The organism is Streptomyces sp. NPDC043854, assembly GCF_056436005.1.
The window spans coordinates 8,174-121,509 of sequence record NZ_JBWKDK010000005.1; the positions used below are offsets into that span (position 1 = coordinate 8,174).

The 113,336-nt window shown below is 71.4% G+C and carries 93 protein-coding genes and 10 pseudogenes (1 of these 103 cut by a window edge); 53 read left to right on the forward strand and 50 right to left on the reverse strand.

Going from position 1 to position 113,336, the window contains the following annotated elements; translation table 11 throughout:
- Window positions 1-206: 206 nt before the first annotated feature.
- Window positions 207-1,439 carry an FAD-dependent oxidoreductase gene (locus AC068A_RS06460; protein WP_478581533.1) on the forward strand — a complete coding sequence of 411 codons (1,233 nt, stop codon included), beginning with the start codon at window positions 207-209 and terminating at the stop codon, window positions 1,437-1,439.
- A gap of 34 nt (window positions 1,440-1,473) precedes the next feature.
- On the opposite strand, the gene AC068A_RS06465 is transcribed toward AC068A_RS06460, so the two are convergent.
- Complete coding sequence (locus AC068A_RS06465; RefSeq protein ID WP_478581536.1) at window positions 1,474-1,836, reverse strand: hypothetical protein; 363 nt, start codon at window positions 1,834-1,836, stop codon at window positions 1,474-1,476.
- A 326-nt stretch (window positions 1,837-2,162) separates the two neighbouring features.
- Between AC068A_RS06465 and AC068A_RS06470 the strand changes: the two genes are divergently transcribed.
- Window positions 2,163-3,500, forward strand: a complete 1,338-nt coding sequence (locus AC068A_RS06470) for a geranylgeranyl reductase family protein (protein ID WP_478581539.1) — start codon at window positions 2,163-2,165, stop codon at window positions 3,498-3,500.
- 139 nt (window positions 3,501-3,639) lie between these two features.
- Here the strand turns inward: AC068A_RS06470 and AC068A_RS06475 are convergent, their stop codons facing one another.
- Both AC068A_RS06475 and AC068A_RS06480 read right to left on the reverse strand, forming a co-directional pair.
- Entirely contained in the window at window positions 3,640-4,680 is a 1,041-nt protein-coding gene (locus tag AC068A_RS06475) for a cytochrome d ubiquinol oxidase subunit II (RefSeq protein ID WP_478581541.1), read from the reverse strand.
- Window positions 4,677-6,164, reverse strand: a complete 1,488-nt coding sequence (locus AC068A_RS06480) for a cytochrome ubiquinol oxidase subunit I (RefSeq protein ID WP_478581544.1) — start codon at window positions 6,162-6,164, stop codon at window positions 4,677-4,679. Before AC068A_RS06480 ends, AC068A_RS06475 begins: the two co-directional genes overlap by 4 nt.
- A 615-nt stretch (window positions 6,165-6,779) precedes the next feature.
- Here AC068A_RS06480 and AC068A_RS06485 point away from each other — a divergent pair.
- A complete protein-coding gene (locus AC068A_RS06485; protein WP_478581547.1) occupies window positions 6,780-8,999 on the forward strand; it encodes a M48 family metalloprotease in 2,220 nt (739 codons plus the stop codon).
- Between the two features lie 153 nt (window positions 9,000-9,152).
- Here the strand turns inward: AC068A_RS06485 and AC068A_RS06490 are convergent, their stop codons facing one another.
- Window positions 9,153-9,452 (reverse strand): acylphosphatase, encoded by a 300-nt coding sequence (locus tag AC068A_RS06490; protein WP_478581550.1) that lies wholly within the window; start codon window positions 9,450-9,452, stop codon window positions 9,153-9,155.
- 270 nt (window positions 9,453-9,722) lie between these two features.
- On the opposite strand from AC068A_RS06490, the gene AC068A_RS06495 reads away from it, so the two are divergent.
- The 4 genes and pseudogenes from AC068A_RS06495 to gap all read left to right on the forward strand — a co-directional run bounded on the left by AC068A_RS06495 (window position 9,723) and on the right by gap (window position 12,960).
- Window positions 9,723-10,691, forward strand: a complete 969-nt coding sequence (locus tag AC068A_RS06495) for a DUF4344 domain-containing metallopeptidase (protein ID WP_478581553.1) — start codon at window positions 9,723-9,725, stop codon at window positions 10,689-10,691.
- A 50-nt stretch (window positions 10,692-10,741) separates the two neighbouring features.
- Window positions 10,742-10,834: pseudogene (locus AC068A_RS06500) on the forward strand (tryptophan-rich sensory protein); the annotation flags it as partial.
- Window positions 10,835-10,897: 63 nt separating this feature from the next.
- Window positions 10,898-11,854 carry a GlxA family transcriptional regulator gene (locus tag AC068A_RS06505; RefSeq protein WP_478581556.1) on the forward strand — a complete coding sequence of 319 codons (957 nt, stop codon included), beginning with the start codon at window positions 10,898-10,900 and terminating at the stop codon, window positions 11,852-11,854.
- Between the two features lie 107 nt (window positions 11,855-11,961).
- Window positions 11,962-12,960 (forward strand): type I glyceraldehyde-3-phosphate dehydrogenase, encoded by a 999-nt coding sequence (gap, locus tag AC068A_RS06510; RefSeq protein WP_478581559.1) that lies wholly within the window; start codon window positions 11,962-11,964, stop codon window positions 12,958-12,960.
- A 126-nt stretch (window positions 12,961-13,086) separates the two neighbouring features.
- Here the strand turns inward: gap and AC068A_RS06515 are convergent.
- The 4 genes and pseudogenes from AC068A_RS06515 to aceA all read right to left on the reverse strand — a co-directional run.
- Window positions 13,087-13,461: pseudogene (locus AC068A_RS06515) on the reverse strand (5-methyltetrahydropteroyltriglutamate--homocysteine S-methyltransferase); the annotation flags it as partial.
- Window positions 13,462-13,602: 141 nt separating this feature from the next.
- Window positions 13,603-14,472 carry a 3-hydroxybutyryl-CoA dehydrogenase gene (locus AC068A_RS06520; RefSeq protein WP_478581562.1) on the reverse strand — a complete coding sequence of 290 codons (870 nt, stop codon included), beginning with the start codon at window positions 14,470-14,472 and terminating at the stop codon, window positions 13,603-13,605.
- On the reverse strand, window positions 14,469-16,058 hold the full coding sequence (gene aceB, locus AC068A_RS06525; RefSeq protein ID WP_478581565.1) for a malate synthase A: 1,590 nt from the start codon (window positions 16,056-16,058) through the stop codon (window positions 14,469-14,471). The genes AC068A_RS06520 and aceB overlap by 4 nt, the downstream gene beginning before the upstream one ends.
- Window positions 16,059-16,166: 108 nt before the next feature.
- Window positions 16,167-17,456, reverse strand: a complete 1,290-nt coding sequence (aceA, locus tag AC068A_RS06530) for an isocitrate lyase (protein ID WP_478581568.1) — start codon at window positions 17,454-17,456, stop codon at window positions 16,167-16,169.
- Window positions 17,457-17,832: 376 nt separating this feature from the next.
- Between aceA and AC068A_RS06535 the strand changes: the two genes are divergently transcribed.
- The 3 genes from AC068A_RS06535 (at window position 17,833) to AC068A_RS06545 (ending at window position 21,456) form a co-directional block, all read left to right on the forward strand.
- Complete coding sequence (locus tag AC068A_RS06535; RefSeq protein ID WP_478581571.1) at window positions 17,833-19,236, forward strand: short-chain fatty acyl-CoA regulator family protein; 1,404 nt, start codon at window positions 17,833-17,835, stop codon at window positions 19,234-19,236.
- Window positions 19,237-19,457: 221 nt separating this feature from the next.
- Complete coding sequence (locus AC068A_RS06540; RefSeq protein ID WP_478581574.1) at window positions 19,458-20,429, forward strand: MBL fold metallo-hydrolase; 972 nt, start codon at window positions 19,458-19,460, stop codon at window positions 20,427-20,429.
- A complete protein-coding gene (locus tag AC068A_RS06545) occupies window positions 20,422-21,456 on the forward strand; it encodes an RNA ligase family protein (RefSeq protein WP_478581576.1) in 1,035 nt (344 codons plus the stop codon). The genes AC068A_RS06540 and AC068A_RS06545 overlap by 8 nt, the downstream gene beginning before the upstream one ends.
- 167 nt (window positions 21,457-21,623) lie before the next feature.
- Here AC068A_RS06545 and AC068A_RS06550 read toward each other — a convergent pair whose 3' ends face one another.
- Window positions 21,624-22,424, reverse strand: a complete 801-nt coding sequence (locus tag AC068A_RS06550) for a VOC family protein (protein WP_478581579.1) — start codon at window positions 22,422-22,424, stop codon at window positions 21,624-21,626.
- A 285-nt stretch (window positions 22,425-22,709) separates the two neighbouring features.
- On the opposite strand from AC068A_RS06550, the gene AC068A_RS06555 reads away from it, so the two are divergent.
- Window positions 22,710-23,213, forward strand: a complete 504-nt coding sequence (locus AC068A_RS06555; protein ID WP_478581582.1) for a metallophosphoesterase family protein — start codon at window positions 22,710-22,712, stop codon at window positions 23,211-23,213.
- 7 nt (window positions 23,214-23,220) lie between these two features.
- Here AC068A_RS06555 and AC068A_RS06560 read toward each other — a convergent pair whose 3' ends face one another.
- Window positions 23,221-23,583: a hypothetical protein gene (locus tag AC068A_RS06560; RefSeq protein WP_478581585.1), complete on the reverse strand. Its 363-nt coding sequence runs from the start codon at window positions 23,581-23,583 to the stop codon at window positions 23,221-23,223.
- A 459-nt stretch (window positions 23,584-24,042) separates the two neighbouring features.
- Here AC068A_RS06560 and AC068A_RS06565 point away from each other — a divergent pair, with 459 nt between their 5' ends.
- From AC068A_RS06565 to AC068A_RS06575, 3 genes are all read left to right on the forward strand, one after another.
- Window positions 24,043-25,506: a multicopper oxidase family protein gene (locus AC068A_RS06565; RefSeq protein ID WP_478581588.1), complete on the forward strand. Its 1,464-nt coding sequence runs from the start codon at window positions 24,043-24,045 to the stop codon at window positions 25,504-25,506.
- 187 nt (window positions 25,507-25,693) lie between these two features.
- Window positions 25,694-26,491, forward strand: coding sequence for a hypothetical protein (locus AC068A_RS06570; protein WP_478581591.1), 798 nt, complete (start codon window positions 25,694-25,696; stop codon window positions 26,489-26,491).
- Between the two features lie 222 nt (window positions 26,492-26,713).
- Window positions 26,714-27,121 carry a four-helix bundle copper-binding protein gene (locus AC068A_RS06575; RefSeq protein ID WP_478581594.1) on the forward strand — a complete coding sequence of 136 codons (408 nt, stop codon included), beginning with the start codon at window positions 26,714-26,716 and terminating at the stop codon, window positions 27,119-27,121.
- Window positions 27,122-27,187: 66 nt separating this feature from the next.
- On the opposite strand, the gene AC068A_RS06580 is transcribed toward AC068A_RS06575, so the two are convergent.
- Both AC068A_RS06580 and AC068A_RS06585 read right to left on the reverse strand, forming a co-directional pair.
- Window positions 27,188-28,198, reverse strand: coding sequence for a hypothetical protein (locus AC068A_RS06580; RefSeq protein WP_478581597.1), 1,011 nt, complete (start codon window positions 28,196-28,198; stop codon window positions 27,188-27,190).
- Window positions 28,199-28,389: 191 nt separating this feature from the next.
- Window positions 28,390-28,608 carry a hypothetical protein gene (locus tag AC068A_RS06585; RefSeq protein WP_478581600.1) on the reverse strand — a complete coding sequence of 73 codons (219 nt, stop codon included), beginning with the start codon at window positions 28,606-28,608 and terminating at the stop codon, window positions 28,390-28,392.
- Between the two features lie 152 nt (window positions 28,609-28,760).
- On the opposite strand from AC068A_RS06585, the gene AC068A_RS06590 reads away from it, so the two are divergent.
- From AC068A_RS06590 to AC068A_RS06610, 5 genes are all read left to right on the forward strand, one after another.
- The gene (locus AC068A_RS06590) at window positions 28,761-30,407 is read left to right on the forward strand and encodes a dynamin family protein (protein ID WP_478581603.1); all 1,647 of its coding nucleotides are present in this window, start codon (window positions 28,761-28,763) and stop codon (window positions 30,405-30,407) included.
- A 223-nt stretch (window positions 30,408-30,630) separates the two neighbouring features.
- On the forward strand, window positions 30,631-31,359 hold the full coding sequence (gene grpE / locus AC068A_RS06595; RefSeq protein WP_478581605.1) for a nucleotide exchange factor GrpE: 729 nt from the start codon (window positions 30,631-30,633) through the stop codon (window positions 31,357-31,359).
- Between the two features lie 106 nt (window positions 31,360-31,465).
- The gene (locus tag AC068A_RS06600; RefSeq protein ID WP_478581608.1) at window positions 31,466-32,926 is read left to right on the forward strand and encodes an Hsp70 family protein; all 1,461 of its coding nucleotides are present in this window, start codon (window positions 31,466-31,468) and stop codon (window positions 32,924-32,926) included.
- Between the two features lie 12 nt (window positions 32,927-32,938).
- Window positions 32,939-34,885, forward strand: a complete 1,947-nt coding sequence (locus tag AC068A_RS06605; protein WP_478581611.1) for a dynamin family protein — start codon at window positions 32,939-32,941, stop codon at window positions 34,883-34,885.
- Window positions 34,882-35,670 carry a Crp/Fnr family transcriptional regulator gene (locus tag AC068A_RS06610; protein ID WP_478581614.1) on the forward strand — a complete coding sequence of 263 codons (789 nt, stop codon included), beginning with the start codon at window positions 34,882-34,884 and terminating at the stop codon, window positions 35,668-35,670. Before AC068A_RS06605 ends, AC068A_RS06610 begins: the two co-directional genes overlap by 4 nt.
- Window positions 35,671-35,787: 117 nt before the next feature.
- Here AC068A_RS06610 and AC068A_RS06615 read toward each other — a convergent pair whose 3' ends face one another.
- The 3 genes from AC068A_RS06615 to AC068A_RS06625 all read right to left on the reverse strand — a co-directional run bounded on the left by AC068A_RS06615 (window position 35,788) and on the right by AC068A_RS06625 (window position 40,613).
- Entirely contained in the window at window positions 35,788-36,405 is a 618-nt protein-coding gene (locus AC068A_RS06615) for a TOPRIM nucleotidyl transferase/hydrolase domain-containing protein (protein WP_478581617.1), read from the reverse strand.
- A 185-nt stretch (window positions 36,406-36,590) separates the two neighbouring features.
- Window positions 36,591-39,380, reverse strand: a complete 2,790-nt coding sequence (locus AC068A_RS06620; protein ID WP_478581619.1) for a LamG-like jellyroll fold domain-containing protein — start codon at window positions 39,378-39,380, stop codon at window positions 36,591-36,593.
- 444 nt (window positions 39,381-39,824) lie between these two features.
- Window positions 39,825-40,613, reverse strand: coding sequence for an SDR family NAD(P)-dependent oxidoreductase (locus AC068A_RS06625; RefSeq protein ID WP_478581621.1), 789 nt, complete (start codon window positions 40,611-40,613; stop codon window positions 39,825-39,827).
- Window positions 40,614-40,707: 94 nt separating this feature from the next.
- Between AC068A_RS06625 and AC068A_RS06630 the strand changes: the two genes are divergently transcribed.
- From AC068A_RS06630 to AC068A_RS06645, 4 genes are all read left to right on the forward strand, one after another.
- Window positions 40,708-41,304 (forward strand): TetR/AcrR family transcriptional regulator, encoded by a 597-nt coding sequence (locus AC068A_RS06630; protein ID WP_478581623.1) that lies wholly within the window; start codon window positions 40,708-40,710, stop codon window positions 41,302-41,304.
- A gap of 76 nt (window positions 41,305-41,380) precedes the next feature.
- Window positions 41,381-41,722 carry a divalent-cation tolerance protein CutA gene (gene cutA / locus AC068A_RS06635; RefSeq protein ID WP_478581625.1) on the forward strand — a complete coding sequence of 114 codons (342 nt, stop codon included), beginning with the start codon at window positions 41,381-41,383 and terminating at the stop codon, window positions 41,720-41,722.
- A gap of 205 nt (window positions 41,723-41,927) precedes the next feature.
- Window positions 41,928-42,803, forward strand: coding sequence for a helix-turn-helix domain-containing protein (locus AC068A_RS06640; protein WP_478581628.1), 876 nt, complete (start codon window positions 41,928-41,930; stop codon window positions 42,801-42,803).
- A 161-nt stretch (window positions 42,804-42,964) separates the two neighbouring features.
- A complete protein-coding gene (locus AC068A_RS06645) occupies window positions 42,965-43,087 on the forward strand; it encodes a hypothetical protein (protein ID WP_478581631.1) in 123 nt (40 codons plus the stop codon).
- Between the two features lie 433 nt (window positions 43,088-43,520).
- Here the strand turns inward: AC068A_RS06645 and puuE are convergent, their stop codons facing one another.
- On the reverse strand, window positions 43,521-44,429 hold the full coding sequence (gene puuE, locus AC068A_RS06650) for an allantoinase PuuE (protein WP_478581634.1): 909 nt from the start codon (window positions 44,427-44,429) through the stop codon (window positions 43,521-43,523).
- Window positions 44,430-44,612: 183 nt separating this feature from the next.
- On the opposite strand from puuE, the gene AC068A_RS06655 reads away from it, so the two are divergent.
- Complete coding sequence (locus tag AC068A_RS06655; RefSeq protein ID WP_478581637.1) at window positions 44,613-45,818, forward strand: FAD-dependent oxidoreductase; 1,206 nt, start codon at window positions 44,613-44,615, stop codon at window positions 45,816-45,818.
- Window positions 45,819-46,026: 208 nt separating this feature from the next.
- On the forward strand, window positions 46,027-46,818 hold the full coding sequence (locus AC068A_RS06660) for a DUF4190 domain-containing protein (protein ID WP_478581640.1): 792 nt from the start codon (window positions 46,027-46,029) through the stop codon (window positions 46,816-46,818).
- Between the two features lie 71 nt (window positions 46,819-46,889).
- Here the strand turns inward: AC068A_RS06660 and AC068A_RS06665 are convergent, their stop codons facing one another.
- Window positions 46,890-48,401, reverse strand: coding sequence for an FAD-dependent monooxygenase (locus tag AC068A_RS06665; protein ID WP_478581643.1), 1,512 nt, complete (start codon window positions 48,399-48,401; stop codon window positions 46,890-46,892).
- 113 nt (window positions 48,402-48,514) lie between these two features.
- Between AC068A_RS06665 and AC068A_RS06670 the strand changes: the two genes are divergently transcribed.
- Entirely contained in the window at window positions 48,515-49,168 is a 654-nt protein-coding gene (locus AC068A_RS06670; protein WP_478581645.1) for a TetR/AcrR family transcriptional regulator C-terminal domain-containing protein, read from the forward strand.
- 22 nt (window positions 49,169-49,190) lie between these two features.
- On the opposite strand, the gene sbnA is transcribed toward AC068A_RS06670, so the two are convergent.
- From sbnA to AC068A_RS06695, 5 genes are read right to left on the reverse strand one after another with little or no spacing between them, the layout of a single operon-like run.
- Window positions 49,191-50,177 (reverse strand): 2,3-diaminopropionate biosynthesis protein SbnA, encoded by a 987-nt coding sequence (gene sbnA, locus AC068A_RS06675; protein ID WP_478581648.1) that lies wholly within the window; start codon window positions 50,175-50,177, stop codon window positions 49,191-49,193.
- A 10-nt stretch (window positions 50,178-50,187) separates the two neighbouring features.
- Window positions 50,188-51,222 (reverse strand): 2,3-diaminopropionate biosynthesis protein SbnB, encoded by a 1,035-nt coding sequence (gene sbnB, locus AC068A_RS06680; RefSeq protein WP_478581651.1) that lies wholly within the window; start codon window positions 51,220-51,222, stop codon window positions 50,188-50,190.
- Window positions 51,219-52,280, reverse strand: coding sequence for a TauD/TfdA family dioxygenase (locus AC068A_RS06685; RefSeq protein ID WP_478581654.1), 1,062 nt, complete (start codon window positions 52,278-52,280; stop codon window positions 51,219-51,221). Before AC068A_RS06685 ends, sbnB begins: the two co-directional genes overlap by 4 nt.
- Window positions 52,277-54,874: a non-ribosomal peptide synthetase gene (locus AC068A_RS06690; protein ID WP_478581657.1), complete on the reverse strand. Its 2,598-nt coding sequence runs from the start codon at window positions 54,872-54,874 to the stop codon at window positions 52,277-52,279. Before AC068A_RS06690 ends, AC068A_RS06685 begins: the two co-directional genes overlap by 4 nt.
- Before the next feature lie 5 nt (window positions 54,875-54,879).
- Window positions 54,880-57,435, reverse strand: coding sequence for a Pls/PosA family non-ribosomal peptide synthetase (locus AC068A_RS06695; protein WP_478581660.1), 2,556 nt, complete (start codon window positions 57,433-57,435; stop codon window positions 54,880-54,882).
- Window positions 57,436-58,581: 1,146 nt separating this feature from the next.
- On the opposite strand from AC068A_RS06695, the gene AC068A_RS06700 reads away from it, so the two are divergent.
- From AC068A_RS06700 to AC068A_RS06710, 3 genes are all read left to right on the forward strand, one after another.
- The gene (locus AC068A_RS06700) at window positions 58,582-59,646 is read left to right on the forward strand and encodes a gluconolaconase (protein ID WP_478581663.1); all 1,065 of its coding nucleotides are present in this window, start codon (window positions 58,582-58,584) and stop codon (window positions 59,644-59,646) included.
- Between the two features lie 45 nt (window positions 59,647-59,691).
- Window positions 59,692-60,831: an NHL repeat-containing protein gene (locus tag AC068A_RS06705; RefSeq protein ID WP_478581666.1), complete on the forward strand. Its 1,140-nt coding sequence runs from the start codon at window positions 59,692-59,694 to the stop codon at window positions 60,829-60,831.
- Between the two features lie 187 nt (window positions 60,832-61,018).
- Window positions 61,019-61,474: a hypothetical protein gene (locus tag AC068A_RS06710; protein ID WP_478581669.1), complete on the forward strand. Its 456-nt coding sequence runs from the start codon at window positions 61,019-61,021 to the stop codon at window positions 61,472-61,474.
- A 126-nt stretch (window positions 61,475-61,600) separates the two neighbouring features.
- On the opposite strand, the gene AC068A_RS06715 is transcribed toward AC068A_RS06710, so the two are convergent.
- The 3 genes from AC068A_RS06715 to AC068A_RS06725 form a co-directional block, all read right to left on the reverse strand.
- A complete protein-coding gene (locus AC068A_RS06715; protein ID WP_478581672.1) occupies window positions 61,601-63,166 on the reverse strand; it encodes a mucoidy inhibitor MuiA family protein in 1,566 nt (521 codons plus the stop codon).
- Window positions 63,167-63,174: 8 nt separating this feature from the next.
- Window positions 63,175-65,268, reverse strand: a complete 2,094-nt coding sequence (locus tag AC068A_RS06720; protein ID WP_478581675.1) for a DUF4139 domain-containing protein — start codon at window positions 65,266-65,268, stop codon at window positions 63,175-63,177.
- 333 nt (window positions 65,269-65,601) lie between these two features.
- Entirely contained in the window at window positions 65,602-65,865 is a 264-nt protein-coding gene (locus tag AC068A_RS06725) for a hypothetical protein (protein ID WP_478581678.1), read from the reverse strand.
- Between the two features lie 386 nt (window positions 65,866-66,251).
- Here AC068A_RS06725 and AC068A_RS06730 point away from each other — a divergent pair, with 386 nt between their 5' ends.
- Both AC068A_RS06730 and AC068A_RS06735 read left to right on the forward strand, forming a co-directional pair.
- Complete coding sequence (locus tag AC068A_RS06730) at window positions 66,252-66,842, forward strand: sugar O-acetyltransferase (RefSeq protein WP_478581680.1); 591 nt, start codon at window positions 66,252-66,254, stop codon at window positions 66,840-66,842.
- A 176-nt stretch (window positions 66,843-67,018) separates the two neighbouring features.
- Entirely contained in the window at window positions 67,019-67,552 is a 534-nt protein-coding gene (locus tag AC068A_RS06735; protein WP_478581683.1) for a DoxX family protein, read from the forward strand.
- A 12-nt stretch (window positions 67,553-67,564) separates the two neighbouring features.
- Here the strand turns inward: AC068A_RS06735 and AC068A_RS06740 are convergent, their stop codons facing one another.
- The 4 genes from AC068A_RS06740 to AC068A_RS06755 form a co-directional block, all read right to left on the reverse strand.
- A complete protein-coding gene (locus AC068A_RS06740; RefSeq protein ID WP_478581686.1) occupies window positions 67,565-68,290 on the reverse strand; it encodes an SDR family NAD(P)-dependent oxidoreductase in 726 nt (241 codons plus the stop codon).
- 843 nt (window positions 68,291-69,133) lie between these two features.
- On the reverse strand, window positions 69,134-69,544 hold the full coding sequence (locus AC068A_RS06745) for a C40 family peptidase (protein WP_478581688.1): 411 nt from the start codon (window positions 69,542-69,544) through the stop codon (window positions 69,134-69,136).
- Between the two features lie 424 nt (window positions 69,545-69,968).
- Complete coding sequence (locus AC068A_RS06750) at window positions 69,969-70,520, reverse strand: protein-L-isoaspartate(D-aspartate) O-methyltransferase (protein WP_478581691.1); 552 nt, start codon at window positions 70,518-70,520, stop codon at window positions 69,969-69,971.
- Between the two features lie 11 nt (window positions 70,521-70,531).
- On the reverse strand, window positions 70,532-71,629 hold the full coding sequence (locus AC068A_RS06755; protein ID WP_478581694.1) for a baeRF2 domain-containing protein: 1,098 nt from the start codon (window positions 71,627-71,629) through the stop codon (window positions 70,532-70,534).
- A gap of 535 nt (window positions 71,630-72,164) precedes the next feature.
- On the opposite strand from AC068A_RS06755, the gene AC068A_RS06760 reads away from it, so the two are divergent.
- The 4 genes from AC068A_RS06760 to AC068A_RS06775 all read left to right on the forward strand — a co-directional run bounded on the left by AC068A_RS06760 (window position 72,165) and on the right by AC068A_RS06775 (window position 77,381).
- The gene (locus tag AC068A_RS06760) at window positions 72,165-73,208 is read left to right on the forward strand and encodes a PP2C family protein-serine/threonine phosphatase (RefSeq protein WP_478581696.1); all 1,044 of its coding nucleotides are present in this window, start codon (window positions 72,165-72,167) and stop codon (window positions 73,206-73,208) included.
- A gap of 726 nt (window positions 73,209-73,934) precedes the next feature.
- On the forward strand, window positions 73,935-74,720 hold the full coding sequence (locus AC068A_RS06765) for an IPT/TIG domain-containing protein (RefSeq protein ID WP_478581699.1): 786 nt from the start codon (window positions 73,935-73,937) through the stop codon (window positions 74,718-74,720).
- 150 nt (window positions 74,721-74,870) lie between these two features.
- Window positions 74,871-75,869, forward strand: a complete 999-nt coding sequence (locus AC068A_RS06770) for an IPT/TIG domain-containing protein (RefSeq protein WP_478581702.1) — start codon at window positions 74,871-74,873, stop codon at window positions 75,867-75,869.
- A 474-nt stretch (window positions 75,870-76,343) separates the two neighbouring features.
- The gene (locus tag AC068A_RS06775) at window positions 76,344-77,381 is read left to right on the forward strand and encodes a YVTN family beta-propeller repeat protein (protein WP_478581705.1); all 1,038 of its coding nucleotides are present in this window, start codon (window positions 76,344-76,346) and stop codon (window positions 77,379-77,381) included.
- Between the two features lie 188 nt (window positions 77,382-77,569).
- Here the strand turns inward: AC068A_RS06775 and AC068A_RS06780 are convergent, their stop codons facing one another.
- Window positions 77,570-78,643: a magnesium and cobalt transport protein CorA gene (locus AC068A_RS06780; protein WP_478581708.1), complete on the reverse strand. Its 1,074-nt coding sequence runs from the start codon at window positions 78,641-78,643 to the stop codon at window positions 77,570-77,572.
- 234 nt (window positions 78,644-78,877) lie between these two features.
- On the opposite strand from AC068A_RS06780, the gene AC068A_RS06785 reads away from it, so the two are divergent.
- On the forward strand, window positions 78,878-79,639 hold the full coding sequence (locus tag AC068A_RS06785) for a maleylpyruvate isomerase family mycothiol-dependent enzyme (RefSeq protein WP_478581711.1): 762 nt from the start codon (window positions 78,878-78,880) through the stop codon (window positions 79,637-79,639).
- Between the two features lie 176 nt (window positions 79,640-79,815).
- On the opposite strand, the pseudogene AC068A_RS06790 reads toward AC068A_RS06785, so the two are convergent.
- Window positions 79,816-79,940, reverse strand: a pseudogene (locus tag AC068A_RS06790) (IS630 family transposase); the annotation flags it as partial.
- A gap of 280 nt (window positions 79,941-80,220) precedes the next feature.
- Here AC068A_RS06790 and AC068A_RS06795 point away from each other — a divergent pair.
- On the forward strand, window positions 80,221-80,583 hold the full coding sequence (locus tag AC068A_RS06795) for an allene oxide cyclase barrel-like domain-containing protein (protein WP_478581714.1): 363 nt from the start codon (window positions 80,221-80,223) through the stop codon (window positions 80,581-80,583).
- A gap of 129 nt (window positions 80,584-80,712) precedes the next feature.
- Here the strand turns inward: AC068A_RS06795 and trxA are convergent, their stop codons facing one another.
- Together trxA and AC068A_RS06805 are read right to left on the reverse strand one after the other, a co-directional pair.
- Window positions 80,713-81,039 (reverse strand): thioredoxin, encoded by a 327-nt coding sequence (gene trxA / locus AC068A_RS06800; protein ID WP_478581717.1) that lies wholly within the window; start codon window positions 81,037-81,039, stop codon window positions 80,713-80,715.
- Between the two features lie 463 nt (window positions 81,040-81,502).
- Window positions 81,503-82,630, reverse strand: a complete 1,128-nt coding sequence (locus AC068A_RS06805; protein ID WP_478581720.1) for a hypothetical protein — start codon at window positions 82,628-82,630, stop codon at window positions 81,503-81,505.
- Window positions 82,631-82,866: 236 nt separating this feature from the next.
- Between AC068A_RS06805 and AC068A_RS06810 the strand changes: the two genes are divergently transcribed.
- Genes AC068A_RS06810 through AC068A_RS06820 form a run of 3 tightly spaced genes read left to right on the forward strand, consistent with a single transcriptional unit; the run spans window position 82,867 to window position 85,146 of the window.
- Entirely contained in the window at window positions 82,867-84,219 is a 1,353-nt protein-coding gene (locus tag AC068A_RS06810) for a hypothetical protein (protein WP_478581723.1), read from the forward strand.
- On the forward strand, window positions 84,219-84,380 hold the full coding sequence (locus tag AC068A_RS06815) for a hypothetical protein (RefSeq protein WP_478581726.1): 162 nt from the start codon (window positions 84,219-84,221) through the stop codon (window positions 84,378-84,380). The genes AC068A_RS06810 and AC068A_RS06815 overlap by 1 nt, the downstream gene beginning before the upstream one ends.
- A 25-nt stretch (window positions 84,381-84,405) precedes the next feature.
- Window positions 84,406-85,146: a VOC family protein gene (locus AC068A_RS06820; RefSeq protein ID WP_478581729.1), complete on the forward strand. Its 741-nt coding sequence runs from the start codon at window positions 84,406-84,408 to the stop codon at window positions 85,144-85,146.
- Window positions 85,147-85,323: 177 nt separating this feature from the next.
- Here AC068A_RS06820 and AC068A_RS06825 read toward each other — a convergent pair.
- Window positions 85,324-85,671 (reverse strand): annotated as a pseudogene (locus tag AC068A_RS06825) (VOC family protein); the annotation flags it as partial.
- 364 nt (window positions 85,672-86,035) lie between these two features.
- On the opposite strand from AC068A_RS06825, the pseudogene AC068A_RS06830 reads away from it, so the two are divergent.
- Window positions 86,036-86,293, forward strand: a pseudogene (locus AC068A_RS06830) (hypothetical protein); the annotation flags it as partial.
- Window positions 86,294-86,366: 73 nt separating this feature from the next.
- Here AC068A_RS06830 and AC068A_RS06835 read toward each other — a convergent pair.
- From AC068A_RS06835 to AC068A_RS06850, 4 genes are all read right to left on the reverse strand, one after another.
- Window positions 86,367-86,642, reverse strand: coding sequence for a hypothetical protein (locus AC068A_RS06835; RefSeq protein WP_478581732.1), 276 nt, complete (start codon window positions 86,640-86,642; stop codon window positions 86,367-86,369).
- 45 nt (window positions 86,643-86,687) lie between these two features.
- Window positions 86,688-86,933 carry a hypothetical protein gene (locus tag AC068A_RS06840; RefSeq protein ID WP_478581735.1) on the reverse strand — a complete coding sequence of 82 codons (246 nt, stop codon included), beginning with the start codon at window positions 86,931-86,933 and terminating at the stop codon, window positions 86,688-86,690.
- 221 nt (window positions 86,934-87,154) lie between these two features.
- Window positions 87,155-88,255, reverse strand: a complete 1,101-nt coding sequence (locus tag AC068A_RS06845) for an acyltransferase family protein (protein WP_478581738.1) — start codon at window positions 88,253-88,255, stop codon at window positions 87,155-87,157.
- Between the two features lie 140 nt (window positions 88,256-88,395).
- Window positions 88,396-89,208 (reverse strand): hypothetical protein, encoded by an 813-nt coding sequence (locus tag AC068A_RS06850; protein WP_478581741.1) that lies wholly within the window; start codon window positions 89,206-89,208, stop codon window positions 88,396-88,398.
- Between the two features lie 257 nt (window positions 89,209-89,465).
- Here AC068A_RS06850 and AC068A_RS06855 point away from each other — a divergent pair, with 257 nt between their 5' ends.
- On the forward strand, window positions 89,466-90,068 hold the full coding sequence (locus AC068A_RS06855) for an HAD domain-containing protein (RefSeq protein WP_478581744.1): 603 nt from the start codon (window positions 89,466-89,468) through the stop codon (window positions 90,066-90,068).
- Between the two features lie 620 nt (window positions 90,069-90,688).
- Complete coding sequence (locus AC068A_RS06860) at window positions 90,689-91,213, forward strand: allene oxide cyclase barrel-like domain-containing protein (protein ID WP_478581747.1); 525 nt, start codon at window positions 90,689-90,691, stop codon at window positions 91,211-91,213.
- Window positions 91,214-91,670: 457 nt separating this feature from the next.
- Here AC068A_RS06860 and AC068A_RS06865 read toward each other — a convergent pair whose 3' ends face one another.
- The 3 genes and pseudogenes from AC068A_RS06865 to AC068A_RS06875 all read right to left on the reverse strand — a co-directional run bounded on the left by AC068A_RS06865 (window position 91,671) and on the right by AC068A_RS06875 (window position 92,323).
- Window positions 91,671-92,042: a pentapeptide repeat-containing protein gene (locus tag AC068A_RS06865; RefSeq protein WP_478581750.1), complete on the reverse strand. Its 372-nt coding sequence runs from the start codon at window positions 92,040-92,042 to the stop codon at window positions 91,671-91,673.
- 16 nt (window positions 92,043-92,058) lie between these two features.
- Window positions 92,059-92,112 (reverse strand): annotated as a pseudogene (locus AC068A_RS06870) (hypothetical protein); the annotation flags it as partial.
- A 31-nt stretch (window positions 92,113-92,143) separates the two neighbouring features.
- On the reverse strand, window positions 92,144-92,323 hold the full coding sequence (locus AC068A_RS06875) for a hypothetical protein (RefSeq protein ID WP_478581753.1): 180 nt from the start codon (window positions 92,321-92,323) through the stop codon (window positions 92,144-92,146).
- A 566-nt stretch (window positions 92,324-92,889) separates the two neighbouring features.
- Between AC068A_RS06875 and AC068A_RS06880 the strand changes: the two genes are divergently transcribed.
- From AC068A_RS06880 to AC068A_RS06890, 3 genes and pseudogenes are all read left to right on the forward strand, one after another.
- A complete protein-coding gene (locus AC068A_RS06880) occupies window positions 92,890-95,322 on the forward strand; it encodes a SpoIIE family protein phosphatase (protein ID WP_478581756.1) in 2,433 nt (810 codons plus the stop codon).
- Window positions 95,323-95,491: 169 nt separating this feature from the next.
- Window positions 95,492-95,623 (forward strand): annotated as a pseudogene (locus AC068A_RS06885) (IS630 family transposase); the annotation flags it as partial.
- A gap of 156 nt (window positions 95,624-95,779) precedes the next feature.
- On the forward strand, window positions 95,780-96,088 hold the full coding sequence (locus tag AC068A_RS06890; RefSeq protein WP_478582153.1) for a GNAT family N-acetyltransferase: 309 nt from the start codon (window positions 95,780-95,782) through the stop codon (window positions 96,086-96,088).
- Window positions 96,089-96,249: 161 nt separating this feature from the next.
- Here AC068A_RS06890 and AC068A_RS06895 read toward each other — a convergent pair whose 3' ends face one another.
- Window positions 96,250-97,275 (reverse strand): YihY/virulence factor BrkB family protein, encoded by a 1,026-nt coding sequence (locus AC068A_RS06895; RefSeq protein ID WP_478581759.1) that lies wholly within the window; start codon window positions 97,273-97,275, stop codon window positions 96,250-96,252.
- A gap of 151 nt (window positions 97,276-97,426) precedes the next feature.
- Window positions 97,427-97,999 carry a MarR family transcriptional regulator gene (locus AC068A_RS06900; RefSeq protein ID WP_478581762.1) on the reverse strand — a complete coding sequence of 191 codons (573 nt, stop codon included), beginning with the start codon at window positions 97,997-97,999 and terminating at the stop codon, window positions 97,427-97,429.
- Between the two features lie 116 nt (window positions 98,000-98,115).
- Here AC068A_RS06900 and AC068A_RS06905 point away from each other — a divergent pair, with 116 nt between their 5' ends.
- On the forward strand, window positions 98,116-98,532 hold the full coding sequence (locus AC068A_RS06905; protein WP_478581765.1) for an STAS domain-containing protein: 417 nt from the start codon (window positions 98,116-98,118) through the stop codon (window positions 98,530-98,532).
- Between the two features lie 191 nt (window positions 98,533-98,723).
- Here AC068A_RS06905 and AC068A_RS06910 read toward each other — a convergent pair whose 3' ends face one another.
- Window positions 98,724-99,260, reverse strand: coding sequence for a GNAT family N-acetyltransferase (locus tag AC068A_RS06910; RefSeq protein WP_478581768.1), 537 nt, complete (start codon window positions 99,258-99,260; stop codon window positions 98,724-98,726).
- A 614-nt stretch (window positions 99,261-99,874) separates the two neighbouring features.
- On the opposite strand from AC068A_RS06910, the pseudogene AC068A_RS06915 reads away from it, so the two are divergent.
- Both AC068A_RS06915 and AC068A_RS06920 read left to right on the forward strand, forming a co-directional pair.
- Window positions 99,875-100,636: pseudogene (locus tag AC068A_RS06915) on the forward strand (IS256 family transposase); the annotation flags it as partial.
- Window positions 100,637-100,698: 62 nt separating this feature from the next.
- Entirely contained in the window at window positions 100,699-101,196 is a 498-nt protein-coding gene (locus tag AC068A_RS06920) for a hypothetical protein (RefSeq protein ID WP_478581771.1), read from the forward strand.
- 161 nt (window positions 101,197-101,357) lie between these two features.
- Here the strand turns inward: AC068A_RS06920 and AC068A_RS06925 are convergent.
- Together AC068A_RS06925 and AC068A_RS06930 are read right to left on the reverse strand one after the other, a co-directional pair.
- Window positions 101,358-101,720, reverse strand: a pseudogene (locus AC068A_RS06925) (helix-turn-helix domain-containing protein); the annotation flags it as partial.
- Between the two features lie 605 nt (window positions 101,721-102,325).
- Window positions 102,326-104,323, reverse strand: coding sequence for a M20/M25/M40 family metallo-hydrolase (locus tag AC068A_RS06930; RefSeq protein ID WP_478581774.1), 1,998 nt, complete (start codon window positions 104,321-104,323; stop codon window positions 102,326-102,328).
- A 341-nt stretch (window positions 104,324-104,664) separates the two neighbouring features.
- Here AC068A_RS06930 and AC068A_RS06935 point away from each other — a divergent pair, with 341 nt between their 5' ends.
- The gene (locus tag AC068A_RS06935) at window positions 104,665-106,365 is read left to right on the forward strand and encodes a M4 family metallopeptidase (protein WP_478581777.1); all 1,701 of its coding nucleotides are present in this window, start codon (window positions 104,665-104,667) and stop codon (window positions 106,363-106,365) included.
- Here AC068A_RS06935 and AC068A_RS06940 read toward each other — a convergent pair.
- Window positions 106,352-107,278 carry a winged helix-turn-helix domain-containing protein gene (locus AC068A_RS06940; protein WP_478581780.1) on the reverse strand — a complete coding sequence of 309 codons (927 nt, stop codon included), beginning with the start codon at window positions 107,276-107,278 and terminating at the stop codon, window positions 106,352-106,354. The two genes, AC068A_RS06935 and AC068A_RS06940, sit on opposite strands and share 14 nt — an antisense overlap.
- A 971-nt stretch (window positions 107,279-108,249) precedes the next feature.
- Between AC068A_RS06940 and AC068A_RS06945 the strand changes: the two genes are divergently transcribed.
- A complete protein-coding gene (locus AC068A_RS06945; RefSeq protein WP_478581783.1) occupies window positions 108,250-108,921 on the forward strand; it encodes a hypothetical protein in 672 nt (223 codons plus the stop codon).
- Between the two features lie 319 nt (window positions 108,922-109,240).
- Here AC068A_RS06945 and AC068A_RS06950 read toward each other — a convergent pair whose 3' ends face one another.
- The 3 genes from AC068A_RS06950 to AC068A_RS06960 form a co-directional block, all read right to left on the reverse strand.
- Window positions 109,241-109,888 carry a hypothetical protein gene (locus tag AC068A_RS06950; protein ID WP_478581786.1) on the reverse strand — a complete coding sequence of 216 codons (648 nt, stop codon included), beginning with the start codon at window positions 109,886-109,888 and terminating at the stop codon, window positions 109,241-109,243.
- 574 nt (window positions 109,889-110,462) lie between these two features.
- Window positions 110,463-110,888: a hypothetical protein gene (locus tag AC068A_RS06955; protein ID WP_478581789.1), complete on the reverse strand. Its 426-nt coding sequence runs from the start codon at window positions 110,886-110,888 to the stop codon at window positions 110,463-110,465.
- Between the two features lie 421 nt (window positions 110,889-111,309).
- Complete coding sequence (locus AC068A_RS06960; protein ID WP_478581792.1) at window positions 111,310-112,140, reverse strand: DUF1963 domain-containing protein; 831 nt, start codon at window positions 112,138-112,140, stop codon at window positions 111,310-111,312.
- Window positions 112,141-112,464: 324 nt separating this feature from the next.
- Between AC068A_RS06960 and AC068A_RS06965 the strand changes: the two genes are divergently transcribed.
- Both AC068A_RS06965 and AC068A_RS06970 read left to right on the forward strand, forming a co-directional pair.
- The gene (locus AC068A_RS06965; RefSeq protein ID WP_478581795.1) at window positions 112,465-112,629 is read left to right on the forward strand and encodes a hypothetical protein; all 165 of its coding nucleotides are present in this window, start codon (window positions 112,465-112,467) and stop codon (window positions 112,627-112,629) included.
- 335 nt (window positions 112,630-112,964) lie between these two features.
- Window positions 112,965-113,336: pseudogene (locus AC068A_RS06970) on the forward strand (putative RNA methyltransferase) (its annotated part continues 54 nt past the right edge of the window); the annotation flags it as partial.

Below are 113,336 nucleotides of genomic sequence, written 5' to 3' on the forward strand. Positions count from 1 at the left end.
CCCCCCCGCCACCCCCCCCCCCCCCCCCCCCCCCCCCCCCCCCCCCCCCCCCCCCCCCCCCCCCCCCCCCCCCCCCCCCCCCCCCCCGAGACCGCTTAGGGCGGCGTTCGTGGCGCCACGCCGAACGGAGTTGCCCTCGGCGCCGCCGTGGGTGCGGTATACGTCCTCCTCGGGTGCACCCGACGCCCCCGAAGGGAGTGGTTGCCGTGGAGCGAACGACCTGCTGCGTCGTGGGAGGCGGCCCCGCCGGCATGGTGCTGGCACTGCTGCTGGCCCGGGCCGGGATCGAGGTGACGGTGCTGGAGAAACACGGCGACTTCCTGCGGGACTTCCGCGGAGACACCGTCCACCCCTCGTCCCTGTCGCTGCTGGACGACATCGGCCTCGCCGAACGGTTCGCCCGGCTCCCGCAGCGCCGCGTCACCTCGGTGCAACTGCCCATCGGGCCGGACGGGGCCCTCGTCACCGTCGGGAACCTCGGGGCGCTGCACGGAAAGTACAACTACATCGCGATGGTGCCCCAGTGGGACCTGCTCGACCTCCTCGCGGACGAGGCCCGCCGGGAGCCGTCCTTCCGCCTGCGCATGGACACCGAGGCGACGTCCTTCCTCATCGAACGCGGACGGGTGAACGGTGTGCGCTACCGCACCGCGGACGGCGGCACCGGCGAGCTCAGGGCCACCCTGACCGTGGCCTGCGACGGCCGCGGGTCCCTCGCCAGGACGCTGCCCGAGCTCGGCCTGGAAGGCTTCCCGTGCCCCATGGACGCCTGGTGGTTCCGGCTGCCGCGCCGCGAGGACGACCCCAGCGGGCTCGTGGGCGGCGCGGGGGACAGGTTCTTCACCGCACTGATCGACCGCGGCGACTACTGGCAGTGCGCGGGCCTCATTCCGAAGGGGGCCGACGCCGCACTGCGCGCCGAGGGCCTGGAGGCGTTCATGGCCCGGTTCGCGGCCGCCGTCCCCTGGCTCGCGGACCGGGCCGACAGCCTCACGTCCTGGGACGACGTGAAGCTGCTCGACGTACGGCTCGACCGCCTGCGCCGCTGGCACCGTCCCGGGCTTCTGTGCATCGGCGACGCCGCCCACGCGATGTCACCGGTCTTCGGCATCGGCATCAACCTCGCCGTGCAGGACGCGGTGGCAGCGGCCCGCCACCTGGTGGGCCCGCTGCGCGAGGGCACCGTGGGGCTCCGGGATGTGCGCCGGGTACAGCGCCGCCGCTGGCCCACCACCGTGGCGACCCAGCGCCTGCAGCGGCTCGCCCACACCCAGGTCATCGAGCCGCTGCTGGCCGGCCGTCCCGCGTTCGGCAATCCGGAGCGCGTGAAGCGGCTGACGGAGCTCGTCACCGAATCACGCCGGCTGAACCGGATCCCGGCCTACTTCGTCGCCTACGGCGCCCTGCGCGAGCGGCCCCCGAGGGAATCGCTCCGCTGAGCGGGCCCGCGGCCGACGCCGCCCGGAGGGCAGGTCAGGAGGTGCGCTTCAGGGTCCACGTGTTGGCGTTGAAGCTGGGCACCGCCGAGTAGCGGCAGCCGCTCGAGTAGTGGCTGCCGACGATGGTCCAGCCGGCCGGCGGCCACGTGGAGGCGCATGCGTTGACCTGGGTGCCCACCGGGTACCCGGTCAGGTCCTTGATCTGCTTGGTGTTGGGGGTGAAGCCGGAACCGCAGCCGGCACTGTTCCACCACTGGACGTCCACCCAGCCGCTCGGCGTGAGCGCGCTGGCACACATGTTCTGGGTGGTGCCGGGTGCCGCGCCGGCGGGGGTCGCGGCGACCGCGAGGGCAGTGAACGCCATGGTGGCGAGGGCGGCGAAGCGGGTGCGGAGCACGGGGCTTCCTTTCCGGCACGCTGGAACCCGCCGACCGTCGGCGGGCCGTGCCCAGGGTGCCGCCCCCTTGCTATCCGATCTTGCCCGGCCGCAGACAGTCATATTTTGGGCACAACAGTGCGACTGTTTGCGGCCGTCGGTGTCCTTCTCGGCGCCGGTCAGGCGCCCGATCGCCGTGCGCACACGCTGCGCGGCAGCCCCGGCGCCCACTGCGCCGCCGCCCGACCGGCCCCGGGCCGACCACCGGCCGGCCCCCGACCGGCCGCCGCCGGTGCGTTCGGCCGTGCCGAACGGGATCGCCGGGCCCGGACCGGCATAGTGGTGCAGTGACCAGCGAACGCGACGACGCAAGCGGCGACCCCACCACCGACGGCCCCTCCCCGCAACCGGAGGCGGCCGGTGACGAAGCAGCACAGGTCATCGTCGTCGGGGCCGGACCGGCCGGATCCGCAGCCGCGGCGCACCTGGCACGCGCGGGCGTGGACGTCCTGCTGCTGGAGAAGAGCGGCTTCCCCCGCGAGAAGGTGTGCGGCGACGGGCTGACCCCGCGCGGCGTACGCCAGTTGGTGCGGATGGGCATCGACATCAACGCACCGGGCTGGATGCGCAACAAGGGGATGCGCTGGGTGTGCGAGGGCCGCGGGGTGGAGCTGGACTGGCCGCGGCTGGGCAGCCACCCGGACTTCGGGCTCACCCGCAGCCGCTATGACTTCGACGAACTGCTCGCCGCCCACGCCCGTGCCGCCGGGGCCCGGCTGCGGACGCAGGTGAAGGTGACGGCCCCGCTGTGCGACCGGGCGGGAAACATCACGGGCGTGTCCGCCGCACGCGGCCCGGGCAAGGAACCGGTGCGGTACCGGGCCCCGCTCGTCGTCGCGGCCGACGGCGCCTCCGCACGGACCGCGCTGGCCCTGGGACTCGAGCGGGACACGGCCCTGCCCGTCGCGACGGCCGCCCGCCGCTACTACCGCAGCGAGGCCCGCACCCACGACCCGTATCTGGAGCTGTGGGCCGACCTGCGCTGCCCGGGCACCGGACTTGACCTGCCTGGGTACGGCTGGGTGTTCCCGCTCGGCGACGGGCGCATCAACGTCGGACTCGGCGCCCTGCCGCGCCGGGGCCGCCGCCCCGTGGACCTCAGGGCCGCCCTGGACCACTGGCTGCCGCGCCTGCCCCCGCACTGGGGCGTACGCGAGGAGAACGCCGACTCGCCGCTGCGCAGCGCGCCCCTGCCGATGGGCCTGAACCGGCGCCCGCAGTACCGGCGGGGCCTGCTGCTGGTGGGTGACAGCGCCGGGATGGTCAGCCCCTGGAGCGGCGAGGGCATCGCCCAGGCACTGGAAGCAGGGGAGGCGGCCGCGGAGACCATCGCCCTGGCGCTGGCCCGGCCCGCCGGGGCGCGACGGGAACACGCGCTCCAGCAGTACCCGGCGGAGATCCGCCGCCGCTGGGGGCGCTACTACCGCCTGGGCGCCCTCGCCGGCGACCTCGTCCTCGCCCGCTACGGCTACCGGCCGCTGCTCCACCCGCGGGTCATGGCCTCGCCGCCGCTCCTGCGCGCCCTGGCCCGCCTGCTCACCCACGTCGCCGACGAACCGGCCCAGGACCGCATCGACGCCGTCGTCCACGCGCTCCTGCGCGCCGTTCCCGCACCGCGGCGCTGACACGCCCGCCGGGCCGGCCCCGTAACGGCACCACGCTCCCCAGGGGTGTGATCCCCCAGCGCATCGTGTGGCGGTCCCATCAGAGCGATCCCAACCGCGTGTCCAGCACCACCCCGCAGCCCCGGCTCCGGCCCCGGGGTCAGCCCTGGCTCTCCGGGCCGCCCCGCCGCAGGTCCTCATCGGTGAGGGACTCCAGCTCACCGCGCGTGTCGAGCCGGTACAGCAGCACCACCGGGGGGAAGACCAGCACGACGGCCACGACGGTCACGATGACCAGCCAGTGCAGGGTGGCGGGAGCCCCCGCCCCCTCGGCCACCGTCAGCGAGCCCGGGATCAGGTACGGGCGCTGCGCCACGCCCCAGGCGATGACGGTCGAGGCGACGATGGCCGCGGCCGAGACCCGCGACCACGCGCCGGAGGTGCGCAGCAGCAGCCAGGCCGTCACCAGTGTCGCCACCACGGCCACGAGGACGAAGAACAGCCCCACGCCGTGGGTGAGGCCGTGCCACACGTGCGGGGCGTCGCCGTGGGTGACGAACAGGGTGACCACCGCCAGGACGGCCAGGGCGGCGAGGGCGGCGACGGCCCGCCACCGGAAGTGGGCGTGCAGGTCCGGGGCTTCAAAGCGCACCGCGTCCGCGGCCAGGAACACGGCCCCCAGCAGTGCCGTGGCGACGACTGCGAGCAGGCCGAAGAGCACGGAGGTGGGATTGGCCCAGGCATGAGCCGACGGTTCGGTGCCGGGCGCCACCCGGCCGGAGGCGATCCCGCCCGCGGCGGCGCCCAGGAAGAACGGCGTGAGGAGCGAGGAGACCGCGAACACGGCACCGTAGACGCGCCGTCCGGCGATCCTGCGGGTGGGCTTGCGCAGGGCGAACCCGGCGCCGCGCAGCACGATGCCGACGGCCGCGAGGGCCAGCGGCAGCCACATCGCGAGGAACACCGTCTGGAAGAACACGGGGAACCCGGTCCACATGATGACGAGGATGAAGACGAGCCAGACGTTGTTGACCTCCCACACGGGGGCCATGGCGTGGTCGATCAGCCACCGGGGGCGCTTCCCCCGCTCCGCCCCGCCCGCGGTCAGGTCCCAGAAGCCCGCACCGTAGTCCGTACCGCCCGCGCAGGCGTACGCGGCGATCGCGAGCAGCAGGACGGCCGCCACCGCATCGGCGGTCACGGCCTGCCTTCCTCGGTCGGTGCCGGGCCGTCGCCGCGGCGGGGAACGCGGGTGCCGCCGGCGGCCACCGCGGAGCGGGGGCCGTAGGGGGTGTCCGTTTCCGGATGCTCCATCGTTCCTTCCTCACTGCGCCGTTCGTCGTCCATCCGCCAGCGGGTGCGCATCTTCAGGAGCACGGCCAGGAAGGAGCCGAAGATGAAGACGTACACCACGACCACCAGCCCGAACGTGGTCCACAAGGCGCTGGAACGGGTCGCGGTCACCGCTTCGGCGACCTTCATGTTCTGGTAGACGATCCACGGCTGCCGGCCCACCTCGGTGGTGATCCAGCCGCATTCGACCGCGATGACGCTGGCCACGCCGGCGCATGCGGCACTGCGGTAGAACCACGGCGAGGCGGGCAGCCGGCGGCGGCGCAGCCAGACGACCCCGTACCAGAGGGCGAGCAGCACGAGCACGGAGCCGATGATCACCATGATGTCGAAGGCCCAGTGGGCGATGGTGGCCTGGGCGGCGGTCGGCCGCTCGTCCGCGGGCACGGACGTCAGTCCCGTCACCTCGGTGTCGGGACTGAACCCGGCGAGGACGGAGTCGAGCTGCGGGATCTTGATGCCGCCGGAGACGGTCCCGTCCGGGTGGAGGCGGCCGAAGAGGTACTCGGGCATGTGGGTGCCGGTGTTCCAGACGATCTCCATCGCGGCGAACTTCACCGGCTGCCTGTGGAACACGGCACGGGCGATGGCGTCGCCCAGCATGAACTGGATCGGGGTGAGGATGGCCGCGACCGTGAAGGGAACGGTGAAGCCGAGGCGGTGGTAGCGGTCGCGGCGGCCGCGCAGCCAGCCGGCGGCGTAGACGCCGGCGACGACGTAGCCGGCGGTGAGCAGCATCGCCACGACGAAGTGCCAGTACTCCGGCCCGAACATCGGCGTGAAGACCGCCTTCCGGACGTCCACGTCGACGGGGTTGCCCTCGGAGTCGAGGGTGAAGCCCCGCGGGGTGTTCATCCAGGAGTTGGCCGCCAGGATGCCGAACGCCCCGAGCAGGGCCGCGGCCGGCAGGGGCAGCCCGAGCAGGAAGTGCGTACGGGCGGGCAGCCTGCGCCAGCCGTACAGGTAGACGGCGATGAGGACGGACTCCAGGAAGAAGGCCCAGGCCTCGACGCCGAAGCCGATGCCGAAGACGTCGCCCCACCTGCCCATCAGGCCCGGCCACAGCAGGCCGAATTCGAAGGACAGAACGGTTCCGGTGACGACGCCGATCGCGAACTGCACCGCCATCACCGCCGACCAGCGCCGCGCCAGCAGCAGGGCGGTCGCATCGCCGCGGCGCAGCCCGTAGCCGTGCATGATCAGGGTGATGAGCGGCAGCGCCACGCCCATGGGCACCAGGATGATGTGCGAGGCAAGGGTGAAGGCCATGAGCGATCTGGCCGGCAGCATCTGGGGCGGGGCTTCCGCCAGCAGGTGGACCGTGGTGTGCATCGGTGTCTCCCCCGGGGGCCGAGGCGGGTGGGGTCAGCCGCCGGCGGCGAGGCCCGGGAAGAGGTTCTCGGCGCCGCTCACCGGCGTCTTCCGGCCCCGGAGCAGGTGCGCGGGAGTCGCGCCCCGGCGAACGCCCTCGGTGGAACTCACGACAGACTGCCTCCTCCACAGCGCGGCCCGCGCCGTCCGGGTGCCGTCCGGGCGAGGACACCCGAGCGGGTCCGGGCGTCACACAACCACCGAGGCCGGGGGTCGGCGGACCGTGGCGATCCGTGTTGCACCACCCGGCTGAGGTTCTTCGCCCGGTCGGCGGTCTCCCGCCGCGGATCGGCCGCCCGGATCGTCGCCGACCGCGGCTTCGGCGACGAAGCACACCGCGAGCATCTCCGCCACGCTGCGGATCAGCGCGTCCGCGGACGACAACCGCAGAGTGCCGGCCGTCCCGGCCCACCTCAAGCGCTGACCGCTCGGGAGCCGTACGCGTGCCCCTTCCCGCATGCGCCACCGCGCGTAATCTGCTTGCAGGGACAGCCTGTTGGCGCGACGGAGGGCGATCGGCATGGGGGCGTACGGCCGGGATGCAGCGCGACGGCACGATCGCCGGCGGGCCATCGCATGACGCCTCCCCACCTGTCCGCCCGCCGGGCACCCGGCGGCGGGGGCGGCGGGTCCGCCGGGCCCTTCGCCCTACCGTCGGGGACGACGGTCCGCTTCGCGATGCTCATCGCGGCCGTGACGGCAGTGGCGGCCGTGTTCGCCAATGCCGCCGCCGCAACCGTCCTCCAGGACGTGGACATGGGGGACATGGGGCGCTTCGGCGACTGCCTGGCCGAAGCCGTGGCCGAGTCGGCCCGACGACGGGCGGAGGACCCGACCGCACCCTTCGACCCCCACTGCGAAGACCCGCGGGGCACGCCCGGACCGTGGGCGCCGTCCGCCGCCACGGGCCTCCTGGCGCTGGTGATCGGCACCGTCTACCTGGCCCTGCCCCGCTGGCGCACCGTCCGACGCCACTACCGGCCCCTCCAGGCAATGCCGGAGCTCGCCGCCTACCTGAACGGGCTGCTGAACGAGACCGGGGTACGGGCCCGGGTGACGTTCCTCGCGGAACCATTGAACCCGACCGTCGCCGCCCTCGCCTTCGGGCGGGTGGGCCGGCGGCACGTGGTGCTCAGCGGCGGACTGCTCGCCCTGTACGGCCGGGACCGGCCGGCGTTCCGGGCCGTCGTGCTGCACGAGCTCGCCCACATCCGCAACCGCGACCTGGACATCGGCTTCCTCACCCTGATCGTGTGGCGCGTCTGCGGCCCACCGCTGCTCCTCCTCATGGGGCTCGGACTCCTACTCTCACTGGCGGTGCAGACCAACCCGCTGATGCTCGCCGCCATGGCATCGCTCGCCGTCCAGCAGGGCCTGCTGGCCGCCTTGGTGACGCTGCTCGGCAGCGCGGTACTGCGCAGCCGCGAGCTGTACGCGGACGCCCGCGTGCGGCAGTGGGAGGGATCCGGCGACTCCCTGCTGCGGCTGTTCCAGCAGTACGGCCACGGCTTCGGCACGGTGCCGCCCGGCCGCCCGCGGTACACCGCTGCCGCCTCCGCCCGCAGCGGCGGGCCGGCACGGCTGCGCCGCTTCCATCCCGGGCCGGCACAGCGCGTCGAAGCCCTGTCCGACGGCCGTGCGCCGGCCCACACCGGGTTCTGGGACATGGCCGCCGTGGGAGCCGGGTCGGCGTTCCTGTACTTCGTCGTCTCACTGGGCCCGAGCGGGGCGCTCTTCCGCACCGGCTCGCTGCCCACCGTGGCCGCCACGGCCCTCGCGGGCCTGCTGCTCGTCGCCGGGGCGGGAACGGCGGTGTGGCGCGCGGTGGGAAGCGGTGACCATCGCCGGCTGACCGCCGGGGGACTGGGCCTCGGCCTCGGACTCTGCGCCTCGCACCTCCTCGCTCCGGCCGGAGTCCTGCTGTTCCTCGCGCTGGGCAGCGGGGCTCTGCCGGTCGTACTCCTCTACACGGCCCTGACCTGCCTGGCCGGGTGGGCGCTGGTGCGGTGGCTGGCCGCGGTGGCCGCTGCGTGGCAGCCGGTCCTCGACCGGTCACACCGGCCGCGACGCGTGTTCGGCGCTGTCCTGGCGGTGTCGGCGGCCGGGCTCCTCCTCCCGCTCGACCACCTCCTCCGGCTCCCGGTCCATGCGACCACCATGGCCCTGCACATCCCGAGCGCACCCGCGTTCCTCGTGTTCACCGGCAGCCTCCGACTGCTCTCGGACCGCTTGGGCGCCGTACTCCTGCTGCTGATACTGACAGGGGCCCTCGTGCCCCTGCTCGGACACGCTTTGGCCCGCCGCGCAGGCGCGGCGCAGCCCGAAGCCGGCTTCGGACCGCCGCTGCCGAGGGCGGGCCGACTCGTCCGTCTCGGAGTGCCGACCGCGGTGCCCGCCGGTGCGCTGACCGCCGTGCTGGCGGCGTACGAGGTCGTGACCTCCGTGTTCTGGATCGTCACGATCCCCCTGCTGGCACAGTTGTGGGCCGCCGTGGCGGCCACCCGCGACCACGCCCCGCTGAAGCTCGCCCGCGCCCTGGTCGCCGCCTTCGGCTGCGGCCTGCTGAGCCAGGTCGCCTGGCTCGTGCTGGTCAGAACGCTGACCTCCTGCACGGCCGGCGGGGACCCGTGCGCCCCGCTCCCGGACCTCGGGCAGTGGCGTGAGCTGCCGCTCGCCGTGGCCCGGGCGTCTGCACACGTGTGGCTGCTGTTCGCGGCCGGTACCGCGGTGACCGCCGCGGTACGCCGCCGCCGCGCCCGACGCACCGCCGCCGGGCCGTACCCGGGCCGCCGCTGACCACCCCGGCCGGCGAGCACGGCACGGGACGCCCTTCTGCGCATCCGCGCGCCGCGGCCCCGGCACCAACGGCGCGCCGCCGCCGTCCGGCGATGGCCGCGGCCGCGGCGGGCCGAACTCCCGGGACGAGTCCCGGACCGGCGGGGGAGAACGTCAGCTGCCGTCGTACGGGGTGGGCCGGACCTCGAACCCGTCGGAAGCCGCCCCCGGCGCGACCGCAGGCTCCTCGTGCACCTCGACACCCAGGATGGTGGCCGCCGGCGGTCCCGAGTGCACCCATCGGACCATCCGGTCGACGGCGTCCTCGTCCCCCTCGAACACCGCCTCGACCTCACCGCCGGGAAGGTTGCGCACCCATCCGGACACCCCCTGTTCCAGGGCGGCGCTCCGGCAGCTGTCGCGGAAGAACACCCCCTGGACCCGCCCCGACACGATCACACGCTTCCGCACCATGCCGCCGACCCTGCCCGGTTCCCGCTGCCGTCCGGCTGCGCGACGCGCGGGGACACGCGGACCGCCCCCGTTCGGGGGAGCGGTGTGCCGCGGGCGGGCGCCGGTCCGGGAAGCGAGGGCGGCCCGTCAGCAGCGCACGGCGTCCACGACCGCTGCCGCAAATCGCAGTAAAGCGGTCATTGCGGGCGTATGGCTGGTCGATCATAATCGGCGTGGCGGGTGGGAGCCCTGTGTGTGAGCGCCCTTGACCGAGGAAGGGAGCCGGCCACGGTGTCGAGCAGTGGTGGGCGTTCGACCGCGGCGCGGGCCGCTGCGGCGGGGGCGCTGCTCGCCGTCGGTCTCGCGGTCGTCTCGTGGACCGGCAGCGACAGCAAGGACGAAGGCGAAGGTGACGGCGAGGGCAAGGTCACGATCGTCTACGAGGACGGTGCGATCAAGCCGCAGGACCGCCGGGCCGTGGACGTGATCCGGAAGTCCCGCGTGCTGGAGCAGACGGCCGACTGGGTGAACACCTCGGTCGCCCTCCCGCACGACCTGCTCGTGAAGGTCACCGACAAGGTCCCGCCGGGGGTCTCGGATGCGGTCACCCAGCCCGACGGCAGAACGATCTACGTGCCGCCCGCGTTCCTGACCCAGGTCCAAGAGATCGCCGGCGAAGTGGCCAAGACCGTGAAGCGGCCCGCGCTGTTCCCCGCGGACAAGTTCAACGCCGACGACCTGACCGCGCTGTCGACCCGGTTCGTCTTCGGCCACGAGTTGGGCCACGCCCTGCAGCGCCAGCTCCAGCTCCCGAACCTCGGCCTGGAGGAGGACGCCGCCGACGGCTTCGCCTCGTTCCACACCGTCAACGAGGCCGGCCCCGATCCCTCGCTCGCAGCTGCGATGATCTTCGACGCGCTCGCCCGCAAGGAGGGCAAGCTCACGCTCGAAGGGCTTTCGAGCGATCACCCCGTCACCCAGCAACGGGTCTTCAACTTCCTCTGCTACCTCCACGGCAGCGACCCGAAGAAACTCGACGGACCGCTGGTCGGCGCTGGCTACCTGCCGAAATCCCGCGCCCCGCTGTGCCCGCAGGCATGGGCGATGCTGGACCACGGCTGGTGGACCCAGCTCAAGCCGCATTTCCGCGAGGCGTTCAAGGCGCAGGGCGACACGAGCCAGGAGGAGGCCCGCGCCCGGCTGATCGCGGAGACGAAGGCCTTGGCGGAAAAGCTGGACGAGATCCGCAGCGGCCAGTGAGGCGCAGGCGCATCCGTCCTTACCCCGGGGGGTGAAGTAAACGCCCCTGCTGGGCGCCGCCGGCGTGGCTCCTCGGGCCCGTGCGGACCGTGCTGTACGCGTCGATCGCCGTCGCCGCCTGGCCCGTCGTCCGCCGCCTGTCCGGCGCGAGCGCAGCCGGTGTCGCAAATGTGCTCGAATGGCGCATCGCCGCGTACCCTCTCTGCATGTCAGCCCCCCGTCTGCACCGCGTCGCCGTCCTGGTCCTGGAGGGTGCGAAGCCGCTCGACGTCGGCATCCCCGCCCAGGTCTTCACCACCCGCGCGAGCATGCCGTACGAGGTACGGGTGTGCGGTGCCGCCCCCGGCCTCGTCACCGGCGGTGACGGCCTCTCGTACCACGTCAACCACGGGCTCGACGCGCTCGCATGGGCCGACATCGTCTTCGTGCCCGGCTACCGGTTCCCGGACCGGGAGGACCCTTCGCAGGACGTCATCGACGCCCTGATCGCCGCCCACGACCGGGGCGCCCGGCTCGCCGCCATCTCGACGGGCGCATTCGCACTGGCCGCCACCGGCCTGCTCGACGGCAAACGCGCCACGACCCACTGGCACTACGCACGCGCGCTCGCGGCCAAGCATCCGCTCGTCCGGCTCGACGAGAACGTCCTGTTCGTCGACGAGGGCAGCGTGCTGACCTCGGCCGGCGCCGCCTCGGGCATCGACCTGTGCCTGCACATCCTGCGCGCCGACCTCGGCGTGGCTGCGTCGAACCACGCGGCCCGCCGCCTGGTCGCGGCCCCCTACCGCAGCGGCGGCCAGGCGCAGTACCTGCCCCGCAGCGTGCCCGAGCCGCTCGGGGAACGGTTCGCCGCCACTCGGGAGTGGGCGCTGCGCCGGCTCGCCGAGCCCCTGACCCTCGAGGCGCTCGCCGAGCACGCGGCGGTGTCGTCCCGCACGTTCTCCCGGCGCTTCGCCGACGACACGGGGTACACGCCGATGCAGTGGATCATGCGTGCCCGGGTCGACAGGGCCCGTGAACTGCTCGAACGATCGGAGCGGAGCGTGGAGCAGATCGCGGCGGACGTGGGCCTCGGCACCGGCGCGAATCTGCGGTTGCACTTCCAGCGCATCCTCGGCACCACCCCGACCGAGTACCGGCGCACCTTCACCCAGGGCGAATAGCCCGCCACCGCGGCATGGCGAGATCCTTTCGAACCGTGGCGATCACGCCACTGTCGTGAGCGGATCACGGAAGCGAATCTGTTGGCGAACAGAAGGGGACACCGCTCATGACTCGCATCGCCATCAACGGATTCGGCCGCATCGGACGCAACGTGCTGCGCGCGCTGCTCGAACGCAACAGCGACCTCGAGGTCGTCGCCGTCAACGACCTCTCCGAGCCCACCACGCTCGCGCGGCTGCTCGCGTTCGACTCCACGGCCGGCCGCCTGGGCCGCCCGGTGACCGTCGACGGGAACACCCTCGTCGTCGACGGCCGCCGCATCACGGTCCTCGCCGAGCGCGAGCCGGAGCAGCTGCCCTGGGCCGAGCTGGGCGTGGAGATCGTCCTCGAGGCCACCGGCCGCTTCACCTCCGCCGAGGCCGCTCGCGCCCACATCACGGCGGGCGCGAAGAAGGTGCTCGTCAGCGCCCCGTCGGACGGCGCGGACGTGACGCTCGCGTACGGTGTGAACACCGACGCGTACGACCCGGCCGAGCACACGATCGTCTCCAACGCCTCGTGCACGACCAACGCGCTCGCCCCGCTGGCCGCCGTCCTGGACGAGCTCGCCGGCATCGAGCACGGCTTCATGACGACGGTGCACGCCTACACGCAGGAGCAGGCCCTGCAGGACGGTCCGCACCGCGACCCCCGCCGCGCCCGCGCCGCCGCCGTCAACATCGTCCCGACCACGACCGGCGCCGCCAAGGCGATCGGCCTCGTGCTGCCGAACCTCGACGGCAAGCTGAACGGTGACTCGATCCGCGTCCCGGTTCCCGTCGGCTCGATCGTCGAGCTCAACACGACCGTCTCGCGCGACGTGACGCGCGAGGAGGTCCTGGCGGCGTACAAGGCCGCGGCGGAGGGCCCGCTGGCCGGCGTGCTCGAGTACTCGGACGACGCGCTGGTCTCGTCCGACATCGTGGGCAACCCCGCCTCGTCGATCTTCGACTCGGCCCTCACCCGCGTCGACGGCCGCCACATCAAGGTGGTCGCCTGGTACGACAACGAGTGGGGCTTCTCGAACCGCGTGATCGACACCCTCACCCTCCTCGCCACCCGCTGAGCCGAGGCCAGGCCCCGCGGGGCAGACCGTCCCGATGTCTCCGCGGATCAAGCGGGTTCCCGGCTGCCGACGAGGCGGTCGGGAACCCGCTTTTGCGTGCGGGTGCCCCCTCCCGGGCCGGGACCGTCAGGAAGCGTCGAGTTCCGCGCGCACCGTACGGGCGGCCGCGACCAGGTGCTCCAGCGAGGCGCGGCTCTCGGGCCAGCCGCGGGTCTTCAGACCGCAGTCCGGGTCGACCCACAGCCGCTCCGCCGGGATGGCTTCGAGCCCCGTGCGCAGCAGGGCCGCCGCCCCGTCCGTGCTCGGAACACGGGGCGAGTGGATGTCCCACCCACCGGGGCCGGCCTCACGGGGGTAGCCGTGGGCGGCGAGTTCACGGGCGGCCTGCATGTGCGAGCGGGCCGCCTCCAGGCTGATGACGTCCGCATCGAGGTCGTCGATGGCCTGGACGATGTCGCCGAACTCCGCGTAGCACCTGTGGGTGTGGATCTGACCGGCGGGCGCACGTAGCGGGTGCCGTAAATCGAGACGCGTCGGAGCCGGGCAGTGCAACGCAACGGGGGTGGGGCGGACACCACTCCGCCGCACCCCCGCCCCACGCGCAGCCGGGCCCCTCAGCCCGGCGGCACCACCGGGCCCTCATCAGTCCCGGTCGTAGGTGTGGAACCCCCGGCCGCTCTTGCGGCCCAGCAGTCCCGCCTGCACCATACGCGTCAGCAGCGGCGGCGGGGCGTAAAGGGGTTCCTTGAACTCGTCGTAGAGGGATTCCGCAATGGCGGCGACGGTGTCGAGCCCTATGAGGTCGGCGAGCTTGAGCGGTCCCATGGGGTGGGCGCAGCCGAGCTCCATGCCGGCGTCGACGTCGGCGGCGGTGGCGAAGCCGGATTCCGCCATCCGAATGGCCGAAAGCAGGTAGGGGACCAGGAGGGCGTTGACGACGAAGCCGGCCCGGTCCTGCGACCGGATCGCCGTCTTGCCCAGGGTGTCGCGGGCGAACGCCTCCACCGTCTCCACGGTCTCCCTGGTCGTGTGCAGCGAGGAGACGACCTCCACCAGCGGCAGGACGGGGACGGGGTTGAAGAAGTGCAGTCCGACGACCCGGTCGGCGCGGCGGGTGGCCATGGCCAGGCGCATGACGGGCAGGGAGGAGGTGTTGGTGGCGAGGATCGCCTCCGGATCGGCGATGATCTTGTCGAGGGCGGCGAAGGTCCCGGTCTTGACCTCTGCGTTCTCGGTGACGGCCTCGATGACGAGCTGCCGGTCGGCGAGGTCGTCGAGGCTGCCGGAGAAGACGAGCCGGGTGAGGGCGTGCTCCGCGGAGATCCGGTCGAGCTTGCCCCGCTGGACGGCGCGTTCGAGCGAGACGGCCACCCGCTCGCGGGCCGCGCGGGCGGCGGCGCCGTCGGCTTCGCAGACGACGGTGTCCAGTCCGGCACGCGCGCAGACCTCGGCGATGCCGGCACCCATCTGCCCGCCGCCGACCACCCCGACCCTGCTGATGGCGGCGCTCACGACCGCACCTCCGGCCGGACCAGGTGGCGGCCGTAGGCGCCGGGGGTGAAGAAGGCCGGCAGATCCCGTTCGAGGGCGGTCCGTTCGAGGACGGCCCTCGCCTCCGCGACCAGCGCCTCGGGCCGTTCCGCGGCGAACGCCGCGCACTCCTGGCCGATGACGGCGAGTACGGCGTCGCGGTCGACGGACCGGTGGCGCAGCCACTGCCAGAGCTGGGTGCGGGCGATCTCCGCGGTCGCGGCGTTCTCCATCAGGCCGAAGAGGGCCACGGCGCCCTGACCGCGCAGCCAGGCCTCGAAATAGCGCAGGGCCACGGCGACATTGGCACGGACGCCCTCCGGCGTGGGCGGGCTGCTGATGCGGCGGACCGCGAGGAGGTCGGCGGCGGCGACGGCGACGTCGCCGCGGGTGCGGTCGAGCTGGTGGGGGCGGTCGCCCAGGACTCCGTCGAAGACCTCCCGGCAGACCGGCACCAGGCCGGGGTGGGCGACCCAGGAGCCGTCGAAGCCGTCCTCGGCCTCGCGTTCCTTGTCCAGGCGCACCTTGGCGACGGCGGCCTCGTCGGCGGCCGGGTCCTTGCTCGGCACGTGTGCGGCCATGCCGCCGATGGCGTGGGCACCGCGCTTGTGGCAGGTACGGACCAGCAGCTCGGTGTAGGCCCGCATGAAGGGCGCCGTCATGGTGACCTTGGCACGGTCCGGCAGCTGGAAGTCCGTGCGGTGGCCGAAGGTCTTGATGATGCTGAAGAGGTAGTCCCACCGGCCGGCGTTGAGCCCCGCGCTGTGTTCGCGCAGCTCGTAGAGGATCTCCTCCATCTCGAACGCGGCCGTGATCGTCTCGATCAGGACGGTGGCGCGGATGGTGCCGCGGGGTATGCCGAGGAGGTCCTGGGCGAGCAGGAACACGTCGTTCCAGAGCCTGGCCTCGTAGCGGTTCTCCAGCTTGGGGAGGTAGAAGTACGGGCCGGAGCCGGCGTCGATCTGCCGCTGGGCGCAGTGGAAGAAGTACAGGCCGAAGTCGACCAGTGAGGCGGACACGGCACGGCCCTCGACCCTGAGGTGCTCCTCGGCGAGGTGCCAGCCGCGGGGACGGACCACGGTGGTCGCGGGCTGCGCCCCCAGGCGGTACTCCTTGCCCTCCGGCGTGGTGAAGTCGATGCGCCGTTCGACGGCGTCGAGCAGGTTCAGCTGGCCGCCGATCACGTTCTCCCAGGTGGGGGCGGTGGCGTCCGCGAAGTCCGCCATCCACACCTGCGCGCCGGAGTTGAGCGCGTTGACGGCCATCCGCCGGTCCGGCGGTCCGGTGATCTCCACCCGGCGGTCGGTGAGGCCGGGGGCCGGCGGGGCGACCCGCCAGTCCGGGTCCGCGCGGACCGCGGACGTGGCGACGGGGAAGTCGAGCGGCGCGCCCGTGACCAGGCGGTCCGTCAGGCGGCGCCGCTCCTTGAGGATCTCCTGGCGCCGCTGTGCGAAGGCGGCGTCGAGCCGGCCGATGAAGTCGAGCGCCTCCGGCGTGAGGATCTCGTCGTGGCGGCCGCCCGGCGCCGCGAGGACCCGGACCCGGTGCGTGGTTGCGGTGGTGGACATGCGGTCTCCTGACGGGGCGGAGCGGGGCGAGGCGGGGCGGGAGCCGGACGGGGACGGTCGTCCGGCTCCCGCAGGCTGCGGGCCCTGGGGCGGAATCCGTGGGCCGGCCTAGTGGAACTGCTCCTCCTCGGTGGAGCCGGCGAGTGCGGTGGTGGAGGAGTCCGGGTTGACGGCGGTGGAGACCAGGTCGAAGTAGCCGGTGCCGACCTCGCGCTGGTGCCTGACGGCGGTGAAACCGTGGGCCTGGGCGGCGAACTCCCGCTCCTGGAGGTCGACGTAGGCGGTCATGCCGTGCTCGGCGTAGCCGCGGGCGAGGTCGAACATGCCGTGGTTGAGGGAGTGGAAGCCGGCCAGGGTGATGAACTGGAACTTGTAGCCCATGGCTCCGAGTTCGCGCTGGAACTTGGCGATCTGGTCGTCGTCCAGGGCGGCCTTCCAGTTGAACGACGGGGAGCAGTTGTACGCCAGCATCTGGTCCGGGTGCTCGGCGTGGATCGCCTCGGCGAACTCGCGGGCCTGCGCGAGGTCCGGAGTGCCGGTCTCGACCCAGATCAGGTCGGCGTACGGGGCGTAGGCCAGGCCGCGGGCGATGACCGGGGCCATGCCGTTCTGTACCCGGTAGAAGCCCTCGGCGGTCCGCTCGCCGGTGGTGAACCGTGCGTCGCGCTCGTCGACGTCGCTGGTGAGGAGGTTCGCGGCGAGGGCGTCGGTACGGGCGATGACCAGGGTCGGGACGTCGGCGATGTCGGCGGCGAGCCGGGCCGCGTTGAGGGTGCGGATGTGCTGGGAGGTGGGCACCAGGACCTTGCCGCCGAGGTGGCCGCACTTCTTCTCGGAGGCCAGCTGGTCCTCGTAGTGGATGCCGGCCGCGCCCGCCGCGATCATCGCCTTCGTGAGCTCGAAGGCGTTGAGCGGGCCGCCGAAGCCGGCCTCGGCGTCGGCGACGACCGGGGCCAGCCAGTCGGTCGTGTCGGTGCCGCCCTCGGCGGTGGCGATCTGGTCGGCCCGCAGCAGCGCGTTGTTGATCCTGCGGACCACCTGGGGCACGGAGTTGACGGGGTAGAGGCTCTGGTCGGGGTAGGTGTGGCCGGCCTGGTTGGCGTCCGCGGCGACCTGCCAGCCCGACAGGTAGATCGCCTGGAGGCCGGCCCTGACCTGCTGGACGGCCTGGCCGCCGGTCAGCGCACCGAGGGCGTGGACGTAGTCCAGCTCGTGGAGTTGCCGCCACAGCCGCTCGGCGCCGCGCCGGGCCAGGGTGTGCTCCTCGCGGACGCTGCCCGACAGGCGGACGACCTCCTCGGCCGTGTAGGTGCGCTCGATGCCCGCCCAGCGCGGGTCGGTCGCCCACCGCTCCTCCAGCTGCTTCGCCGCTGCCGTGGTCGTGTTCGCCTCTGCCATGACCGTCACCGTCTCCATGAGTCGCTTGATCTGCCAACGCTCCGTCAAGGGCGACGGCGTGTTGGCACTGTGTGCCGTGAACGAGGGGTGCGGCCGCCGGTCCCGCCTGAGCAGAACTGAGCAATCGTGCAGGGCAATCGAGGGGAACGGCCAGGATCTCCGACGTCAGGGCCTTGATCGTGCTCCCACCGTCCCCTCGGCCGCCGGGGGTCCGGCGGGCCGCAGGAAGACTCTCGCAGCGGCACGCAGTGCCATCAACAGGGGATGTCTGCCAAGTTCTGCGAATCTTCCGAGGCACTTTTGCCAAGGTTGCGAAGGTTGGCGACGACGCAGTCGCGCGTACCCTGAAACCCGACCGAGGGGCGGGGGAGTACGGGTGGGCAAGACGTACGCGGGAGCGCGGCTGCGGCGGCTGCGCGAGGAGCGCCGGATGGGCCAGGCCGAACTCGCCCGGGTCCTCGGCATCTCGCCCAGCTACCTCAACCAGATGGAACACGACTCGCGTCCCCTGACCGTGCCGGTCCTGCTGAGGCTGACCGAGACCTTCGGGGTCGACCCCGGCTTCTTCTCCGAGCGGGACACCAGCCGGCTCGTCGCCGACCTGCGCGAGGCGCTCGCGGGTGAAGTCGCCGATGCCCGGGTCTCACCTTCCGACCTCGCCGAACTCGCCACCCGCATGCCGGCCGTCGCCCTGGTCCTGCTGGACCTGGGCCGGCGCAGCCAGCTCCTCGCCGAACGGCTCGCGGAGACGGCCGACGGCAGGGACGGCGGACCAGCCGCACCCCGCTCGCCGCACGAGGAGATCCGCGAGTTCTTCTACCGCCGCCAGAACTACCTCCACGACACCGACCACGCCGCCGAGGACCTCGCCCGCGAGATCGGGATCCGCCCCGGGGACGTCGTGCGCGTGCTCTCGGAGCGGCTCGCCGACCGCCACGGGGTCCGCCTGGCGAGCGGCTCGGACCGGCTGCACCACTTCGACGAACGGGCGCGCGTCCTCCACCTGTCCGACCGGCTCCGGCCCGGCCAGCAGGCGTTCCGCATGGCCACCCAGCTCGCCCTGCTGGAGTACGGGGACCAGCTGGGCCGGCTGGCCGCCGAGGACTTCCCGCCCGGCTCCCCGGCGCACGGGCTCGCCCGGATCGGCATCGCGAACTACTTCGCCGCCGCGCTCATCCTCCCGTACCGGGCCTTCCACACCGCCGCCGAGGAGTTCCGCTACGACATCGAACGGCTCAGCGACCACTTCGGCCTCGGCTACGAGACCGTCTGCCACCGCCTGAGCACGCTGCAACGCCCCAGGCTGCGCGGGGTGCCGTTCTCCTTCGTACGGGTGGACCGGGCGGGGAACATGTCCAAGCGGCAGTCCGCGACCGGCTTCCACTTCTCCCGGGCGGGCGGCACCTGCCCGCTGTGGAACGTGTACGAGGCGTTCACCGCACCCGGACGCATCCACGTCCAGGTCGCCTCCATGCCGGACGGGCAGCGCCACCTGTGGACCGCCCGGGCCGTCACCCGCCACCGCGGCGGCTGGGGCGAGCCCGGCAAGACCTTCGCCATCGGCCTCGGATGCGAGATCCGCCACGCCTCCCGGCTGGTCTACTCCGACGGCCTGGACCTCGACAACGCGGCGGCCGCGATCCCCATCGGCATGGGCTGCCGGCTCTGCGAACGCCTCGACTGCCCCCAACGCGCCGTCCCGCCGCTCGGCCGCACCCTGGCGGTCGACGAGAACAGCAGCACCTTCGTCCCCTACCCCGTAGGTCCCGAACAGAACTGAGCCCGCCGCCGACTCACACCGCCCGCCGCACGGCGGGCACCGCCGCCCGGTCGGGCAGGCGACGGTGCCGGTGGCGGCGGGCTCAGCGGGACGATGCGCACGCCGTGGCTCCGTCCGCCCTGCCCGGGCGGCGTTCCGCGCGGAAAACCACGGGCCGCCGCGGGGCGCCGCCCGCTACCATCAGCCCCTCACCTGATCACGGCCGCGCGACGGAGGCACCGATGACACAGGCCCCCTCGCGGACACCCTCCCACCCCGACCGGCTGGAACAGGGACACCCGTTCCGCCAGTGGAAGACCTGGCGCATACCAGGCACCGAGCTCACCCTCACCGGGTACTCGCGCGCCAACGACAAGACGTTCTTCCACATCCCGGAACTGCGCTGCGCGCTCGACGCCGGGCTCGCCGAAGGCCGCCAACCGGAGACCGTCTTCCTCACCCACACCCACCACGACCATTCCAAGGACCTGGACTACCTCGCCGCCAGGCCCGCCGGTGTCGACATCCACCTGCCCGCCGCGGCACTGCCGTACGTGGAGACCTTCCTGCGGGCATCCGCCGAGCTGAACCACGGCACCGCCTACGACCCGGTCCTCGCCGCCAATTGCCGGCTGCACGGCGTTCGCGGCGGCGACGCGTTCACCTTCGGACGCCGCGGCCACCACGTGCGCGTGGTGGAGTGCGCGCACAAGGTTCCGTGCGTGGGCTACGCCTTCTCCGAACGCCGCAAGGCACTGCTGCCCGAGTACGAGGAACTGCGCCGCTCCCTCGCCGAACAGGGCCGGGGCGCGGAGTTCGGCCGGACGCTGGCGCAGCTCCGCGCGGACGGCGCCGAGGTCGAACGGGAGGTGCTCAGGCCGCTGTTCGCGTTCCTCGGGGACACCCACGTCAGCGTCTTCGAGGACAATCCGTGGCTCCTCGAGTACCCGGTCGTCATCACCGAGTGCACCTACCTCGACGACGCCGAGCTGGAGCGGGCCGACCGGGTCGGCCACACCGTCTGGAGCCGTCTCAGGCCCGTGGTCGAAGCGCACCCGGACACCCTCTTCGTCCTGACCCACTTCAGCCTGCGCCACTCGGACAGCGACGTCCTCGCCTTCTTCGGCGACGAGCGGCCCGCCAACGTCCTGCTGTGGGTCCACCCGGACAGCCGCCTGCCCGAGCAGCACCAGCACGGCGGTTCACATGGCTGAGGCCGGGACCGAGGCCCGCTGGTCCCCGTACCCCAAGATCCCCTCCCGCGCCCGGCTGGCCGAGGCACGGGCCCGGCAGTGGGTCGCCCTGGAGAAGGTCCACGGGGCGAACTTCGCCGTCGTGTGCGACCACGCGGGGGTGCGTCCGGCCAAGCGCCGCGAACTGCTCGGCGAGAGCGGCCTCGACGACTTCTTCGGCGTGGGACGGATCTGGCCCGCCCTGGCCGTCGCCGCGGACCGCTGCGCCACCGCCCTGCGCCGCCACCACGGCGCGGACGCCTCGGCACCGGTCACCCTCTACGGGGAGCTGGCAGGCGGCCGCTACCCGCACCCGGACGTGGCTCCCGCGCCGGCCACGGAGCCGGTCCAGACCGGCATCTGGTACGCCCCGAACCTCCTCTGGCTGCCCTTCGACGCCACGATCCGCACCGGCGACGGCATCCGCTGGGCCGCCGACCGGGCACTGCGCCGGGCCGCAGCCGCCGCAGGCCTGCACTGCGCCCCGCTCATCGCCCACGGAACCCTCGCCCGGGTCCAGGAACGCACGCCGGTGTTCCCGACCCGGGTACCGGCACTGCTGGGTCTGCCCGAACTGCCCGACAACCTCGCGGAGGGCTTCGTGGTCAAGCCCGCCGAAGAGTGGCCGGCCGCCGGCGCCACCGCGACACCGTCACGCCCGGTGGCCAAGTTCAAGCACCCCGCCTTCGCCGAGGACGAACGCTTCGACGGCTCGCGCCCCTACCTGGCTCCCGCCGAAGGCGCCGCCGGCGTGCCCGCCTGGCTCCTCGGCCAGGCCACTGCGCTGCTCACCCCGGCCCGGGCGGCGGCCGCCGTCAGCAAGCTGGGCCCGCGCACACCGCCCGAGGAGATCGCCGCCGAGATCGCCCGGGACGCGGCGGAGGAGCTGGCCGAGGCCCTCGGCGGCCTCGAGGGCCCCCTCGCCGCCCCCGCCCTCGGGCAGGCACTGCTCCCCGGAGCCCTGGCCCTTGCCCGCTTCGACGCCGCCGACCGCCGCACCCCCGCCTGACACGGCCCCCCTCCCGCACGGCCGGATCGCTCGGCTGTACGGCACCGCCGTCCCGCCCGAACGGCTCCGGGACCCCCACGGCCGCCGGCTGCTGCTCGTCCGCCCCGGCGGATCCTGCCCGGCCGATCGACCCCGACCGGCCGTCATACAGGACTCATGCACAGGACTCAGCTCGGGGCAGACGGGGTCAGCACCACGAAGTCCGCGTCGAACGGGTCGAGGCAGACGGCCAGCCGTCCCACGCCCTCGGCGTCCTCCGGCCCCATCTGCACGCTTCCGCCGTTCCCGGTGACCGCAGCGACCGCGGCGTCGCAGTCCGCGACGGCGAAGACCGGGTGCCAGTACGGCCGGCCGGCCGCCAGGGCGAGGTTCTCCGCGGGCATCTCCATGAGGCCGCCGTGCATGCGCTCCTCGGGCAGTCCGGCGGGGGTGATGAGGGAGTACGTCCCCCCGCCGCCCGGGAGCTCCGTGTCGCTGTAGCGCCAGCCGAAGACGCCGCCGTAGAACTCCTTGGCGGCCGCGGCGTCGCTCGTGTACAGCTCGGTCCAGCACAGCGACCCCGGCTCGTCCACCAGGTCGACGCCCTTGTTGGTGCCCGGTTGCCAGACGGCGAACTGGCCCCCCAGCGGGTCGCTGTACTGCGCCATCCGGCCCCACTCGTCGAGGTCCCTCACCGGCACCCGCACCGTCCCTCCGGCCTGCTCGACGGCCCGGGTCGTGGCGTCCGCGTCGGCGACGCTGTAGTAGATCATCCAGGCCGAGCGCGCGCCCTCCTCGGTGAGCCGGCCGAGCCCGGCGACGGTCTTGCCGTCCTTCCGGAGCATCCCGCCTTCGACGTCCTCCCCCTCGCCCATGGACTCGTACTCCCATCCGAGCACGGCGCCGTAGAAGGCCGCGGCGGCACGGACGTCGGGAGTACCGAGGTCGAGCCAGCAGGGTGAACCGGGGGCGAAGTCTGTCGTGATCATTGCCTGGCCTTTCGCAGATCCGTTACGCCTCAGCCTGGCACCGGTCACCGACACCCGCTCCTCGACCGCGCCCGCCCCGGGGCGCGGACGCGCAGGCGGTCCGCAGGGCGCTGTGGCACGGCCCGGGACCCGGGGCAGCTCCCGCCCCGGATGCCGCCGGTGCGCTACGGCCCGGACGTGTGCAGCGTGTGGACCGCAGAGGGGCGCTCCGACTCCTGCGCCGCCCTTGCGAGGACCTGCGGCGTGTGGACCGGGGTCCGCCCGGCCCCGGCCTACCGTGGGGGCATGCGGTTGCTGCTGACCTCCGACACGCACGTCCCCGCCCGCGCGAAGAACCTCCCGCAGGCGCTCCTGGCCGGTGTCGACGAGGCCGACGCCGTCATCCACGCCGGCGACTGGACCGACGAGGCCACCCTCGACCTGCTGGAGTCCAGGGCCCGCCGGCTGATCGGCGTGTACGGCAACAACGACGGCCCGCCGCTGCGCCGGCGCCTCCCCGAGGTCGCCCGCGCATCCTTGGCGGGGCTGCGGTTCGGTGTGGTGCACGAGACCGGCGCAGCCGCGGGGCGGGAGCGACGGTGCGCAGAGCGCTTCCCCGACCTGGACGTCCTCGTGTTCGGGCACAGCCACATCCCCTGGGACTCCACGGCCCCCGGCGGCCTGCGCCTGCTCAACCCCGGCTCTCCCACCGACCGCAGACGGCAGCCGTTCTGCACCTTCATGACCCTCACCGTCTCCGACGGCGCCCTCAGCGACGTCACCCTGCACCGCCTCACGCCGCGCCGTTGACCGGCGATCAGGACGTCAGCGTGACCCGCCGGCCGCTGTCGCCCGTGTCGAGGCATTCCTGGTACGGGTTGGGGTTGCCCTGCCGCTCCTGGCAGACCCACGTGGCTCCGGCCGCGCGGACCTCGGCGGGCGCGCCGCGGGTGTGCTGCCAGATCCTGGTGTAGGCGGCCGCGACCTGCAGCGCGGCGGCACACGAGTCGGCCCGGTCGGCCGATACCCCGAGCCCGGAGGCCGCGTCGGTTCCGCAGAACGCGAGGGCCGCCGGGGTGGCGCTCTCCCCGGCCGAGGCCTGAGCCGGGGCCGGCGCTGCGGACCACAGCACGGCAGCTGCCAGCAGGCCCGCAGCCGTGCCCGGCTTCGCCGAACGCACCTGCCGTCTCCCTCCGCGCGGTGCCTGTGCCCGGTACGGACACGGTCGTACACCACCCTGGCTCGGAGCGCACGGCCATGCCACTCGAACGGCCCAGGGGCAGGGGGCAGGGGGCAGGGGGGCAGGGCCGGACGGGCAGACGAGCCCCTGACCGACCCGGCGACGATGCGCGCGGCGCCGCCGCCGAAGGGCGGCCTCCGGGCCGTGGTGGAAGCAGCGGTCCGCGCCACCGGTGAAGTACGGGGCGCGGAGGGGCCGTAGGTCGCGCGGTGAACCGGAGAGCGCGGTACCGCCGCCCGTCGGGAAAAGCGGAGGCGGCGGGCCCTTCGGCAGGTCAGGCGGTACCTGACATTCTCCGAAATGAGGGGGGAGTCGCCCGGCGTGACCTCCGGATCATGAGGCACAGCGTTCAGCATGCGAACGCCAGTGCGCTTCCTCATTCTTCCCAGGAGGACACCCATGGTCACGAGAAGACGCCTGCTCGCCGGCGCCCTGTCCACGGCGGGCGCGGGCCTGATCACCGGCGCCGGACTGCTGCCCGTGCTGCGGACCGGTACCGCGCAGGCCGCCGACGAGGTGGGCCCGGCGGCCGTCCCGCCGCCGTTCACGGTGAAGATGCCGGAGCTCCCCGTCCTCACCCCGTACTCCACGCAGGGCGGGGTGGACGCGTACCGCGTCACCGTCAAGGAAGCCTCCCGGGAGATCCTGCCCGGGGTGCAGACCAAGGTACTGACCTACGACGGCCACTTCCCCGGTCCGGTGCTGCGGGCCCGCAGCGGCCGGCAGGTGACCGTACGGCACCGCAACACCCTGCACATGCCGATCTCCGTGCACCTGCACGGCGCCAACGTCTCCCCGGAGAACGACGGCGGCCCGATGGACACCGTCGCCCCGGGCAGGACGCGCACGTACACGTACCCGAACGAGCAGCCGAACGCCACGCTGTGGTTCCACGACCACGCCCACCACATGGAGGCCGAGCACGTCTACCGGGGCCTGTCGGGCACGTACATCCTGACGGACGAGACCGAGCGCGCCCTGCCGCTGCCCTCCGGCCAGTACGAGATGCCCATCGAGCTCCGCGACGCCCGCTTCGACGAGAACGGGCAGCTGGTCTACCAGATGGACGACTTCCGGGGCCGCACCACCCTGCTCGCCAACGGCCGCCCGAGCCCGTACGTGGAGGTCGCCGCCCGCAAGTACCGCTTCCGCCTGCTCAACACCTCCAACCTCCGCTTCCTCAAGCTGCGCCTCGCCGACGGCGGCCAGATGGTGCAGATCGGCTCCGACGGCGGCCTGCTGGAGCGCCCGTTCACGACCGACACCATCCCGCTGTCCCCGGCCGAACGTGCCGACGTGGTCATCGACTTCTCCCGCTACCCGGTCGGCACGAAGATCGTCCTGCAGAACATGCCGGGCCCGGGCACCACCGAGCCCGGCAACGTGCTCCGCTTCGACGTCGTCCGCACCGCGCCCGACCCGAGCCGGATCCCGGACGTGCTGCGCACCCTGCCGCCGGTGGACTCCCTGCCCAAGCCCGCGGTCGAGCGGAACATCGTCCTCAGCATGGACGAGGACGGCCGCACCGACGCCCGCGGGTTCATGGACGGCCTCCAGTGGGACCCGGAGCGGATCGACCAGACGGCCGCCTTCGGCACCTCCGAGATATGGACGGTGACCAACGCCAACAAGCGGATCCCGCACAACTTCCACATGCACCTGGTCCAGTTCCGGGTCCTGGAGCGCAACGGCGTCCCGGCCGCGCCCGCCGAGGCGGGGCTGAAGGACACGGTCCAGCTGTTCCCCGGCGAGACGGTGAAACTGCACGCCACCTTCAACACCTACCGGGGCACGTACGTCTACCACTGCCACATGCTCGACCACTCGGCCATGGGCATGATGGCCAACTTCCGGGTCCGGTAGACGGAAAACGCCCGACGTCGGAGCCGCCGGAGCCGCCGGCCACGCTTGCCGACCCGCCCCCGGGGCGCCGGCCTCCCCCTCCCCCTCCCGGCGCGGCGGCCCTGCTGGGCTCCCCGGGACCCCTGTTCCCCCCGCGTCTGCCTGTGACGGCACAGCACTGTCAGACCGAGGTGCAAGACTCCGGCACATGTCCATAGCCGACCTCACCTTTGACCAGTGGCGGTCATTCGATCTTGCGACCGCCCGCCGTGTTGCCCGGCAGGCAGCCGACTCGGCGGGAGGCCGCGTGATCGCCATCGACGCCGTCGAGCACCTCGGCGCCCGGATGCACCGCGCCCGGATCGAGTGGAGCGCACAGGAATTCGCTCTCGTACCGGGTGGCACGGTCACGCTCGGATTCGACCTCGATGCCTGGCAGCCGACGCCCGAGCAGGTCGCCGACTACCAGGAGAGCGTGGCCCAGGGATTCGGGTACGGCCCGGATCTGAAGGCCTACCTGGGGCCGCTGCTCAGTCCGCTGCGGCGCGTCGCCCTCCGAACGGTCCTCATGGCGGTGGAGGACGAGGACCTGACCGAGCCGCCCGCCGACATGCCGGCGGCGCTCGCAGCCCGCGGCCTGCGGATGCCGAGCTCCGACGAATGGGAGCACGCCTGCGGAGCCGGTGCGCACACCTTGTTCCGGTGGGGTGACGACTGTCCTCTCGACCGGATCCCCTACGAGGACCCCACCGGGCCGCAGCACGCACCGAACGCCCTGGGCCTGCACATCGCCTACGACACGTACCGGACGGAGCTCACGGGCGACGTCACCGCGGTACACGGCGGTGACGGCGGCGAGTCGGCCTGCGGTGGCTACGGCCCCCTGCTGGGATGGCTGCCCCTGGCGACGGCCAACCGCAACCCTTTCCACGCAGAGTTCGTCCACGGCCCGGATGGCGAAGACCTGTACGAGGACTTCTCCACCCGGCCCGTACGCGTGCTCTGACCCGGTGGTCGGCTGTTCCGGTGGTTCTCGACACCGCATGGCGCAGCCGGCACTCGCGCTCGGGCTGCGCCCCTCTTGTCAGGTGTGGGCGCGGCGACCGGCGCCGCCGTGTGTTTGCCGTCGCTGCCCGGCGGTCACACGCTGGAAGCACGGGGCCGACGTGTGTGTGCGGCCAGGGCCCGCGCCAGTCGGCCTCCGCTCTCGAAGAAGGAGGCACCCGTCATGACCACGGTCAAGGACATGCTCGCCACCTACCCGGCCGACCTCGGCAGCATCGACCAGGGCAAGCTCACCCGCTGTATCGAGGCGTGCCAGGCCTGTGCCCAGGCATGCACCGCATGCGCGGACGCCTGTCTGTCCGAGGGCGTGGTCGGCGACCTGACCAAGTGCATCCGCACCGACATGGACTGCGCCGACATCTGCAACGCCACCGCCGCGGTGCTCTCCCGTCACACCGGCTACGACGCCAACATCACCGCAGCCCTGCTCAAGGCCTGCGCGGTCGCCTGCAAGGCCTGTGGCGACGAATGCGCCTCCCACGCCGATACGCACGAGCACTGCCGCCTGTGCGCCGAAGCCTGCCGCTCCTGCGAACAGGCGTGCATCGAACTCCTGGCAGCCCTGGGCTGACCGGCCACGGCCGGCCGTGGTTGCGGCCGAGCGGACGGGGCGGCGGCCGCCGCCGGATCACTCGGCCTACAAGGCGTCGTCGGGGTCGTCGTGCCAGCTGGGGTCGTCCTCCCAGACGGCGTCGCCGTCGTGCATGCCGGCGCCTGCGTCCCAGTCGGCGTCCGCGGGCTCCCATGCGGCGGGCTCCTCCCAGGGCGACTCGGTCGCACCCGCCGCGAGGAGGGCGACCCCTGTCCCCTCGGAGCCGTCGTGCCCGTCCGCGGCTGCGGGGTCCTGTCCGTACCCATCGGTTCCGCCGGCCTCGCCGGCGAGGCCGGGCGCGTCCCCTGGCGTCCGCGGCACGGCCCACACCGCCAGGGCCGCACCCGCCGCCGCGAACCCCCCGGCCGCCACCGTCCGGGACCAGCCCGTGCGGTGGGCCGCGGGAGCCGCGCCGCCGTGGCCGGGGCCGGGATACGGCGGGACGAGGCCGCGTACGGATCCGGCGCGCGGGGCGTGCACCCAGCCGCGCGCCCGGAATTCCTTCCCCGGGACGGCGAACAGCAGGGGCGAGAACTGGTCGGCCGACGGTTCCCCGTACTGCTGGGTGAGCACGTCGCGGTAGAGGTCGTCGGTGACGGCGAGCGCAAGGTCGCTGTCCTGGCGGCTGCCGAGCACCTCGCGCAGCTGGGGCGAGTCCAGGACCCGGCAGGCGTGCACCACGGCGTCGCCGACGAAGCCCGTCGCCGCGTCGTGCACCAGCCCTTGGGCCACCGAGGCGCGCAGCCGGATCCGGCCACCGAGACCGGGCCTGCGGTTGAGCTGGTGCAGTGCGCTGCGCAGCGCGCGGATGATCCCCGGGAGGGCATGTCCCTCATCGATGCCGGACGGCATGACGAGCAGTTGGCCGTCGCCCTGGTCCTGTCGGGCACAGCCGGCGGGGTCCACCCCCGAGACCCGGCAGGCCTGGAACACCGCCCAGAGGAGCCGGTCCTGCACGTCGAGGGCAGCCGGGTTGGCCCGGCTGCTGTACTTCTCCACGTCCACGACGAGGCACAGCCTGCGCACGGCAGGCGGCGGGTGCGGGGTACGGGCCACCGGGGCGGCTCCCTTCGTGATGGGGGAAACGGCTCGGGAACAGGCCCCGGAACTCCCTCGCCGGAGGGAATCCGACCCGTCGGCGCCTCCTAGTCTCGCGGTATCGCCAACGGGCAGGGGGGCGGGTCGTCATGGGCCGCATCGTCAGCAGTACCGGGAGCGGGCGGTCACACGGGCGATCGCACGGGCGGTCACAGGTCGTCGTGTTCGTCGTCGTAGGAGTCGTAGTCGTCGTGCGTATCGCTGTCGTCGTAGGCGGCGTCGTAGTCGCCGTCGGCATCCGGCTCGTAACCGTCCTCTCCCGCTACGTAGGAGGACACGGAGGTGTAGCCGGTGCCGTCGGCGGCCTCGATGACATCGTCCTCGGTCAGCCGCCCTTCGTCCCACGTGTGTGCGTCGCCGGTGGTCATGGGTCCCCTCCCCTGGTCGGTCGCACACATGATGGGGGCGTCCGGCCGGGCCGTCGAGGGGATCGCCAAAACGCTGTGCGGAGGGCCGCGTGATGGGCACAATGGGCGCCTTCCGGGCACCCGGAGCGGGAACCCGGGCGGGGGAACGGGACGTGGAGAACCAGAACGATTTCGAGGAGGCCGCCGAGGCGCTGCGCGCCTGCGCCCGGCACGCCGAGCGGGGTGGGGCCGCGGCCGAGCCCCTCGCGGCGGAACTGCGCCGGACGGCCCGCCAGTTGGGCGAGCCGATGCGGCTCGCGGTGGCCGGGCAGATCAAACGGGGGAAGTCCACGCTGGTCAACGCCCTGCTCGGGGAAGAGGTAACCCTGACCGGCCAGCTCGAACTCACCTACACCGTGGCCGAGTTGTGCTACGCGGAGGAGCGCGCCGTGACCGTCCACCACCGGGACGGGACCTCGCGCGAGGTCACCCCGGCCGAGTTCCACCGGATGACCAACCGCAGCGAGGACGCCGCGCGCCTGCTGGGACGGGTGAGCCGGGTCGAGTACGGCCTGCCCAACGACCTGCTGCGCGCCTTCCGCCTCGCGGACACACCTGGGCTGGGCAGCGTGCACGGGCTCGACTCCGAAGGGACCCGCTCCTACCTGCGGATCTCGGCCTTCGACGGAGTCTCCGACCGGGCCGCGCACGAGGAGGCGTTACGGGCGAGCGCGCGGACCGGGGAGAGCGTCCACGAGGACAGCGTGCGCGCCGTGGAGAGCGCCGACGCCGTGCTGTACCTCTTCGACCGGGGCCTGCACGACCGCGACCGCGCCGGGGTCGCGGACTTCCTGGGCGGCGGGCTCGGACTGACCCCGATGAGCTCCTTCGGCGTCCTGAGCCGCTGCGACCAGCAATGGCCGCCGGGGCCGGACCTGCCCGGCGACAACGACCCGCTGACCTGGGACCCGATGGCCGAGTCGGCCCGGATCGCGGAGCGGCTGATGACCCGGCCCGAGGTCCGGGGGCTGTTCTTCGCGATGGTCCCGGTGGCCGGGCTGCCGGGGCTGGGCGCGCAGACGCTGACCGCCGAGGAGCTCGACCACCTGGCGGACCTGGCCCGCGTCGCGCCGCGCCGGCTGGCCCGCAGGCTCGCGGACGCCGGCCGGTTCGGCACCGCCGAGCAGGTGCGGGACGTGGCCCTGCCGGCCCCGTACCGGCTTGCGCTGGTGCAGCGGCTCGGCGTCTGGGGCATCCACCTGGCCTGCGGGCTGCTGCGGGACGGGGCGGGGGAGGAGCAGCTGCGGGACCGGCTCGTGGAGGTCAGCGGGGTACGGGGGCTGCGCGAGCTGATCGTCCGCCACTTCGGCAACCGCTCCGCCCTGATCAAGCTCGGGCAGGGGCTGCAGCGGGCCGGCCGGGAGGTTGCGGTGGCACGGCGCAACGCGCTGCGCGGCGGTACGCCGCCGCACCGCTCGCTCGGCGAGACCGCGGGACGGCTGGAACGGCTGCGTGACCGCATGCCCGGCTTCGCCGAACTGGAGGTGCTGGAGGCCCACTACCGGGGCGAGCTGACCCTCGCCGCGGACGAGGTGGAGCAACTGCTGCGGATCACGGGGGAGTACGGGACGGGCACCGCGGCCCGGCTGGGTCTGCCCGCCGACGCCACCCCCGGGGAACTGGCCGCGGCCGCCCTGGCCGGGGTGCGGCAGTGGGCGGCCCGCGAGGTCGACCCCGGGCTGGACCGGGTCTCGCAGCGCGCTGCCGGATGTGTGCGGCGCGGGTACGAGCACCTGCTGGGCCGGGTCGGGGCGGCGTAGACCGGCGCCGGGGCAGGGCACGGACCGCGGGGCGGACCGGTGCGGCGCGGGTACGCGTCCCGCCTGCCGGCAGCGGCCGGCAGATCGAAGGGGTCGAACGGATCAACCAATTCAGCCACATCAGCCACATCAGCCGCATCAGCCGGATCGACCGGATCGGCCGGACCGAGCGATCAGGACGTCGGCGCCGTCGGGCGCAGGACCACGAGGGGAGGGCATCGCCATGGACACACCGAAGGATCCGCGGGATCGCGCAGGAGGCGGCCCGCTGGGCCGGTTCCTCGCCCGCCGGACCGGCGCCGGCCGTGCGGCGGAGCTGCTGGCCGAGCTGGACGTCCAGCGGGCCCGCGCCTCCCTCGCCCGGGAGGAGGCGGACGCCGCCCGCGAGGAACTTGCCGAGCTGAAACGGGAGTTGCAGCAGCAGCGCAAGCTGGCGGTCCGGGCCGCGCAGGACGCGGGGGAGCTGGCCGAGCAGCGGGAGGAGACCCGCCGCCTGGCGGTGACCCTGCGCGACCTGCGGGAGGCGGCCCTGCGTCCGCACCCGGTGCTGCCGGAGCTGATCCGGACCGCGGACCAGCTGGTGGACGTACGCGACCAGCTGGAGGCCGGGCGGCTGGATCCGGCCGCGGCGCTGCGCTGGATGGGCCGCCGGGTCCAGGTGCTGCTGGCCGAGTCGGAGCTGACCGAGGTACGGGACACCGGACCGGTGGACCCGGCCCGGCACGAGGTGCTGCGCAGCCGGCCCGCGGAGCCGGGCCGGCGCCCCGGGACGATCCTGGCGACCGTTCGGCCCGGCTATCGGTGGCGGGAGCAGATGCTGCGCCCGCAGCAGGTGGTCGCCGCCGCCCCGGAAACCGCACCGGCACAGCCCGAACCGGGGAACGACGACCCGCACCAGGCACATGCGCGGCGCGACGGGCAGCACGGGTCGAGAACGGGCCCTCAGGGCTGAGCCGTGCCGTCCCGCGCGCAGGCGCGGCGCGCAACGGGCGGCCGTCGTGGGGGCGGCCGCCGGATCCCCGGGGGACCGGGGCAGGCAGGGCAAGGGAGAGCACGTCATGTCGGCACTCGTCTACGGAATCGACTTCGGCACGTCCAACTCGTCCATCATGGTGGGCACCGCGGAGGGCGGTGTCGTCCGGGTCGCGGACCCCGTCACCGGGCAGAGCGCGATACCGACCACCGTCGGCCTCGCCCCCGACGGCAGGCTGCTGGTGGGCGCTGCCGCCGACCGCACGAAGGCACAGCGCCCCGCCGACTACCGCCGGAACTTCAAGCGGGACATCGGCTCGCCGACCGAGCAGCCGCTCGGCGAACACACCTACACGCCCCGCCGCCTGGCGGCCAGGGTCCTGGAGTTCCTGCGGGAGCAGGCCGAGAAGGCGGTGCCGGGTCGCCCCGAACGGGTGGTGATCACCGTCCCGGTGACCTGGGAGCGCTCGCGCCGCGACGAGATCGTGAAGGCCGCCGTGGAGGCGGGCTTCCCGCGCAAGCTGGTCAAACTGGAGACCGAGCCGGTGGCGGCGGTCCGGGCCTCCTTCGAGGACGCGCTGGAGGGGCCGGGCAAGGTGCTCGTCTACGACCTGGGCGGCGGCACCTTCGACTGCGCGGTCGCCGAACGGCAGCCCGACGGCACCTTCGAGGTGCTGGCCAAGGGCGGTACGGAGACGGTCGGCGGGGCGGACTTCACCGACTCCCTCGTGCGGCTGCTGCGCGAACGGCTCCCCGAGCCGATCGCCGAAGTGCTCGACGGCCCCCCGGCGGACGAGGACGGGCTGCGCCGCCGCCACCAGCTCCTCGACACCTGCGAGACGACGAAGATCCAGCTGTCCCGCACCACCCGGCACGAGGTCCTGCTGGCCGAGCTGCGGGAGCCGGTGGAACTTGCCCTGGAGCGGACCGAGTTGGAGGAACGGGTCCGGCCCGCCCTGCTCGGCACGCTCACGCTGTGCGAGTCGGTACTGGAGGAAGCCGGCATGACCTGGGAGGACCTGGACCGGGTGGTGCCCGTCGGCGGCGCGAGCCGGATGCCGCTGGTGGGAGCGATGCTGGCCGAGCGCTGTGGCGACGTCGCCGCCGTGCAGATCGTCGACGAGCCCGAACTGGCCGTCGTACGAGGGGCGATGCTCACGGCACGCCGGCAGATCGAGGCCCGCGAGGCGGCACGGCTGGCGAAGGAGGAGGCCAAGGCCCGGAAGGAGGCCGAGGAGCGGGCCAAGGAGGAAGCCGAGGCCGAGAGGAAACGCCGCGAGCGGGAGGAACGGCTGGAGGCCAAGCGACGCGAACAGCAGAAGGCGGAGGCCCGCGCCGCGGCCGCCTCGTCCCCGTCATACACACCGTCCCCGTCCCCGTCCTCGTCCTCGTCCTCGTCCGGCGAGACCGGGAAGATGGCCCTCATCGGGGCGGGCCTGGGGCTGGTCGTCGGCGCCATCGCCGCCGGCATCACCAACGCCCCCTTCCTCATCGTCGTCGGCGTGATCGGCGGGGCGATCTACTTCGCCCTCAACGCGGACAACTGAAGGGGCGCAGACATGTCGAAGACCCTGCTGGACCGGTTGCGCGCCGACATCCTGGCCTTCCACCCCACCGTCCTCGGCGTGCTCGACGAGGACGCCGCCGCGACCCGGCGCCGCGTGCTCGCCGAGAGCCGCGACCGCCTGGCCTCGGAGCAGTTCTTCGTGGTGGTCTGCGGCGAGTTCCGGCGCGGCAAGTCCAGTCTGCTCAACGCCCTCGTCCAGCGCCGCCGGCTCTTCCCCGTCGACGTGGACGTCACCACCTCCGTGGTCGCCACCCTGCGCTGGGGCGAGCGTGAACGCGCGCTGATCTGCCCGCTGGCCGACCCGGCCCGCCCCGACGAGCGCCCGGAGCCCTTCGAGGTGCCGCTGGACCAGGTGCACCGGTACGCCACCGAACAGGCCAACCCGGGCAATGCCAAGGGGGTGGAGCGGATCGAGATGGAGGCGCCCTTCGCCCCGCTCCGGTCCGGCCTGGTGCTGGTGGACACCCCGGGCGTGGGCAGTCTCAACGCGGCGCACACCGCGGTCACCCACGCCTTCCTGCCGCGCGCCGACGCCGTGCTGTTCGTGGGGGCGGCCATCGAACCGCTGGCCACCGTCGAGCTGGACTTCCTGCGGTACGCACTGGAGCAGTGCCCGGTCATCGTCACCGCCATCACGATGATCGACAAGGTCGTCGCGGCGGCCCCGGTCGTCGCCGAGGCCCGCAAACGGATCGCGGGCGTCTCCGGGGCGGCGCCGCAGGAACTGGTCGTCGTCCCGGTCTCGGCCTACCGGCGCTGGGAGGCCGAGGAGGACGAGGACCCGCAGCTCCTGGCGGAGTCCGGCTTCCCGGAGCTGGAGGCCGCCCTGTGGAACGGGCTGGCCGACACCTGCGGCACGGCGGCCCTGCATCGGGCGCTGGACCGCCTCGACGAGGCCCTCGGGGAGGCCGCCGCGCCGCTCGCCAACGAGGCGGCCGCCCTGGAGAGCGGCGAGCGGCTGGCCGCGGTGGAGCAGGAGATGAAGGAGGCCCAGGAGGCGGTGGCGCGGCTCCGCTCCGGCCAGGGCCGGTGGCGCCGCGACCTCCAGGACGACCTGGAGCGGGAGACCCGGCCGGTCCGGGAGCGGCTCACGGCCGACATCGACGCGGCGCGGGACGCGTTCCGGCGCGCGTGCCAGGGGCCGCGGGCCCTCAGCGACCCGGACGCGCTGCTCCAGGAGGCCTCGACGGCCCTGGTCGACGCCGCCGAACGCGCCCACCGGGACCTGGAGCGGGCCGCGTCCCAGGTCGCCGACCGCTACAGCGCGCTGACCTCGGTGCCCCTGACGGCACGGGCGGCGGACGGGCCGTCGTACCGCCCGGACCACCTCGACCTCGGCGACCTGAAGAGGGCCGCCGACGGGCCGCAGGAGGGGGACCGCTGGCGCCGGTTCCACACGATCTGGTCGGGGGGCCGGGCCGCGGGCGGGCTCGGTTCCACATCGGGGGCGGTGATCGGGACGATGGTGGCGCCCGTGATCGGCACGATCGTGGGGTCGATCGTCGGCGGACTCCTCGGCCAGATCGCCGGCTGGTTCGGCGGGGGCCGCCAGGCCCAGGCGGATCTGGAGGCCCGACGGAACAAGGAGTACGTGGCCCGGCTCAAGGAGCGGGTGATGCCGATGCTCGAGTCGAGCCGCCGCCGGGTCGAGCAGGACTTCTCCCACCAGATGAAGGACTGCTCGCGGGCGCTCGCCGCGGCGCTGGAGGACCAGCTCGGCGCCCAGTCCGAGACGCTGGGGGCCACGGTGCGCCGACTGGAGAAGACCCGGGCGGCCACGGCCAGGGAGCGGTCGGAGCGACTGCCGCAGGTACGCCGCCGGCTGGCGGAGCTGGATCGGATCGGCGCCGAGTGCCGGACCCTGCGCGAGCGGGTGGAACGGCTGCACGGCCCGGGCCCCGCCCGCGGTGCGGCCGCCGCGGCCCAGGGGAGCGCATGAGCCCCCGCCCGTCCGGAACGTTCCGCGGCACCCCCTCGGGGGCGCCGCGGAACGCGTCCGCTCCCGCAGGCCGCGCCGAGCCGCCGCGCTGGGCGGCGGGCAGCCTCCTGGACACCCTGGACGGCGACGACCGGGACGCCCTGCTCCGGCTCGGCACCCGGCGTCAGTACGAGGACCAAGAGACGCTGATCATGGAGGGCGCACCGGGCGAGTCGGTGTTCGTCCTCCTCGACGGGGTGGTCGTGGTCACCGGCGTCACGGACCGGATGGCTGCGGCACTGCTGGCGATCCGCCCCGCCGGCGAACTCGTGGGGGAGATGGCCGTCCTGGACGGCTGCGCCCGTACCGCGACGGTCACCGCGGCCGGGCCGGTCACAGCCCTGCGGATCGCGCCGACGTCCTTCATCGGCTACCTGCACAGCCACCCCGCTGCGCAGCTCCAGGTGCTGCGCAGCGTCGTGCGCAAGCTGCGGACCGCGACCCGGCGGCGGGTGGAGACCAAGGGCTGCGACGCACGCCGCCGCCTCGCCCGCATCCTGGACGAGCTGGCCGCGGAGTACGGGGTACGCCGGCCGGACGGCACCGTCCTGCTGGAACTCACCCTCAGCCAGCGGACCCTGGGCGGCCTGGCGACGATCGGCACCTCCACGGTGGAGCGCCTGCTGGCCTCGCTGCGCCGCGAAGGGGTCCTGGAGACGGGCTACCGCCGCCTCCTGATCCTCGACCCGGCCCGCCTCTCCGCACTGTGCGCGTACGACCCTCCGGACACCCCCACGGACCGATGACCCCCCGCACCGAGTCGCCCGGGGCTGCACCGGCTACAGCACGGCGACCGTGAAGGCGTTGCCGACGTGGCTGCGCCGGTTGGAGTCGGGCAGCTCGACCTGGACCACGCCGAACGGTCAGAGGCCGGCGAGCAGGCCGTCGAGCGGGGCCGGTACGCGGTCGAGGGGCAGCGCCTCGACGAGAACGCGCCCGTAGCTGATCTTGCGGCCCTTCTTGGTGCCGAGAAAGCGTCGCAACTGCCGCTCCGGGGTGCGGTCCTGCTGGGCGGGCTGGCGCTGGAAGGTCTGCAGGGCCCGCAGTTCGCCCTCGGCCCGGATCAGCTCCTCGACCCGTGCCACGCCCAGCGCGCGGACGAGCTCGTCCTCCAGATCCGCCGCGCAGACGAAGAACCCCTCGGGTGCGGCACCGGCGCGCTCCCAGCCGCGGGCGTAGTAGCCGCGCTCCGCCTCGTCGCACAGTCCCGTGAGGCGCAGGCCCAAGCCGGCCGGGCCGAGGAGCCCGGCGAAGCGCCCGACGCTCATCGCCCCACCCATCGGCAGGACACAGACCCCTTCGGCTGCCAGGTCCCGGCCGCGGCGCGCGGCCAGCGCGCCGACCGCTGCGACGTCGCTCAGCCCTTCCAGCAGGACGACCGCCCGGACGGGCAGCCGCTCGGCCAATTCGTGCGCACGGTCGCCGGTCCCGCCGGCCGCCCACGCGGTGACCGCTTCCCGGAACGACGCCATCTCGGTCATGGGACCGAGTCTCCGCCGTTTCGGGCCACCAGACCAGGGATTTTCCACCGAAGCGTCGATCGCCGGTGGTCGGGGCCGGCCCACGCGGAAGTGGTGGCAGCCGTATGCGACGGCTCGTACGTGGACCTGGATGCTGATGCGCGGGGCCCGGCCCGGAAGGCCGGGCCCCGCGCTCCCTCGTACGCCTACTTGGGGCCGAAGGTGAGGATCAGCTGCGGAGCGGCGTCCGCGGCGGTCGCCTCCTTGGACCACAGCCACAGCGGGTCCGTGCCCGTGCTGGTCAGCGCCAGACTGCGGCTGCCGCCCAGCAGGGCCGATACCGCGGCGGTGTCCAGCTGGGCGCTGTGCAGGGCCGAGCCGTCGGGGATGGCGGCGAAGGTGCCCAGCGGGGTGGCGCCCACGGCGGGCTTGGTGGTGTACGAGGTGGTGTCACCGCTCCAGGTGCCGGTGACCGGGACCACGGAGACGGTGTCGGCGGTGCCGGCGCCGCTCTGGGTCGAGGTCTTGACCTGGAGGACGGCGGACTTCAGGACCTGCCCGGCCGGCGCGGCCGGCACGTTGAAGCGCAGGTAGGTCTCGTAGCCCGGGTTGCTGCCGCGGACGGCGAGCGAGGTGGCAGTGCCGTTGGCGGCGCTCGGGGCGCCCTGGTTGACGTAGGTGTCCTCGGTCGCGGTGACCTTGGAGACCGTGTCGGAGGGGGCCTTCGCCAGGTCGAAGTGGTTCTTGACCTGGGCCGCGGTGAGCGCCTTCGGGTAGACGGCCGTCTCGTCGATCTGGCCGGCGAACATGTCGCTCATCGGACGCCCGGGCCAGCCCGCCAGGTTGTCGCCGCCGACGTGCCAGTAGCCCGCGTAGGAGGCGGAGTCCGTGACGTTCAGGGTGCCCTTGTTCTGGCCGTCGACGTACAGCGCCATGCCGGACGGGCCCTGGGTGGCGACGACGTGGTGCCACTTGTTGTCGTTGTACGTGTCGGACAGGCCGGTGGCGATGATCCGCGCCGAGCCGTTGTACACGCCGAACACCAGGCGACCGGTATCGGTCAGGTAGATGTGCTTGTCATAAGCACCACTGGTGTACTTCGTGCTGTTGCCGAAGCCGACGAGCTTGCCGCCGCGCGTGGTGCTCGTCTTGAACCAGGTCTCGATGGTGTAGCTGCTGCCGACCGTCTGGCGGTGGTCGCTGTACACCTGCTGGCTGGTGCCGTTGAAGCCCACGGCCGTGCCGGCGCCGCTGATGGCGCCGGGTGCCTGGCGCAGGGCCGGGGCGCCCACCTGGACGCCGCTGGTGTTGCCGCCGTCCGAGGAGTCGGCCGTGTACGGGCTGACGGTGTCGTCGTAGCGCCAGTACAGCTGGGCGCCGTCGGCGCGGACCTGGGCCGGGTAGGCCTGCTGGCTGTTCGGGACGGTCACGGAGGCGGTGGCCGACAGGGCGCTGGTGTTGCCGGCGACGTCGGTGGCGGTGACCCGGTAGGTGTAGGACTGGCCGGCCTTGACGGTGGTGTCGGTCCAGGAGGCCTGCGGCCGCTCGAACTCGAGGGACTCGGCGGTCATGGTGTGGACCGGGGTGCTGGAGCCGTTGCGGTAGATGCGGTACGTCAGCTTGCTGTCGTCCGCGTCATAGCTGGTGCGCCAGCGGACCTGGACCTCGCCGGGCTTGACGCTGCCGGCGCTGGCCACCGGGGTGGTCGGCGCGCCGCGGTCGCCGGTGGAGGCGAAGCGGGTCAGGCTCTGCTGCTCGACGCCGTTGACGGTGGTGAACTCACCGCCGATCCACATGTACTTCGTGTCGCCCTTCTCCGCGACCGCCATGACGCGCGGGCCGACGCCCTCCCCGATACCGCCGTTGACGGCGGGGAACCAGCCGAGCTTGCGCGGACCGCGGACGAAGCCGTCCACAGGCGCCGGGGCGGCACCATCCTTGTGCTGGGTGGGCTGGGCCATCAGGTAGCGGCGCTTCCCCTCCTCCGGGAACTCCAGCTCGGTCGAGCAGTTGTGCGCGTGCGAGGAGCTGTAGAGCACGCCGTCGTACGGCAGGACGGACTGGGTGGCGCCGAGGCAGCGGTCGCGCCACCTCTCGTTGAAGTCGCCCAGGTTGAAGGCGGTGCGGCCGTCGAAGACGCCGCCCCCGTTGCCCTGGTTGCCGGTGTAGAAGCCGTTCGCGTCGGTGGCGATGTCCATGACCACCGAGAGGGGGTGGAACGCACTCCCGTAGGTCTTCTTCACGGCGCCGGAGGTCGCGTCCGCCACGGCGAGGGCATGGCTGCTCGCGCCGTTGACGGTGAAGAAGTCACCGCCGAGCAGTACGTGCTTGCCGTCGGGCGTGAGTTCGATCGCCCGCCCCGGCTCGTCGGCGTTGGCGGTGAAGGGCTTGACCGCGCCCGAGGCGGCGTCGACCGCGGCGAACTTCTTGCGGGGCTGCCCCTGGACGGTGTTGAAGTCGCCGGCCGCGTACAGGGTGTCGCCGGAGACGGCGAGCCCGCGCACGGTGGCCGCGAAGCCCGGTCGGAAGCCCGTCTTCGGAGTGCAGCCGGCTATGTCGATCGCGGCGACGTTGGACACCGGCATGCCGTTGACGGCACCGAAGTAGCCGCCCGCGTAGAGGGTCTTCTTGTCCTTCGAGACGACCAGGGTGCGTACGGTCGCGGTGCCCTCGCCGATGGTGAACGCGAGCTTGCAGGAGGTGGGCTTGCCCGTCGCGGCGTCGAGCGCGACGAAGTTGACCGCTTCCTGCTCGGCGCCGGTCCCGCCGGCGGGCGGGCGGACCGCCGAGAAGGTGCCGCCGGCGAAGACGGTGCCGTTCGCCTGGGCCATCGCCCAGACGATGCCGTTCGGCTGCCACACGGGCAGGCTGTCGGCGGTGAACGCCACCGGCGCGGTGATGGCGGACGCCTGGGGCATCAGCACCAGGCCTATCCCCGTTCCGGCACCGGCCAGTGACAGGACGAGGGCGGCAGTCAGCCCTCTGGATCTACGCATAAGCCCCCCCAGGGCTATTCGCTCAGCTTGACGGCCAAGGTCGGGAGGAGTGGGGTGCGGAAAGCCTGCCAGACGGGCGTGGCAGAGAATTCGGACAAACGGGAACGGACCCGTAGATGCCTGAACGTTACCCTCCGGCAAGAAATGATGATCAGTCAAATCCGCTGCGCCTTATGGCAGTTGGGTGTATGGGGCGGATTGGGTGCGAGCCGTCGGCGTGGCCTCGTTATGAAGTTGAGACAAAACGTCAGGCCCGTGATGGTCTGTTGACGGAAATTCAGTCTCGGAGTTCACCCAAGTGCTACGATGCGGAACCGCCTTGCTACGCCTGGTCATGCACCGGCATCGTCCCGGCCTGCCCCGCCAACGGGTGCCCGACCGGTGAAGCGGCCACCGCCCCCGCCGGGCCCTGGCAGCCCCGCCCGCGCCCGGCAAGGGCCGGGGTCAGGCCTTCAGGGCGCGCCCCGCCACAACCAGAGCCGTGCGTCGGGGCGCCAGTGCCGAGGCGAGCGCGGAGAGACGGTTGCCCAGTCCCACGACCACGCTGGCCGGGGCTGAGCGGCCTTCCAGCGCGCGGCGCGCGGCGGTCACGACCTGCTCGGGCGTGGCCATCCGGCCGACGGCCGCATCGCGGCTGCCGACGACGTCGAAGAACTCGGTGCTCACGGGACCCGGCGAGACGGCCAGGACGCGCAGCGACGAGGCCCGCGTCTCGTACGCGACGGCCTCGGTGAAGTTCAGGACGAAGGCCTTGGTGGCGCCGTAGACGGCCATGGCGGGCGTGGGCTGGTACGCGGCGACGCTGGCGATGTTGACCAGGGCGCCCCGGCCGTCGGCGACCAGGCCGGGCAGGAACGCCCGGGTCAGCTCCGTGACGGCCAGGACGTTCAGCCGGATCATCTCCTCCATCTGCGCGGGATCCTGGTCGGCGACGGGGCCGTGGCTGCCGAAACCGGCGTTGTTGATCAGTGTCTGGACCGACAGGCCGCGGGCGGCGATCTCCGCGCGCAGTGCGGTCGCGGCGCCCGGCTGCGCCAGGTCCGAGGCGATGGCGTGGGCCTTCACGCCGTACCGGCCCCCGAGGTCGGCCGCGAGCGTCTCCAGGCGGTCGAGACGGCGGGCGGTCAGGACGACGTCGGCGCCGCGCTCGGCCCACTGGCGGGCGAACTCGACGCCGAGGCCGGCGCTCGCCCCGGTGATGAGGGCCGTGGTGTTCTTGTACGTCATGGGCATCGCGAGCTACTCCCTCTGAGGGCGGCGGGTCCATAATCGAATGTAGACAGAGTCAGCATTGTAGTCAATGACAACATTCGAAGGAGGGGTCGCCTTGGCCGACGGGTCCTACCACCACGGCAACCTCAGGGCCGCACTGCTGGAACGGGCGGAGCACGTCCTCGTCGCCTCGGGCGCCGAGGGCCTGTCCCTGCGCGCCCTGGCACGGGAGCTCGGCGTCAGCCATGCGGCGCCGGCCCGCCACTTCCGAGACCGCCAGGCCCTGCTCGACGCCCTCGCCGTCAACGGGTTCACCCGCCTGAACGAACGCATGCGCGCCGCGGCCGCGGCCCCCGGACCCGTGCCGGCCCGACTGGAAGGCCTGGGACGCGCGTACGTCGACTTCGCCGTCGCGCACGCGCCGCTGCTCGAGCTGATGTTCACCGTCAAACACTCCGACGACTCCAGCGCGGAGCTGCGCGAACTCGGACACCGCAGCCTGGAGATCGCCGCCGAACTGATCGCCGAAGGGCAGCGGCAGGGCGTCGTCCGGGCCGACGACCCGGGGCGCCTGGCCCAGGTCGCCTTCTCCGCACTGCACGGCCTGGCGACGCTCGCGGTCGCCTCCCTCCTGGAGGACACGCCGCTGGCCGAGGCGACGGACCTCACGCTCGACGTCCTGATGCGCGGCCTCCGAGCCGCCCCCCGATGATCGGTCGGGGGACGGCGTACCCGGCGGCTCGGCCGCGGGTCGTTAGAGTCGGGACATCCGACCGAGGAGGCGCCGCGTGGCGAACAGCGAGAACCGGATCGTGATCGTGCAGACCACGGTGGACGACGAGTCGAAGGCGTACGAGCTCGCGCGGGGCGCGGTGGAGGCCCGACTGTCCGCCGGGGCCCACGTCGACGCACGCATGACCGCCTTCTACTGGTGGCAGGGCGAGGTGCAGCACGAGAGGGAGTACCGGATCTCCTACAAGACCACCGAGGACCGGGTGGAGCAGCTCAGGGAGTGGGTGCACGCGAACCACACCTACGAGGTGCCGCAATGGATGGTGCTGCCGACGACCGGGGCCACGGAGGCGTACCTGGCGTGGGCGCGGACCGAGACCCGGGGTGGCGGCGCCTGACGAGGCGCGAGGGCCTGGGCGCCGCGCGATCGTGGTGATCGGCTCGCTGCCGGTCTCCAGCAGGTACCGGGCGAGTCCGGGCCGCGACGTGGCGGGTGCCGGCCGATCCCGGAGGTGGGATGCCCATGCTCGGCCAAGATGTGGTGCAGTGCAGTGCAGTGCAGGGGCGGCGCCGGGCGCTCGCCGCCACGGGAGGGAGAGGGGCATGCCGGTGGCCGGAAGCGCGGACACGACAGGTCGGGGACTCGAGATGACCCGGGTGGGCGACCGCTGGCGGGTAACCCGGCCGTGGCCTCCCCGGTTGCGCCCGTTCGTGCGCAGCTACGCCGGCTACTGGGAGGCGGCGGCCACCCCCTACCGGGTGCGGCTGGTTCCCACGGGCCGAGCCGTCGTGGTGCTCAGCCTGGGGCAGCCGTTCACCCAACTGCGTCGACTGGGCGACGCGAGCCCGCACAGCCAGGTGACCGGCTCGCTCGTCGTCGGCCTGGAGGACGGACCCCGGGTGTGTGACCACCCTGGTGGCCAGGAGGCGATCCGGCTCGAGTTGACCCCGCTGGGCGCCTACCGGTTGTTCGGCGTACCGATGAACGAGTTGACCAACAGGGTGGTCGAGCTCTGCGACGTCCTCGGCCCCGAAGGCAGCGTCCTCGTGGAGCAACTGGCAGCCACCGGTGATTGGGAGGCCCGGTTCGACCTGCTGGACATCGCGTTGCTGGCCCGGCTCGAGCGCGGCCCGGAACCCGCGGCCGAGGTGGGTCACGCCTGGCGGCTGCTGTGCCGCAGCGGCGGGGCGATCCCGGTCGGCCGGATCGCGGCCGAAGTGGGCTGGAGCCAGGGCCATCTGATCCGCAGGTTCACCCAACAGGTCGGGATGACGCCCAAGACGTCCGCCCGGGTGCTGCGCTTCCATCGAGCCATGCGGCTGCTCACTCACGGGACTGCGTCGCATCTCACCGAAGTGAGTGCTGCCTGTGGCTTCTACGACCAGGCCCACCTCAACCGCGAGTTCCGTGCCCTGGCCGGTACCACCCCCGGCCAGATGGCCGCCGCGCGTGTGGCAGAGGGAGCCGTCGCCCTGTGAGGCGAGGTCAAATTTGTCCAAGCCAGGCCGTCGGCGCGCCGCTAGTGTCCCGTTCGTCATCGATCAGGCACTCACGTACTCAGCTCACGGATCGCCTCCGCCCCGAGAAGGCCGGTGCCTCCTGGGCAACGGTGAACCTGATCCGGAGGAGGGAGCACTCGATGGAAGACCTGCTGCGCATGCTCGTGGCCGGCGCGCTCACGGGCGGCCTGGTCGGGTTGGCCGGAGCCCTCGGCCGACGCAGCCGCCGGCGTCGGCAGGGCGGTGACACGGACGGCGGGTGACGCCCCGTCGGGAAGCGGCCGGCGGGAGCTTGCCTCGCCTCGCTCCGCACGTCGTCCAAGCCCCGGCGGGACGCCGAGGTGACGGGCAGCCAGGCGCCCCGATCGCGTGATCAAGTGCATCCCCGGCTCCCACCGGCCCGCGCGGCCCGAAAGGGCAGCACGGGCCCCGTGGGCCCAAGGGCCCGGCCGGGCCGACCGACCAACGGGGGCGGCCGGCCCGGCCGGACCGACTGTGTCCGCGGGAGACGGACACCCTCACCCCCTCCGAGGCGGCAACACGCCTACCGGCCGGCCGACAACCGGGGCGGGCTCTTGACCTTCGAGGCGGACGGCCGGCTGACCGCCATGGGCATCAGCCGGTTCGGGCCCGGCCCTACCGCCGCGGGGGTGTCTTGGCCCGCACGAAGCCCACGGGCCACGGCGGTTGGGAAGGTCAGCGCAGCGGCGGGTGCGTGGCGAGCCAGTGGCGCGCGATCTGTTCACGCGTGGCGACCCACGCCCCGCCGAGCTGCGCGACGTGCTTCAGGAAGCCGTCGAGTACGCGGATGCGGCCGGGCTTGCCGATGATCCGGCAGTGCATGCCGACGCTCATCATGCGCGGGCGGTCGGCGCCCTCGGCGTGGAGCACGTCGAACGCGTCGACGAGATACGCAAGCATGTCGTCGGCGGTGGTGAAGCCGTGGACGATCAGGAACTTGAAGTCGTTCGCGTCCAGGCTGTACGGCACCACGAGGTGCGGCCGGCCGGCCGCCTCGACGTAGAACGGCAGGTCGTCCGCGTAGTCGTCCGAGTCGTAGAGGAAGCCGCCCTCCTCGACGACGAGGCGCCGCGTGTGGGGGCTCGTCCGGCCGGTGTACCAGCCGACGGGCCGGCGTCCGACGAGCCGCTCGATCGTCGCGACCGAACGCGCGATGTCGCCGCGCTCGACCTCCTCGGGCACGTGGCGGTAGTCGATCCAGCGCCAGCCGTGGCTCGCGACCTCCCAGCCCGCGGCGCCCATCGCCCGCGCCGCGTCCGGGTTGCGCTCGAGCGCCTGGCCCACTGCGTGGACGGTGAGCGGCGCGCCGTGAGCCGCGAGCGTGCGGTGGATGCGCCAGAACCCGGCGCGCGAGCCGTAGGCGAACATCGACTCGACGTTCAGATCGCGCCCGCCCGCCACAGGCGGCGCGCCGATGATCTCGTGCAGGTACCCCTCGGAGGCGGGGTCGCCCTCGAGGACGTTCTGCTCGCCGCCCTCCTCGTAGTTGAGTACGAGGCTGACGGCAACCCGGGCGCCGCCGGGCCAGGCCGCATGCGGCGGCTCGGCGCCGTACCCGACGAGGTCGCGCTGATGCTCGGACACGGGCGGAACCCTACCGCCGATGGGGCGCCAGGCCGTGGACCCGCCCCGACTCCGTCGGGGCCCGGACCCGCAACGGCCCCGGCGGGCCGTGCGTCTCGCCGGGGCATCCGGACCGCCCGGCTGCACGGGCACGTGTGGTCGAATTGCCGGTACGACAGTATCCGCGAGCAGAGAGAGGTGTTCATGCCGAAGCGTCGCGCCGTGGTGGTCGGGGCCGGAATCGGCGGTCTCACGGCCGCCATCGCACTGCACCGCCGCGGCTGGCACGTCACCGTCTGCGAACGCGCCCCCGAACCCCCCGCCACCGGCGCGGGCATCGGCCTCGCTCCCAACGCCCTGCGCGCACTCGACGCCATCGGCGTGGACGCCGCCCGCGCCGCCGGCAGCGCCGTACCCGTGACGATGGGCGTGCGCCGCCCCGACGGCCGGTGGCTCACTCGGGTCGGCACCGCGGACATGGCCGCTCGCTACGGCACGGCCCCGATCGCCGTCCCCCGCCCGGGCTTCACCGCCGCCCTGGCCGCGGCCCTGCCGCCGGAGACCGTGCGCTACGGCACCGCCGTGACCGCAGTCGACGACGCCGCGGGCAGCCCGACCGTCCGTACGGCAGCCGGCCCGGCCCTTCCCGCCGACCTCGTCGTCGCCGCCGACGGCATCCGCAGCCCGCTGCGCCGCGCGTACTTCCCCGCCCACCCCGGGCTGCACTACATCGGCGAGACCGCTTGGCGGACCATCGTCCACGCCCCGGACCTCGGGATATCGGCCATGAGTGAGACCTGGGGCCGGGGCGGGCGGTTCGGCGTGACCCCGCTCTCCGACGGCCGCTTCTACCTCTACGCCACCGCCGTCGTCCCGGCCGGGACCCGGTCGGCCGACCCCCGGGCCGAGCTCCGGGACCGCTTCGGCTCGTGGCACGACCCGATTCCGGCCCTCCTGGACCGCATCCACCGCCTCGACCCCGCCGACGTCCTCCAGAACGACCTCTACGACCTGGCCGCCCCGCTCCCCGCACTCCACCACGGCCGCATCGCCTGGCTCGGCGACGCCGCCCACGCGATGGCCCCCAACCTCGGCCAGGGCGGTTGCCAGGCCATCGAGGACGCGGTGGTCCTCGCCCACGTGCTGCCGCCCGGAGACCGCGCGGACGGCACAGACCCCGTCCCGGCCGCCCTCGCCGCGTACACCGCCGCCCGCCGCGACCGCACCGATGCCGTACGCGTCCGTGCGCGCCGCGTCGGCCGGCTGGGCGCGCTCCGCAACCCCCTCGCGGTGGCGGCCCGCGACCTCGCGGTCCGTGCCACTCCCGCCCGCCTGTCCCTGCGCGGCATGGACGACCTCTTCAACGGCTTCCGCCTCCCTCCCCGGGTGACAGCCGATGGCTCGAGGTGACCGTGTCGCGGAGGGGAATCCAGTGGTGGCAGCCGACGCTTTCGTCGATCGTGCGGTCGTGATCGAACGGGACGGGCCGATACGGATCGTCGAGGCGCCCAGGACGGTCCGGCTGGGCGTCATGTGCCTGTCAGACCCCCGACCCGGCGGTGTCACCCCTTGGCTGTAGGTTGCGTGTTTCACCCTCTGCGCAAGGAGCGCCACACGCATGTCCATACCACCGCAGCCACCGTCGTCCTCTCAGCCGTACCCGCCGGCGGGCCCGTACGGGCAGCCGGGGCAGGGGGCGTTCGGCGGCCCGCAGGGCTGGTATGCGCCGCCCCAGGCGCCGCCGATGCCGCAGACGACCAATGCGTTGGCCATCGTGGCGTTCGTCATGTCGATCGTCTGCGCGCTGCCGCTGGTCCCGCTGGTCCTCGGCATCGTCGCCCTCTCCCAGATCCGCAACCGAGGGGAGAAGGGCAGGGGTTTCGCCATCGCGGCCATCGCCATCCACAGTGCGACCATCGCGTTCTACGCGATCGTGCTGACCCTCGGATACTCCGGAGCACTCGACGAAAGCCCTCCGCCGCAGCGTGACACCAGTGGCCAGGCCACCACCCCTGGCTCCGTCAGCACGGAGGACATCCGCAAGGGGGACTGCTTCAACACGGGCGGCAAACTGGCGGAGTACCGCGCCGAGGACGGCGCCGAGGCCGGCTTCTCGGTGAAGGTCGTGCCCTGCAGCCAGCCCCATGAGGGTGAGGCGTACGGCGTCGTCGACCTGGAGGACGGGCCGTACCCGGGCAAGGAGAAGGTCATCGCGATCGCTGAGGAGAAGTGCGCCGGCAAGGTGCTCACCGACTACGTGGGCGCGGCCGCGAAGCTCCCGGAGACGCTGGAGGGTTACTACTACTATCCGCAGCCCATCACGTGGCTCCGCGGTGACCGGGAGATCATCTGTTTCCTGGGCGACACCAGGGGCCCCAGCACCGGCTCGGTCCGCGCCACGGGATCCTGAGCCGCGGTCGCAGGCCCTGGCCGGCCGGCCGGCCGGCCGCGCCGCGTGCGCTTCGCGGCCGCGCGTCGTGGTCAGTCGGCCGTGGCCGGGCCGAACCAGGTGGTGAGAGCGGTGCGGAGGGCGGCGATGTCGAGGGCGGCGTCGGCAGCCCAGGCGAGGTGACCGTCGGGGCGGACGAGGAGCGCCGCGGGGGCGGGGGTCTCGGCGTCCGGCCAGACGGGCCAGCGGTCGACCGCGGACCGGGCCTCGACGAGGTCGACGCGATCGGTCCAGCCCGTGACGGCAGCCGCCAGTTCGGGGCCGCCGCCCAGGTCGAGCAGGACGGGGCGCGCGGCCCGCAGCAGCTCGAAGACGCGCGTGCTGCCGTCGCCGGTCTTCAGGTCGACGTCGGGGACCCGGCGGCCCGCCAGCGGGTGGCCGTCGCCGACGGGGTAGCGGATGTCCAGTGCGGTAATCATGCCGCCCAGGTGCCGGTTCACATCGTCGTACTCGATGAGCGAACGCAGTACGTCGCGCAACGCATCGGTCTGCGGGCCCGGACGGGTCAGCGCCGACTGGGCCCGGGTGTTGTGCAGTACTCGTTCCGCCACGGGGTGCCGCTCGGCGTGGTAGCTGTCGAGCAGGGTTTCCGGCGCCCGGCCGTGCACCACCGAGGCGAGCTTCCAGCCCAGGTTGACCGCGTCCTGTACCCCCAGGTTCAGTCCCTGGCCGCCGGCGGGGAAGTGGATGTGCGCTGCGTCGCCCGCCAGCAGCACCCGGCCGCTGCGGTACCGTTCGGCCTGCCGTGCCGCGTCGCCGAACCGGGATGTCCAACGGGGGCTGTGCATACCGAAGTCGGTGCCCGCGATCTTGAGCAGTGACTCCCGCAACCCCTCGAACGTCACCGGCTCCCCCTTGTCGGGGACACGGCCGTGCTCCGTGGTGACCACCCGGTACCAGCCCGGCTCGAAGGCGAACACCGAGAAGTCGCCGTCAGCTCGCCGCTGCATGAAGAGCGATTCGGCCGGGGGATCGGCGAGTTCGACATCGCCCAGCAGTGCGGTCAACGTGGCCGGGGTGCCGGGAAAGCCGATGCCCGCCAGCTTGCGCACCGCGCTGCGCCCGCCGTCGCAGCCCACGAGGTAGCGGGCGCGCACTGTCGAACGGGAGGCTTCCGGCCCGCCCAGTTCGATGTCGACGCCGGCGCCGTCCTGACGGATCCCGGTCACCTCGGACGACCAGCGCACGCGTACGCCGAGCTCCCCGGCCCACTCCTCCAGCAGCCGTTCCACGACCGACTGCAGCAGCACCAGCGACCGCGGGTGCCTGCTCTCGAACCGGTCGAAGTCCAGCCACATTCCCGAGAAATGACCGATCGGGCGCTGTACGCCTGCCTGCAGGAAGCGGTCCAGGACACCCCGCTGGTCCAGCACTTCCATCGTCCGGGCGTGCAAACCACCGGCCCGCGACTCACCGGTCCGTTCCGCGAGCCGGTCGACCACCACCACGTCGACGCCCGCCAACCGCAGTTCGCAGGCGAGCATCAGGCCCGTCGGCCCGGCGCCCGCGACCACCACATCCGTGTACGCCCTCGTGCCGCTCATTCGAGTCTCCCCCTCGTCCAGTGCCTGGCCTCTAACACCGTTAGAGGCTGCCCTAACGGTGTTAGAGTGTCAAGCGGCCGGAAGGGGAAGAGGGAAAGGGAAGGGGAAGCCGGATGAAGATCAACTCCGAGGTGATCGCCCGGACATCGCTGCGGCTGCTCGACGACGTCGGCCTCGACGGACTCAGCATGCGCCTGGTGGCGCAGGAGCTCGGCGTACGAGCCCCCACCCTCTACTGGCACATCAAGAACAAGCAGCAACTGCTCGATGCCATGGCCACGCTGGTCTACGTCGAGGCGGCGGAAAAGCTGGCACCGCCACGCGACGGCGCATCATGGGAGGACTGGCTCGCCGACTGGGCACGTCAGTTGCGGCAGGTGATGCTGAGTCACCGCGACGGGGCCCGCGTGCTCGCCGGCACCTACGTCAACCACCCGGCTGTGCACCAGGCGGTGGAGCTCACGCTGCAGACCCTGCGGGAGGCGGGATTCGGCCTGACCGAGGCGGCACGCGGCTTCCCGGCACTCCTGCACTACACCATCGGCTACACCATCGAGGAACAGGCCCATACCAGCACGGCGTACGGCGACGACAACCCCTACACACCCGAGCGGATCACCGGGATCATCGACGCCGACCGCTTCCCGCTGACCGCTCAGGCGTCGGGCGACATCCTCTCCATGGAGGGCGACGCGGGTTTCGAGCACGGGCTGCGCATCATCGTGCTCGGTTTGCGCGCCGCCAGGCACGAGCAGGGGCACGGCTGAGTGCTCGGCGAGGTGGTGTGCCTCAGGGGCCTGTCGGGCCGGTGGGGGGAGAGGGCTCCAGGATGGTGGTGTCGCCGTAGAGAGCCCGTACCCAGTTGTCGTGGTACACGGTGTCGAGGTAGCGCTCGCCGAGGTCGGGGGCTATGGCGACCGCCGTGACGGCGGGGCCGTCGTGGCGGGCGAGCCAGCTCATGGCGCCGCTGACCACCGTTCCCGTCGAGCCTCCGAAGAGGAAGCCGCGGCGGGCGAGTGCCCGGCAGGTGCGGACGGTGTCGGCTTCTTCGACGTGGACGGCCTCGTCCACGTAGGACTCGTCGAGCAGGGGCGGGCGGACGCCCATGCCCAGGCCGGGTATCATGCGGCGGCCCGGAGGGCCGCCGAAGGACACCGAGCCGACGCTGTCCACGGCGACGATGCGGACCGGCCGGTGCCAGTGCCTGAAGTAGCGGGCACAGCCCATCAGGGTGCCGGTGGTCCCGGCGCCGACGAAGAGGACGTCCAGCTGGGGGAACTCGTGGGCGATCGCCGGCGCCGTGCTGCGGTAGTGCGCTCGCCAGTTGGCCGGGTTGGTGTACTGGCTGAGCCAGACCCAGCGGCTGTCGGACGCGCACAGCGCCTCTACGTAGGCGATGCGCGCCGCGAGGTAACTGTCGTAGGGCTTCGGGTTGTTGATGACGTGGACCTCACTGCCCAGTGCCTCCATCATCAGCCTGGTCGCCAGGTTGCAGCGGGAGTCCGTCACGCACAGGAACCGGTAGCCCTTGCTCGCCGCGATGATGCTGAGGGCGACGCCGAGGTTTCCGGAGGAGGATTCGACCAGCGCGGACTGCGGGGTCAGGACCCCTTCCCGCTCGGCCGACTCCACCATGGCGGCCGCGGCCTTCAGCTTGATCGAGCCGGCGAAGTTGAACCCCTCGCACTTGAGGTACAGCGGGCAGCCGAGCGCGCTTCTGAGGTCGACGTAGAGGTCGTCCTCGTTGAAAGCGTACGGAGCGGAAATGACGGGCACCTAGGTCTCCTCAGCCGTAGCGGGTGACTTCGTGGAAGAAGCCGTCGATGGTTTGCAGTTCCCCTGCGGAGGCGACCGTGTCGTAGACGTACTTGCCGACGGCCAGGTCCAGGATCCCGAGGCCGAAGGGCGAGAAGACCACGGGCCGGTGCGCCGGGATCCGGACCCGGCCGGCGATGACGTCGTCCAGCGTTCCGTGCAGGAACCGCTGGTTGCCGGTGAGCTGCTCGGTCAGCTGTGTGGAGGTGGCGGCGCGCAGGCAGTGGTCGACGTCGTCCACGATGTTGGTCGAGGCGAGCAGGACCGAGGGGGCGAGGTCCCTCAGGGAGATGTGCAGCACCACGGGACGGTGGCTGAACCAGGCCGGGTCGTCGACATGGGGTTCGGCGGCGACGGTGGCGAAGACCACCATGTCGCTGACGCGGATCAACTCTTCCGGGTCGTCGTGCACGGCGATGAGGCCGGTGTTGCCCGACTGTTCCAGGTACGTACGGAAGGAGGCCGCATTGCGCAGGGAGACGTCGTGCACGCCGACGGCCTCGAAGTTCCAGCCCGTGGCGGTCAGGAAGCCGTGGATGTAGCGGGCGATCAGGCCTGCCCCGAAGAACCCGACGCGGGTGGGGCGGGGGCGGCCGCGGGTGAGCCGGTCCGCGGCCAGGACCGCCGAGGCGGCCGTCCTCGTGGCGCTGATGATCGAACCTTCGAGGCAGGCGATCGGGTAGCCGGTCACCGGGTCGTTGAGGATCAGCACGGCCGATGCCCGGGGCAGCCCGAACTCGGTGTTCTCGGGGAAGCTGGAGACCCATTTCAGCCCGTCGACCCGGTTCGCTCCGCCGAGGGCGGCGGGCAGTGCGATCATGCGCGAGGCGGGGCGGTCGGGGAAGCGCAGGAACAGCGAGGGCGGGTTCACGCTGCGGCCGGCTCCGTGCAGGCGGTACGCCTCCTCCGTGAGGTCCACGATGTGCTTCTCGTTTCCCTCCAGCGCCCGTTGGACCTGCTCGCCGGAGATCACTGCAAAGGGCGGCACCAGTCGGTCGGTGGTCATGACAGGGTCACCTCGATCGTCGGTTCGCAGTCGGCGGCGCGCCGGGGGTCGGCGAGGGCGACCACCACATCGCGCGGGCCCTGGAAGGCCTCTCTGGCATGGGCGGTACGCAGGTTGTCGACGAGCAGCAGGTCTCCGGCCTCCCACGGGCGCCGGACCGTGTGCGCCTCGTAGACCTCGTTGATCACCCGGACGGTGTCCTGGTCGAGCGGGTCGCCGTTGCCGTAGCGGGTGTTGAAGGGCAGGCCCTCCGGTCCGTACTCGTCGAGGAGGTACTCGCGGATGTCGGGGTCCAACGTCCACTCGTTGAGGAACGCGATCTGGTTGAACCAGCAGCGGTGGCCGGTGTCCGGGTGCCGCAGCACGGCGCTGCGGCGCTGCCGGGTGCGCAGGCTCCCGTCCGGGAGCCATTCGCAGGCGATGGCACGGGCCCGGCAGTGGCGTTCGACGGCCTCCCGGTCCTCGGATCCGAACGCGTCCGTCAGGGAGGCACCGATGTCGTTGCCGTAGGTGCGGGTGAGCAGCCAGCCCTCGCGCAGGAAGCGTTCGGTGAGCTCGGCCGGAAGCGCGTCGAGGACCGCGGCGGCATCGGCCACGGTGGTGGCCCCGCCGGTGGTGGGCGGGGTGATGCAGGCGAAGAGCATCAGGGACGGGAACTCCGTGGTGTAGCTGAGCTCGTGGTGCATGCACATGGGCTGGTTCGGCGGCCACGTCGTCGAGGAGTAGACCCCTTCGGAGTAGGTCTCGCGGGGAGCGAAGGCCTCCCTCTCGGTCAGCGGGACCGCGCCGAGCTGCTGCAGCGCCCGGCCGACGTCCGCCGGGTCCGCGATGCCGAGGCCGCGGACCAGGACGGCGCCGTGGTCGAGGAGGGCGCCACGCAGTTCATCGCGCTGCTCGCCGAGCCAGGTGGCGGTGTCGGCCGTGCCCGGGACGTGTAGCAGCGGAAGGCCGTCCGCCGGCCCCTGCTCTCGCCCCGGCCGCGGTTGTGCCGTCTCCTGTCGGCCCGCCCCCGATATCGCGGCGGAGGGTGCGGAGGCAGCGGAGGGTGCTGGGGTCATCGGGGGCTCCTGTCGGTCTCGTCGGCGGACGGGATGGTGTGGGTGGTTCCGGTGCCCGGTTCGGGCCCGGACGGGGTGTGCGCGGAGCGTTCCTCGACCAGCCGCGCGAGGTCGGCGAGGACCGGGTGGCTTACCAGGTCCTGGTGGGTGATCGTGCGGTCGAGGGCGACCGCGACCCTGAGGGCGGTCAGAGAGGTGCCGCCCAGGTCGAAGAACCGGTCCTGCCGGTCGATCCGTCCCTCGGGAAGATCCAGGGCCGCGGCCCAGGCCGCTGCGACGCGGCGTTCGGCAGGTGTCTCGGGCGGGTGCCGGCGGTCCTCGGCCGCGCCCGGCCGTCCGGGGTGGGAGGCCGGTGCGCCGGAGGCCGTCGGCGCGGTCAGGGCGGCCAGGGCCTTGGTGTCGGTCTTTCCGTTGGCGGTCAGGGGCAGTGCCGCGATCCGGTGGAAGACGGACGGGATCATGTACGCGGGCAGCATGCCGCTCAGCGCATCGCGCAGCAGGGACGTCTCCAGCGGCGCGGCAGCCGTGTAGAAGGCGGCGAGGTGGCGGCCGTCCCCGGGAGCGCCTGCGGCGACCACGGCGGCGTCCCGGATTCCCGGCACGCGCAGCAGGGCGTTGTCGATCTCCGCGATCTCGATGCGGAAGCCTCGGATCTTGACCTGGGTGTCCCGTCGGCCCAGGTACTCGACGGTTCCGTCCGGCAGCCAGCGGCCGTAGTCGCCGCTGCGGTAGAGGCGGCTGCCCGGGTGGTGCGGGTCCGGCCCGAAGGCGAGCCGGGTCCGTTCGGGGTCGTTGACGTACCCGCGGCCCACACAGATCCCGGACAGCACGATCTCGCCGGGTGCGCCGAGCGGGACGGGGTTGAGGTGGGAGTCGACCACGTACACGCGGACGTTGTTGACGGGGCGGCCGAGGGGGATGCGTGCGGCGTCGGGCACCCGGTCCATGATCTGGTGGTTGGTGTCGTCCGAGGTCTCGGTGAGGCCGTACGCGTTGACGAGCGTGATCCCGGGCTGGGCCGCGAACCAGCGCTCGACCAGCTGCTTCTTGACCGCCTCGCCCGTGACCGACACGCAGCGCAGGTCCGGGAGGGCGCGGGGGGTCCGTTCCAGGAGGGACAGCAGCGTTTCGAGGTACGAGGGCACCACCTGCAGGACGCTGACCCTGCCGTCGCCGACGGTGTCGAGGAAGCGCCCGGCGTCGAGCACGTCCTCCTGGCCGATGATCAGGGTCCGGGCTCCGGTGAGCAGCGGGGACAGCAGCTGCCACAGGGAGATGTCGAAGCACTGGGGTGCGGTCTGGGCGACGGTGTCCGCCTCGCCGATGCCGAGGTCGTCGATCTTGGCGTAGAGGTGGTTGAGGAGCCCGGCGTGCTCGCACATCGCCCCCTTGGGCTCACCGGTGGAGCCCGACGTGAAGAAGACGTAGGCGAGCGACTGCGGCGGGACGCGGACGCCGGGGTTGTGCGCCGCATGGGTGTCGTAAGGGTCGTGCGGACGCTCCTGCGGCGTGGGGATGGTGAAGACCTGCAGCTCGGGCAGGGCGTCCCGGGCCCGGTCGAGGCCGGCGGCGCTGCCGGTTTCGACCAGGGCGAAGCGGCACGCGGCGCGGGTGAGCATGCTGGCGATGCGGTCGGCCGGGAAGTGCGGTTCGACCGGCAGGTACGCGCCCCCTGCCTTGAGGACGGCGAGTACGGCGGCGAGCCAGCCCGGGTTGCGCTCGCTCGCGACGGCGACGACGTCCTCGCGCCGCAGCCCGTGTGCCAGGAGGGCGTGGGCGAGCCGGTTGGCGTGGGCGTTGAGCTCGGCGTAGGTCCACCGCAGGTCGCCGTGGACGGCGGCGATCCGGTCGGGGTGGGCCTCCGCCTGCTGTTCGAATATCTCGTGGGCGCGGAGGTCCGGGAGCTCGCGGGCCGTTCCGGCGAGCTCTTCGAGCTGGTGGTGGAGTTCGGCGGCGCCGAGCAGGCTCTGGGGCCCGGGGGCCGCGTCCGGGTCGTCGGCGATCAGCCGCAGTGCGGTGAGGTGGTAGCCGGCGATCCTGGCTGCGCAGTCGGCGTCGATCAGATCGGTGCGGTAGTGCAGTTCCAGCAGGTGCTCGTGGTCGCGGCCGGCCAGCGCCACGTGGAGCGGGGTGCCGGGGACGGGGTGGGCCTTGCCGTCCGGGTCGAACACGATCTCGGGCGGGGGCTCGGGCGGCCGGGGCTCGGACTCGGGTCCGGGCGGGGCCGGGGTACCGGAGGCAGGGGGTGCCGTCGCCGCCCGGTGCGTGTCCTGCACGAGCTCCCGCCACGAGCGGGGGGTAGCCGTCTTCAGGCGGCAGGGCCGCGGGGTGCCGTCGGCTCCGGCGAGGTGGCCGCCGGTGATCCCGTCCTCGCCCGAGAGGGCACCGAGGACCTTGAAGTGGGCGGCCAGCACCACCGCCGTGAGGGGGGTTCCGAGCTCGCCCGCGAGCCGGTCCAGTGCCGTGACGAGCGGTCCGGGGACCGCGGTGCGGTACTCCGCCGTTCCCTGAACGGGTGTCCGGGTCCAGTGCGGGAGGACGGTGCCCGTGGAGGGGGTGTCGGCGTGGGTTGCGGTGTGCGTCGTAGCGGTCATCACTTTCACCTCCGCGGGTCCGTGCCGGGCAGGTTCAGGTTCCGGGCCGGGTTTCCGCCCCAGACCTCCCCCTGCGGGACGCTCTCGCCCTTCATGAGGAACGAGTCGGGCGCGAGCACCACGCCGTCCGCGACCGTCACGCCGTAGTGCACGAGGGCGTTGATCCCGAGCGTGCAGCGGGCGCCGATCACGCTGCGGTCCGATTTGAAGGCGCCGTCCTCCTGCGAGTGGCACTGGACGGCGCATGCCGCGTTCAGGGTGCACTCGTCGCCGATGGTGACCATCGGCCGCTCGGGGAAGGCGCAGCCGTCGTCGAAGACCCGGCGGCCGATGCGGACGCCGAGCAGCCGCCACAGCAGCGGCTTGAACGGGGTGCCGTTGAACAGGCGCACGTAGGACTCCGAGGGGACCTTCCAGTAGCGTTCCCGCTGCCAGAACCGCCGGTCGTAGATCGAGCAGTACAGCGGGCCGGGCCGGTTCCGGGCCGCGACCACGCGTTCGGTGAGGACGAGGTACGCGACGCTGAACACGAGGGCGGCGAAGTTGGCCAGGACGACCGCCGCACCGCCGAGCTCGTCGTAGGCCTCGGCGCCGATCGCGTAGAGCAGCGAGACGACGAAGAGCTGGAACCAGCGCACGGCCAGGAAATGGCTCATCGTGGCCACGTTGTGCCGGTTCTTGGCGGGCAGGAGCCGGCGTGCCGCCTCGGCGCCCTCCGGGCCGGTGAGCGCCCCGTCCCTGCGGACCGACCGGGGGATCTCGAAGCTGGGCGAGCCCAGCAGCCCCACCCCCTCCCGGAGCTCCCCGTCGACCGGCACCATGACCTTGGTCGCGAGCAGGCAGTTGTCGCCGGTCCGGCCCCGGGAGGGGTAGGAGATCCGGTTCCCGAGGAAGTTGCGTGCGCCGATCGAGACCCGGGACACCCGGAAGGAGGTGCTCGAGAAGTCGGCGTTGTTGATCGACAACCCGTCGGCGATCATGGTGCCACGACCCACGGTCGCCAGGTGCGGAGTCTCGTGCCGCACCTCCGTGCCGAAGTTCGAGCCGGTCTGCTCGACGGGGGAGAGGTCGTAGCCGATGCCGCCCAGGTAGTGGACGATCGCCGAGCTGTCGCCGAACAGCCGCGTCAGGAAGCGCCGGTTGCTCACCAGCGCGATCACCCGGTACACACCGTAGTGGAGTCCGTACAGGGGGTAGACGCGGTCCGGGGTGAGGGCCCGGCTCAGCAGCCGCGGCACGGTGGCGACCGCGAGGAGGGCGAGCGCCAGGCCGCCGAAGAACAGCAGCAGGGACGCCACCAGCGCCTCGACGTAGAACTGCCAGGTCGCCAGGGCCGTCGGGCCCGGCGCCAGGGCGGAGGTGAACTGGGGGACGTTGTCTAGGATGAGCCACGCGCCGCCGGCCACGGCCGGGAGGTAGACCAGCAGGGCGGCCAGGAGCTGCAGGAGGCTGTGCAGGGCCCTTCGCACGGTGCCGCACCGGGCCGGAGCCACCGCCAGGAAGTCGGTGTCGGTGGGGACGGCGGGCGATCCGTGCCAGCGCTCACCCGGCGGCACCGACTGTCCGGTGTGGAGTGCGGAGGCGTGGCCGAGCTGGGCGCGGTCCCCGAGCGACGTCCCGATGTCGAGGACGGAGGCCTCGCCGACCACCGCGTCCCTGCCCAGGGTGACCGGGCCGGTCTCGATCAGGCCGTCGTGGGCCCGGTAGCAGCTGAAGTGGACGTCCTTGCGGATCACGGAACCGTCGCCGATGGCGAGCAGGTCCGTACACACGGGCACGATCCGGGAGAAGACGGTGACGCCGCGCCCGATCCGCGCCCCGAGGGCTCTGAGATAGAGCACGTACAGCGGCGAGCCGACGAAAAGGACCAGGGGGTTGGCCCGGACGAGTGTCCGGACGATCCAGAAGCGGAAGTAGGCCAGGCTCCAGACGCGGAGCCGGACGGGTTTCCACCTGCCGACGAGGGTCCACTTCACGAGGACCGGGAAGGCGCAGAGGAAGAGGAAGACCACCGCACCGGCCACCACCCCGCGCAGGTACTCCGCGGCCACGCCGTCACCGGCGGCGATCCATATGTAGCCACGGGCCGCTGCGTAGGTCAGGAGGCTGGAGTAGGCGAGGAACGCCACGAGCTGGAGCGCGCCGCAGAGGTGGAAGTGGGGCTTGCCGCGCGCGGTCGGGGGCGGGGCCTCGAGCGGGCCGGGCGCGGCGGCGGCTGTGCCGGGTGTGGCCGGGAAGGCGTCGGAAATTGCGGGTGTGGCCGGTGCGACTGCAGTCACCAGGCTGCTGATCGTGGGGTTCCGGTAGACGTCCTTCATGGACACGGGCGGCAGGTCCGCATGCTTCCTGACCAGGGCGCAGAAGTGGGCCATGACCAGGGAATCGGCCCCCAGGTCGGCGAAGAAGTCGGCATCCACGGACACGGGGTGCACGTGGGTGACGTCGGCGAGCAACCGGGCGAAGGCCTCTTCCACGTTCGTGGAGGGACCGGTCGGCCCGCCCCCTTCGGCTGAGAGCTCCTCCGCCGGAGGGGGCACTTCGCTGACCTGCTTTCCCGTCATCTCTCGCTCCCTGAAGATCGTCTCACAACCCATGTTCGAAGCAAAACGGAAAAATAGCCACCTAAACCCAGAGGACTGCATTTTTTGTGCCAAGACACGTGATTCGGGCACGATCCGTGGCCGTGTCCACACCATGCGAAGCCGTGACGGTGTTCGGCAACTGCCGCGCGAGCGGGCCGCAGGACCGCGTGGGGGCCCGGTCACCAGGGCTTATGCCGTGTTCTGCCCGGGGTTTGGGGGCGAAGCCGTCTTGCCGTGCAGAGCCCGGCGGGGTGGGGTCGGAACGGTCCGCGCACGACCGTGGTTCCGGCCCCTCCAGGCGTTCAACGGCGCGGTTCCGCAATCGAGTTCGGTGATCGCCTGGTCGAGGGCGGGGCCGAGTGCCGTGATGTGTCCGGGCTCCCGGAGTGGTTCTGCGTGATTGGCATGGCGCGATCGCCCATCCGAGTGAGCGAATCCATATGCAAGGCATGACCGCCGGTGCCGTGACCGCCGGCTGTTCGCGCGTTGCTGACCGTGCCGCTCTCTGACCTCGGGTTTCGAGCCCCTTCCGGACTGGCCTGAAGGTTGGTCCCGAGGCCTGAGGTCGAGGAACCGGCGGCGCGGCTTCGGGGGTGGGGCGTTCCGCCCCGGCGGGTGCCTTTCTCGGGGCGGGCCCGCACGCGCTCCCCGAGCTGTGGGCAGCCGGCACGTCGGGGTGACGGGCGCGCGCGTTCCGTCGGCGCAGATACATGTGAAGCGGCGGCCGGCCGCCGCATCCTCGGTGGCGACGCGATCCTGTCGGCTCCCAAGTCGGAGTAGAACAGGCGATCGGGGTCAAATCGAGCCGGAAGGGATGGGTTTGACTCCTCGGAGTAGTCACGGGACCACGGTTCCGGCCATGTCCCGCGCCCCGGATCCCGGTCCCAAGGGCCAAGTAAATGGGTGCAGATGGCGGCAGACGGGTCAGCCCCCCGCCCGCCCGAGGGTGATCGCGCACGTGATCAGCGGACTCTGTCCGGTTCTCGCCCCGCGGCCGGTTCGGCTTGGTGTTCACCCTGCGCCGGACGCGTACGTTCGCCCTGATCGGAACCGCCGTACGGAACGAAGACACAAACCATCGCTGACGAGTCATTCGGTTCTGCGACGCAAGGAGGTCTGAAAGACGTGGGCAACAGCAGTGTGAAGAACGATGTGGGCAGGGCCTATATCGGCGATGTGTTCATGCGTCACCCGCTGACCACGCGAAATCAGCAGGAACTCGACATTGCCGCGAAGGCGCCTTCCATCCTGCAGCGGAACCTGCTGAGGAACGCACTGAAGCGGAACCCCCAGGGTGGGGGCGAGCCCGTCAGCCCCATCGGCTTCTCCCTGAACAAGGTCCGCTACGGCGACTTCCCCGAGACGGAGGCGACGGCGCACGAGCGCGGCTGGCGCGCCTACATGAACGTAGGAGTGCCGGTCGTCGAGGAGGAGGGCAACATCGAGCAGCCCCCTCCGGACCTGATCTCCAAGCAGACGTACATCAACGGAACCGACCCCATCAAGGTCACCGTGACCGACACGGTCGAGTTCGCGATCTCGAACACGATCAGCTGGTCGCTCCAAGGGGAGGTGAAACTGACCTTCGGAGCGAAATCCATCGCATCGCTGCAGCAGCAACTGCAGAAGGCGATGGAGGCGACGCAGTACCAGAAGACCACCCTGCTCAACAGCAAGGACAACCAGGGCGTCAACACGGAGTCCCAGACGGAGACGAAGAGCACGACGACGGCCACGGGTTCGGCCACGGGCACGGGCGAACTGTGGGGAGAGCTGCTGCTCGGGATCACCGGCTCCGTCAGCGGGTCGCTGACCACCGAGTGGAAGCACCAGTCGTCGATCAGCCTGGAAATCAGCAGCCGCGCCGACATCCTGGCCACGACCCGGCGTGAAGTGAGGCGGTTCGACTACCAGTTCCCCGTCACCTTCGGCGGGTGGGTCGCCCTGTACTACCCGGAGCCGGTTCAGGTGAAGGAGACGCCTCCGCAGGCCAAGGAACCGCAGTACGCCCATGTGATCGCGTGGAAGCTCGGTGAGGCCGCCGACGATCCGGCCCACTTCGACCTGGCCGACGAAGGAAGGCGGTTCATGCAGAAGGGGCAGGTCGAAGTGGTCGCCGTCCGCACCGGGGAACACCGGGTCTTCCAGCCGGAAGAGCTTGATTACAAGAATCAGAAACAGCCCCTGTAGCAGGGGCGATTCCATGTCCACCGGGAAGGCAGGGAGGGGAAACCCATGTCGTTCAAGAACATCTTCGACAACAGCGGAGACGAGGCCGATTCCGCCCGACAGTCAGCTGAAGCCCTCAACAAGGACACTCCCGGCGCCGGGAAGGTCTCGGAGGAAGTGCGCAAGCTGGAGAGCCAGCGCGACCCGTGGCTCGTGCGCCAGACGGCGCACGGCGCGTTCGATGTCATGGGGTTCCTCGGCCCCCTCTTCCGGAACTCCCGGGACATCGCCGCCGCGCAGCGCCAACTCTCCGAAGACCCCGGCTCGACGTCCACCATGGCATCGTCGACCATGAAGGCGCTCGGACCGCTGAAGGTGGAGATCAGCGATGAGGACATGCCGAGGATCGGTGGCAGCGGCAGGGCCTTCGCGCTGATCGCCACGGGTCTGGGCACGTCCGAAGGACTTGCGGTGGACCCGTCGCAGAACACGGCGTACGTGGCCGACCGCGGCGGGCAGAAGCTGTCCGCGGTGAATCTCGCCACGGGCGCCCAGCGCACGGTTGCGAGCAACCTGGGCGACATCGGCGATGTGACGGTGGACGGGTCGGGCAAGGCCTACACCACCGACTACGGCAACGCCCGCCTGCTCGAAGTGGACCTGTCCAGCGGCTCGTTCCGAGCGGTCGCCGGCGTCACGGGCGCGTACGGCGTCGCGCGGGACGGCACGGGCAAGGCCTGCGTCGCCAACTGGATCGACGGCCAGCTGATCTCGGTCGACATACGGACCGGACAGAAGACCACGACCGCCGGCGGCCTGGGGGCGGGCATCGCCGGCGTGGCGCTGGACGGGAAGGGCAAGGCGTACGTCGGCCAGACGGACGGCGGCGCCAAGCTGTACGAGGTCAACCTGGCCGACGGCACCCACCGCGTCGTGACCAGCCTTCCCGGGGCGAGCACCATACGCGTGGAACTCGACGGCGCCGGCAAGGCCTACGCCGTCGACCACCTGAACGGGCGCCTGTACGAGGTCACCCTGGCCGACGGCGCCCAGCGTGTGGTGGCCACCGGCCTGGGCGCGTGCGAGGGGCTCGCGCTGGACACCGTCAACGGCAAGATCTACGTCAGCAACCGCGAAGGCCAGCTCTGGCAGATCGACCGGCGCAGCGCCCAGGCCCTGGGAGGTGTCGGCAAGGTCATGGCGTAGGGCCTCCCTTGTCAGGCGGGCATGGGCGCCTCCCATCCGGGCTGTCGAAGCCCGCACGAGCGAAGCACCTGCCCATGCCCGCCTCCGGCGGGATCACCTTGTATTCTTATGCCGTGTGATATTTCACATGACATCAGGCGTTCGAGGGGGCAACCCCTCGAACGCTCATCACGGCAAGGAGAATCCCATGAACCGCTTCGCTCTTCTCGCGGCCGGTGCCGCAGGTCTGACCGTCTTAGCGATCACACCTGCGGCTGCTGCCACGCCCCCGGCCGCCGTCACCGAGACCGTCACCTCCTGTGGGGCGTCGGGTCTTCAGGCCGGCCTGGCCACCCGGGTCTGCGCCGAGATCACGGGAACCACCGTCGAGTTCTACGGCACGGTAGGCCTCGCCGGCCCGCCCTCCCCGGGCAGCCCGGCTCCTGCCCCGAAGGAGTTGTTCACGACGCTCTCCGCGCAGATCGTCGGCACCACCTCGGCCGAGACACAGACCAGGCCGGTGATCTTCGCCTCCACGAACCTCGAGATACGCGGTGTCGGCGGCGCCGTCCCGTGCGGCTCGACCATCCGCGGCACGTTCGGCGTGGCCTCCTTCCCCCGGTCCGCCAACCCGGTTGTCCACGAGGTCACCATCACCTGCTGATTCCGGCCGGTTCCGGCCGGACACGTCGGCAGCGGACGGCCGCCACACCGGCCGCTGCCGCTCCGTTCGTTCCGCCCGGCGACCACACCGCTGTGCCGCCGCGGCCCCGGTTCCGCACCGCCGGGCTCAGAGCCCGGCGACTTTGGCGCTCGCGGACAGCTCGTAGACCAGGGTGACGGAGCGGCGGCCGCCGGGCGGGAGGGCGATGTCCCAGCGGGCGATCCCTTCGGCGTCGACCATGTCGGGCGGCGTCGGGGAGCAGGCCTCCTTGCGCAGGCGCACCTGAACCGCCGAGACCTCGGAGACCGGGATCCGCTCACGGACCGCGACCATCCGTTCGCCGTGCTCCCCGGGGGCGGAGAACCGGGACAGGTGCAGCCGGACGGTGCGGGTGACCACCGTCCGCTGCGTGATGCCGGCGGTATCGCGGGCTTCCTGGGCATGCCGGACCACGCGGAGGTCGTCGCAGCTGCCGAAGGCGAGCTCGACGGGGGCGCCGGGGGCGGTGAAGTCCAGTGTGCCGCGGCCGCTGAATCCGCTGCCGCGCACCAGGTCCACGGGTCCGGCGAGCAGCGCGTGGCCCGACAGGTTGCCGAACCGCACCACCTGGGTGACCAGCGGGGACAGCTCGGGCGAGCAGGCGTACTCGCTGGTCGCGGGCGTGGTGAAGGCGGAGAGCGGCACCCGGTGGGCGCGGCCGTCGGCGGGCACGGAGACGAGGGAGGGGGCGCCCAGCACCCGCGTCTCGCCGCCGTCGTCCACCCCCGGCAGGCCGAGCACCGGGGACGGGCCGAGGTCCCCGATCTCCTCCTCGCGCAGCTCGACGTCGACCGTGCGGCGTTCCGCGGCGGTGCGGTCCTTGAGCGTCAGCCGGTCCTCGCCCAGCCGCGGGGGATCGGTGGCCAGCGCCGACCGGGCCGTCGACAACGTCAGTCGTACGTCCGACCAGTCCTCGCCGGTGCGCTGCCAGACCACCGCGTCGCTCTCCAGCGTCAGGGAGTCGCCGTCGAGCACGGCCCGGTAGGCAGGCCGCCACAGCGCACACGCGGTGAGGTGGCTCAGGCGCAGTCCGACCGGCCCGGCGGCCGCGGCCTCCACGGTCAGCTCGATGTGGCCGACCAGTTCGGCGGGCTCTTCCTCGGAGAGGGCCATGGCCCGCTCGACCTCGCGGAGTTCGGCATCGAGCGCGGCCAGCCGGGCCTCCACGGCGCGGAGTTGCCCGGCGTGCGCGTCGCGCTCGGAGTCCACCCGGTCCAGTTCGCGAGCCCAGCGGGGCGCATCGGTCTCCCCCGAGCCGGCACCTTCGCGTATCTCCCGCAGGAGATCGGCGGCGAGGCGGCCGAGCAGGTCAAGGCGGGTGTGCAGGCGATCGCGGCGCTGCTCCAGGGCGATCCGCTCCTCTTCGAGGGCGTGTACGCGGTGCCGCAGGGCGGAGTCGTCGTCGGCGGACGGCAGCGGCCCGCGTGGCGTCCAGGTGCGGACGATCCGGAGGTCGAGCACGGTCGCGGGGTGATCGGCGGTCAGTTCGGCATGGAGGGTGCGGTCGACGGCCAGCGCACTGACCGGCCCGAGACGCAGTCGCTGGACCCCGGCCTCCAGGTCGAGCACGACGGCGCGCTCGATGTGGGCGCGATCCTCCAGGCAGGTGACGGCGGTGACGGGGAGGGCGATCGGCTTCGGTGTCGTGGACATGGCGTGTGTCAGCTCCTGCGGTTGCCGCCGACCAGGGCCTTGCCGGCCGGGATGCGGATCTCGTAGCCGCCGTCGAGGGCAGCGGTGCCGCAGGCGGGCAGGTCCACCCGCCAGACGCGGGTGCCCGGGGCATGGTGCTCCTGCCCGGCGCCGGTCTCGGGTGCCGTCCAGTCGGCCCGTTCCTCGATCCGGACGTCCGGTTCGGAGCTGACCGGCACCCGCTCGCGGACCTCGACGGTGACGGGCCTCGCGAGCCGGTTGGCCAGTTCCACGTGGACCCGGTGGTCGAGCACGGTGGTGTTGTTGCGCAGGCCCGCGGTGGACTCGTGCAGGTTCGTGCGCCGGGTGACCCGGACCCCCTCGGCCGGCCCGAGCCCCACCCGGCAGACGCCTCCGGGCGCGAGCGTGGGCAGTGCGGCGGTCAGCAGGAAGTCGTCGTCGACGGCGACCTCCACGGGGCCGGCCAGCAGGGCCTGGTCGGTGGTGTTGGAGAGTACGAGTGTCGCGTACACGGTCTGCTCCACGGACGGTACGCACAGGTACTCGGTGCGCAGCCCGACCGGGATCGAGGCGACGGTGACGGAGTGCCAGGTTCCGTCCGAGGGAATGTCGGCACGCGCGGCGGCGTCGAAGCGGTGGTCGAAGGAACCCGCCGACTCGCGGGGACGCACGGCGTGTCCGGGCAGCGGCAGCGCGGACACCGCTTCGGCACGGCGGCGGTACTCGCCCGCCGCCGGGTCGGAGGGAGATCCCGGGAACAGCCTGCCTCTGCGACCGCCTTGTTCGGCGGGGCCGCACAGGACGAGAGCGGCGTAGTCGAGTTCGGCGTCGCTCGGCTGCGGCGGACCGGCAGGCGGTACAGGTGCAGGTGCCGGAGCCGATACCGGAGCCGGCGCAGCCCGGCCGGGCGCCGCAGGCGCCATGGGGGCCGGGGCCGTAACGGACCTGCCACCGCCACGAGGCCTGCCGTCCGGCTGCGACCGCCCCGGCAGCGCGAAGTCGGGCGCTGCCCCGCCGGGTACCGGGAGCGCAGCGGGCGGCCCGCCGTAGCCCTGCGGTACCGGGGGCGGGGGCGGGGGCGGCGCAACCGGCGGCGGAACGGGACCGGACGCGGAGCCGGCCCCGACCATGACAGGTGCGGCGGTCGTGGCCGGGCGGGGGCCGGCTGCCTCGTACCCGGCGAACAGGTCGGCGAGCCCGGCCGGCGGCTCGCGCCAGCCGGACGGCGCCGGGGCGGGCTGACGGCGCCCGATCCGGAGCGAGCGAAGCCTCGGCAGGTCGGTGCGGCGCCGAAGGTCGGCGGTGGCCAGGGCGATGCGTACGCCGGTCCAGTCCTCGCCGGTGCGCTGAGCGACGGAGGCGCGCAGCACCAGACGGCCGGTGTCGTCGCCCTGACGGTGGGTGAGACGGTAGGCCGGCACCCAGACGGCGCCCGGCACCCCGTACTCCAGCTCCAGCTCCAGTTCCTGCTCCTGCTCCGCGCCACCGGTGCCGTCGAGGCTCAGGACCGCGGAGACCGTGGTTTCCACGTGCGCTGACGGCGCATCCGTGGAGGCGCGGGCGAGCCGGTCCGCGGCGACGGAGAGCTCGTGCCCGACGCGGAGCAGCGCCTCCTCCAGCTCGACGAGTCGGGTGTGCAGTCCCGTCAGCCGCTCGTCGACGAAGTCGGCGAGCTCCAGCCATGCGTCGACCGGGGTACGGCGGTGCGGGTCCTCGCGCCTGCGGGCCGGTGGCGCCGGATGCAGCCCCCTGACCTCCGCGATCAGCCCCAGCTGCCGGTCCCGGCGCCCCTGAGCGGCCGCGTACTCGTCGCGCAGCCGCTCGACCTCGTACCGCAACGCGTCGGGCGTGCCGGTGCCGGTGCCGGTGCCGAGCGGCTCGGCCTCGACCTCCACCCGGGCCTCGGTGACGCGTACGCCGGGGGAGTGCAGGACACGGGCCCGCAGGGAACCCGGGTCGAGCGAGCGGGGCAGTCCCGTCACCCGCAGCCGGCCGTCCGGCGGCACGGTGCCCCGGGCCAGCCGACGGCAGACCGCGCCCTGCGCGTACACCACGACGGAATCGAGGGTCGACCCCCACCTCTGTTCTGCCTCAGCCGTCATGTGCCCTGCCGCCCCCCACGCGCCGCGTCCGTGCTGAGCGAAGCTTACGCCCGAGCGGTCCGCCCGCCGCGTCGAGGCCCGATGCGGCCTGACCGGCGGACGTCGGCGGCGAGCCGGTGCGGGTGTGGCGGTTCACCGTCCCCGCCGGTGTGACTGCCGCTGCGGATCAGCCGCGGTGCCTGCTCCCGCGGTCGCCCGACGGCGTCACGCTCGTCCCAGACCTGGTGGCGGCATCTGCGGACAGGGCGTCCCGGCAGCCGAATCCCGACCCCGGCTTCACCTTCCGCCCTGGGGCCGAACAGGTTCGGTGAGTTGTCACAGCCGATCCCGGGTTCAGCCGCTGCGGTTGCGGGCGCCCATGGCGTACGCGACCAGGACACCGGCCAAGACCCCCCAGACCAGGCCCTGGCCCCCGCCGTGCTCCCAGCCGAGGAAGCCGGCCACCAGGGCGACGACCGCCCCGGCCGCGAGGGCCTGCCGGTTCGTGAGGAACGCCCAGTCGGCTCGGCCCCGGCCGGGCTCCCTGAGTTCGCCGACCGCGGTGCGGACCACCAGGACTGCGAGGACGACGGCGGCGGTGAGCAGTGCCGGTTCCACGGTGCCTCCTCGTCAGCGGTGGGCTGCATCGATGCGCTGGCAGACCTCCGGGGACGCCGTCGGCGTCGGCGTCGGCATCGGTGTCGAGGGCCTCCCTCGTACAGCGATGGTAGAGCCGGCCGCGGCGGTGCCGGCAGGACGGCTGCCAGGCCCGACGGCGGCCGCCGGGCCCACCAGGGCGGCGGCTTGATCCGACCAAGCCGCTCCCGGCCGCCGGCCCGGCGTTGAGGCATCGCTCCACGACGTCGCACCTCGGTCCGGTCTGCCTCGGGCTGCCCGTCTTGACGCCGCTCCGGTGCTCGGCGAGTGTGAACCGTAGCCGCCGGCACGTCGTACGCACAGACGGCCTCGCGGCCGCCGCCGGCTTCCGACCCGGAGGTCACCCCGTGGGCGAGAACAAGCGCCGCATGCTGGACGGCGACTGGTTCCTGCCCGACGACCCCGAACTCCTCGCGGACAGCCAGGCCCGCGCCGAACTCTGCGCCCGGTACAACGCGCCGGGCGTGCTGCCGCCCGAACGCCGTGACGCCATCCTCAGGGAGCTGCTCGGCTCGGTGGGCGACGGGGTTCGGATCCGGCCGCCGTTCCACTGCGACTTCGGCTACCACATCCGGATCGGCGCCGGTACGTTCGTGAACTTCGGCGCGGTCTTCCTCGACACCGCCCCGGTCACCATGGGCGCGGACGTTCAGATCGGCCCGTACGTCCAGCTGCTGACCCCCACACACGCCCTGGACCCCGCACTCAGGAAGGCCGGCTGGGAACGCGGCCTGCCCGTCACCCTCGGCGACAACGTCTGGCTGGGCGGCGGTGTGGTCGTCTGCCCCGGCGTCACCATCGGCGAGGACACGGTGGTGGGTGCGGGATCCGTGGTCGTCAAGGACCTGCCGCCGGGAGTGCTGGCCGTCGGGAACCCCGCCCGCGTCGTGCGCACCCTCGGCCCGGCCGAGTCGGGGCCCGGCTTCACCCGCCCGTGACGTGAGCCTCGTCGGCACGGCTGGCTGCCAAAGCATTCACCGCTGTCACTGTTCGGCCGACATGCGTACGCGCGTACCGCGCATTTCGCCCGGCTTTTCATCACTCTGAGTGCATCCAATGTCACCGGGGGCGGGGCTGCTGCCTCTGTCCCGCCCATCCCACAGAAAGTGCCGGGATGCCCACCTCACCTGTCTACCCCGACCCCCGTACCCCGACCCGCCCCACGACGCCGTACGACGTCGGCCTGCCCCTGCTCCGCCTCGTGCTCGGCCTGATCATGGCCCTGCACGGCACCCAGAAGCTGTTCGGGTGGTTCGACGGCCCCGGGATCGACGCCACCGGAGAGTTCTTCGAGCAGGACGGCTACCCGGCCGGCGCGACCATGGCCGTGATCGCCGGCCTCACCGAGACGCTGGGCGGCCTGGGCCTGGTGCTCGGTCTGCTCACCCCGCTGGCCGGCGCCGCGATCGTCGGCATCATGATCAACGCCATCGCGGTGAAGTGGGCCGGCGATGTGATCGGCCAGCAGGGCATCGAGTTCGAATGCCTGATCACGGCTGCTGCGGCGACGCTGGCCATCACCGGCCCCGGCCGCTTCGCACTGGACCACTTCGTCCCGGGGCTCCGCAACCACCGTGTGGTCTACGGGGTTGCCGCCTTGGTACTGGGTGTCGCACTGGCCGTCCTGGTCCTGCTGCTCAGGGACTGACACGGGGAACCGTCAGAGCGCGGTGTCCGTCTCCTCGGCCAGCGTGTGCAGGAGACGGTCCTGGAACGCCTCGTCGTGGACGGCGGGATGCGGCTGCAGCAGCCCCCGGTGGTACCAGTACCCGCCGGTGACCAGGGCCTGGGGGTCGTCGCTGGAGGCGAGCCACTCCTGGGTCCGATGGCCGAGCTCGAGATCGTCCGGTGCGTCGGGTCCGCCCATCCTGGTCGGCACCCAGCCCGGGTCCACGGCGTTGCTCAGCACCCCGGGGCGCAGGCGGGCCACGGCGGCCGCGAGCGTCGTGACGAACAGCTTGCTGTCGGAGTACGAGCCGGGGCTCTCGCCCCGCCAGTCGACCCCGGCCAGCGAGGGGCGTCCGCCGAAGTGCGAGCCGCTGCTCACGTACACCAGTCGGCGTGGCCCGCGCAGCAGGGCCGTGAGCAGGTACGGCGCGACGATGTTGACCGGCATGACCGCCGGCCCGCTCCACACGCCCGCGTTGTGGATGACCGCGTCGAGCGGCTTCGCCCCGTTCAGCTCGGCGGCGATACGCACTACGGCGTCACGCTCCGTGAAGTCGCCGACGACGATGTCCGCGCCGCCGTCGACCAGCGCGCGGAGGGCCGCGGCGCGTTCGTGGTTCCGGGCGTGCACCACGACCTCGTGTCCTTCGGACAGCAGCGCGTCCGCCGCAGCGCGTCCGAGGCCGTCCGCGGAACCGGTCACCAGGATTCGGCTCATGATCGCACCCTGTCCTCTCGGCGGCCCCGTCCGCGGGGCAGCCATCGAAGGGCTTCAGCTCCTCGTGGAGGGCTGCGCGGCGAGTCGGCTCCTTGCGTGGCCGCCCGGGAGGCGAGCAGGCGCAGGCCCCCTTCGGAGGGTATCCCCGGTTCGGCGGTCGACGAGGCCGAGCGGCAGACCCGCCTCGGGCCTGCCGAGGACTGCTCGACGACGGCGGCCGGCCATGAAACGCCCCGTGCCCGGCGCCGGTGCCGGCGTTTGAGGGGCTTGCGGGCGGCCTCGTCTGCCGGGCCGGGCCGGCACTGGCCCACCTGCACACGCCGGACCCGGCGCTGGGCGCGGGAGGCATCTACCTCCTGATGAGTTCGGACGGCTGCCTCGGCCCGCTCAACCCCATGACCAGCACGTGCAGATGGCGGCCGGACGCGGCGTGGCCCCTGGTGAGGATCGAACTGGCCTACGCGCTGGCCCTGCGGCCGCGGTCGGCACGACGGTGCTCACCGTCCGGACCTCCGGCTCGGCCACGCGACGCTCTCCGCGGCGGAGCGCGACTGCACCACCGCGTTCAAGGCGGGGCGAACTCCACCTCCGACGCGCAGTTCGTCACGGCGATGGGCGAGCTGAACACCACGTGCGAGGGCCGGCCCGGGCGGCGAAACGGGCCGACGCGTACGTCAAACGCCATGATCTACTGGCTCGCCGAGGCTGGCGCGATCCGGCGCAAGACCCCGTGATCACCGTGACCACCCCATCGCACGTCGCCACGGAACCGGCCGGTGTGGGCTTGGCCCGTGTTCGCCGGGCCGAGGCCCAAACCCGCTGCCCATGCCCTGAGGACGCAGGTCAGTTGGCGCGGCCGTAGCGGGCATTCCCGGTCCAGATCCGTTCCAGCCGTACGCGTGTGCCGGGCCGGGGCGCGTGCCAGATCTTGTTGTGGCCGGCGTAAATGCCCACGTGGGAAATGGTTGAGCCTGCGGTGAAGAAGACCAGGTCTCCCGCGGCGCGCTGTTGACGCGAAATGTGGTGGGTGCTCCGGTATTGCTGCGCGGCGGTCCGGGGGAGTTTCCGCCCTGCCTTTCGGAAGGCGTAGAGGGTGAGGCCCGAGCAGTCGAATTCCCTGGGCCCCGTGGCGCCATAGACATAGGGCGCGCCCTCTTTGGAGGCGGCGATGGCGACGGCTTTGGCGCCGTACGGGGAGGCTGCCTCGGCGGGCGTGGCCGGGGCGGATACCGTGGCCAGGGAGATTATGAGCACAAAAGCGATGGAGTGGGGAGCGCGTCGGGTTCTGTTCTTGACGGGCTTGCGCCGGTCAGTTGTGGAGCAGGGCAATCGTGATCCCTTCCGCATTCAGATGCAGGAGCGGCCGGGAAGGCTGCTTTCGGTGACATGCGTACCGGCTCTCGACGACGGACCATTGTTCACGCCGGATGCGGGCCGGTGGTTTTCGGACACGCCGTGAAATATCTCGGTTGGGTAAAGAACCCGGGGAAAGTCGGATGACATGCGCGGCTGCCGACCGGCCGCGCGCCCGGGTGTTCGCGGGCGACTCGCCCGTACCGGCGGCTGGTGGGGCGGCTCTGGCCTAGGCGCTGCCCTCGGCGTAGCCGTGGGCGCCGTACAAGCGGACGAAACAGGCCGAGACAACCGTCCGGCGGCGCCCCAGGCCCCCGGGCAGGCGCTACAGTTCCACCTGCTCCCGCCCGCCCGGGCCCACCGGCTGGACCAGCCGCCCGCCGACGCGCAACTGTGCCACCAGCGGATCCGGAACCTGCGGAAACGCCGCGCAGACCAGGACTGCGTCGTACGGGGCCCCGTCCGGCCAGCCCAGTGTGCCGTCGCCGAGAACGACCTCCGCGGTGCCGAACCCCTGCGCCGCCAGCCGTCGGCGGGCCTCCACGACCAGCTCCGGCCAGCGTTCGACACTGACCACATGCCTGGCCAGGCGGGACAGCAGCGCGGTCTGCCAGCCGAAGCCCGTCCCGATCTCCAGAACCCGCTCGCGGCCGGTCAGGCCGAGCGCGGCGACCATCATGGCGACCAGCGAGGGCTGCGTGGTCACCTGGCCGCGGGGCAGGGGCACGGGGATGTCCCGGTACGCGGAGCCCGCCTCGGCAGCGGGTACGAATTCGGCCCGCGGGACGGTCCGGACGGCCTCCAACAGCCGCGCGTCGGTCACCCCGGCGTCCCGGGCCGCGCGGACAAGGTTCTCGACGGAAGCCTCGCGGACCATGGGGGCTCCCGTCAGGTCGGCGTTCCGGCGTCGGCGTACCGCAGCAGCGCCGCGACACGCCCGCCCAGCCGCAGCTCGTCGTCCGGTACGACGACCAGCTCGGCGGCGGTGCCGACGAGGGCCCGCAGCAGTGCCTCGTCGGCGGATTCCTCGCGTGGCGCCCGTACCCCGCAGGACACCAGTTCCTCCTCGGCCAGGGCGAGCTGGGTGGGCCGCGGGCCGGTCCACAGCTGCCGGGCGGGGGCCGGCGGATCGTTCAGCAGCAGCGCCGAGACCTGGCCGCGCTGCAGGGCGGCGACGACGGCCTCCGGCCCTTCGGCCACGGGCCCGCCAAGGGCCCGGCGGCCGATGAAGACGTTCACCAGCTCCCGGTCGTGTTCGGCCATCCGGCCGGGGAAAATGCTGTTGAGCTGCGGTTCGAGCAGGGCCCGTCCGGTGTCCGTCGGGGTGGCGCCTGCGACCCGTACGACCCTGTCACGCAGGGCGTGCGGCAGCCGCCGGACCAGCACATTGCCCGCCCAGGCGTCACCGGCGACGACGACGGCGTCGGCGTGCGCACGCCGTGCCCACGCCTCCAGCTCGTGGCCCAGCCGGACGGCGCTGCGGTGCCAGGTGGCCACCGCCACCCTGCGGTGCAGCCGCTCACCCGGGGTCACGGCGGAGGCCGGCCAGCTGCCGGACTCCGCTTCCACCCTCACCCAGCCGTGCGTCTCGGCCGTCGGCAGCCCGCTGTAGTGCACCACCACCGCCAGGTAGGGGATCTCCGGCAGATGCTGGGTGACCAGCGGCATCGCGTCCGGCAGGATGCTGTAGCGGGCCGAGTCGCGTGCGGGCGGGCGGGGCAGCTCCCCGTCCAGGACGAGCGAGCCGTGCGCCGCGAAGATCGCCTGCCCGTGCGTTCCGGGCACTTCCGCGTCCGCACCGACCACGTCCTCCAGTACGCCGAGCAGCGCCCGGTCGGCACCCTGCCGGGCCAGGTGCTCACGCAGCCGGCGCCAGCGCAGGGCGATGGCCCGGTCGGGCTGGTCGACGTCCCGGGAAGTGTCCAGGTACACCGAGGCGAACGGGCCGGACTCCGTGTACAGGGGTTCCAGGAAAGACAGCCTCATTCCTCATCACCACTCCCAGGTCGCCCCAGGTGCTCCCCCTTCCGATGATGCGCACGCGAACGGGACCGGTGCAGCCTGGTCGGCATCGCGATCTCACAGCCGGATCGCGCAGCACAGCGCACGTGACGGCCGGGCTCGCACTGCGGGACGGGTGTGGCCTCCTGACAGTGCCGGGGGCCGGCGGGACGCACGAAGCCGTCCGAGGCGCCGCCGCCCCGAACCCGCCGGGAGACGGTCCTGCGCATCGCCGGTGGCACTCCATCCGCAGCGAGCTTGCTGGCGCGCCGCCATGGCCGGCGACGTCCGGGCTGACACCCCCGACGGGCGTACATGCCGCCCCGATGGCATGGCCGGCCGGAGCGGCGTGTTGCGTGACTGCACTCCGGCGTGCGGTCACCGAGCGTGAGCGGCACGTTCCGTCACAGCCCGGAGCTCATTTTGCGCCGATATGATGCATTCTGTGATCAGGTCAAGACGGCCGGGGCGCCGTCGCCCTCCCCGTGGCGGCCGGTGGGACGCTGCCCTGCTGTCACCGGTGATCGTTACCGTCCTCATCACAGCCCTGGCATTCTCCACACCGAGGGAGTTCGCCTTCAGCCGCCTCCTGCCGGCCGCACCTGCTCTCGCCGCCGCGATGTGGCCCGTGCTCCCCACGATCTTGCTGGGGACGTTCTGCCTTGTGGTCATGATCGGCCTGAGCTTCGCCTACACCGACCTGGGGACGCCCTACACGGCGGCTGCGATCATCGCGGTCACCCTGGCGGCCGCATACGCAAGCCATGTCCGACTCCAGCGGGAGGAGACGCTCCTCCACGTCCGGCTCGTCGCCGACGCAGCCCAGAAAGTACTGCTGCGCCCACTGCCGCGCCGCATCGAGGGTGTCGAGATCGAGTCGCTGTATCTGGCGGCCCAAGAGCAGGCGCGGATCGGCGGAGACTTCTACGAGGCGGTCGGCACACCGTTCGGGGTCCGGCTGCTCATCGGCGACGTACGCGGTAAGGGCCTGTCCGCGGTGGGGGCGGCCTCAGCGGTGATCAGCAGCTTCAGGGAGGCCGTGTACGACGAGCCCGACCTGAGGGGCGTCGTCCACCGCCTGGAGGTCAGCATCTCCCGCCACAGCGCTGCCTTCCCCGGCCTGGACCTGCCAGAGCGCTTTGCGACCGCTCTCGTCGCTGAGATCCCGCATGGCGGAGGCCGCGTCAGAATTCTCAACTGCGGGCACCCCCCGCCCCTGCTCGTGCACCGCGGCGAGATCCGCGTCATGGAGCCCTCCACCCCCTCTCCGCCCCTCAACCTCGCATCGCTCATCGGAGACCACTACTGCGTCGACACCTTCACCCTCGCTCCGGGTGACCAGCTGCTGCTGTACACAGACGGTGTCACGGAGACCAGGGGCCGCGACGGCGAGTTCTTCCCGCTGCCGGAGTGGATGCGTCAGCAAAGCCCGACGCCGCCCCGCGAGCTGCTCGACCGGCTTCACCGGGCCCTGATCCACTACAGCGCCGGAAGGCTCGATGACGACATCGCGGTCCTTGCCGTTCGGTGCTCGAATACCAAGGCCCAGGAGCAGCCCGTATAGGCGGCGGGAAGCAGTGGTGGAACTCGCGCCGGACGCCGGCCCTGCACCCGGGTCCGGCCGTTCCAGCCGCGCCGGGCCGCCGAGGCGGGAAAGCCACGCGGCGCGGCCATGGAGCGTGATGTCCTCAAACGTGACGGCCGGCGGTGCGGCAGCCCTCCAGGAGAGACGGCGGCACGGGCGAGCTGTCAAGCTGGTCAACGAGCAGTCCTCGCTGGCGAATTGAGACCGGGATCGGCCATTCACGCCTGAGAATCCATCCTTGGGAAAACATCATTTAGCGGCGCACTCCGGCGTAAAGAGAGCGAATTTGCCGTAATTGCGATTATGGTACTAGCTACTGAGCGATCCAGTTGCACTCTTTCGGCTTTGGCGTCCATCAGATTTAATCGAAATCAAGCGAGACGGACCGCCCGGATCAGTCGACCAGGCCAACGCTTCGAACCGGATGGCGACCCTTTGCATGAGGACCGGGTGACCATTCCCGTGAGATGCGGGACCGTTCCGCCGCGCAACGTCCGACGGCTTCGTGACACACGCCAGCATTGCCCGCCGCAACCGTACCGCCGCTTGCCTCGCTGCGCTGCGGCAGTCCCATCGGTTCCCTCACCCGGCTTCACATTCCCACCGGAAAGCCCGGGATATGCGTGAAGTCGCGGACTCGTGCGGCTCGCTGCCAAGCCGTCCGGCGCCTGCCACTGGAGCATCGCGAACGCAAGGAGATCCGTCATGGCAACCCTCACCTCCCTGACCCCCACCCAGAGCCACAGCGGGCAGACTCTGACCCTCACGGGCACGGGCCTGTCGGGCACGACCAAGGTGAACTTCGGAACGAAGAAGGTCACCCCCGCCACCGTCGGCGCCACCACCGTCACCGTCGTCATCCCGGTGCTGTGCGGTGGCCAGGTCAGCGTCAGCGTCTCCGCGGGAACCACGACCAGCAACTCGCTCGCGTTCTTCTACATCGACCCCCCGGAGCCCGAGGGCCTCAGCTCCAACACCGGTCCGGCCGCCGCCACGTCCCTGAGCGTCTTCGGCAGCGGCCTGCTGACCGCGACCGGGGTGACCTTCGGCGCCGTGGGTGCCGGCACCGGCCTGACGGTCGTCTCCGACAGCGAGCTGACCGTCACCTGCCCCGCGCACGGCGCGTTCACCGGCAGCACCGACACGGTGGACTGCACCGTCACCACCGCCGGAGGCACCAGCCTCCCGCTCGGCGCAGCCACCCAGTACACCTACTACGACGTCCCGACCGTCACCAGCCTGTCTCCCACCTCGGGTGCGGTCGGCAGCAACACCACCGTCACGGGCACCAACCTCGTGGACGTCAGCGTCGTGACCTTCACCCCCACGGGCGGAGGTACGGCGGTCCAGGCCGACTTCACGAGCACCTCCGGCACCACGCTGGTCGCCACCGTTCCCTCGGGACTCGCCACAGGCACGTACGACGTCCGGGCCACCACTCCCGGCGGCCAGACCGCGATCGTCGCCGGCGACGTGTTCACCGTCATCTGATCCCTCGGCCCGGCTCAGGGGTCATCAGTCATCACCACATCGCCGACACCCCGGCACGTCCAGAGACGTGCCGGGCATGAAGTCGCTGCGCCCGGGCACCCGCACGCCAGCCGGGGCGCAGCACCCTGATGAACGCGGAAGGGACAGGTCATGGCCCCAGTGGTGACCAGCGTCAGCCCCACCAGCGGACCAGCCGCCGGGGGCACGGCGGTGACAATCAACGGGAGTGGGTTCAGCGGAGTCACATCGGTGAAGTTCGGGACGGTCGCGACCCCCTTCTGGGTGGTCAACAACACCAAGATCACCGCGACCTCACCGGCGGGCACCGGAACAGTCAACGTCACGGTCACCACCACCAGCGGTATCAGCAACGGTGTCGCCTACACCTACGTCCCGGCCCCGGTGATCAGCTCTCTGACACCCGGCCAGGGCCCGACCGCAGGGGCGAACACCGTCACCATCGCCGGCACCAACCTCGCAGCGGCCACCGCAGTGCAGTTCGGTACGAGTCCGGCCACCATCACCGGCAACACCTCCACCCAGGTCACCGTCACCGTGCCGGCGGCGGCGGCCGCCCCCGCCGATGTCACGGTCACCACGATCGGCGGCGCCAGCAATCCACTGCCCTACTACTACATCCCGCTTCCGGAGATCGCCGGGATCGACCCCGACCAGGGCCCCCTCTCCGGGGGAAACACCGTCACCATCACCGGCAGCAACCTGACCCTCACCAGCGCCGTCAGCTTCGGAACCGGTACGGCCACCGGTATCAGTGTGGTCTCCGACAGTCAGCTCACTGCAAACGCCCCCAGTGGATCGGGCTCGGTGACCGTCACCGCCACCACGCCGGGCGGCACCAGCATGCCGGGGCTGGGAAGCGCCTACTACACGTACCTCGCGGCTCCGAGCGTCAGCAGCCTCAACCCCGCAGAGGGCCCGGCCCTCGGCGGGAACACCGTCACCGTCACCGGCAGCGGCCTGACCTACGCCGACGACGTGCGCTTCGGCAGCGTACCGGTGCCCTTCACCGTGGTCTCCGACACCCAGGTCGTCGCCGTCGCCCCCGGCGGCGCACCCGGCACGGTGACGGTCACCGTGCACACCCCTGCGGGCAGCAGCGCAGGCGTCCCGTATCAGTACCTCACCTGAACCGCGGCCTCCCCGCAACAAGCCGGACAGGCGTCATCCGGGCCGACGTCAGCCGTGCGGCTGATGTGCTGCAGTGACGGCGATTCAGGTCGAGGACCGGGTGGGGCTCCGAGCCCTCCTGGAACGTCCATGCGGTTTGTCCGGCGGTCAGGGCCCGGTTCCCCGGCACCCGGGTCCGAGTGAGGGCGATCGTCCCTGTGCGCGCAGCCGGTCAGGTTGGGCGACAGGTGACCAGCGTGGGCCGATTGGTCCCGGATACCGCATGAAACATGATGAATGGGCTGCCTTTTCCGGCAATGCTGATATATAGGGATGCGCCGGACTGCAGGATCTGTGCCTGCGGTCGTCCCTGTCCCTCGCGTACCCGATGGTGACGTCCGCCAGCGGGGCGTGTTGGGAGGAGAGGAAACAAACATGCTCCCTGGCATTCGCACGGACCGCCCCCCCAGCCCGCTACCAGGCAGGTGGGCAGCAGTGCTCACCCTGGTCCTCACCATCCTCGGCCTGGCCGCATTCCCCCAGGTCCGGGCGGAGGCCGCCCAGGCCGTCCCCCCTGGCACCTATGCCTACGTCACCAACCAACTCGACAACACGGTCTCCGTGATCAACGTTGCGAATCCGGCCACGGCCGTTCCCGGCAGCCCCATCACGGTCGGCACAGGACCGGTCAGGGTGGCGGTCACTCCCGATGGCACCAAGGCCTACGTCACCAACCAAACCAGCTTCACGGTGTCGGTGATCAACACCGCGACCAACACGGTCACCGCCACGATCTTGGTCGGCACCCTGCCTGTCGGGGTCGCGGTGACGCCCGATGGCACCAAGGCCTACGTGGCCAACTCCCTCAACAACACGGTATCGGTGATCAACACCGCGACCGACACGGTCATCGCCACCATCCCGGTCGGAACCGGACCCCTCGAGGTCGCGGTCAGTCCCGACGCTGCCAAGGCCTACGTGACCCACAACAGCAGCAACTCGGTGTCGGTGATCAACACCGTGACCGACACGGTCACCGGCACCGTCCCGGTCGGCGCCGGACCGTACGGGGTCGCGGTCACTCCCGGCCACCCCAAGGCCATCGTGGCCAACTCGATCGGCAACTCGCTGTCGGTGATCAACACCGTGACCGACACGGTCACCGGCACCATCCCGGTCAGCGCCGGACCGCTCGGGGTCGCGGTCACTCCCGGCCGCCCCAAGGCCTACGTGACCCACGGCAGCAGCAACTCGGTGTCGGTGATCAACACCTCGAACGACACGGTCACCGGCACTGTTGCGGTCGGCGCCGGACCGCTCGGGGTCGGGGTCACGCCCGACGGCAAGAAGGCCTACGTCACCAACAGCAACGGCAACTCGGTGTCGGTGATCAACACCGGGTCCGACACGGTCACCGACACCATCCCGGTCGGCGCCGAGCCGCTGGACGTGGCTTTCGGCACCGTGGGCAAGGTGGCCTCCGCCACAACGACTGCCTCGGCTTCGAATCCTCCAGGTGCCGTCAACCGCTGACCCCACCGGGATCATGTCGGGCAACGCCGGCGGGGCCCCCGCCGGCGTTGCACCGCCCAGCCGAAGCCCGTGATCCGCCGCATGGCCGAGGAACTCGGCGTGCATCACGAGGCCTTGACCTCATCGGTGGTGTGGAAGGGGCGGGCTGGCGGCGCGGGCACATGGCTGGCCCTGGTGCGGGAGGAGTCCTATCGCTGGTCCTGGCCCTGGTCCTGGTCCTGGTCCTGTTCTGGGTCTGGGTCCTGGTGCGGGAGGGGCGGTGGAGGTGTGTCCCGGTTGCGGCGGTGGTGGAGCCAGAGGAAGAGGGCCAGGCAGGGCAGCACCAGGCCCAAGACCGTGAGGACGAGGAACGCCGGGAAGCCCCTGATGTGCGCGACGAGCCAGGGGAAATTCTGGCCGAAGAAGCCGACCACGAACGACAGCGGGAGGAAGACGGTCGCGAGGATCGTGAGCCGCTCCATGGTGGCGCTCTGCCTCAGGTTGATCTTGTTCTGTTCGACGGAGATCACCGCGATGTTCGCCTCCAGGACGGTGGCCAGCAGGTCGCGCTGGGCGGCCACCTCCTCGTTCACCAGCAGCAGGTGGTCGTGCACGTTGTGGAAGTACGGCAGCAGCTCGGCCGGCGCCCTGCCGGGCTTGAGCAGGCGGGCGAGCACCGCGAGCAGCGGGTGCACGGCGCGGTAGAAGTCGGTGGCCTCGCGGCGCAGGAAGTAGATCCGCTCGGTCGGGGCGATCACCCCGGAGAAGACCGTGGCCTCGATCTGCTCGATGTCGCGGTCGAGTTCGGCGACGACCGGGGCGTAGCTGTCGACGACCTGGTCGAGGATGGCCCACAGGGTCGAGGCGCTGCCGGTGCGCAGCAGTTCGGGGCGCCGTTCGAGCCGGTTGCGGGCGCCGTGTAGCTCGCTGGCGATGCCCTGGCGGACGGTGATCACGAAGTGTTCGGAGAGGAAGACGCTGATCTCCCCGGTGTCGATCTCCTCGCGCTCGTCGTCATAGCGCGCGGTGCGGAGGATGATCAGCTCGGTGCCGTCCTCGTACTGCTCGGCCTTCGGCCGCAGGTGGGAGGTCCGGGCGTCCTCGACGGCCAGTTCGTGCAGGCCGAAGCTCTGGCGCACCTTGTCCATCTCTTCGGGACCCGGTTCGAAGATGCCCAGCCAGACGAAACCGCCCTGCTCGCAGCACGCGGCCGCCTGCTCCAGCGACATCGGGCCCTCCTGCTGGCGCCGCCCGTCGCGGTAGTGGGCGCAGTCGACGATCATGGCGTTCCTTGCTGTGTCGATGGCGGGGCTGAGACTGGTGCGGGTCGGGTGGTGGCCCTGTGTTTCCAGGATCCCGCGGGCGGGCGTCAGCGGCAGAGGAGCGACGCGCGGTGGTCGAGGAGGGAGAGAAACGAGAGGCCGGAGCACGACCGAGACCGAGGCCGCTATCATTTAAGGACATTAACCATCCACCTCCTCAAGTAGTTCGCCGCATCACCAGAGGAAAGGGCACACATGACCCCCGCCCAGCACGGAGCGGCTGTCGCGGCCGAGACCGCCGCATTCGTTGCCGCGGTCACCGGACGCGACCTCTCCACCCCGGTGCCGACCTGCCCCGGCTGGACCCTGGGCGACCTTGTACAGCACGTCGGCACCGTGCAGCGCTGGTTCGGCGAGCTGCTTCGTCAGCGCATCCAGCAGCCCCCTACCAGCCGCGAGATGGACCTACGCCTGCCGGAGAACGCCGGCGACTTCCCGGACTGGCTGACCGCCGGCGCGGCGGAGACCGCCGAGGTGTTCGCCGCCACCGACCTGGACGCGCCGATGTGGGCGTGGGGGGTTGACCAGCGCGCCCGGTTCTGGGTCCGGCGCATGCTCTTCGAGACCCTCGTCCATCGGGCCGATGCCCAAGTCGCACTGGGACTCTCACCGCACATCGACCGCCCACTGGCGGTCGATGGCATCGGCGAGTTCCTCACCAACCTGCCGTTCGCATCCCCCTTCGCGCCGCTCACCGCCCAACTGCGGGGCCCTGACCGGACCATTCGCTTCAGCTGCACGGAGGGCGACGACGACTGGCTGGTCGGCCTGCGCCCTGACGGCTTCGGCCTGTTGGCCGACCGCGCAGACTTGCACACGGCAGACGCCACCATCCGGGGAACGGCCTCAGACATCCTGCTGCTGCTCTACGGCCGCCTGGACCACCGAAGCGACGCCTTCCAGTTGCTTGGCGACCCGGATCTGCTCGCCCACTGGTTCGCCCACTCCGCGTTCTGAACCTGTCTGCCCTGTCCTTGTGCCCAACCGGTCTAGGCGGTGTCCTTCGCGTTCTTCTCGAACGACCTCACGCTGCAGTCCGGTTTGTGGAGCTTCGCCGAGGCAAGCCGCCCGCCCGCGAACCCCGAGTACCAGTCAAGCCGGCCCTTTGGCCTGCGACTTCAAGATCGCATGCCTGCGTTCGCGGCGATGAACTCGCGTAGCGGGGCTGTGCGGTCAGGTGGATGCGCACGTTGCCCCAGACCAGCACGATCGGCTCGCCGAGCTGGATACGGGCACGCACCAACAGGTCGCGGAAGTCGATAGCCAGTCACCACCTGCTACTGCATTGGAGGTGATGTGACCCGTACGACTGGCGAGTCCCGCACCACAGGCACACGATCCCGTGGTCCGATGAACACGGGTGATGAGCGCCTCCCCAAGGACGCTCTCCTTTCCGTGAAACCGCCAGCCGTGAGGGCTTTGACATGCGTAATTTCGGTTTGTTCGCTCGAAGTTCAGTGGCCGCCCTGAGTGCGGTCCTGTTCAGTACCCCGCTCGCATCAGCTGCTGACGGCGGGCCTCCCACACAGAGCGAACAGGTGATCACGCTGATCGCCAAGACCACCCAGCTCACCCCGGAAGGCTCGGGTGACACCCAGGGCAGCGGGTTCGTTCTCGCCAACGACCTCTACCGCGACACCCAAAGGGTCGGCACCGGTGGCGGCGAATGCACCATCACCCGAATCGAAGGAACCACAGGCACTCTCCAGTGCCTGATCACGTTCGCTCTCTCCGACGGCGACATCACCGTCCAGGGCCACGCCCCCTACTCCCCACCCCCCCACGACCTCACGCTCGCCATCAGCGGAGGCACGGGCGAGTACAAGACAAGCAGCGGCTACGTACACGGCCACGTGATCAACGACACGGAAACCCAACTCACCTTCCACATCTTCAGCTGAGCTTGAGGAGTCTTCCGCTCACCGCTCGGTGGACTTGATCACCCGAACAAGGTTCTTGTTCGGGTGATCTCGTGGTGGTCGGAATGTGGCGGGGCCGCGTCCTTGCGCCGGCAGCGGTTCCCGACGGGATCACGCGTGGATGAAGTCGGCGAGTTCCCGTTCCAGGGCCGCCTTCGGCTTGGCGCCGACGATCGTCTGCCGGACCTCGCCGCCTTGGAAGACGTTCAGGGTGGGGATGGACATGACGCCGAATCTCGCCGCGGTGGTGGGGTTCTCGTCGATGTTGAGTTTGACGATCTCGATCTTGTCCCCGTATTCGGCCGCGATGGCTTCCAGGGCGGGGGCGATCTGGCGGCACGGACCGCACCACTCCGCCCAGAAGTCGACGAGGACCGGCTTGTCGTTCTTGAGGACGTCATCGTCGAAGGAAGCGTCGGTCACGGACTTGAGAGCCACAGCGGCCTCCCTCTCTCTGTTCTCAGGTCCCCGTCAGGCGACGAGGAAGTTCTCGGCAGCCCACAGTGCTGCGGGATCGTCGGCCGGTCCGCCCGAAGGCGGCGCCGGGATGCGGGCGACCACGCGATCACCGCGCCCACCGTATCGGCTCACGTACGCCCGTACGGGATGCCACTCGGCATTGCAGGCCGACGTCCGCGGAGTTCATTTCGTTCGCGGTTCCTGCTTGACGGCTGGTCCCACCGCAGGGCGGCGGCCCGTACCCCGTCCGCCGCATGTCACCCCACCGCCTCACCCTGGGTCCGTGCCGGATGTCCTCACCGGGAACAGGGGGGCATCGCGACGGCGCAGATGAGCATGACGGTCCAGCCGGCGTCCCATCGCGGAGGCCGGCTGTCCAGGACGTACGGCGTGGGCACCGCCACGAGCGCGACAGCGGCGAGCGGAGCCGGCCGGTACGGCGTCAACGCGTTTCCGGCAGGATGATCCCGTGGGCGTTGGCGGTGGTTCCCGGCCGCAGTGTCCACGGCACCGGTGTGGTATCGGTGAGCCATCCGCTCGTCAGGAGCCGGCTCACGACGAGGGAGCGCAGGCCCCGGCGCAGGTCCCATCCCAGGCCGGAGCACAGCTGGCGGTAGGAGGGGCCGTGGCCGTGCTCCACACGGAACGCGACGGTGAACTGCGCGGCCAGCTCGCCGCGGTCGGGGTGCTTCTCCTTCCAGGTCTGGTAAGCGTCGCGCACGTAGCGCGGCGCCGGAATGACCACGCGGCTGGCCGTGAAGGCGGCCGCCACCTGTTCGAGAGGCAGGCGGCAGATGACGCAGTTCTCGACGGTTTCGGCGTGCCGTCGCAGTCCCGGAGGTGCCTTGGCCTTCCACTGCGCCCAGTCGTCCGGGCTGATCCGCTGCGGGTGGACGCGGGGCGGTGTCGGTGGGGCGGGCGAGTTCGCGTCCGCGGGGTGGGGAAGCCTCCCGGTGAGGTGCTGCACCCCGGCATGAAGGCGGTACTGGTCGCCGGAGAGGTCGATGAGGAAGCCCTTCTCCAGCAGCTCGGGCAGCACGGCGCGGCAGGCTTCGGGAAGACCGCCGGGCAGCGTCCCGTGGCGCTCGGGAGAACCGTGCGCGGCCAGGAACAGGGCTGCGAGCCGTACGGCCGGGGCGGTCTTCCGGAGCGGCTTGGAGGCGAGAGTGCGGGCGGTCCAGCCCGATACCCGGGAGCGCGCCTGCTGACCGCAGGGCAGGGGGTGGTCCGTCTCGACGGCCAGAGCCGGCACCGTCACCGCGACCGGGGCCTCCGGGGGCCCGGTGAGCAAGAGTTCCGGAATCTGCCAGCCCAGGCCGCGCAGCGCGGCGACCGCCCGGGCCGGGTCGGTCAGCTTCAGCGACCGCAGGTCCTGGCCCGTGATGTTCCCGGTGCCGCCCCGGGCGGCCCGGATGGCGATGACCACCGCGAGCAGCTGGGCGTCCGGGGAGGGCAGGGGCAGTGCGGCCACGTACGACAGCAGAAGGCGTGCGGTGCCGCCCTGCTGAATGGTCAGCAGGTACGGCAGGACAGGCGGGGCGGGGACGACAGGCGTTGACACAGCATGCATAACGCCCCCGGTCGGTGGGCGTCACGCCTTGCTGCTCCGTACGGCGAGAAACGCCAAAAGGGAGGGTACGGCCGCCGTTTCCATCGGAAACGGTCGTCGCGGGGCCTGTGGTCAGCGCGGGGAGATCCAGTGCCGAGGGTCTGCGCACGGATCCCCGGACGACGCTTACGCAGGGAAGGGGCCCGCTGCCGCTGTCCGCGCTGACCGGTCCCGAGGTTGCCGACGACCGGGAGTTCGTGCCTGACGTCCTGCGGCGCCGCCTGACCGAGGGCTGGCTGTCAGCGGAGCAGCTCTTCACCGAACCGGCGCCCGCGGCTGAGGCCCTGGCGTGCCTGCCCCAGGGCGAGGAGTCCGTCCGCAAGGCCGTCAGGGAACTGACGGCCCCGATGGGCGCCGACCCCGCCGCCTGGCTCTCCCTCTACCGGCAGGTCAACCGCTTCCAGGGGACGGCCACCGAACTCGTGGCCGCGGCGTGTACCGACGCCGAGCGCAGCGGCCGCAAGGCCCCGTCATGGCCCCGCTCGACCGGCGCCGCATTTCCCTGCCGGGAGCCCGAAGGTCCCCGCGGCCTCTTCCAGCGGTTGCTGGAGTACGCCGAGGAGGAGGTGCAGGAGGCCCTCGTGCCCTCCATGGACGGCCGGGCCGTTCAGCACCTGCTGGTCTTCGGCTCTCCCTCGGCACGGATACGCGGACGAATCACCGCCGTCCACGGCAGGTCCGCCCAGCTGGGCAACGCCTCCCGATGGGACCTGCCGGCCGAGACCGTCGAGGAACTCCACGATCTCGACGACCCCGAGGTCAACGAGAAGCTCTACATCCACGGTGCCATCGCCTGGGAGGAGCGTGCGCGGATCCTCGCGGGCCGGGGGCGGCGGGGCGGCCAGGTCCCGGTCACCGACGAAATTCTGGCCGAGCTCGGCTGGATCGACCTGCGTCATCACCGGAGCTGGGTGACCGCCGGCCTGCTGTCCGGCGACCCCCGTGTGCTGAGGGTCGTGCTCGCCAGGATCAAGGTTCATACGGAAGGCGGCCGCCTGCGTGCGCTGATCCGGCTGTGGGAGCGGCACGGCCCGGAGGCGGTCCAGTCGCTCATGGAGGAGCAGCGGTTCCCCGCCCGGAGCAGCGCCGAGCACCCGCTGCCCGCGACCAGTCACCGGACCGTGCGGGAGGCCCTGGCCGCGCCCGACGGGCTCGCCCTCCTCCGAGCCCGGCTGGCCGCCGAGGAGGACCCCGTACGGCTGGTGTCCCTGCTCCGCCGGACAGCCGCCGGTTCGGTCGCCGAACGGGTCCGCCACCTCGCGGATGAGGGAACCGCCCTGCCCTGGCCGCAGCTCGTGCAGGCCCACACCGCCGAACCGCGGTCGGCAGACCTCCTGGTTGCCCTCGCCCAGCAGCATGACTGTCCACGACTGCTGCTCCTCGAGGCGCTGGGTGCCAAGCCCCTGCTCCTCAACGCCGACGGCACGGGCTGGCTGCCCCAGGCGCTCAATGACGGCCGCCTGACCACCGTCGACGTCCTCCGGCGACACCGCCCGCCCCTGAGATCCTCTCCTTCCTCGTCGCCGCCCACGCCCCCTGGTCCGGCGTAGTGGGCCCGTACTGGCGTCCGCTGTACCGCGAAGCCCGGAGACTGGTCCGGGAGCAGCTGGGCAACGACCCGGAGGCGTGGGAAAGGGCACTCCTGCTGCTGCCGAACTTCACCGGCTCCCTCCCCGAACTCCTCTTCGCCGCGGCTGCCGTGAACGCCTGAGGCAGCGGGTGCATAGGGTGCCGGCATGGCACTGCGACCTGTTCAGGTAAACATCAAGGCTCTTGATCACTCGGCGGTCGGCCGGTTCTGGGCGCAGGCGCTCGGCTGGAGGGCTTACAGCCCCGGCGTGACCACCTACGTGGGCCCCGTCGGCGACTTCCTTTGGCCGGACCCGGTCGCCGTCGGGATCGACGTCGTTCCCGTCCCGGAACCCAAGACACCAACGAAGAACAGGGTGCACCTCGATCTCGCCACCACCTCTGCGGCCCACCAGGCGGAGTTGGTCGCGCGCCTCCAGACTCTCGGCGCGACGCCCGCCCACGTGGGCCAGGGCAACGTGCCCTGGACGGTCCTCGCCGACCCCGAGGGCAACGAGTTCTGCGTACTGGAACCTCGGGATGTCTACCGGGACACCGGGCCGATCGCCGCCGTGGTGGTCGACTGCGCGGATCCGCGGGCCATGGCCCGGTTCTGGGGTGAGGCGATGGACTGGACCCTGCACCAGGTGACCGACGATCAGGCGGTGTTGCGCTCCGCCAAGGGTGTCGGCCCGTATCTCGAGTTCCTCCGCACGCCCGACGTGAAGACCGTGCCGGACCGCGTCCATCTTGACCTGCTGCCGTACCCCGGTGACGACAAGACAGCGGAGGTGGCCCGGCTGCGGGCCCTCGGCGCCACCGACCTCGACCTCGGCCAGGGCGACGTCCCGTGGACCTGCCTGGCGGACCCGGAGGGCCACGAGTTCTGCGTCCTCGCCCCGTCCTGACGCGGAGCCTGGTGGGTTGGTCTGCGGCGTCTCGGTCGATTCGGGCGGAGAGAGCTTGCGTGTCGGGGGTGAGATCGGCTCGCTCGCCAACCACGCCTCTCAACTCGCCAACCGGAGCGGCAGGGCAGGCACTCCCGCGCCCCCACCATCGCTGCTGCACGGTCCCTGCGGCGGCCTTCAGCTGAGCTGCTCGGCCAGTCCGACGATGATGCCCTCGGGTCCGCGGACGTAGCAGAGCCGATACACGTTCTCGTACTGCGCCAGCTCGCCGACGAGTTCGGCCCCGTGGGTGCGCAGGCGGGCAACGACGTCCTCGATGTCGTCGACGGCGAACATGATGCGACGCATGCCCAGGGTGTTCGCCGGTGCGTCCTTCGGCTCGGCGCTGATTGCTTTCGGCCTGTGGAACTTCGCCAGCTCGATGCGGCCGCGGCCGTCCGGGGTCTGCAGCATGGCGATCTCCTACCGGACGTCGTCGAGCCCGATGACCCGCTCCACCCAACGTCCCTCGATCGGCGCCCTGCCGCACGCCTTCGACGCCGGGTGCGATCGTGATCGGATGCACGAGACAGCCGCCGCTCTGGCCACCGCACGGCGGCCCCTCGCCGCGCCCCGGGAAACCGACTGGCTGCGGGACCTGACCTCCGATGACGGAGTCACCGGATTCATGCCGCCGGCACTGCCCGACGCGGCCTGGGTACTCCACTCCATGTACGAGCACGAGCTCGGGCCGACCGGCATGTCGTTCGTCGAGTACCAGCGGGCAGCGCTGATGGGCGGCGGTCCCGAGATCATCCCGGGCCTCGACCCCGCGGATGTGCTCGCCGCCACCCCGGGCGAGCCCCCCGGCCCACGCTGGCGCCGACTGCGATGGGCGGAGCTCGCCCACCACGCCCCCGCCGCGGCCGGCCTGCGCACTGGCGACCGCGTCCCGTTCGCCATGGCGGGCGCCTACGCCTGGGACATCTCGCACCACGACTTCCTCATGCACCCCCACCCGGGCTTCCACCACCTGAACCCGGGCTGTCCCGGGAAGTGTCATGAATCAGTCGCGACGCCAGCGGCGCCGCCGGCCGGCGAGGACGCAGGCGATGAAGGCCACAGTGAGCAGGCGGGCGGCCTTGGGCCTGGCCGTACCCCAAACTGATGGCGTCGGTGAGGATGATCGCGACCTGGCGGTGAGAGGGGATCCTGGTCAAGGGCATGAATCAGCGCAGCGCTCATGCGCTGTCCACCCCCCGCAGGCGCCGGGCGGTGTCCATGTCGTCCTGGAGCGCGCTCAGGCGGGGGAACGGTTCGCGGGTGGGGTCCAGGACGCATACGTGGAGCTTGTCTCCGGCGCGTGGTGGCGGCACGGTTTCGTCCCACCAGGAGGGGTGCTTGGCCTGGTCGATGAAGCCGAAGGCGCCCTTCGATCCGTCCACTTCGACTTTTGCGCCCACAGGGGCGACCGCGACGACCGTCACGTCGAGTTCCTCGTGATCACGGAATCTCAATTCGGCCCTCCAAAGATTCGATTTCGATCCAGCTGCGTTTCTGGGTCAGCTCGTTGACCGGTCGAGCTTGTCCACGGGTATCTCGAAATCGATGCGCGGCGCGCCGTTTGGCCCGTTCCTGTCGTGGACATCCGCATGGTCGCCGAACTCCTCGAGGAATGAGAGGTGCATTTCGTACTCGACCATCGTCTTGGCGAAGTCTGCTCCCGCCGGCCCGGCGTACTCCGAAGCGACGGCCCGTTCGCCGAAGTAGATATTGCCGTCCGAAATGGTGTCGCCGCCGATGTCCACCCCGGGCTGGCGGTTGGCAGGGTTCGGCCCATGGTCGAGATCGTACTGGCCGTGCCGGGGGCGCCCGGTAGGTGACCCTGGCGAGGGGGCAGTGGTGGGAGGCCCCTGTGGTGTTGCAGCCGCCGGTGGAGCCGATGCCGGCCGGTTCGTCGACCCCCGTCGTGTGGCCCGCCGCTTCGGCGGGCCACAGTGGCGGAGTAGAAGGCCTGCTTCGCCGCAGGTCAGGGGGACGCCGGCGCGGCCGGGATCATCAGACGGCGCAGCAGGGGGGTGAGTGGGCGTTCCACCAGGCGGTGCAGGAGCCAGGCGATCAGCATCGCGCCCGCGGTCACGCCGAGCAGGGTCGGCCAGGCGCCCCACTGCTCGTTCCACCGCCAGATCACCCGCACGCCCAGCGATTGGTGCACGAGGTAGAGCGGGTACGAGATCGCGCCCGCGACCGGCAGCCAGCGCCACTGGATCCAGTCCAGCTTGCCGAGCGCGATCAGCCCCATCAGCAGGTACATCGCGGTGATCGCGGTCAGGCAGACCTTCCAGTTGATGCCGTGCCCCTCGCCCTCCATGATCGCCGGGAGGCGGTGCTGCATCAGCAGCCAGGACAGCGCCAGGATGCCCAGGGTCTCGCCCTCTATCCGGCCCGCGCGGCGGATCAGGTAGAAGGCGATGCCCGCGATGAAGAAGGGCGCCCACCGGGGCACCAGGAGCTGGTCGAGCAGCGCGATGCCCGACGCCGGCGCCAGGACCGAGCCCAGCGCCCAGACCCAGCAGAAGGTCGCGACCCGGCGGTAGCTGGTGCCCAGCAGGACGACGAGCGAGAAGACCAGGTAGAAGCGCAGCTCGATCCAGAGCGTCCAGTACACGTTGTCCACGCTGTTCACGCCGAGGGGTTCGTGCAGCATGGTGAGGTTGGTGAGCATCTGGCCGACGGTGACCCGCGGCTCGCCCGGTGTTTGCGGGCCCAGGCGGGCGGCCGCCGAAGAGAGGACGACGGCGGCCCAGTAGAGCGGGAACAGCCGCAGGATCCGGCCCTGCCAGAACTGCTGGAGCGATTTGCCCCAGCCGGACATGCAGATGACGAAGCCGCTGATCATGAAGAAGAAGACAACGCCCAGCCAGCCGAACTCGGCGACCCGGTGCAGCGTGGGAAAGAGCTCGACCGCCGTCCGCTGCCAAGGGATCGTTCCCGAGCCCGCCAGGTAATGGAACAAGACCACCGACAGCGCCGCGAGCAGCCGCAGCCCGTCCAGGACCGCTATTCGCGACGCCCGCACGGAACCGGACCCACCGGTGACCCGCTCGGCGCCGTTACGGCCCAACCACATGGGCCGTTGGGCCCGTCTGATCGTATCGATGCCGCTCACGCGGAGGTCAACGCGATCGAGTACCGAAGCCGCAGGCGACCCCGGCAGGCCGGAGTCCCCGGTGCGCACCGCCTTGTCGGGTGTGTACTGCCGGTGTGCGTTCACTTCCCGCTTCGGCTGGTTTTCGGGTTCCGGGAGGCGTCCCAGGATGCGCGCACGGCCGCCTCGAGTGCGGCGTCGTCGAGATCCCCGTGTTCGGCGAATTCGGGATCGGCCGCGTAGTCCTCGAGGATCATGAACACCTGGTTGAAGAGAACGCCGAGTGCCCCCTGGATCCGTTCGCCGTTCGCCTGGGAAGCACGACGGGCTTCCCACCAGCCGTGTGCGAAGTCCGGTGCGCTGCAGGTCCCGTCGGTGAACGTGTCGAGCAGCGCCACTTGCCGCGCCGCCGCACTCGCCGGGTCGATGTCGTCGAGGTGGGACCACGCCCGGTGCTCGGGCCCGTACGCGGCTGCCACGGCCAACAGAGCGGGGTGACGGCCCGAGAGGACGCGCGCATAACGGCCGAAGCGTGCGTGTGCCGTGTCGGTCCCTTCTCCGACCGCCGCCGCCATGAACGCGGCGGTTCCCGCTATCAATGCGTAGCCCCATTCGGGAAAGAGGACCGCTCCTTGCAGGCCGGGCGTGCGCAGCATGAACGGCGGGTGAATGTCCGTGCCCTCCGCGTCGGTGGACAGCCGGGACGCCGTACGGGAGATCCCCTCAGGGCCGTCCGCGAGGTTCGTGGCAAGGACGTACGGTGCCCCGACCGCGCGGCATCCGGCCGCAATCCGACGGGCCAGCGCCGCATCGAGCTGTGCACCCGCAGGCATCGGGGTCACCGATTTGTCCCGCAGCCAGGACGAGGCGAAAATTCCGTCCGAGCCCAGCACAGCCCGCAAGTCCGATGCGTCGTCGTGTGCTGAATCGGTCATCACAGAAACCCTTTGTCGATGATTCCCTGGAACTGTTTGTCGCCCAGTTCGGCTTCTTCACTTGAAGCGACAGTGTTTGTCTGCTGATTCGGGCGGCAGTTGCGGATCTCGAGACTCGTGAATGTACACGAGAAATAGCGGCACGGTGTCTGGCGAGGGTCTCTCTGCTCGTCTGAGTCGGCCGGGAACAGGGCCGGTCGTCAGCCCCTCCTCTTCGAGGCGATCGATGGTGGTGCTCGTCGCTATCCTGTGCTGCTGTGACTGACTCTGTGCGGCGTCCCCTGCTGTTCCTTGATGTCGACGGACCGCTCATCCCGTTCGGCGCGGAGCCGCAGCAGTATCCGACCTATGCGACAGGTCCCGATCTTCGTCAAGCCGACGCGAATCCGCTCCTGACCAGGATCAATCCCGAGCACGGACCCAAGCTGGCCGCGCTCCCGTGCGAGGTGGTCTGGGCCACGACATGGATGGATGACGCTAACGAGTGCATCGCTCCCTTGATCGGACTTCCGCAGCTGGCCGTGGTGGTCTGGCCAGAGCCGTCCGACATCGATGACCAGGATGAACGTGGTGGACTGCACTGGAAGACCCGCGCCCTCGTGGAATGGGCGGCGGGGCGGTCGTTCGTCTGGGTCGATGACGAGGTCACTGACACTGACCGGGTCTGGGTCGCCGCCCACCACCCGGGACACGCTCTGCTCCACCGAGTCGATGCCCGTCTTGGTCTGACCGATGGCGACTATGCGGCGCTCGATTCGTGGCTGCGACAGCCGTCCGGGGCGGGGAAGGGCCGACAGCAGTGCACGGTGACGGCCCGGCGCCCGGAGGGCGGCGGGCCGTCGAGCGGGAACCTGGAGTGATCAGCCGCCTTGCGGACCGTTCGTCACGACTGCGGAGATCCTGGAGCGGCACTTCCCGCCGGAGCTGCGACCTGGACCACACTCCACCGCCCAGAAGCGGCTGACTTCCTGGACCGATGCCCAGGGCGTGGACGGACTCGTCATCAAGGGCTTGGGCCAGAAGCACCTTCCGAACGCTCGCGGCTGGTTCAAGGTCCGCCGGCCTGAGACCAGTGAAGCGATCATTAGCGGCATCACCGCCACGCTCCGGCGGCCACAGCTACTCACGGGCGCCAGACGTGTTCGGGCGTAGTCCCGTTCAGCCTGGCCGCTTCCACCGTTCGCACCGTGCTCGAGGCGCTCGTGTACTCCGCCTCAGGAGATGGTAGACGGCAGCCGGCCGAAACGTCGCAGCGGTTCAGTGCCCCTGGCCCGGAACGGCCGGCCACAGGTTGGCCACCAGCCCCGGCCGAGGGAATCCCCCTTCGGGAAGCCGCACTCGCCGCATGGACTCGATCAGGCAAGATTCCGGCCCGTCCCGGCGCGCCGCGTTATGCAGGGAATCCGGCAAGGTAAGCATAAGACCATAAGTGATAAATCATCACTTATGGACAATCGTCCACTCTCTCAGGAGACGCAAGATGCGCCGTTTCAAGGCACTGGGGCCAGTCGCGGTCGCCGCGCTGGCCGCCGTCCTCGCCTGCTCACCTCTCGCGCAGGCAGCCACCCCGCCCCCCGGCACGAACTCTCGTGGCGGTGGCGACGACAAGGTCATCGAGTTGGTCGCCATCCTGCAGCAGTCGGCCATCATCGACGAGGGCACGCCAGGGCTGAGCCTCGGCGACGAGTTCGTCGGTTCCGATGAGCTCTTCCGTGACGACGTATCGGTCGGCAGGGACGGTTTCGTCTGCACGGTGACCAGCCTTGCGCCGGACCTGCGGGAGTGCCAGGTCACCCTCCGTCTGCCCGAGGGTGACATCACCCTCCAGGGGCTCGCCCCGGTGATCACCAGCTTCCCCACTGAGTTCACTCTCGCCATCACTGGTGGCACCGGCGCATTCAACAACGCAGGCGGTTTTGCGGACGGGGTCAACGTCGACAGCACCCGGACCGAGATCACGCTCCACCTTGCCAAGCGATCTGGTTCGCAGACGCCCGGGCAGTAGCGGCAGATGCGGTCGAGGATCTGGTCGGCGGTCTTGGTCAACTGGGAAGGCCTGGCCTCGTCGTTCCAGACCTTGATCCACTTCTCGAGCGCGGCCTTCAGCTCCGTCGAGGGAGCAGGAAGCGCCGCGCTCGGGGCAGCGCCGTTCCAGTGCGACATCTGCACCTGCCGAGGACGATGGCCTGCCCCTGTGGAGGGCAGGGAGCGATTCGCCCGTTGGGCCATCCGCTTCTGGCAGCAGGGCATCGCCGGGATGAGTGATCGCTCCAGCCGCCCCCCCACCACGCACAAGGTGCTATCCGAGGTCCAGCGGCACTTCCACGAGATGGCCTTGAGGGTGCGGCCGCGGCCGACCCACCGTCGTCCGCGGACCGGCCGAAGCCCGTGATCAGCGACAGCCACCACCGCCCCAAGCCCCTCAGAGACTTCGCGAGACGGTTCACCCTGACGAGCTGAAGTCAGTAGCGGAGTGATGCAGGTAGGCCGCGGGCTCCATCAAGGTGGGCTCCCCCGAACTTCACACCCTCAAGGCGTGCACGGGTGAGATTCGCCTTCTTCAGGTCGGCGTTCCTGCTCCTGAGGTCGGTGCCCGTGAGGTCCGCAGCGCTCAAGGTGGCACACTCCAGGACCGGCTTCCGAGCTCCCGCGCGAAGTACCTTCGCGCAGAAAATCGCCTTCGATAGATTTGCACCGGACAGGTGGGCGTGGGTCAAGTCCCCGCCGATCAAGGTTGTACCGGTCAGCTCTGCACACTCGCCGGACCGGTTGTCGCAGAACGAAGCACCAGAGAGGTCGGCACGTCCAAGGTCTGCGTGACGCAGCTGGGCCACTGCCCAGATCCGCGTCAGAGAGTGCCGTACCGGACATGGCGGCTTCACTGAGGTTCGCCTGGTGCAGATCCGCACCTTGAAGGCGGCCGACAAGTCGATCTTCAGCTGTTTGATCCCAGGTGGCCGATCGCTGCCGTGAACCGGTTGGTGATCTGGCCCTGCTCGATGATCCGCAGTTCTTGCGCGGTCTGACCCACCTGCATCCAGGTGAAGAGCAGCGCTCCCAGCGCCGCCAGCCCCGGCAAGCTGAGGATCAGCCGATTCAGGTCCTGCCGCCACATCGCGGGGCCACCCGCGTGGCGGGGCGCACATCGCCGAGGCGGGGCTGGTTACCCCGGTCGAGGTGGGCTCCGACGGGCCGCACGCAGAGTGCCTGACGGCCCAAGCACGGCGCGGTCGGGATGGTCAGGGCAGCTGGGGGAGGGCGAGGGTCCGCACGAGAGCGAAGGACGCTCGGCCGTACGATCTACGTTTGATCAGCTTGATGCATGTGACCTGGCCTTCGACGGCGCCCGAGCTTCAGGGCAGGGTGAGGTCGCTGCCTCGGGGTTCGCGCGCGATGGCGCTGAAATCGTGGGCGAGGTCGCGGGCGGCTGCCAGGGCGGGGCAGGTGTCCAGGATGCGGTCGAGCCAGGTTGCCCTCGGATGGCGAATGCGCAGGCAAGAGCCCGGTCGGCCCGGGCCGTACCCGACACCCCCCGGCCCCGTCACGGCATGGTCACGCAGCGTAGGTGGTACCGGCCCCTTTCGGCCGCTGCGTTCTTAACTCGCCCGAACGGTCCCGGGCGCGACAGCATGGAGAGAGGGCGGTCGGCGGGGGCATCCTCTTGAGGAGGTGATACAGACAGTGACCAGACATCGCTTTGCGTTCTGCGGGGCTGAGCTTGCCGCCGTCTACGTGGTCGCCGAGCAGGACAGGGAACTCCATCTGGCCGAGCTGACCGGAAACCGCAGCGTCCTCTACGGACTGCCCGCGATCCTCGCCGTGGCCGGCCATTCGCCCGCCGCCAATGCCTTCCGCTCCGGCCGCCCGCTGTGGCTGACTCCCAAGGAACTCGCCACGTTCATGGAGGATGACCCCCACTACTTCCCCGCCCGGAATCGGGACGGTGACCCCCATTCGCCGGCCAGGGTCTCGCTGGGCGCACTGCCACTGGGACACGGCGACCAGGAGCTCGGGTGCCTCATCGTGGCCGGCGAGGTCGGGGACGGATTCAGCGCTGACGACCGCAGCCTCCTGGAGCTTTACGCCGATCAGGTGGCTGCCGGACTCGAAGCGGTCGCCGCTCGTCTGACCGGGCGCAAAACCCCGCAGGCACACCTGAGTCAGTCCCTGGTGCCTCACCAAGGCGGCGCGTTCATCCTGGAGCTGAGCACCGGCCGCATGGAGGCCCACGCGCATGTGCTGGAACTCCTCGGTCTGCCTCCCGAGCAGTTCGACGGGCAGGTGGAGACCCTCCTTGCCTGCGCCGTCCCCGACGACATGCCCGCGCTGATGGCGATCGTGGAGCCGGACCGGCTGGTCGCCGCCGGACAGCAACTGGCGTTCCGTATCCGCCGCCCGAACGGCGAGCTGCGCTGGCTGGGGCTGCGTTGCCGTGTGGAGGTGGACGCCGATGGCACACCTCAGCGCGTCCTGGGCGTGGTGGCCGATGCCACCTACCTGCGCCCCAGCGCCGACGAGGTCTCCCTCGTGCAGCGGCTGTCGGCCATGCTGGCGGGAGCGGCGACCATCCGAGAGGTCAGCCGGCTGGTGATCGCCGCCCTGCGCGAGCCGCTCGGCGCCTCCCGGGTCGCGGTCGGCGAACTGGAGCCCGAGCGGCTCATCGTCACCGCCCTCGACCCTCCGGAGCCCGATGCCTGGCCCGAGGTCTGGCGCTCGCAATGGCGGTCCGAGTGGCCCGACGTGTCGCTCGGCGACCTGTCCACCCTGCAGAGCGCGCTGCGCGGGGGGCATATGAGTCTGTGGCCGCCGGGAGCGGCTCTCGAGCCTGGTCTTCTGGGTATCGGGCCCGGTGGTCTCGCGGTGGTGCCGCTGCCCGCCGAAGGCAGGATGGCCGGGGTGTGTCTGGTGGGGTGGGACGCGGAGCACCGGTTCGGACCGGAGGAGCGGTCGCTGCTGACCGTGACCGCGGGGCTGGCGGGGCAGGCTCTGGTGCGCGCCCACGCACTGGACGCGGGCCACGAACTCGCCACCATGCTGCAGCGCAGTCTGCTGCCCCGTAAGCTCCCGGAGCTGCCGGGCGGGGTCGCTGTCGCCCGCTACCTGCCCGCGACGGCGGGACTCGAGGTCGGCGGCGACTGGTATGACGTCATTCCGCTCAGTGACAGTCATGTGGCGTTCGTCATCGGGGATGTACAGGGGCACAGCGCGGCAGCCGCCACCATCATGGGCCAGATGCGTACGGCGGTCAGGGCCTACGCGGTGGAGGGCCACCCGCCGGATGTGGTGGTCGCGCGGGCCAACCGTTTGCTCGTTGGCATGGAGACCGACCTTTTCGCCACCTGCGGATATGTGGACCTCGACATGGAGGAGGGCATTGCCAGGGTCGTACGGGCCGGCCATCTGCCGCCGATACTGCGCCATCCCGATGGCGTCACCGAGGAGATGGCGGTCGAGGGCGGGCCTCCACTGGGCGTGCTCGCGGATGCCGAATTCCCCATGAACGAGGCGGGGCTGGCCCCCGGAACCCTGCTCGTTCTGCTGACGGACGGCCTGGTCGAGTCCGCCAGGCTGCCTGTGGAAGAGGGCATGCGGAGGGTGTGCGACGTGCTCGCCGCGGCCGACCCGGTAGGTGTCGGAGGGCTGGCCGACGAGTTGGTCATCGGTGTGGGCCGCCGCGACGACGACGTGGCGTTGCTGTTGCTGCGCTACGACGGCACAGGGGTCCGGCCGCTGCGGAGCCACTGGACGGTGTGGCGACTGCCCAAGGCGGTCATGCACGCGCGCCGCTTCACCACGCGCATCCTGCGGTCCTGGGGCGTGGAGGAGGAACTCGACGCGGCTCTGCTCGTCGTGTCCGAGCTGGTCACCAACGCCATCGCGTACACACAGGGCGAGGTGGGGATGGACCTGATCCTCTCGGCGGACCGGCTGCGGATCGCCGTGAACGACGCGTCCCCGCGCAGCCCCGTCAAACCGGTGTCGGTGAGCTGGGAGTCGACCGGCGGCCGCGGGCTGCTCATCGTCGAGGCGACGTCGATGGCCTGGGGCTCGGTGCCGCTCAGCGGCGGCAAGCAGGTGTGGGCCGAGATCCCCCTGCACCGCGCGAGCGGCTGACGCACAGGGTGAGACCCGCTGCGCGCCGACCAGGCCGGCCGCGACGCCGCGGCCCCGGAACGCCGGGGCCGTCCAGGGCCGCCGGGCTCGCCGCGCCCAGCGACCGGGGCGGGTGACCGTCGGCCCACATCTCGGGCACGTTTCCTCCGCCAGCTCGTGCCCGGCTTCGCCGGAGCAGACCCGCGGACTCCACCGCCACCTGCGCTGGCGCAACACACACGCAGGTCACCCCGACGTCCTCGCCGCGCAACGCCGAGAACGCGCCCGTATCCGCAGCGAGAAAGGTATCCGCCGGGGAGGATGCCCACTCGCGAAGGGACCTGGTTCGATGCCGCCACCAGCCGGCTCCCAGAGCATCACACCGTCGAACGGATCACGCCGGTGGAGAAGGAGCAGGCGCTGGGCAGCATCCGGGCAGATCACCCGCACGGCGGGCCGATGTGTCGTCCCCACAGCCTTGACACTACTTGACAACGCCAAGACCACCCGGCGAACGTTTGCGGCCAGAAGGGGCACCGGCGCCGCCGACGGACTGATGGAGCACTGGCTGGACCGGGTCAGGGAGAGCGGCTCTCCCGGCTGCCACCTCCAGACCCTGGTCGAGAACCCACGGGCCGTACGGTTCTTCATCCGCCACGGCTTCACCCCGCAGGGCCCGACCCGGCTGGTCCCCGGCGCCCGCTACAAGGGCGCCGAGCTACGTCAGCAGACGATGGTCTGGACCATGAATTCGGCGGATCGCCCCTGGCGCCTGTCGTCAAAGTGATCTTGGATTGTGGATCACGGGCTGGTGAAACGTTGCCATGAACTCTCCGATGCCGAGTGGGACGAGTCCCAGGGCGGCGGTACGTCGCGTGAGCCGGTGGTCACCTTTGCGCACAGCTGGCAGAGGTCTGCTGTCGTACCGCTCGCCGGGTCGCAGGAGGCTCATTCCAGGCGCCGGCGGTCCTCCTCGCTCCACGCACGAGTGTCCCGGGGCTCTGTGTAGGGCTCTTCGTCCTCAGGGTGCCCGCCGGCGATGGCACGCTGGCGAGCCATCTCGGCGTCGAACTCCAGGCCGAGGAGGATGGCCAGGTTGGTGATCCACAGCCACACCAGGAAGACGATCACGCCCGCCAAGGTGCCGTAGGTCTGGTTGTAGGAGCCGAAGTGGGCGACGTAGAACGCGAAGCCGGCCGAGGCGATCATCCAGATCACGAGCGCGAGGAGGCTGCCGGGGGTGACCCACCGGAAGCCGCGGCCCTTGGTGTTCGGCGCGGCCCAGTACAGGATCGCGATCATGACCGTGACGAGCAGGACGAGGACCGGCCACTTTGCGATCGCCCACACCGTCATTGCGGTGTCCCCGACCCCCAGGACCGCGCCCGCCTGCCGGGCCAGAGCACCGGTGAACACCACGATGAGCGCGCTGGCGACAGCCAGGAGCAAGAGCGTCACGGTCAAAGCGAGACGCAGCGGCAGGACCTTCCACACCTGACGGCCCTCGGGCATGTCGTAGACGGCGTTCGAGGCGCGGATGAATGCGGCGACGTACCCGGAGGCGGACCAGACGGCCACGGCCAGACCGGCGACGGCCAGGAGGGATCCGACTCCGCCGGTGCCCTGCAACCGCTGCACGGCGTCGCTGATCACGTCGCGCATGGCGCCGGGCGTCAGCTTCTGCACGGCGTCCAGCACCTGCCTGGTGGCCGACTCACCCGCAACGCCCAGGAGAGAGACGAGCACCAGGAGCGCCGGGAAGACGGCCAATACCGCGTAATAGGTCAGAGCCGCGGCACGGTCGGTGAGCTCGTCGCCCTTGAACTCCTTGATCGTGCCGCGCAGCACCGCCATCCAGGACCGTCTGGGCAACTGTGAGAGCCGGTCGGGCGCCCGCTCCTCGACCCGCCTGCTGGGACCCGCATCCACTGGTCGGCGGTTGTCACCGTTCTCCGGTGTCACTGTGTGCTTCATGGTCGGCGCCTGTCCGCTCACGCCTCACCCATGCGCGATCCGCGGCACTCGGCAGGCGGTCCGAGGCCGACCTCGAACCCCCTGTGCTCCAGGCACGCGCCGCAGCGCCCCCGCCGACCTGCTGGCACCCTTCGTGGCGGCCGAACCTCACCTACGCGCGGCCGCCCCCACACTCGCGGACCGCATCCACACCCTGATCCAGCGCATCGACCTCATCAGCCACGAGAGCGACCAGCGGCGCCGGACCCCTGACGAAGTCCTCTCGCCGGGCCATCCCGCTGGTCGGCCGGCCGCATCGCGGCACTGGGCCCGGTCGAGGGGCGCCTGGACGACGACAGCCGGCCTGCAGGGCAGGCGATGCCGGGAGCCAACGCCCGTTTTTCCAGGTCAACCGGTCATGCGCCGACCGAGCCGGGTCAGGCTGGGCGGATCCGCCCACGTCTCCGTCAGTCGGTCCTGGCCCGGGTACTGCGTGGCTGCGGTGGCCGGGGACGATGGCGTAGTGGTTGCGGCGGCCGTCCTTGGCGCGGGTCCGGATGAGGTACCCGGCTTCATCGAGGTCGGCGACGATCGCCTGCACCGTGCGTTCGGTCACGCCGCAGGTGAGCGCGACGTCCCGGAGCCGCACGCCGGGATCACGGGAGATCGCGAGCAGGACGCGGGCGTGGTGGGTGAGAAACGTCCACTCCGGGCGGTGTTCGCGAACACCTCTCATGTCTGCCATGCCCCTTTCTGTCACGCTAAGCAATCATACGAGATGATTTTCGCGTAAATATTGACGTATAGCAGGCAGAGGATGACAATCCTGTCCAGGAACCACGATCCGGTCGTGGAGGGCTCATGCACCCCTTCCTTGTATCCGCTCTGCACGATGTCCCGGCGCTTGAGGACGACGACCGCGGCATCGCTGCGGATGTGACACCCGGTGAAGGAGGTACGGTCCTCCGGGTCAGCGGTGAGATCGACCTGCACACCGCCAGGCACCTCGAGCAGGCCCTCACCGCCGCCCTGGCGGCCTGCGAGGAAGGCGGCCTGATCACACTGGACATGTCCGCCGTCGACTTCTGTGACTGCTCCGGATTGAACGTGCTGCTGGGCGCCCGGCAGCGCATCCGGCGCGAACACCGCCGACTGCTCATCAGGGACGCAAGCCGGCCCGTGAGACGTCTGCTGGAGCTGACCGGGACAGCCGCCTTCTTCGGTGTGCCGGAGAGCCGTGCAGGAAGCAATCCGAGATCCGGCGGCCGAGCCGCGTAGAGGCTGGTCTCCCTCGGCAGCCGGCGGCACCTTCCGCGCCCGAAACATACCGATCTCGCATTGTTTGTGGGCGTCGGCGGGCTGTTCGCCCTGCCGGACTGAGTCGGCGTGGGTCCCGAATGCGCATGGTCGGGCGCGGCCAGTTGGGCCGGGCCTGCCGGCGGCTCGGCGCCGGCAGGTGCCTGTGCCCGTCAACAGGCCTCTGCGGCCAGCTTGTCCGCCTGATGGCGGGTCAGCCGCCAGACCTGATGTTCGCCGGTTTCGGCCGGGCCGAGGCGCTCGGAAGGCCGGCGAAGGTGTTCGGTGAAGCCGAGTCGGGCCGGAACGGCACCGCTGGCGCGGTTGGCTGGGTCGTGGACGACCTCGACGTAGTCGACGCCGGGGAGGCGGAAGGCCTGGTCGACCAGAGCACGGGCGGCCCGGGTGGCCACGCCGCGGCCGGTGGCTGCCGGGTGCAGCCAGTAGCCGATCTCGCGGCCGTTGGCCGGGCTGTCGTCATGTCGGAACAGCTGGCAGGCGCCGACGATGGCCCCGCTCAGTACGATCGCGTAGGTGAATGCCCGGCCGCTCTCCCAAGCCTCCTGGCGGCGGGCCAGGAAATCGGCGGTCCTCGCCAGGCTGTGCTCGGCAACCCACGGCATCCACGGGCGCAGGTGTTCCAGCGACTCCTCGATGACCTCGAACAACTCCGGAAGGTCCGCCTGGCAGTCGAAACGGCGAAGTGTCACGTCACCCAGTTCGATCGCTTGATGTGGAAGGTCCATGTACGGAGGATCATCCCAGGTCGCCGTCGTTGGCAACGGGGTTTCGACCCGGAGGGTTTATCGGCACATCGGCCTGATACGCCTCGATGGCTCGGAGTTCGCCGTCCCGAGAGACGTAAGCGCTACGAGCGGGACTGCGGATCGTTCGATGCAACTCCCGATCACGGAAGAATTACCGCCCACCGGCCGCATGCCGCGTGTCAGCCGCCGTGGAACGGCGTGAGCAGTGGCTGGGCGGTGGCCAGGCAGAGCAGCCCCAAGGCCCCCGCGGTGAACGGGAGGATGCGTAGCGGGCTGACGAGCAGGAGGGCCATGCCGAGACGAGGGTGAGGGCGACGGCGACGGCGACGGACGGTCCGGGGTCGGGAACGGCGCGGACCCAGAGGGTGACGCCAGCCACCGCAGCCGCCTCCGGTCAGCGGCTTTCAGGTCCTCGAACCGCGTGGGCTGCTGCTTGTCATCCATCGCGGCCTCCCAGCGGATAGACCCAGGTCTCATCCCCGAACGGCTGGGCCAGACAGGTCAACGGCCATCCGCCGGGCGCCAGAGGAAATGGACCGCGTGGGTGCGGGCCACCGCTGACGGACCGCGATTTTGTCTACGTGTGGGCCGACGGGGTCCATCCGAAGGTCCGGCTCGGGCAGGCGCACTCGTGCGTGCTGGTCCTTCTCGGGGTGCGGCTGGACGGCACCAAGGAGCTGATCGCGCGGGCGGAGGGGCTGCGGGAGAGCACCGAGTCGTGGGCCGACCTGCTGCGTGACTGCCGCCGTCGCGGGATGCGCGACCCGGGGCTGGTCGTCGGCGACGGCGCGATGGGCCTGTGGAAGGCGCTCGCCGAGGTCTTTCCCGGCGCCCGCCACCAACGGTGCTGGGTTCACAAGGCCCGCAACGTCTCGAACGCCCTGCCGAAGTCGGCACAGCCGGGCACCGCGAAGGCGATGCAGGAGATATACAACGCTGAGGACCGCGAACACGCCGAGCAGGCGATCGAGGCGTTCGCCAAGACCTACGGCGCGAAGTTCCCCAAGGCCGTTGTGAAGATCACCGAAGACCAGGAAGAGCTGCTGGCGTTCTACGACTTCCCGGCCGAGCACTGGATCCACCTGCGGACCACGAACCCGATCGAGTCGACCTTCTCCACCGTCAAGCTCCGCACGAAGGTCACCCGCGGCGCCGGCAGTCCGGCCGCCGCCCTCGCGATGGTGTTCAAGCTCGTCGAGTCCGCCCAGGCCCGATGGCGACGCGCGATCACCGGCGCCCACCTCGTCCCGCTGGTCCGCGCCGGGGCCCGCTTCGAACGCGGTCAGCTCGTCGAACGCCCCAAAAACCTCGCAGCATGAACGTGCTCAGCTGACACACTGAGGCCGAACCGCAGAACCGCACAGAGGACCCAGAAGCCCCCATGGTGAACCCACTCGACGCTCCCGACGCGGTGGAAGCCGCAGCTGAACCGCTCGAGGAGCTGCTCGACGACTGCAACCATGTGTCGTCCATAGAGCTGCTCCATGTAGTCCCAGTGGCCGGGACGGCACCCGGCCATGACGGGATGAAGGGTCTCGCTCAAGCCGTGTACGACGCGGGGACCAGTGGACACCAGGTAGGAACGGCGATCCACCCGTTCGAGTCACCGCACGCCTGGCGGGACATCCTCCGCCGAGAGGTGACCGACGGGTACATGCAGCCCGCCAAGAAGTGGCCAGACGCCAACCTGCGCACGCCGGTTGAGATCCGGCAGGCAGGCGAACTCGCCGACGGCGTCGCCGACCTCATCGAAGCACATCTGGGACCCGTCCGAGCCTGCGCCGACGTCTACGGCCCGACGGGCTACATATGGTGGCGCGACTTGCTGCTGGTCACCAGCGACTGGGCCACCATCCTGCATCTCGAGATTTACGACTGACCGAACACGCCCCCGTCCACTGCGCCGCCGCCTCAGCGACTCTCATCGTCCACAACTCTTGACAATTAGTCGTCCGGTGGGGCTGCAGCGGGCTTTGCGGAGGATGCGCCAGGTCTTGATCCGGGCGATCGTTCTCTCGACGGGCCGGCGGAGTCGGGAGTGCGGCGGTGCTTGCCCGAAGAGTCGCCTCGGCTGTCGCCGACCCGGTCGCACTCGGCAAGGGTGCCGTCCGGCAGGACGTACCGGGCATCGGCCGACCGCAGTGCGGCGCTCGGGCCAGGGGCGAGGCGGGCCAGGTGCTGCACCGTCGCGTGTACGTGGGCGTGTGCGGTGCCGACGCTGATGTCGAAGCCGGCCGCCACCTGCTGCAGGGTGTCGTTCTTCCGCAGGTACGCCAACGCGACCAGAGCCCGCTGCGAAGGCGGGAGCCTGCACCGCCGGTCACCCTCCTGGGTGAGGATGAGCATCGTGACCCACTCCACGAGTGCATGGGGGACATCGAGTACGGCACGATAAGGAACCAACGAGGCCCCCGAGTTGAAGAGCTGCGGACGTCAGACATCCCGCTCAACAACCCGAGGGCCCCGCCCGTTGCGCACCCACCCCGGTCACCCGATCAGTGGCCACGCTGAAAAAGCTCACTGCATCCCTGGCCTGCGCGATCTTCGTCACCTGAAACGGGAGGCACCAGTCGGTGGCACGCCTGCCGCCCGCGTCGTGTCACACCGCCATGGCGAACCGCCTCCCGTCGGCAGCAGGGAGGCACCACCGACAGGGGCAGCAGCGAGGCGGCTCGGCCAACCGGTTTGGCGGTGCCCCGTGGTCATGCGGCCCTCTCGGGTTCCTCCGCGTGCCGTTGCCGGTCCGGGACGGCCCGGCGCACCGTGGGCCCCCGCTACTGCGCCGGAGGCACCGCGTACGCCCGGCCCCGTCCGCGGACACGGCTCTTCAAGCCGCCCGTGTCCGGCTGGTTCCGCATGGGCGGTTCGGGTGGCACCGGCTCGGCAGTCACTTCACCGGCGACCTCGACGCCGCCTGCCGGGCAGCCGGTGCCGGTCCGCCGCCGGTCCCTGTCCGGCGTCCGGCGTGGCCTGGCGGCTATTTCCCGGATGGACGGCGCGAACCGATGTCACAGACCGGCGAGCGTGAAGGCGGTCGCGGTGACGGAACGCGCGAGGGTAGCCGCGAACTCCGTGCTGTGGTCCTGGTCGAGGAGGGTGTCGCCCGGGGTGTGGTATTGACGTGTGCCGGTGCCGGGCTCTCCGTCGGGAGTGGAGAACAGGTCTTCGGAGACGGCGACGGCTGCCCACCCCCGCTCATGGAAGCTCGCGTGGTCGCTGCGCCCCACCGCCGGGTCGTCGGGGCCGGTGAGCTGCTGGACCGTTACCTCGGGGTCGATGACCGGCACGGTACGGGCGACCGAGCCTCCCAGCGCGTCGGACGCGCTCACGACCGGGCCCGGCACCGAGGAGCCGCTGTGGATCTCGACGATGGGCACGCTGCCCTGCTGCCGGCCCGCGATCATGTCCATCTGGAAGACGCCGGCGATGCGGTCCCCTGCCGAAGCGGCGGCCCGTGCGTAGAACTTGCTGCCGACCAGCCCTTGTTCCTCGGCGTTGAACAGCACGAAGCGCACGTTCCGGGTCGGCGACCTGCCGTTCGCGAGCAGCGCCCTCAGACACTCCGCCGCGGCCATGACGGCCGCTGTGCCGCTGCCGTCGTCGTCGGCACCCGGCGCGGGGTCCACGGCCGGATCGTAGGGGCGCGGCTCGCCGTTCGCGTTGACGAAGACGCCGTTTGCCGCAGTGGAGTCCATGTGTGCGGTGATGAGCACGGTGGACTCTGCGCCGGGGACGGTGTGCTCGGCTTCCACATTCAGCAGCCGATGTTCGCGCCACCGGAACGGGTGCCGCCGGACAGCCAATCCGAGGTCCTCGAAGCGGCGCGCCAGCGCCTCGACGACCCGTGCGTTGTCCTCGGCCGACGCGTCCCTGCTGCGGACCTTCAACGGTCTGCCCTCAACCAGCGGCTCGATGCCGGAGATGCATGCCACATACCGGCGCAGCACCTCGGGAGTCACGGCCGCACGGACCGCGGCGATCGTCTGTGGGGAGGGAAGGCCGTCACCGAGCCCCGCGGTGAGGCGTTCCGGCGGGGCCTCTGCGTGGCGGGTGAGGAGTGCCGGGTCCGGTAGCAGCCGTTCGGTGTGTCCCGGTTTCGCGTTCGGCAGGTGCACCTCCTCGACGGGGGCACCGGCAGGCGCGGCGAGATAGACACCGCCGGGTGCCGGCCCCAGCGAGGCGACCGGCGGGGCTGCCGCTGCCGCCAGTTCGCCGGCGACGTAACCGAAGACGGCCGTGGCGCGCAGCGGCGCTTCGGCCACCGGCCGGGATACGGACGGAGCGTTCCCGAATGCCTCGACGGCCGGGAGCGGACGGTTGTCGCGGATGAGGAAGGCCGCCGTGTCCTCCACGTTCCCCCGCACGTCCACGGTGAACCCGGCCCGTTGGAGCGCCTCGGCACCGCTCGTGCTCGCCATGGCGAGCACGAGCCGCTCGGAGGCGACATGCGCCGGAACGACCTCGGCCTCGTTCGCGATCACTGCCAGGTCGGACAGTTCCCGGCCCTCCGGCAGCTCGATCCGTGTCCAGAAGACGGGTCGGTTCTCCACGGCCGCCAGGGCGAACACGGGGTGGGCCGCGGTCCGCATTCCCGCTTCCCGGGCGAACGCACGCTCCTGGGGGTCCTCGCCCACGAAGACGCACTCGTCCGGCGCCACGGCCTGCTCCTCCGTGCCCGCACCAGCCGCATCAGCCGCATCAGCCGCACCAGCCCCGCCGGCCCCGCCCGCCGCGCTCGCGACCGCCTCGTCGAAGAGCATCCGGCTGTTCTTCGGACCCCAATGCACGAGACCGTCGTCCGTGAAACGGCCGGGGAACGCCTCACGCAGGGCCGCCGCAGCCGCCCCTTCCCGTGTTCCGGGGTTGGAAATGATGCCCTTGGGAACCTCACCAAGGGAGTCGAGCACCGCCATGACACGCGGCCGGGGCAGAAGCGTCAACGAGTCGTCGGCCTCGATACGGGCATCCGCCAGGGTCCCCCCGATGTCGAAGAAGAGCACGGGCATCTGAAGTTCCTCCGTGACCCGGAAGCCCAGGGGCCGACGGCCACGCGCCCGGCCAGCGACCGGGCCCGCTGCTCCGAGAACAGGCTCCCGACCACTCCATCCTCGTCCTGCGGTTGCGTCCTCGCACCCCAGAGCGAAGGCCGATGCCATTGAACATCGCACAGTTGAAGCGAATACGGGCTGCGGGTACGGAGCGCACCGCACCGCACTGCACACCGAGCCGTCCACTTGCCGCCCGTGCCGACCGGTGTGACGTTTGAAGTGGACGCGCGCGATGGGGCAGGGCAGCAAGAGCGAGGGGCGCGGAGGGTGGGCTGTCATGAGGGGTCGTGTACACAGTCATGTCACAGTTGGAAAGATTCCGCTATCACTTCACCGACGACCCGCAGGCGGAAGGCACGCCTCCAGGCCCCGAGTCGGTGCGCGGGGTGGGCGCCCCGGAGGGTGCTGAGCGACGGAGCTTCAACTCCGCCGAGTCCGCCGCACGCTTCTACCTGGCCGAGAAGCTCGCTCAGGAGGACTCGACGGCGCTGCGTGAGGCCGTTCGGGAGGACCGGCCCGAGCGGGTGCCCGATCTCGCCCTGAGCATGGAGCGCCACCAGGCCGGCACGGGCACCACTCTGGTCCGCTTCGAGCAGACCCAGCAGGAGATCCCCGTCTTCGGCGCCGAGGTGCTGGTCGAGATCGACGAGAACCAGCGGTTGGTATCGATGGACGGCAGGCTCGGCGAGGTGACGGGCGTTGGCTCCGTGCCGGAACTGTCGGGCACGGAGGCGCTGGAGCGGGTCAAGACGGTCACCGGGAGCACGGTCAGCGCCGAGGAGCTGCCGCCACCGACCCTGGCGTACGTCAGCCGGGACGACCACTGGCACCTGGCCTGGCACCTGCGTGAGGTGCCGTCCCAACTGTCGGAGAACCGCCGTGAGGAGGGCCAGCGCGGTCATGGCCTCGGCGCGTCGCCGCGCGAGGCCTTCCCGCTCACCGGCTACCTCGTCGACGCGTACTCCGGCGAGATCCTCAAGTCGTACGGGATGGCTCCCACGATCGCCGTGCCCACCCGGCTGGAGGGCGAGGACGAGGTCAGTGCCCGTCACCGGTTCCAGGGCAGCCGGCGGGACGGCTCCTTCCTCCTCCACGACCGGCAGCGGCAGATCGCCACCTACGACCTGGACTTCGCCGACATCGACACCGCCCCGCTGCCGGCCTCGGCGATCGGCTCGCCGCAGGCGGACTTCGGCACCGGGCACCGGGCCGGGGTCTCGGCCCATGTCAATGCCGAGCGGGTGGAGAAGTACTACCGCGACCAGCTCTACCGGAACGGCATCGACGACGCCGACATGGACCTGGTCTCCCTCGTCAACTGCACCTACCACGAGGACGGGCCGGGACCCGAGTGGTTCAACGCCGTCTGGTACAAGAGGCGGATGTGGTACGGCCAGGTGTCCGACGGGGCCCGGCTGGTCAGCCTGGCCCGCCATCTCGACGTGATCGCTCACGAGATGACCCACGGGGTGATCGAGACCTCCAGCAACCTGATCTACCAGGACCAGTCCGGCGCCCTGAACGAATCGCTGGCGGACACGATGGGCGTCATCATCGCCAACTGGTACCAGGCGCCGGACCACGACGACGTGGGCACCTGGAACTGGGACATCGGGGCCGGGCTGGGCGGCAACGGGCGGCCCCTGCGCGACCTGAGCGATCCCACCCGGACCGGCGATCCCGACCACATGCGCGACTACCTGCACACGACGAGTGACAGCGGCGGAGTGCACACCAACAGCAACATCCACAACAAGGCGATGTTCCACCTCCTCACCTCGGTGGACGCGGCGGGCCGGCCGGTCCTCAAGGTCGAGGAGTGGGCGCTGCTGATCTACCTCTCCCTGGTACGACTGCTGATGGAGTCGGAATTCCCGGACATGCACCGGGCGTTGCGGGACGTCACCGCCACCTACCTCTCCGGAAATGCCGCCCTGCGGACCGCCGCGCAGGCGGCGATCGACCAGGCATACCAAAGGGTGGGCATCACCATCGCCTAGGCTCCCAGGGCCGGTCCGCAGCCGGACGGCCGGGCCGGCCCTGGATAGGTCCCGCGGTGCGTGATGCGACCTCGTAGGTCGGCCGCACGGTTCGAGCCGATCCGTTGGTGTTGAGCAGGGTGAGGCCGAGGTGGGTCAGCGTATGGAGGGCGGCCTTCCGTTCCCGGGTGAGAGTGGTCAGCCCGGCGCTGCGCAGGGTGGTGGCGTGCTCGCTGGCGCTGGCCGGTGATATGCCCGCCCGCTGTGCGAGCTGAGTGGTAGTGCACCCGGGGTGGTCGGCTATGACGCACAGCACGAGGGCCCTGGTACGGCCGAGGAGCGCGGTCAGAGCCGACGGTACCGGGGCATCGACCCGCCGCGCATCGGCGGAGGGGGAAGCCCATATGGCCGCCGCATCAACCGGATTGCTCAGAGCCGGATACACCATGACAACCGGGTCGGCCTGAGGATTGGCGAACAGTTGGGGAACCGGCCCGCAGAACACCGACGGAGCCAGAACGAACGGACGGCCCGCCAAGTGGAAGTCCACCCCCGGGTGGACCAGGCGCTGATAGGCCGGGATCTCCAGCACGGGGGGCTTCCACACGGCCATCGGGCGTAGGCTGTCGAGCAGCGCCCCCACCCCACCCTGCACCATGAGCCGCCCACGCCGCGCCACCTCCCCCTCCACGTGCTGATCGATACGACCCCAGTACGGGGCAACCGCGACTCGGTGGCAGTCCTGCAGTCCGACGGCCAGCCTCCGCACCGCCTGCGGTTCCGCATCCATCGCTTCGGTCAGCCACGGTGCCCGCCGCGTCACCGTGCGGGGAAGTACGGAAAGCTCCACGCGCAGCCGGTCCCGCGCGCCGACCAGCCGCTCTACCCCCTCCTCCATACAGCCCGCCGCGCCCACCAGGGTGAACAGATCCACCAGCCCCCCGTTAACAGGGCTGAGAAACCGCGCCGTCTCCCTCCCATCGGCGCTGATCCGCGGACCGGTGCGCGCACGCCACCCGCCGAAGAGCACGGCACGGTCACGCCCCTGCACAGTCCGCAGGCTCAGCTGCGTCTCTGCGAGCGGCCCCAACGCCATGACCCGTACTTGCGCCAGATCCCCGGCAGTGAAGTGAATCCGTAGCACGACGCCCCCTCACACGCGCTCGCGGTTGATCCTTCCGATCGCGCTCGTTTCGGGACAGGTCGAAACGAGTCGAATCCTGCACCGGGCTGGGTGGAGTCTTTTGCCGACAGCAAGGCTCGGAACAAGGGCATTCACGAAAGGAACACACATGCGCGCACGTCTCTTACTCACCGGTATAGCCCTGGGGGCCACTGCGCTGGTGGGCGGCGCCGCCACCGCACAGGCAGCTCCTGCACCCTCCCAGGCCGTTACGACATCGACCGAGGCTGGGTACTGGAAGTTTGACGGCCGCTACTCAGAATCGACGTGCTACTCGCTGGCCGCGTCATACGCCGGCCCCGCCTACTGCACCCCGTCCGGCAGCCGGTGGGCCCTGTACATATGGGTCGAGTGACTCGCCCCCTCCTCTCGGAACCCTTCGGTAGCACGGTATGAACCGGGTCCGGCCCTTCGATCCGCCGGAAGGGTCGGGCCCCGCGCCGCCGCAGCGGTCGTGGGAGGAGTCAGAGGCGGTTGAGCCAGGCGTTCCACCCGTTCGCCCCCGTGGCGCCGTCTCTCGGGCCCGCACTTCAGAGGCACCGTGTGCTGGGCACCCGCGAACGGATGCGGACCCGCTCCGGCCCGGGGGATCGAGGACGCCGACGGCGTGTCGGTTGCCGTGCCGGACGATGGCGCTGCCTGTGGCAAGGGCGGACGGACGATCACGGCCCTGCAGGAAGCCGTGGTCGAGCGCCGACACGCAGCATGCGACGATCAGCGCCATGGGCTTCCACCTCAACTGCGTGCTCGCGCTGCAGGACAGCGTGCTGCCGCTCTACGACACAGTGATACCAGGCGGTTCCGCCTACGCCCTGCGCACCGGCAACCCCGACCTTCCGGAGGGCTGGGTGCTCCCTGCTCCGTGGGAACTGGAGTATGCGACGGCCAACAGGGTCGTCTTCGACGAGAAGGGGCTTGAGCCCGCCGACCTCGACGCCTGGCGGGCTGCGGCGGGCGTCCCCGTGGACCCCGATCCGCTGGACGCGCTGGACGACACCGACTGCCTGCTGGGGTCGTTCCTGAGTCTTGCCGCGCCCATGGTCCTCATCAGTGACAGCACCTTCGGGGGCCGGCTCCTCCACGAGTACGCGGCCGTCTTCCGGGACGGCAGGCTGGTCGCCGCCTGCGGCGTCGACCACGGCGAGGACAAGGCGTTCCGACTGGAAGACGGCACCTTCCACGCCGTTGCCCCCGCGTCCGTGGACCCCGTCTCGGACTGCGCCGCACACCTCCACGACGACCTGGGCAGGGCCGATCTCTTCAGCGGCTACCTTCCCCGCACGGCAAACCACGAAGGACGGCAGTACCGGAACGTCTGCTCCGGCCCGATGCCGCACATCGACCCCGCCTGGCGGCAGCGCTTCCCGCTGCTGAACAAGTCCCTCGCCTGGTAACGCAATCGGTCGCCGGGCCGATAGACGCCGAAGGTGTCCTTGCCGTCCTTGTTCCAGTCACCCGTCAGCGGCATGTCGCCCGGGGCGCCGAACGGGGCCTTGCCGACAGGTTCCCGTTCCGGACCGACACGGCGGTCGGCGAGCGCAACCAGCATGTGGAGACTGTTGTCGGACAGCCCGGAGGCGCGCTGCGCGAGGCCGACGATCCCGGCGTTCCCCGACCGGCCGCAGGGACGCCGATCGACGGGCGACGAACGGCGGCATCGCGGCGCGGTCCACGTGGTGGCACGCAGACCGCGCCGCCCTGCCCGGCGGGGGATCAGCCCCCGATGGGCCGGAAGATCCCGCCCGGAATGACCACCGGACGGTCGATCGCCTTGAAGCGGTACTCCATGCTGACGTCGTCGATCAGGAACGGCATCCGGTTCGCCGCGTCCTCGATCACCATGAAGCTGATGTTCACCTTCTGGGGAGACGAACTGTAGAAGGCGTCGGGCAGCGTGACCGTGACCTTCTCGTAAGAACCGTTGGTCCCGCCCTTGTTCATGCGGTCGTGCAGCTCATGGGGCGTGCCGTTCTCCGCCGTCGCCTCCACGATCAGCTGGCGGAAGCCGAAGCCGCTCGCCCCGCCGTGGACCACGTCGCTGCGCACCCAGAACGACAGCACCGGAACCCGGTACGCCGGGACCGTGACCTGCTGCGAGATGCGGCTCATGCCGGTCAGGCCCTGGCCGCCCAGCTCCGCCTTGCCGGTGCCCGAGTGGGCGGGCCACGCCGAGGAGTTGTTGATGGGGTGGCCTGCGAACGGGGTCACCTTCTCGTTCCAGGACGCGTTGCCGCTCTCGAAGCCGGGGTTCGCGATCTCGGACGTACCCGCGCTGGCGTTCGGTGCGGCCGTGAACATGCCTGTGGCCGCGACGGCGGTGGCGGCGGCGAGAATGCTCGCTCTCCGCGCTCTCTTTCTCATGGGTCTCCTGGCTGTTTCCCGGTTTCCGAGGATGCGCCGCAACAGCCGGGCGGCGGCCCTCGTACGCCCCTGACGGCATGTCAAGATGCTGATGCGGCGGGCCCTGCCCGAGGAGTACGGTAGTCAGCCGTCTCAGCCGTCTCAGCCGTCTCAGCCGTCTCAGCCGCGGCGCACACTGTAACGCCTCGGTGTGACGGTCCCGCCAGGTCCCCCCGCCGGGGAAGGGCAACAGCCGGGCGCGACCAGTACCGATGGCCGCGCACCGGTTCGTCGCCCCGCCGCCGGTCCGCAGATCACGCTCCTGACCGGCCCGAACGTCAGACCACGCGGAAATGCTCCGCCCCTGCCACACCGGGTGCGGCCCATCACGCTGCCGAACCTCCCGGAGCCGCTCGCGCAGGGTGCCCTCGGCCTCGGCGAGGAGGGCTGTGCCCCTGCCCGCGCCGACTGGCCGGGCAAAGGTATGCACTCACCGCCTGGGCGCGCTCTGGGCTGTCCGGCTGCGGGGAGACGCAGACTGCTCCGTAAGACCGGTGGTCTTACGGAGCGGGTGTGCGGTGTGCGGCGTGGATGCCTACTTGATGTTCAGCGCGACCGTATCGCCTTCGGTGAGGTTGTCCAGTGAGATCGTCCTGTTGAACGTTTGGGCCTTCTTCCCCGGTGCCTTACACGTGACATCGGCCGTGAGGCTGAAGGGCGAGTCCAACGGGGCATCGAGGGTGATGGGGCCGAACGTCGCCCTGCGGTTGGTCGGGTTGTTGGTGGGACCCGACGCATCGTCTTCATCGCTGTCCAGCGATACCCGGGTGGGGACAGAGTTGTTGGGGGCCGGGAAAGCGTTCTTGCAGGTCACTTTACCGCTGAAGGACACGGCGCCGACTGGGGGCGCCGCCGAGGCCGGACCGGCCGTCAGGAGACCTCCGACCAGCACCGCGGTGACGATCGAGGCCGTGGTCGTGAGAGTACGAGACCTGCCAGAAATGAGGGGCATGTGGGACATGCGCGTAGACAATGGGACCACCTGCTCGTTGGCGTACGAGTAGTTCTGTGGGGCCGACCCTGACGCCGACACAACAAGCATGGCTCGGAGAGCGCCAAGTTTCGCGGGGTCGTCCGTGAATCGGGCCAGGGTTCAGCTGCTGCGCTTTGACCAGCTGATTCGGCAGCCCCCAGGCCCTTCACTCACCACATTCCTACAACGCCTCCCGGCCCGCAACCAGAACGGATTCCCCTGCTACCGCGCGCGGACGGGACGGTAGTCGCATTCCCGCGTCCAGGCCCAGCCGAGGACGTTCCGGCAGTGGACCGAGTACTGCTTCCATGCCGGCGTAGGCATCCAGGATGGCAGGCAGCAGCGTGTGGTCGCGAACGTCGGCCGCGCGGCCGGTCTTATCCAACACGGCAGTTCCTGGACCGATACTTCATCCAATCCAACGGAATGCTTTCAGTCCGTCAAACCGCTGCTGTGCAAGTGCATGGTCAGGGACCGCGAAGGTAATCCATGCGGCGTCGCCCCAGTTCATGTCGAGCGCGTCGTCGGTGTCGGCCCGGAAGAGCGCGGTATAGCCCGGGGGCGGCACGTCACTGACTCCACGGTCATGGCGGGGCAGCAGGGCGTGCCGAGGTCCGGTCTGCCCGAGCTGGTGTTGGATGCTTTCATACGCTCGCCACTGGTCGTCCGGCAGCTCGAGGTCATAGAAGTCCGGCAATGCGGTGCCTGGAACGAACGAGAGCGCGGCTGCCGCGAACCGCTCGGGCAAGGGTGGCGGTACTGCCGCAGTGAGATTCCTGGACTCAGGTTCGAACAACCATGCACTCGCGACGTAGGGATAGCCGCCAGCCTCACCCATCGTGGACATCTGGTCGGCAAACAGCCACAGGTGACCACTCCGGGGCAGCACGGTCTGGAAGGGCGCGAGATCGTTGAAATCAAGCTGCGCGACGAACGGCAGCGCAGCGGCGACATACTCCGGTTCGACCACGACGATGCCTGATGCGATCGACTCTTCGAGCTCCCGGCGCGCCCACTCCGGCCAGGTCTCGACCTCCGTATGTGTCCAACGCTGGCGCGGCCACGCAACACCATCCGGCAGATCCGGTATCCCGCCGATGCGTGATTGGCCGACCACAAGGGAATCACCCGGCGTCGCTCCAATCCAGATCTCTTCCTGCGCCCGCGCGAGGATCTTGTCCGCAGACGCTCCCAAGCCGGCGCGTTCGAGGTACTCGCGGTGGTGTGCATGCCAGGTCATTGTCCGAACCTACCGCGCTCCCCACAGTCGCAGCCCACCCCCTGCCTTACCCGCGCCGGCTGCAACCAGCCACACACCGCCGGTGTTGCCCTCGGCGGCACACCCTGACTGCTACTGGCTGCAACCGCGGCACCACCAGGGAAACGCCACGATCGTGCTGGCGCGCGAAACTGCCACAGAGCCGGCACATCCGCGCCTGGCAGCGTCTTGGGCACGCGCGCCCGACCGCGATTTCGACGATTGCCCTGCCACGCGAGGGCCGGGTGCGCGATGGTCGTGCTGCCGGAGCGGTGGCCTGGCACATCGAGCAGAGGGATCTCACGCGTGGACCAGACCTGGGAGTCGGACGAGTTCGGCGCCTCGCACCGGGGCGGCCGGGTGGGCGTGCTGCTCGCGGACGGCAGCATCCCCGGCCCCGTGTATTTCGATCCCGGTTCCGGTGCCGGCGGCCAGTCGGTCACCCACTGGAGCATGTACGACGGCCGCTAGCCGAACACGCCCCGCCGCGTGCTTGCAGGCGGTGTGCTCTTGACGCTGTCGGAATCTTGGGACTGTCGGAACTCCGTCAGGCGCTCGGCCTTCGGCGGGCCAGAAGGGCTTCGCCAAGGCTTGTAGACTCATGGCGTGGCATTCATGAGCATCCCGCACTGCTGCTTCCTGTGATCGGAACGCACTGAGGGCGATGTCGAACGACGTCGCCCTCCTTGGTGTGCCTGCTGTGCGTGAACCACGTTCCCCGGCACTGCTCGTTCCCTCCTGAGGTAGTGACCTTACGCGCGCGTGCACGCACGGTTCCTTCCCATCACCCCTGCCAGGAGTGCCTCGTGCCCGTGCTGCTTCCCCCTGCCCTCGAACTCTCCCTCGACCTGCTGCGCTGCCCGACGTGCCGCACGCGCCGCCTGCGCCCCGATCGCAGCGCACTGCGCTGTCCGGCGGGCCATACCTTCGACATCGCCCGCTACGGCTATGCCGGCCTCCTGACGGGCAACCGCGCCACCAGCAGCGACGACGCAGCCATGGTCCAGGCCCGAAACCGCTTCCTGGCCACCGGCAGGTACGCGCCCATCCGCCAAGCCGTGGCCCGCCTCGCGGCCGACTCCGCGCCTGAGCGGGGCACGGTCGTGGACGTCGGGTGCGGCACGGGCTACTACCTGGCCGGCGTTCTCGACGAGCAACCCGGCGCCCGAGGCCTGGGC

What these genes read in the sequence shown, in the direction of transcription:
- AC068A_RS06715 (WP_478581672.1), bottom strand. Translation starts at nt 63,166, where the DNA reads ATGTCCACGACACCGAAGCCGATCGCCCTCCCCGTCACCGCCGTCACC.
- AC068A_RS06935 (WP_478581777.1), top strand. Translation starts at nt 104,665, where the DNA reads ATGTCACAGTTGGAAAGATTCCGCTATCACTTCACCGACGACCCGCAG.
- AC068A_RS06485 (WP_478581547.1), top strand. Translation starts at nt 6,780, where the DNA reads ATGACGCCTCCCCACCTGTCCGCCCGCCGGGCACCCGGCGGCGGGGGC.
- AC068A_RS06550 (WP_478581579.1), bottom strand. Translation starts at nt 22,424, where the DNA reads ATGATCACGACAGACTTCGCCCCCGGTTCACCCTGCTGGCTCGACCTC.
- AC068A_RS06860 (WP_478581747.1), top strand. Translation starts at nt 90,689, where the DNA reads ATGCGCCGTTTCAAGGCACTGGGGCCAGTCGCGGTCGCCGCGCTGGCC.
- AC068A_RS06655 (WP_478581637.1), top strand. Translation starts at nt 44,613, where the DNA reads ATGCCGAAGCGTCGCGCCGTGGTGGTCGGGGCCGGAATCGGCGGTCTC.
- AC068A_RS06565 (WP_478581588.1), top strand. Translation starts at nt 24,043, where the DNA reads ATGGTCACGAGAAGACGCCTGCTCGCCGGCGCCCTGTCCACGGCGGGC.
- AC068A_RS06705 (WP_478581666.1), top strand. Translation starts at nt 59,692, where the DNA reads ATGTCGTTCAAGAACATCTTCGACAACAGCGGAGACGAGGCCGATTCC.
- AC068A_RS06645 (WP_478581631.1), top strand. Translation starts at nt 42,965, where the DNA reads ATGGAAGACCTGCTGCGCATGCTCGTGGCCGGCGCGCTCACGGGCGGC.
- AC068A_RS06615 (WP_478581617.1), bottom strand. Translation starts at nt 36,405, where the DNA reads ATGACCGAGATGGCGTCGTTCCGGGAAGCGGTCACCGCGTGGGCGGCC.
- AC068A_RS06850 (WP_478581741.1), bottom strand. Translation starts at nt 89,208, where the DNA reads ATGACCGATTCAGCACACGACGACGCATCGGACTTGCGGGCTGTGCTG.
- AC068A_RS06785 (WP_478581711.1), top strand. Translation starts at nt 78,878, where the DNA reads ATGACCCCCGCCCAGCACGGAGCGGCTGTCGCGGCCGAGACCGCCGCA.
- AC068A_RS06770 (WP_478581702.1), top strand. Translation starts at nt 74,871, where the DNA reads ATGGCCCCAGTGGTGACCAGCGTCAGCCCCACCAGCGGACCAGCCGCC.
- AC068A_RS06555 (WP_478581582.1), top strand. Translation starts at nt 22,710, where the DNA reads ATGCGGTTGCTGCTGACCTCCGACACGCACGTCCCCGCCCGCGCGAAG.
- AC068A_RS06575 (WP_478581594.1), top strand. Translation starts at nt 26,714, where the DNA reads ATGACCACGGTCAAGGACATGCTCGCCACCTACCCGGCCGACCTCGGC.
- AC068A_RS06640 (WP_478581628.1), top strand. Translation starts at nt 41,928, where the DNA reads ATGCCGGTGGCCGGAAGCGCGGACACGACAGGTCGGGGACTCGAGATG.
- AC068A_RS06765 (WP_478581699.1), top strand. Translation starts at nt 73,935, where the DNA reads ATGGCAACCCTCACCTCCCTGACCCCCACCCAGAGCCACAGCGGGCAG.
- AC068A_RS06805 (WP_478581720.1), bottom strand. Translation starts at nt 82,630, where the DNA reads ATGCATGCTGTGTCAACGCCTGTCGTCCCCGCCCCGCCTGTCCTGCCG.
- AC068A_RS06735 (WP_478581683.1), top strand. Translation starts at nt 67,019, where the DNA reads ATGCCCACCTCACCTGTCTACCCCGACCCCCGTACCCCGACCCGCCCC.
- AC068A_RS06600 (WP_478581608.1), top strand. Translation starts at nt 31,466, where the DNA reads ATGTCGGCACTCGTCTACGGAATCGACTTCGGCACGTCCAACTCGTCC.
- AC068A_RS06480 (WP_478581544.1), bottom strand. Translation starts at nt 6,164, where the DNA reads ATGCACACCACGGTCCACCTGCTGGCGGAAGCCCCGCCCCAGATGCTG.
- AC068A_RS06660 (WP_478581640.1), top strand. Translation starts at nt 46,027, where the DNA reads ATGTCCATACCACCGCAGCCACCGTCGTCCTCTCAGCCGTACCCGCCG.
- AC068A_RS06610 (WP_478581614.1), top strand. Translation starts at nt 34,882, where the DNA reads ATGAGCCCCCGCCCGTCCGGAACGTTCCGCGGCACCCCCTCGGGGGCG.
- AC068A_RS06900 (WP_478581762.1), bottom strand. Translation starts at nt 97,999, where the DNA reads ATGGCAGACATGAGAGGTGTTCGCGAACACCGCCCGGAGTGGACGTTT.
- AC068A_RS06625 (WP_478581621.1), bottom strand. Translation starts at nt 40,613, where the DNA reads ATGCCCATGACGTACAAGAACACCACGGCCCTCATCACCGGGGCGAGC.
- AC068A_RS06545 (WP_478581576.1), top strand. Translation starts at nt 20,422, where the DNA reads ATGGCTGAGGCCGGGACCGAGGCCCGCTGGTCCCCGTACCCCAAGATC.
- AC068A_RS06750 (WP_478581691.1), bottom strand. Translation starts at nt 70,520, where the DNA reads ATGGTCCGCGAGGCTTCCGTCGAGAACCTTGTCCGCGCGGCCCGGGAC.
- AC068A_RS06505 (WP_478581556.1), top strand. Translation starts at nt 10,898, where the DNA reads ATGTCAGCCCCCCGTCTGCACCGCGTCGCCGTCCTGGTCCTGGAGGGT.
- AC068A_RS06685 (WP_478581654.1), bottom strand. Translation starts at nt 52,280, where the DNA reads ATGACCCCAGCACCCTCCGCTGCCTCCGCACCCTCCGCCGCGATATCG.
- AC068A_RS06670 (WP_478581645.1), top strand. Translation starts at nt 48,515, where the DNA reads ATGAAGATCAACTCCGAGGTGATCGCCCGGACATCGCTGCGGCTGCTC.
- AC068A_RS06690 (WP_478581657.1), bottom strand. Translation starts at nt 54,874, where the DNA reads ATGACCGCTACGACGCACACCGCAACCCACGCCGACACCCCCTCCACG.
- aceB (WP_478581565.1), bottom strand. Translation starts at nt 16,058, where the DNA reads ATGTCCACCACCGCAACCACGCACCGGGTCCGGGTCCTCGCGGCGCCG.
- AC068A_RS06605 (WP_478581611.1), top strand. Translation starts at nt 32,939, where the DNA reads ATGTCGAAGACCCTGCTGGACCGGTTGCGCGCCGACATCCTGGCCTTC.
- sbnB (WP_478581651.1), bottom strand. Translation starts at nt 51,222, where the DNA reads ATGACCACCGACCGACTGGTGCCGCCCTTTGCAGTGATCTCCGGCGAG.
- AC068A_RS06665 (WP_478581643.1), bottom strand. Translation starts at nt 48,401, where the DNA reads ATGAGCGGCACGAGGGCGTACACGGATGTGGTGGTCGCGGGCGCCGGG.
- AC068A_RS06875 (WP_478581753.1), bottom strand. Translation starts at nt 92,323, where the DNA reads ATGTGGCGGCAGGACCTGAATCGGCTGATCCTCAGCTTGCCGGGGCTG.
- AC068A_RS06710 (WP_478581669.1), top strand. Translation starts at nt 61,019, where the DNA reads ATGAACCGCTTCGCTCTTCTCGCGGCCGGTGCCGCAGGTCTGACCGTC.
- AC068A_RS06490 (WP_478581550.1), bottom strand. Translation starts at nt 9,452, where the DNA reads ATGGTGCGGAAGCGTGTGATCGTGTCGGGGCGGGTCCAGGGGGTGTTC.
- AC068A_RS06585 (WP_478581600.1), bottom strand. Translation starts at nt 28,608, where the DNA reads ATGACCACCGGCGACGCACACACGTGGGACGAAGGGCGGCTGACCGAG.
- AC068A_RS06820 (WP_478581729.1), top strand. Translation starts at nt 84,406, where the DNA reads ATGGCACTGCGACCTGTTCAGGTAAACATCAAGGCTCTTGATCACTCG.
- AC068A_RS06895 (WP_478581759.1), bottom strand. Translation starts at nt 97,275, where the DNA reads ATGAAGCACACAGTGACACCGGAGAACGGTGACAACCGCCGACCAGTG.
- AC068A_RS06920 (WP_478581771.1), top strand. Translation starts at nt 100,699, where the DNA reads ATGGTGAACCCACTCGACGCTCCCGACGCGGTGGAAGCCGCAGCTGAA.
- gap (WP_478581559.1), top strand. Translation starts at nt 11,962, where the DNA reads ATGACTCGCATCGCCATCAACGGATTCGGCCGCATCGGACGCAACGTG.
- AC068A_RS06755 (WP_478581694.1), bottom strand. Translation starts at nt 71,629, where the DNA reads ATGAGGCTGTCTTTCCTGGAACCCCTGTACACGGAGTCCGGCCCGTTC.
- AC068A_RS06695 (WP_478581660.1), bottom strand. Translation starts at nt 57,435, where the DNA reads ATGACGGGAAAGCAGGTCAGCGAAGTGCCCCCTCCGGCGGAGGAGCTC.
- AC068A_RS06780 (WP_478581708.1), bottom strand. Translation starts at nt 78,643, where the DNA reads ATGATCGTCGACTGCGCCCACTACCGCGACGGGCGGCGCCAGCAGGAG.
- AC068A_RS06720 (WP_478581675.1), bottom strand. Translation starts at nt 65,268, where the DNA reads ATGACGGCTGAGGCAGAACAGAGGTGGGGGTCGACCCTCGATTCCGTC.
- AC068A_RS06845 (WP_478581738.1), bottom strand. Translation starts at nt 88,255, where the DNA reads ATGTGGTTGGGCCGTAACGGCGCCGAGCGGGTCACCGGTGGGTCCGGT.
- AC068A_RS06540 (WP_478581574.1), top strand. Translation starts at nt 19,458, where the DNA reads ATGACACAGGCCCCCTCGCGGACACCCTCCCACCCCGACCGGCTGGAA.
- aceA (WP_478581568.1), bottom strand. Translation starts at nt 17,456, where the DNA reads ATGGCAGAGGCGAACACGACCACGGCAGCGGCGAAGCAGCTGGAGGAG.
- AC068A_RS06945 (WP_478581783.1), top strand. Translation starts at nt 108,250, where the DNA reads ATGGGCTTCCACCTCAACTGCGTGCTCGCGCTGCAGGACAGCGTGCTG.
- AC068A_RS06950 (WP_478581786.1), bottom strand. Translation starts at nt 109,888, where the DNA reads ATGAGAAAGAGAGCGCGGAGAGCGAGCATTCTCGCCGCCGCCACCGCC.
- AC068A_RS06905 (WP_478581765.1), top strand. Translation starts at nt 98,116, where the DNA reads ATGCACCCCTTCCTTGTATCCGCTCTGCACGATGTCCCGGCGCTTGAG.
- AC068A_RS06620 (WP_478581619.1), bottom strand. Translation starts at nt 39,380, where the DNA reads ATGCGTAGATCCAGAGGGCTGACTGCCGCCCTCGTCCTGTCACTGGCC.
- grpE (WP_478581605.1), top strand. Translation starts at nt 30,631, where the DNA reads ATGGACACACCGAAGGATCCGCGGGATCGCGCAGGAGGCGGCCCGCTG.
- AC068A_RS06740 (WP_478581686.1), bottom strand. Translation starts at nt 68,290, where the DNA reads ATGAGCCGAATCCTGGTGACCGGTTCCGCGGACGGCCTCGGACGCGCT.
- AC068A_RS06955 (WP_478581789.1), bottom strand. Translation starts at nt 110,888, where the DNA reads ATGTCCCACATGCCCCTCATTTCTGGCAGGTCTCGTACTCTCACGACC.
- AC068A_RS06930 (WP_478581774.1), bottom strand. Translation starts at nt 104,323, where the DNA reads ATGCCCGTGCTCTTCTTCGACATCGGGGGGACCCTGGCGGATGCCCGT.
- AC068A_RS06960 (WP_478581792.1), bottom strand. Translation starts at nt 112,140, where the DNA reads ATGACCTGGCATGCACACCACCGCGAGTACCTCGAACGCGCCGGCTTG.
- AC068A_RS06570 (WP_478581591.1), top strand. Translation starts at nt 25,694, where the DNA reads ATGTCCATAGCCGACCTCACCTTTGACCAGTGGCGGTCATTCGATCTT.